General features: G+C 40.2%; 109 protein-coding genes and 2 pseudogenes (2 of these 111 cut by a window edge). 33 read left to right on the top strand and 78 right to left on the bottom strand.

Annotation, left to right across the window (positions count from 1 at the left end; translation table 11 throughout):
• From CYL31_RS04215 to CYL31_RS04190, 6 genes are all read left to right on the top strand, one after another.
• A protein-coding gene (locus CYL31_RS04215) for a LysO family transporter (RefSeq protein ID WP_212917726.1) crosses the window boundary here: on the top strand, nt 1-248 show its end. 667 nt of this gene lie to the left of the window's left edge; only the last 248 of its 915 coding nucleotides appear in the window; the start codon falls outside the window, past its left edge; the stop codon is at nt 246-248.
• A gap of 142 nt (nt 249-390) precedes the next feature.
• Complete coding sequence (locus tag CYL31_RS04210) at nt 391-1,572, top strand: glycosyltransferase (RefSeq protein WP_212917725.1); 1,182 nt, start codon at nt 391-393, stop codon at nt 1,570-1,572.
• Between the two features lie 41 nt (nt 1,573-1,613).
• Nucleotides 1,614-2,960 (top strand): PIG-L deacetylase family protein, encoded by a 1,347-nt coding sequence (locus CYL31_RS04205; RefSeq protein WP_212917724.1) that lies wholly within the window; start codon nt 1,614-1,616, stop codon nt 2,958-2,960.
• A gap of 495 nt (nt 2,961-3,455) precedes the next feature.
• Nucleotides 3,456-4,199 carry a BamJ family beta-barrel-assembly machinery protein gene (gene bamJ / locus CYL31_RS04200; RefSeq protein ID WP_249411689.1) on the top strand — a complete coding sequence of 248 codons (744 nt, stop codon included), beginning with the start codon at nt 3,456-3,458 and terminating at the stop codon, nt 4,197-4,199.
• A 211-nt stretch (nt 4,200-4,410) separates the two neighbouring features.
• Nucleotides 4,411-5,745 (top strand): O-antigen ligase family protein, encoded by a 1,335-nt coding sequence (locus CYL31_RS04195; protein WP_212917723.1) that lies wholly within the window; start codon nt 4,411-4,413, stop codon nt 5,743-5,745.
• Between the two features lie 58 nt (nt 5,746-5,803).
• Nucleotides 5,804-7,219, top strand: coding sequence for an undecaprenyl-phosphate glucose phosphotransferase (locus CYL31_RS04190; RefSeq protein WP_212917722.1), 1,416 nt, complete (start codon nt 5,804-5,806; stop codon nt 7,217-7,219).
• Nucleotides 7,220-7,232: 13 nt separating this feature from the next.
• Here the strand turns inward: CYL31_RS04190 and CYL31_RS04185 are convergent, their stop codons facing one another.
• The 26 genes and pseudogenes from CYL31_RS04185 to CYL31_RS04070 all read right to left on the bottom strand — a co-directional run bounded on the left by CYL31_RS04185 (nt 7,233) and on the right by CYL31_RS04070 (nt 30,906).
• A complete protein-coding gene (locus CYL31_RS04185) occupies nt 7,233-8,363 on the bottom strand; it encodes a glycosyltransferase family 4 protein (protein WP_249411688.1) in 1,131 nt (376 codons plus the stop codon).
• The gene (locus CYL31_RS04180; RefSeq protein ID WP_212917721.1) at nt 8,363-9,358 is read right to left on the bottom strand and encodes a glycosyltransferase family 4 protein; all 996 of its coding nucleotides are present in this window, start codon (nt 9,356-9,358) and stop codon (nt 8,363-8,365) included. The genes CYL31_RS04185 and CYL31_RS04180 overlap by 1 nt, the downstream gene beginning before the upstream one ends.
• 22 nt (nt 9,359-9,380) lie before the next feature.
• A complete protein-coding gene (locus tag CYL31_RS04175) occupies nt 9,381-10,121 on the bottom strand; it encodes a glycosyltransferase family 2 protein (RefSeq protein ID WP_212917720.1) in 741 nt (246 codons plus the stop codon).
• A 1-nt stretch (nt 10,122) separates the two neighbouring features.
• On the bottom strand, nt 10,123-11,091 hold the full coding sequence (fcl, locus tag CYL31_RS04170; RefSeq protein ID WP_212917719.1) for a GDP-L-fucose synthase: 969 nt from the start codon (nt 11,089-11,091) through the stop codon (nt 10,123-10,125).
• A gap of 3 nt (nt 11,092-11,094) precedes the next feature.
• Entirely contained in the window at nt 11,095-12,213 is a 1,119-nt protein-coding gene (gene gmd, locus CYL31_RS04165; RefSeq protein ID WP_212917718.1) for a GDP-mannose 4,6-dehydratase, read from the bottom strand.
• Between the two features lie 67 nt (nt 12,214-12,280).
• Nucleotides 12,281-13,237: a GDP-mannose 4,6-dehydratase gene (locus tag CYL31_RS04160; RefSeq protein ID WP_212917717.1), complete on the bottom strand. Its 957-nt coding sequence runs from the start codon at nt 13,235-13,237 to the stop codon at nt 12,281-12,283.
• On the bottom strand, nt 13,234-14,352 hold the full coding sequence (locus CYL31_RS04155) for a glycosyltransferase family 4 protein (RefSeq protein ID WP_212917716.1): 1,119 nt from the start codon (nt 14,350-14,352) through the stop codon (nt 13,234-13,236). Before CYL31_RS04155 ends, CYL31_RS04160 begins: the two co-directional genes overlap by 4 nt.
• 58 nt (nt 14,353-14,410) lie before the next feature.
• Nucleotides 14,411-14,998, bottom strand: coding sequence for an acyltransferase (locus tag CYL31_RS04150; RefSeq protein ID WP_212917715.1), 588 nt, complete (start codon nt 14,996-14,998; stop codon nt 14,411-14,413).
• Nucleotides 14,999-15,030: 32 nt separating this feature from the next.
• Nucleotides 15,031-15,996, bottom strand: a complete 966-nt coding sequence (locus CYL31_RS04145; protein WP_212917714.1) for a hypothetical protein — start codon at nt 15,994-15,996, stop codon at nt 15,031-15,033.
• Nucleotides 15,996-16,862, bottom strand: coding sequence for an NAD-dependent epimerase/dehydratase family protein (locus CYL31_RS04140; RefSeq protein WP_212917713.1), 867 nt, complete (start codon nt 16,860-16,862; stop codon nt 15,996-15,998). Before CYL31_RS04140 ends, CYL31_RS04145 begins: the two co-directional genes overlap by 1 nt.
• Before the next feature lie 2 nt (nt 16,863-16,864).
• On the bottom strand, nt 16,865-18,031 hold the full coding sequence (locus tag CYL31_RS04135) for a nucleotide sugar dehydrogenase (RefSeq protein ID WP_212917712.1): 1,167 nt from the start codon (nt 18,029-18,031) through the stop codon (nt 16,865-16,867).
• 99 nt (nt 18,032-18,130) lie between these two features.
• Nucleotides 18,131-19,285 (bottom strand): glycosyltransferase family 2 protein, encoded by a 1,155-nt coding sequence (locus tag CYL31_RS04130; protein WP_212917711.1) that lies wholly within the window; start codon nt 19,283-19,285, stop codon nt 18,131-18,133.
• Nucleotides 19,275-19,946, bottom strand: coding sequence for an LbetaH domain-containing protein (locus tag CYL31_RS04125; RefSeq protein WP_212917710.1), 672 nt, complete (start codon nt 19,944-19,946; stop codon nt 19,275-19,277). The genes CYL31_RS04130 and CYL31_RS04125 overlap by 11 nt, the downstream gene beginning before the upstream one ends.
• Nucleotides 19,936-20,793: an NAD-dependent epimerase/dehydratase family protein gene (locus CYL31_RS04120; protein ID WP_212917709.1), complete on the bottom strand. Its 858-nt coding sequence runs from the start codon at nt 20,791-20,793 to the stop codon at nt 19,936-19,938. The genes CYL31_RS04125 and CYL31_RS04120 overlap by 11 nt, the downstream gene beginning before the upstream one ends.
• On the bottom strand, nt 20,793-22,007 hold the full coding sequence (locus CYL31_RS04115) for a class I SAM-dependent methyltransferase (protein WP_212917708.1): 1,215 nt from the start codon (nt 22,005-22,007) through the stop codon (nt 20,793-20,795). Before CYL31_RS04115 ends, CYL31_RS04120 begins: the two co-directional genes overlap by 1 nt.
• Complete coding sequence (locus CYL31_RS04110; protein WP_169458332.1) at nt 21,997-22,554, bottom strand: dTDP-4-dehydrorhamnose 3,5-epimerase family protein; 558 nt, start codon at nt 22,552-22,554, stop codon at nt 21,997-21,999. The genes CYL31_RS04115 and CYL31_RS04110 overlap by 11 nt, the downstream gene beginning before the upstream one ends.
• Nucleotides 22,554-23,648: a CDP-glucose 4,6-dehydratase gene (gene rfbG / locus CYL31_RS04105; protein ID WP_212917707.1), complete on the bottom strand. Its 1,095-nt coding sequence runs from the start codon at nt 23,646-23,648 to the stop codon at nt 22,554-22,556. Before rfbG ends, CYL31_RS04110 begins: the two co-directional genes overlap by 1 nt.
• Entirely contained in the window at nt 23,648-24,415 is a 768-nt protein-coding gene (rfbF, locus tag CYL31_RS04100; protein WP_212917706.1) for a glucose-1-phosphate cytidylyltransferase, read from the bottom strand. Before rfbF ends, rfbG begins: the two co-directional genes overlap by 1 nt.
• Before the next feature lie 71 nt (nt 24,416-24,486).
• Nucleotides 24,487-25,314 carry a glycosyltransferase gene (locus CYL31_RS04095; RefSeq protein ID WP_212917705.1) on the bottom strand — a complete coding sequence of 276 codons (828 nt, stop codon included), beginning with the start codon at nt 25,312-25,314 and terminating at the stop codon, nt 24,487-24,489.
• A gap of 13 nt (nt 25,315-25,327) precedes the next feature.
• The gene (locus CYL31_RS04090; protein WP_212917704.1) at nt 25,328-26,611 is read right to left on the bottom strand and encodes a flippase; all 1,284 of its coding nucleotides are present in this window, start codon (nt 26,609-26,611) and stop codon (nt 25,328-25,330) included.
• Between the two features lie 119 nt (nt 26,612-26,730).
• Nucleotides 26,731-26,925 (bottom strand): hypothetical protein, encoded by a 195-nt coding sequence (locus CYL31_RS20900; protein ID WP_502845434.1) that lies wholly within the window; start codon nt 26,923-26,925, stop codon nt 26,731-26,733.
• A gap of 120 nt (nt 26,926-27,045) precedes the next feature.
• A pseudogene (locus CYL31_RS20895) lies at nt 27,046-27,651 on the bottom strand (phosphohexomutase domain-containing protein); the annotation flags it as partial.
• Between the two features lie 153 nt (nt 27,652-27,804).
• Nucleotides 27,805-28,206 (bottom strand): annotated as a pseudogene (locus CYL31_RS20890) (phosphomannomutase); the annotation flags it as partial.
• 45 nt (nt 28,207-28,251) lie between these two features.
• Nucleotides 28,252-29,649 (bottom strand): mannose-1-phosphate guanylyltransferase/mannose-6-phosphate isomerase, encoded by a 1,398-nt coding sequence (locus CYL31_RS04080; protein ID WP_212917702.1) that lies wholly within the window; start codon nt 29,647-29,649, stop codon nt 28,252-28,254.
• Between the two features lie 496 nt (nt 29,650-30,145).
• Nucleotides 30,146-30,607, bottom strand: a complete 462-nt coding sequence (locus CYL31_RS04075; protein ID WP_011978644.1) for a hypothetical protein — start codon at nt 30,605-30,607, stop codon at nt 30,146-30,148.
• Nucleotides 30,604-30,906: a nucleotidyltransferase domain-containing protein gene (locus tag CYL31_RS04070; protein ID WP_212917701.1), complete on the bottom strand. Its 303-nt coding sequence runs from the start codon at nt 30,904-30,906 to the stop codon at nt 30,604-30,606. Before CYL31_RS04070 ends, CYL31_RS04075 begins: the two co-directional genes overlap by 4 nt.
• 224 nt (nt 30,907-31,130) lie before the next feature.
• Here CYL31_RS04070 and CYL31_RS04065 point away from each other — a divergent pair, with 224 nt between their 5' ends.
• Both CYL31_RS04065 and CYL31_RS04060 read left to right on the top strand, forming a co-directional pair.
• A complete protein-coding gene (locus CYL31_RS04065) occupies nt 31,131-32,141 on the top strand; it encodes a T6SS phospholipase effector Tle1-like catalytic domain-containing protein (protein ID WP_212917700.1) in 1,011 nt (336 codons plus the stop codon).
• A 304-nt stretch (nt 32,142-32,445) separates the two neighbouring features.
• A complete protein-coding gene (locus CYL31_RS04060; protein WP_212917699.1) occupies nt 32,446-32,709 on the top strand; it encodes an acyl carrier protein in 264 nt (87 codons plus the stop codon).
• Here the strand turns inward: CYL31_RS04060 and CYL31_RS04055 are convergent.
• The 24 genes from CYL31_RS04055 to mntA form a co-directional block, all read right to left on the bottom strand.
• Nucleotides 32,701-33,813 (bottom strand): hypothetical protein, encoded by a 1,113-nt coding sequence (locus CYL31_RS04055; RefSeq protein WP_212917698.1) that lies wholly within the window; start codon nt 33,811-33,813, stop codon nt 32,701-32,703. The genes CYL31_RS04060 and CYL31_RS04055 overlap by 9 nt on opposite strands.
• Nucleotides 33,770-34,810 (bottom strand): MBOAT family O-acyltransferase, encoded by a 1,041-nt coding sequence (locus CYL31_RS04050; RefSeq protein WP_249411687.1) that lies wholly within the window; start codon nt 34,808-34,810, stop codon nt 33,770-33,772. The genes CYL31_RS04055 and CYL31_RS04050 overlap by 44 nt, the downstream gene beginning before the upstream one ends.
• A gap of 307 nt (nt 34,811-35,117) precedes the next feature.
• A complete protein-coding gene (locus CYL31_RS04045; RefSeq protein ID WP_212917696.1) occupies nt 35,118-36,878 on the bottom strand; it encodes a carbamoyltransferase family protein in 1,761 nt (586 codons plus the stop codon).
• A 19-nt stretch (nt 36,879-36,897) separates the two neighbouring features.
• Nucleotides 36,898-37,290, bottom strand: coding sequence for a hypothetical protein (locus tag CYL31_RS04040; RefSeq protein WP_212917695.1), 393 nt, complete (start codon nt 37,288-37,290; stop codon nt 36,898-36,900).
• Nucleotides 37,283-38,242 carry an SGNH/GDSL hydrolase family protein gene (locus CYL31_RS04035; protein WP_212917694.1) on the bottom strand — a complete coding sequence of 320 codons (960 nt, stop codon included), beginning with the start codon at nt 38,240-38,242 and terminating at the stop codon, nt 37,283-37,285. The genes CYL31_RS04040 and CYL31_RS04035 overlap by 8 nt, the downstream gene beginning before the upstream one ends.
• 29 nt (nt 38,243-38,271) lie before the next feature.
• Complete coding sequence (locus CYL31_RS20885) at nt 38,272-38,427, bottom strand: DUF5989 family protein (protein WP_369920488.1); 156 nt, start codon at nt 38,425-38,427, stop codon at nt 38,272-38,274.
• 19 nt (nt 38,428-38,446) lie between these two features.
• Nucleotides 38,447-40,423, bottom strand: a complete 1,977-nt coding sequence (locus CYL31_RS04030) for a polysaccharide biosynthesis protein (RefSeq protein ID WP_212917693.1) — start codon at nt 40,421-40,423, stop codon at nt 38,447-38,449.
• Nucleotides 40,424-40,802: 379 nt separating this feature from the next.
• Nucleotides 40,803-41,354, bottom strand: a complete 552-nt coding sequence (locus CYL31_RS04025; RefSeq protein ID WP_212917692.1) for a sugar transferase — start codon at nt 41,352-41,354, stop codon at nt 40,803-40,805.
• A 12-nt stretch (nt 41,355-41,366) separates the two neighbouring features.
• Nucleotides 41,367-42,320 (bottom strand): UDP-glucose 4-epimerase family protein, encoded by a 954-nt coding sequence (locus CYL31_RS04020; RefSeq protein ID WP_212917691.1) that lies wholly within the window; start codon nt 42,318-42,320, stop codon nt 41,367-41,369.
• Between the two features lie 61 nt (nt 42,321-42,381).
• Nucleotides 42,382-43,140, bottom strand: a complete 759-nt coding sequence (locus tag CYL31_RS04015) for a glycosyltransferase family 2 protein (RefSeq protein ID WP_212917690.1) — start codon at nt 43,138-43,140, stop codon at nt 42,382-42,384.
• Nucleotides 43,137-44,399: a glycosyltransferase gene (locus CYL31_RS04010; RefSeq protein ID WP_212917689.1), complete on the bottom strand. Its 1,263-nt coding sequence runs from the start codon at nt 44,397-44,399 to the stop codon at nt 43,137-43,139. The genes CYL31_RS04015 and CYL31_RS04010 overlap by 4 nt, the downstream gene beginning before the upstream one ends.
• On the bottom strand, nt 44,396-45,478 hold the full coding sequence (locus CYL31_RS04005; protein ID WP_212917688.1) for a hypothetical protein: 1,083 nt from the start codon (nt 45,476-45,478) through the stop codon (nt 44,396-44,398). Before CYL31_RS04005 ends, CYL31_RS04010 begins: the two co-directional genes overlap by 4 nt.
• A 94-nt stretch (nt 45,479-45,572) precedes the next feature.
• Nucleotides 45,573-46,511, bottom strand: coding sequence for a glycosyltransferase family 2 protein (locus CYL31_RS04000; protein ID WP_212917687.1), 939 nt, complete (start codon nt 46,509-46,511; stop codon nt 45,573-45,575).
• 533 nt (nt 46,512-47,044) lie between these two features.
• Nucleotides 47,045-47,746 carry a CatB-related O-acetyltransferase gene (locus CYL31_RS03995; protein WP_212917686.1) on the bottom strand — a complete coding sequence of 234 codons (702 nt, stop codon included), beginning with the start codon at nt 47,744-47,746 and terminating at the stop codon, nt 47,045-47,047.
• Entirely contained in the window at nt 47,736-48,611 is an 876-nt protein-coding gene (locus CYL31_RS03990) for a motility associated factor glycosyltransferase family protein (RefSeq protein ID WP_212917685.1), read from the bottom strand. Before CYL31_RS03990 ends, CYL31_RS03995 begins: the two co-directional genes overlap by 11 nt.
• A 7-nt stretch (nt 48,612-48,618) precedes the next feature.
• Nucleotides 48,619-50,868: an N-acetylneuraminate synthase family protein gene (locus CYL31_RS03985; RefSeq protein ID WP_212917684.1), complete on the bottom strand. Its 2,250-nt coding sequence runs from the start codon at nt 50,866-50,868 to the stop codon at nt 48,619-48,621.
• A complete protein-coding gene (locus tag CYL31_RS03980; RefSeq protein WP_212917683.1) occupies nt 50,865-51,548 on the bottom strand; it encodes an acylneuraminate cytidylyltransferase family protein in 684 nt (227 codons plus the stop codon). Before CYL31_RS03980 ends, CYL31_RS03985 begins: the two co-directional genes overlap by 4 nt.
• Nucleotides 51,545-52,858 (bottom strand): flippase, encoded by a 1,314-nt coding sequence (locus CYL31_RS03975; RefSeq protein ID WP_212917682.1) that lies wholly within the window; start codon nt 52,856-52,858, stop codon nt 51,545-51,547. Before CYL31_RS03975 ends, CYL31_RS03980 begins: the two co-directional genes overlap by 4 nt.
• A 36-nt stretch (nt 52,859-52,894) precedes the next feature.
• Nucleotides 52,895-53,860, bottom strand: coding sequence for a GDP-L-fucose synthase (gene fcl / locus CYL31_RS03970; protein WP_212917681.1), 966 nt, complete (start codon nt 53,858-53,860; stop codon nt 52,895-52,897).
• Between the two features lies 1 nt (nt 53,861).
• On the bottom strand, nt 53,862-54,989 hold the full coding sequence (gmd, locus tag CYL31_RS03965) for a GDP-mannose 4,6-dehydratase (RefSeq protein WP_212917680.1): 1,128 nt from the start codon (nt 54,987-54,989) through the stop codon (nt 53,862-53,864).
• A gap of 70 nt (nt 54,990-55,059) precedes the next feature.
• Entirely contained in the window at nt 55,060-56,235 is a 1,176-nt protein-coding gene (locus tag CYL31_RS03960) for a nucleotide sugar dehydrogenase (protein WP_212917679.1), read from the bottom strand.
• Between the two features lie 337 nt (nt 56,236-56,572).
• Nucleotides 56,573-56,893, bottom strand: a complete 321-nt coding sequence (locus CYL31_RS03955) for a MarR family EPS-associated transcriptional regulator (protein ID WP_212917678.1) — start codon at nt 56,891-56,893, stop codon at nt 56,573-56,575.
• Nucleotides 56,894-57,453: 560 nt separating this feature from the next.
• Complete coding sequence (gene hepT / locus CYL31_RS03950) at nt 57,454-57,894, bottom strand: type VII toxin-antitoxin system HepT family RNase toxin (protein ID WP_212917677.1); 441 nt, start codon at nt 57,892-57,894, stop codon at nt 57,454-57,456.
• Entirely contained in the window at nt 57,869-58,252 is a 384-nt protein-coding gene (gene mntA / locus CYL31_RS03945; protein WP_212917676.1) for a type VII toxin-antitoxin system MntA family adenylyltransferase antitoxin, read from the bottom strand. The genes hepT and mntA overlap by 26 nt, the downstream gene beginning before the upstream one ends.
• Nucleotides 58,253-58,439: 187 nt before the next feature.
• On the opposite strand from mntA, the gene CYL31_RS03940 reads away from it, so the two are divergent.
• Together CYL31_RS03940 and CYL31_RS03935 are read left to right on the top strand one after the other, a co-directional pair.
• On the top strand, nt 58,440-59,891 hold the full coding sequence (locus CYL31_RS03940; RefSeq protein ID WP_212917675.1) for an MBL fold metallo-hydrolase RNA specificity domain-containing protein: 1,452 nt from the start codon (nt 58,440-58,442) through the stop codon (nt 59,889-59,891).
• Nucleotides 59,892-60,012: 121 nt separating this feature from the next.
• On the top strand, nt 60,013-60,435 hold the full coding sequence (locus CYL31_RS03935) for a type II toxin-antitoxin system HicB family antitoxin (RefSeq protein ID WP_212917674.1): 423 nt from the start codon (nt 60,013-60,015) through the stop codon (nt 60,433-60,435).
• 563 nt (nt 60,436-60,998) lie between these two features.
• On the opposite strand, the gene CYL31_RS03930 is transcribed toward CYL31_RS03935, so the two are convergent.
• The 3 genes from CYL31_RS03930 to CYL31_RS03920 all read right to left on the bottom strand — a co-directional run bounded on the left by CYL31_RS03930 (nt 60,999) and on the right by CYL31_RS03920 (nt 66,086).
• Nucleotides 60,999-61,943, bottom strand: a complete 945-nt coding sequence (locus tag CYL31_RS03930; protein ID WP_212917673.1) for a Wzz/FepE/Etk N-terminal domain-containing protein — start codon at nt 61,941-61,943, stop codon at nt 60,999-61,001.
• 144 nt (nt 61,944-62,087) lie between these two features.
• Nucleotides 62,088-64,763, bottom strand: a complete 2,676-nt coding sequence (locus CYL31_RS03925; RefSeq protein WP_212917672.1) for an SLBB domain-containing protein — start codon at nt 64,761-64,763, stop codon at nt 62,088-62,090.
• 87 nt (nt 64,764-64,850) lie between these two features.
• Nucleotides 64,851-66,086, bottom strand: coding sequence for a capsule assembly Wzi family protein (locus CYL31_RS03920; protein WP_249411686.1), 1,236 nt, complete (start codon nt 66,084-66,086; stop codon nt 64,851-64,853).
• 457 nt (nt 66,087-66,543) lie between these two features.
• On the opposite strand from CYL31_RS03920, the gene CYL31_RS03915 reads away from it, so the two are divergent.
• The 5 genes from CYL31_RS03915 to CYL31_RS03895 all read left to right on the top strand — a co-directional run bounded on the left by CYL31_RS03915 (nt 66,544) and on the right by CYL31_RS03895 (nt 71,474).
• Nucleotides 66,544-66,858, top strand: coding sequence for a hypothetical protein (locus CYL31_RS03915; protein WP_212917670.1), 315 nt, complete (start codon nt 66,544-66,546; stop codon nt 66,856-66,858).
• Nucleotides 66,859-67,011: 153 nt separating this feature from the next.
• Nucleotides 67,012-67,656 (top strand): YjbF family lipoprotein, encoded by a 645-nt coding sequence (locus CYL31_RS03910; protein WP_212917669.1) that lies wholly within the window; start codon nt 67,012-67,014, stop codon nt 67,654-67,656.
• Entirely contained in the window at nt 67,653-68,411 is a 759-nt protein-coding gene (locus CYL31_RS03905) for a capsule biosynthesis GfcC D2 domain-containing protein (protein ID WP_212917668.1), read from the top strand. The genes CYL31_RS03910 and CYL31_RS03905 overlap by 4 nt, the downstream gene beginning before the upstream one ends.
• Nucleotides 68,411-70,624, top strand: a complete 2,214-nt coding sequence (locus CYL31_RS03900; RefSeq protein WP_212917667.1) for a YjbH domain-containing protein — start codon at nt 68,411-68,413, stop codon at nt 70,622-70,624. Before CYL31_RS03905 ends, CYL31_RS03900 begins: the two co-directional genes overlap by 1 nt.
• A gap of 397 nt (nt 70,625-71,021) precedes the next feature.
• A complete protein-coding gene (locus CYL31_RS03895) occupies nt 71,022-71,474 on the top strand; it encodes an REP-associated tyrosine transposase (RefSeq protein WP_212917666.1) in 453 nt (150 codons plus the stop codon).
• 348 nt (nt 71,475-71,822) lie between these two features.
• Here the strand turns inward: CYL31_RS03895 and CYL31_RS03890 are convergent, their stop codons facing one another.
• From CYL31_RS03890 to CYL31_RS03850, 9 genes are all read right to left on the bottom strand, one after another.
• Nucleotides 71,823-72,812 carry a pectinesterase family protein gene (locus tag CYL31_RS03890; RefSeq protein ID WP_212917665.1) on the bottom strand — a complete coding sequence of 330 codons (990 nt, stop codon included), beginning with the start codon at nt 72,810-72,812 and terminating at the stop codon, nt 71,823-71,825.
• Between the two features lie 105 nt (nt 72,813-72,917).
• Nucleotides 72,918-73,553 carry an RpiB/LacA/LacB family sugar-phosphate isomerase gene (locus tag CYL31_RS03885; protein WP_212917664.1) on the bottom strand — a complete coding sequence of 212 codons (636 nt, stop codon included), beginning with the start codon at nt 73,551-73,553 and terminating at the stop codon, nt 72,918-72,920.
• A gap of 48 nt (nt 73,554-73,601) precedes the next feature.
• Nucleotides 73,602-73,922 (bottom strand): cupin domain-containing protein, encoded by a 321-nt coding sequence (locus tag CYL31_RS03880; protein WP_212917663.1) that lies wholly within the window; start codon nt 73,920-73,922, stop codon nt 73,602-73,604.
• 262 nt (nt 73,923-74,184) lie between these two features.
• Nucleotides 74,185-74,967 carry a DNA-binding transcriptional regulator KdgR gene (gene kdgR, locus CYL31_RS03875; protein WP_212917662.1) on the bottom strand — a complete coding sequence of 261 codons (783 nt, stop codon included), beginning with the start codon at nt 74,965-74,967 and terminating at the stop codon, nt 74,185-74,187.
• 227 nt (nt 74,968-75,194) lie between these two features.
• Nucleotides 75,195-75,944 carry a 2-dehydro-3-deoxy-D-gluconate 5-dehydrogenase KduD gene (gene kduD / locus CYL31_RS03870; RefSeq protein ID WP_212917661.1) on the bottom strand — a complete coding sequence of 250 codons (750 nt, stop codon included), beginning with the start codon at nt 75,942-75,944 and terminating at the stop codon, nt 75,195-75,197.
• Between the two features lie 213 nt (nt 75,945-76,157).
• Entirely contained in the window at nt 76,158-77,444 is a 1,287-nt protein-coding gene (locus CYL31_RS03865; RefSeq protein WP_212917660.1) for an ABC transporter substrate-binding protein, read from the bottom strand.
• A gap of 84 nt (nt 77,445-77,528) precedes the next feature.
• Nucleotides 77,529-78,662 (bottom strand): ABC transporter ATP-binding protein, encoded by a 1,134-nt coding sequence (locus CYL31_RS03860; RefSeq protein ID WP_212917659.1) that lies wholly within the window; start codon nt 78,660-78,662, stop codon nt 77,529-77,531.
• A gap of 9 nt (nt 78,663-78,671) precedes the next feature.
• Nucleotides 78,672-79,583, bottom strand: coding sequence for a carbohydrate ABC transporter permease (locus CYL31_RS03855; protein ID WP_212917658.1), 912 nt, complete (start codon nt 79,581-79,583; stop codon nt 78,672-78,674).
• A gap of 2 nt (nt 79,584-79,585) precedes the next feature.
• Nucleotides 79,586-80,467, bottom strand: coding sequence for a carbohydrate ABC transporter permease (locus CYL31_RS03850; protein ID WP_011978601.1), 882 nt, complete (start codon nt 80,465-80,467; stop codon nt 79,586-79,588).
• 271 nt (nt 80,468-80,738) lie between these two features.
• Here CYL31_RS03850 and CYL31_RS03845 point away from each other — a divergent pair, with 271 nt between their 5' ends.
• Nucleotides 80,739-81,887: an oligogalacturonate lyase family protein gene (locus CYL31_RS03845; RefSeq protein ID WP_212917657.1), complete on the top strand. Its 1,149-nt coding sequence runs from the start codon at nt 80,739-80,741 to the stop codon at nt 81,885-81,887.
• 94 nt (nt 81,888-81,981) lie between these two features.
• On the opposite strand, the gene glmS is transcribed toward CYL31_RS03845, so the two are convergent.
• Nucleotides 81,982-83,808, bottom strand: coding sequence for a glutamine--fructose-6-phosphate transaminase (isomerizing) (gene glmS, locus CYL31_RS03840; protein WP_212917656.1), 1,827 nt, complete (start codon nt 83,806-83,808; stop codon nt 81,982-81,984).
• Nucleotides 83,809-83,924: 116 nt separating this feature from the next.
• The gene (gene glmU, locus CYL31_RS03835) at nt 83,925-85,286 is read right to left on the bottom strand and encodes a bifunctional UDP-N-acetylglucosamine diphosphorylase/glucosamine-1-phosphate N-acetyltransferase GlmU (RefSeq protein ID WP_212917655.1); all 1,362 of its coding nucleotides are present in this window, start codon (nt 85,284-85,286) and stop codon (nt 83,925-83,927) included.
• Between the two features lie 298 nt (nt 85,287-85,584).
• Here glmU and CYL31_RS03830 point away from each other — a divergent pair, with 298 nt between their 5' ends.
• A complete protein-coding gene (locus tag CYL31_RS03830) occupies nt 85,585-86,139 on the top strand; it encodes an MSMEG_1061 family FMN-dependent PPOX-type flavoprotein (RefSeq protein WP_212917654.1) in 555 nt (184 codons plus the stop codon).
• Between the two features lie 13 nt (nt 86,140-86,152).
• On the opposite strand, the gene CYL31_RS03825 is transcribed toward CYL31_RS03830, so the two are convergent.
• The gene (locus CYL31_RS03825) at nt 86,153-87,073 is read right to left on the bottom strand and encodes a LysR family transcriptional regulator (protein ID WP_212917653.1); all 921 of its coding nucleotides are present in this window, start codon (nt 87,071-87,073) and stop codon (nt 86,153-86,155) included.
• Between the two features lie 168 nt (nt 87,074-87,241).
• Between CYL31_RS03825 and CYL31_RS03820 the strand changes: the two genes are divergently transcribed.
• Nucleotides 87,242-87,835, top strand: a complete 594-nt coding sequence (locus CYL31_RS03820) for an FMN-dependent NADH-azoreductase (RefSeq protein ID WP_212917652.1) — start codon at nt 87,242-87,244, stop codon at nt 87,833-87,835.
• A 90-nt stretch (nt 87,836-87,925) separates the two neighbouring features.
• Here the strand turns inward: CYL31_RS03820 and CYL31_RS03815 are convergent, their stop codons facing one another.
• Entirely contained in the window at nt 87,926-90,088 is a 2,163-nt protein-coding gene (locus CYL31_RS03815) for a Tex family protein (protein ID WP_212917651.1), read from the bottom strand.
• Nucleotides 90,089-90,460: 372 nt separating this feature from the next.
• Here CYL31_RS03815 and CYL31_RS03810 point away from each other — a divergent pair, with 372 nt between their 5' ends.
• On the top strand, nt 90,461-90,859 hold the full coding sequence (locus CYL31_RS03810; RefSeq protein WP_212917650.1) for an H-NS histone family protein: 399 nt from the start codon (nt 90,461-90,463) through the stop codon (nt 90,857-90,859).
• 71 nt (nt 90,860-90,930) lie between these two features.
• Here CYL31_RS03810 and trmB read toward each other — a convergent pair whose 3' ends face one another.
• The 5 genes from trmB to CYL31_RS03785 form a co-directional block, all read right to left on the bottom strand.
• The gene (trmB, locus tag CYL31_RS03805; protein ID WP_212917649.1) at nt 90,931-91,644 is read right to left on the bottom strand and encodes a tRNA (guanosine(46)-N7)-methyltransferase TrmB; all 714 of its coding nucleotides are present in this window, start codon (nt 91,642-91,644) and stop codon (nt 90,931-90,933) included.
• 181 nt (nt 91,645-91,825) lie between these two features.
• Nucleotides 91,826-92,293: a DUF423 domain-containing protein gene (locus tag CYL31_RS03800; RefSeq protein ID WP_212917648.1), complete on the bottom strand. Its 468-nt coding sequence runs from the start codon at nt 92,291-92,293 to the stop codon at nt 91,826-91,828.
• Between the two features lie 3 nt (nt 92,294-92,296).
• Nucleotides 92,297-93,280, bottom strand: coding sequence for a WD40 repeat domain-containing protein (locus CYL31_RS03795; RefSeq protein ID WP_212917647.1), 984 nt, complete (start codon nt 93,278-93,280; stop codon nt 92,297-92,299).
• On the bottom strand, nt 93,252-93,722 hold the full coding sequence (rsd, locus tag CYL31_RS03790; protein ID WP_212917646.1) for a sigma D regulator: 471 nt from the start codon (nt 93,720-93,722) through the stop codon (nt 93,252-93,254). The genes CYL31_RS03795 and rsd overlap by 29 nt, the downstream gene beginning before the upstream one ends.
• 172 nt (nt 93,723-93,894) lie before the next feature.
• Nucleotides 93,895-94,401 (bottom strand): disulfide bond formation protein B, encoded by a 507-nt coding sequence (locus tag CYL31_RS03785; protein ID WP_212917645.1) that lies wholly within the window; start codon nt 94,399-94,401, stop codon nt 93,895-93,897.
• Nucleotides 94,402-94,552: 151 nt separating this feature from the next.
• Here CYL31_RS03785 and CYL31_RS03780 point away from each other — a divergent pair, with 151 nt between their 5' ends.
• Nucleotides 94,553-94,975, top strand: a complete 423-nt coding sequence (locus CYL31_RS03780) for a flagellar basal body-associated FliL family protein (RefSeq protein ID WP_212917644.1) — start codon at nt 94,553-94,555, stop codon at nt 94,973-94,975.
• A gap of 152 nt (nt 94,976-95,127) precedes the next feature.
• Here the strand turns inward: CYL31_RS03780 and CYL31_RS03775 are convergent, their stop codons facing one another.
• The 4 genes from CYL31_RS03775 to CYL31_RS03760 all read right to left on the bottom strand — a co-directional run bounded on the left by CYL31_RS03775 (nt 95,128) and on the right by CYL31_RS03760 (nt 100,071).
• Nucleotides 95,128-95,412, bottom strand: a complete 285-nt coding sequence (locus tag CYL31_RS03775; protein WP_212917643.1) for an oxidative damage protection protein — start codon at nt 95,410-95,412, stop codon at nt 95,128-95,130.
• Nucleotides 95,413-95,512: 100 nt separating this feature from the next.
• The gene (gene chrA, locus CYL31_RS03770) at nt 95,513-96,688 is read right to left on the bottom strand and encodes a chromate efflux transporter (RefSeq protein WP_212917642.1); all 1,176 of its coding nucleotides are present in this window, start codon (nt 96,686-96,688) and stop codon (nt 95,513-95,515) included.
• A gap of 21 nt (nt 96,689-96,709) precedes the next feature.
• Nucleotides 96,710-97,759: an A/G-specific adenine glycosylase gene (gene mutY / locus CYL31_RS03765; protein WP_212917641.1), complete on the bottom strand. Its 1,050-nt coding sequence runs from the start codon at nt 97,757-97,759 to the stop codon at nt 96,710-96,712.
• Nucleotides 97,760-97,812: 53 nt separating this feature from the next.
• Nucleotides 97,813-100,071 (bottom strand): AsmA family protein, encoded by a 2,259-nt coding sequence (locus CYL31_RS03760; RefSeq protein WP_212917640.1) that lies wholly within the window; start codon nt 100,069-100,071, stop codon nt 97,813-97,815.
• A 265-nt stretch (nt 100,072-100,336) separates the two neighbouring features.
• Here CYL31_RS03760 and hisB point away from each other — a divergent pair, with 265 nt between their 5' ends.
• The 4 genes from hisB to gshA all read left to right on the top strand — a co-directional run bounded on the left by hisB (nt 100,337) and on the right by gshA (nt 104,251).
• On the top strand, nt 100,337-100,930 hold the full coding sequence (gene hisB, locus CYL31_RS03755; protein ID WP_072838962.1) for an imidazoleglycerol-phosphate dehydratase HisB: 594 nt from the start codon (nt 100,337-100,339) through the stop codon (nt 100,928-100,930).
• Between the two features lie 12 nt (nt 100,931-100,942).
• The gene (hisH, locus tag CYL31_RS03750) at nt 100,943-101,620 is read left to right on the top strand and encodes an imidazole glycerol phosphate synthase subunit HisH (protein ID WP_212917639.1); all 678 of its coding nucleotides are present in this window, start codon (nt 100,943-100,945) and stop codon (nt 101,618-101,620) included.
• A 51-nt stretch (nt 101,621-101,671) separates the two neighbouring features.
• Nucleotides 101,672-102,445: an imidazole glycerol phosphate synthase subunit HisF gene (hisF, locus tag CYL31_RS03745; RefSeq protein ID WP_212653523.1), complete on the top strand. Its 774-nt coding sequence runs from the start codon at nt 101,672-101,674 to the stop codon at nt 102,443-102,445.
• A 213-nt stretch (nt 102,446-102,658) separates the two neighbouring features.
• Nucleotides 102,659-104,251: a glutamate--cysteine ligase gene (gshA, locus tag CYL31_RS03740; RefSeq protein WP_212917638.1), complete on the top strand. Its 1,593-nt coding sequence runs from the start codon at nt 102,659-102,661 to the stop codon at nt 104,249-104,251.
• A 67-nt stretch (nt 104,252-104,318) separates the two neighbouring features.
• On the opposite strand, the gene yihA is transcribed toward gshA, so the two are convergent.
• Entirely contained in the window at nt 104,319-104,963 is a 645-nt protein-coding gene (gene yihA / locus CYL31_RS03735; RefSeq protein WP_212917637.1) for a ribosome biogenesis GTP-binding protein YihA/YsxC, read from the bottom strand.
• 325 nt (nt 104,964-105,288) lie between these two features.
• On the opposite strand from yihA, the gene CYL31_RS03730 reads away from it, so the two are divergent.
• From CYL31_RS03730 to CYL31_RS03690, 9 genes are all read left to right on the top strand, one after another.
• Entirely contained in the window at nt 105,289-105,909 is a 621-nt protein-coding gene (locus tag CYL31_RS03730; RefSeq protein WP_212917636.1) for a thiol:disulfide interchange protein DsbA/DsbL, read from the top strand.
• Between the two features lie 17 nt (nt 105,910-105,926).
• Nucleotides 105,927-107,453, top strand: coding sequence for a GGDEF domain-containing protein (locus tag CYL31_RS03725; RefSeq protein WP_212917635.1), 1,527 nt, complete (start codon nt 105,927-105,929; stop codon nt 107,451-107,453).
• Between the two features lie 163 nt (nt 107,454-107,616).
• Nucleotides 107,617-108,372 carry a bifunctional demethylmenaquinone methyltransferase/2-methoxy-6-polyprenyl-1,4-benzoquinol methylase UbiE gene (gene ubiE / locus CYL31_RS03720; protein WP_212917634.1) on the top strand — a complete coding sequence of 252 codons (756 nt, stop codon included), beginning with the start codon at nt 107,617-107,619 and terminating at the stop codon, nt 108,370-108,372.
• Nucleotides 108,373-108,374: 2 nt separating this feature from the next.
• Complete coding sequence (ubiB, locus tag CYL31_RS03715) at nt 108,375-110,018, top strand: ubiquinone biosynthesis regulatory protein kinase UbiB (RefSeq protein WP_212917633.1); 1,644 nt, start codon at nt 108,375-108,377, stop codon at nt 110,016-110,018.
• Between the two features lie 16 nt (nt 110,019-110,034).
• Nucleotides 110,035-110,367, top strand: coding sequence for a phosphoribosyl-ATP diphosphatase (locus tag CYL31_RS03710; RefSeq protein ID WP_011978573.1), 333 nt, complete (start codon nt 110,035-110,037; stop codon nt 110,365-110,367).
• 16 nt (nt 110,368-110,383) lie between these two features.
• Nucleotides 110,384-110,602, top strand: coding sequence for a Sec-independent protein translocase subunit TatA (tatA, locus tag CYL31_RS03705; RefSeq protein ID WP_212917632.1), 219 nt, complete (start codon nt 110,384-110,386; stop codon nt 110,600-110,602).
• A 3-nt stretch (nt 110,603-110,605) separates the two neighbouring features.
• Entirely contained in the window at nt 110,606-111,070 is a 465-nt protein-coding gene (gene tatB / locus CYL31_RS20685) for a Sec-independent protein translocase protein TatB (protein ID WP_249411684.1), read from the top strand.
• A 36-nt stretch (nt 111,071-111,106) separates the two neighbouring features.
• Complete coding sequence (gene tatC / locus CYL31_RS03695) at nt 111,107-111,886, top strand: twin-arginine translocase subunit TatC (protein ID WP_212917631.1); 780 nt, start codon at nt 111,107-111,109, stop codon at nt 111,884-111,886.
• A 223-nt stretch (nt 111,887-112,109) separates the two neighbouring features.
• Nucleotides 112,110-114,707 carry a pectinesterase family protein gene (locus CYL31_RS03690; RefSeq protein ID WP_212917630.1) on the top strand — a complete coding sequence of 866 codons (2,598 nt, stop codon included), beginning with the start codon at nt 112,110-112,112 and terminating at the stop codon, nt 114,705-114,707.
• Nucleotides 114,708-114,721: 14 nt separating this feature from the next.
• Here CYL31_RS03690 and dtd read toward each other — a convergent pair whose 3' ends face one another.
• Complete coding sequence (gene dtd / locus CYL31_RS03685) at nt 114,722-115,156, bottom strand: D-aminoacyl-tRNA deacylase (protein ID WP_212917629.1); 435 nt, start codon at nt 115,154-115,156, stop codon at nt 114,722-114,724.
• A gap of 166 nt (nt 115,157-115,322) precedes the next feature.
• A protein-coding gene (gene typA / locus CYL31_RS03680; RefSeq protein WP_212917628.1) for a translational GTPase TypA crosses the window boundary here: on the bottom strand, nt 115,323-115,343 show its end. It continues 1,800 nt past the right edge of the window; 21 of the gene's 1,821 nt are visible here — the last part of the coding sequence; its start codon lies off the right edge, out of view — the gene reads right to left on this strand; the stop codon is at nt 115,323-115,325.

Raw genomic sequence — 115,343 nt, 5'->3', positions numbered from 1 at the left:
TACTAGGCACCACCGCCTTCTTGCTTGATCTTGGACGTGAGATATTAGCCCTCATGTTGATTCCATTTTTAGCAAGGCTCAACAGCCACATGTCGGTGGGTTATTCTGGTGCGACGGCAATGGATTTTACTTTACCCATGCTAGGGAAATTTCACGGCGCGCAAATCATCCCTGTCTGCATCGCCAGTGGTTTTATCATGAGTATTCTTGTGCCAATTCTTATTCCGTTATTTATGGGGATTAAATAGCCTTTATTGAGCATTTAGTGGGTTCGTTAATTTATGTACTATATTTTTTGAATGCTGAGTTGTTTAGTATTAGCTTTCAATAATAGAAATAACAAGACGACGATTTTAAAAGGTTGTCTTACATTATTTTTTAGGAGATTCAATGAAGGTTGCGGTTGTTGTTAATTGTTTAAAAATTGGAGGCATGGAGAGAGTTGCCTGCAATTTATCCGACGCCTTTGCGAAACAAGGCCATAATACTCACCTTATTTATCTTAAAAATCGCAAAATTGAAGTCTCCCCCAGCAACCCTAATGTCAAAATACATTTGTTTGCCCTACAAAAAATGGTGATGCTAAGCGGCATCGGTTTTATTTGGTTAATAATATCTAAATTATTAAACATCATTTTTCGTAAATCGTTCGTCATGTTTTTTGCCTATGCGGAAGCCATGGCTTTTTCTTATAAACTCAAAAAATTAGAGAAAGAAGCTGGCCGATTTGATCTTATTATTTTCCGCGGGCAAGGCACTTTTTCTCATATTTGGCCACTCAAAGATCCTCGTTTTGTCTTCGTTTGTGAAAGTATGCTTAACCAGTCGGTGTATGGTTCTAAATCTAAGCAGATGTTTTCATGGCTATTTTCCAACCGACATGTGGTATGCATATCTAAAGAAGCACATCTCTCTTTTATGGATCTAATTCACAACTTCGCTATTTCATGTCAAAGTATTTCAATCATAAGTAACCCAAATAATTATGGAGAAATTAGAGAAAAGGCATCGGTTCTAGAAGCCAATATTGATTACCATACAAGCCCCTATATTTTAGGTTTAGGCCGTCTTGTAGGAGGTAAAAACTTTCCATTATTAATTGACGCCTATCATTACGCACGTAACAACTTCGGCGTAACACATGACCTAGTTATCGTCGGGGAAGGTCGAGAAAAAGCTGCGATCGAAAATAAGATCAAAAAACTAGGATTAGAAGATTGTATCTTTCTAAAAGGTAAACAAAGCAATCCATTTCCTTGGTATCAGCGTGCAGACCTCTTTGTTTTAAGCTCCAAAAGTGAAGGACTGGGAATGGTACTCATTGAGGCCTTGGCTTGTGGAACACCTGTCGTTGCAACAAATTGCCCTGGTGGTGTTAGTGATATCATGCGCGGGCAGTTAAGTGACTATTTAGCAGAACAAAACCCTGAGTCTCTTGCCGAGAAAATCGTCCTCACTTTGAAACAAGGAGACTCCGTTCTTTTAGGCCCAGACGTTGCACAATCGCTCGCGCAGTTTGACGAAAAACATATCGTGCAACAATATTGCGACACCTACTTATCAGCCCAATAAATTTAGGTTAAACGACTACCTTACTTTACAAGAATTATTTTATGAAAAAACTTGATTACCAGTATGCGTTACAACCAGATTGGCAAAGTGACGTACTTTTAAAAAAGCAGAACACAAGTAATAAATCTAATTTGACTCTGGCAGATGAAGCAGGATTCGCAGAGTTAACACAGGATGAATTCACTTGGTTACTATCGTTTTCTTATCAATCTACTCATAAAAAAAAGCAAGGCTGTATTTCCGTTTTTTTTAAAAATGAAGATCAAAATACAGTTGGTCATTCACAATTTTTTGAAGCGAATCAACAAGGCGCTCGCCACCTTAATCTAAGTGGCCTATTAGCTAAAGACAAAACATTGCACCAATTACAATTGGCTTTCGAACATTGCAAAGCTCCTACTGAAGCAAAACTTTTAGGCTTTAAAAAACCCAACCTCGCTGATGGGCCCATTCTCATCATTGCGCCACATGCCGATGATGCTGAACTCGCTGCATATGGCTTATACAGCAACTTTGCGGATCAAGTTTGGATTACAACCATCAATGCAGGCCAAAACCTCCAGTCTTTAGATAGGCAGTATATTTCTGGATTAGATGAAAACATAAGCGACGCGACGCAGCGAAAAGCACAAATCAGAGCCTGGAATAGCATGACAACCCCGCTTCTTGCCGGCGTTAAGCTTGATAGATTGTCTTCCCTTGGTTATTTCAATCTAACCAAAGAATCGCTTTATCAAACACCAAAAGAGCCACAAAGCGATAAAGCTTTTCCTGCGCTAACACCACAAATAAGTCGAACATTTAATACGCTAAAACTTCCTAATGATGAACAGAATATTAGCTCTGGACAATTACTAATCGAAGATCTAACTAGCTTACTAGAGCAAATTAAGCCTTCAACTGTACTAGTAACAGAACCAGAGATAGACCCTCATCCAGAACATATTATGTCAGCTTATGCCTTAGCCTTAGCCATCGACAAAAGCAGCCATGTGCCGAATAGAGTTTTGATGTACGTAAACCATTTGCGTAAAATAAAGAACTTCCCTTACGGCCTAGAGCACGCTAGAACGGCGCTAGCACCATGGTATGACACTAAATCGATATTTGGCCATTATTCTTGTTATAGCTACCAACTCGATATCAATACACAAAAAGACAAAGTTGTATCTTTTGACTCAATGCATGACCTACGCAGCAAACCAAGAATTCAGAAAATATTAAAAAAATGGTGGCATAGCAAAATACTAAAAAGCCATTATAAATATTACGGTTACCACAACTATTTCTTAACGCATATTAAAGCCAATGAGGTCTTCACTTTTGTGGATGGGCAGATCTTTAGTCAGTCATTGATTCACTCAATAGAACAAGACAAAAAGCACTAGTTTTATAACGATTACATGAATCATAGGTATTTTGTCGCACTAAAGCACGAATCGACAAAATACCTGAGCCCAAGCTTCAACACAGAAACGTCAATAAATTGTAAACAGAGCCAAACAAACAAACTTGCTTTAGCAAACACCGTCATGCTTTTGTAAAAGCGATTGTGTAGATAAAGAACAGCAGATTAATCTCTTACTACGTCTTGTGCTTTGTGGAACCGTTCTATCTTTTGGAACTCAAACAAAGTGTGCAGGTGAAGGGGTCGCTTTGGTAACGTGAAAGCATATAAACTGGCATAAACAGCCTACCTTATGTTAGAACATTCATGTTAAACAGAAACGACGGATCTGATTTTGCAAAGCACAAGGCGTATACCATTGTTCCTGCTTTGTTTTCGCCCCATGAAATGCTGGTCAAAAAATACGAATCGAACTCCGTCTTAATGCTTTACATCACAAAGTGATAAATCAACAAACAATGGAACACCTTTCCTTATGAAAAAAATAGCTATGAAAAAAACTCTTATTGCGGCGCTGGTCATGTCATCCGTTTCTTTTGCGTACGCCGCCGACAGCGCAATTAAACTAGACACTAAAGAGCAACGCCTTGGTTACAGCATTGGCACCATGTTTGGTTCACGCATGTCACAAGATTTCTCAGATCTAGATATGAAAACCTTTATGGCTGGCTTCCAGGATTCATTTGCGGGCAAAGAAGGCAAAATGTCTATGGATGAAGTGACTAAAACCATCCAAGACTACCAGCAAGAACAAATGGCAAAAGCTCAGCTTGAAGAAGAAAAAGCAGCTGAAGAGGCAAAAGCCGCTTCTGCAGCTTGGCTAAAAGAGAAAGCAGCCGAAGATGGCGTGAAAAAAACAGAGTCTGGTTTGCTTTATAAAGTCATTACAGCAGGCAATGGCGAAAAGCCAAAAGCCACAGATACCGTTGAAGTTGATTACGAAGGCAGCCTAACAGATGGCACCGTATTCGATAGCTCATACAAACGCGGTGAAGCCATTACCTTCCCATTAAATGGTGTTATCCCTGGTTGGACAGAAGGTCTGCAACTTATGCCTGTTGGCTCTAAATACGAGCTATACATTCCAGCAGACCTAGCATACGGTCCTGGCGGCACGGGTCCTATCCCACCAAATGCTGCATTGAAGTTTGTTGTTGAATTGCACAGTATTCAAAAAGCAGAAACGCCAAAGGCAGAAGAACCAAAAGCCGCTAAGTAAGTTAACTGTCTTTTAGTAAAGATGTAAAATGGTCGTCATCGTGACGGCCATTTTTATTTCCGCTTTTTAGTGTCATCAATAGCCCCTTCTCAAAAAAAGGCGACTAAATTGAATATCTTATATACCCACACCTATAACTCTTTGTATACTTACACAAAAATTACATTTTTATATTGAACTTCTCCGCATGAAACAAAAATATGAGCCTCAAATGACATCAGTTTCTACCAGTTTAGCCAGTGCATTCAAACGTCGTACACCTGCAGAACAGCCAACCTGGCTAATCATCTTAGGTATCATCTCGATAACACTTTATGCTTTTACTAGAACCGGCTTCCCTGAAATAGCAAGTGCAGCCTCCGCCATAGCAACACTGACTGGCTTCTGGGCATTATTTAAATACGGCAAACTAGTTAACAGTCATATACTGTTTCGTTTTGTCTGGATAGCCATCATATTCCAATTAATTTCATGGGGATTATCTCAGTATGTTACCCCTGAATGGGCGGAAAGCTCACCTAAATTGGATAAGATAACTCGTTGGTTTGTTTTCATTCCGTTAGCTTGGTGGGTAGCCCAATACAAAAATGCAACTTGGCTCGTCTGGGGCTGTGCGGCACTAGGAATACTAGTTTCTCCTTGGGTAACAGGTGAAGGTATACCAGAGATTATTAGGGGACTAGACGGAGAACGAGTATTTTTTGGTCTTCGACAAGCCCAGCATACCAGCTTATTCTTTGGCGTTATTTTGATAGGCTTTTTATGCTTTACTCGCACACTTCTAAGTAAAAGCAAATGGTTAGCAATCCCTCTTTTTCTTGCTATTGCTTACTGTATCCTCATTATTTATATCAACTCATCTCGTCAAGCTTGGCTAGCGCTACTACTTACTGCATTTTTTATGGCAAGCTACTTCACCATAAATCGGTTTAATCGAGCAACAGGAAAGCAAAAGCTAGTCACCCTAAGTCTATTTCTAGCTAGCATGTTGGGCCTGAGCATGGCGATAAATATAGCGTTAACTAACAACGACGCTATGATAAACAGAGCTGTAGAAGAGAAAGAAGCATTAAGCGCTATTGCCACACTAGACTTTGATAATGTGCCCTATACTAGTTTTGGTATACGCCTTCATAGCTGGGTAGCGGCAACAGACTTCATAAAAGCCAAACCTATATTTGGTTGGGGAAGCAATGGCAGAAGTCTTGTTATGAAAAAAACAGAATGGCTACCAGATGATATAAGAAAAGATTTCGGGCACTTACATAACACCTATATTGAGATGCTGGTTAACTTTGGTATTGTAGGATTAGCTTTTTATATTAGTATCTGGGTCGTAATGGCAAAAAGCCTTTTTAAACAAATAAGAGCTGGAAAAATAGAAAAACAAGTTGGCTATTTCTTTATGAGTTTTGTCTGTTTCTGGAGCATTATGAATTGCTTCGAAGCCTACCAAAATTTCTGGACAGGTGTTTTTTACTTTACGATATTTATGACAGGTATACAGGCCAAAATATGGCGCGCAAAATATAATTTTAAATCATAAATCTTAGTTCTAAAAATCTAAATATTATTGACCAGCTAAGTTAACAGCAGAGAAATACGTGAAAAAAAGTTTAGCATTAAAAGAACACAGCACATCACTTAGTATCATACTAAGAATCATAGATTGCATTGGGCTATTGAGTGCTGGACTATTAAGTTACTGGTTAAGATTTTCAAGCCTTAGCCTTGATTTAACATATAAAAATGTTCTACTACTTGGTGTGTTACTTGGGGCGGCAAGCCTGTCCTTTTTTGGAGCATATAGGGCATGGCGAGGTGCATCATTCACGTCTGAGATAAGATGCGTTCTTAGTGCGACATTAACGACATTTTTGCTGCTAATCATCAGTGGATTTATTACCCAATCTTCAGATTTATTCTCTCGTATTTGGGTAGTAAGTTGGCTATGTACCTCTACCGCTACAATATTGAGCTATAGATTTTTGCTTCGGAAGTCCCTGGGAGCATTAAGAGCAAAAGGTTTCAACATCAGAAGCGTGATTATTATTGGCGATGGAGAGCTAGCACAGCAAGTTCTAGAGCGACTAAAACAACATCCTGAAATGGGGTTAGTCGTAAAAGGGATACTTAGTACGCAAGAGCAAGCCACCGATAAACATGAAATTAACTCTGTACCATTTCTAGGCACATTAAATGACCTAGATAAAATAGTTAAAAATCACAAAATAGATCAGGTTTGGATTGCTCTCCCAATGAGCGAAGTGCAAAAAATGGAACAGGTACAATCCGCTTTAAGCAACACTTCTATCGTGATTCGAATGGTACCCGATATCTTTGGCTTTAGACTCTTAAATCAATCCATGACGGAGGTTGCTGGTTTACCCGTTATAAACATTTCAACCTCTCATATGCTTGAAGGTAAAAACCGTTTTCTAAAGTCCCTAGAAGACAAAATACTGGCTTCCATTATACTGTTACTCATAAGCCCAATTTTAGTAGCCTTAGCCATCATCATAAAGCTAACGTCCAAAGGGCCAATCTTATTTAAACAATATAGAACAGGTGCCAATGGACAGGACTTTAAGGTTTATAAATTTCGGTCTATGGTGGTTCACAATGAGGAAGATGGAAAAGTAACACAAGCAACAAAAGGGGACAGTAGAATAACGCCTATCGGTGCTTTCATGAGACGAACATCTTTAGATGAACTACCGCAATTTATCAATGTACTTCAAGGCAGGATGTCAATTGTTGGGCCAAGACCCCATGCACTTGCACACAATGAACATTACAAAACACTTGTTGAATCTTATATGCGCCGCCATATGGTCAAGCCAGGCATCACTGGCTGGGCACAAGTAAATGGCTTTCGCGGGGAAACCGATACAATAGACAAAATGGAAAACAGAGTTGAATATGACCTATACTATATTGAAAACTGGTCTGTATGGTTCGATTTGAAAATCATCTTCTTGACTATTTTCAAAGGTTTTATACATAAGAATGCAATTTGATCTTCACTGAAGATCAAATCTCTATGCCTTTTTCTTCACATTTCTCAAGTACAAACTGCTTGAAATTTTCTTTAAAGATTTCCGTAGAGAATTTCATAGCATGGGCTCTAATTTCACTTGGCTTAAGCAATAAGCAATGGTTTTTTTCAAACTCATTAACAGCCTTAATAATCGAATTTGCTGTTTGCTTGTGAAAATAAAATCCTGTTTTCTTATCTATAACCGTATCTAGTGAACCACCCTTACCAAATGCAATAACAGGTGTACCGCATGCTTGAGCTTCTAATGGAACAATACCAAAGTCTTCTTCTGCCGCAAAAATAAAAGCTCTAGCTTTCATCATATGCTCTTTAAGAATTTGATAATCTTGATATCCCAGATAACTTATGTTTGAAGAAGATGATGCTATTTTTTCAACTTTATCTCTTTCAGGGCCATCACCTATAATAATAAGCTTTTTATCTGGCATTTTTGAAAAGGCTTCCGCAATAAGCGCTAACCGTTTATAGGGAACCAAACGCGACGCAGTAAAATAAAAATCGTCTTTAACCTCGTGTAACGGGAAAGCATCTACATCTACATTAGGAAAAATTATTGTCGAGTCCCTTCTATAACATTTATATATTCTCTCCTTAATGAAGCGACTAATCGATATAAAATAATCAACATTATTACTGGATGCTAAGTCCCAAAGCCTTATTCTATGCAGAAAATATCTAGCTAATAAAGATTTAAAACCTTTGGTTAAATTAGATTCTTTTAAATATTCAAACTTCATATCCCATGCATATCGAATAGGTGAATAACAATAACAAATATGCAATTGATTTGGTGATGTAATTACTCCTTTTGCCACCGCATGACTGCTACTAATCACTAGATCATATTCAGTCAGATCAAGTTGCTCTATAGCAAAAGGCATTAGTGGTAGATACGCACGGTATTTCTTTTTCGCAAATGGCAATTTTTGTATGAAGGTATTCTTCGTTTGCTTGCCTATCAGGTATTTCTTTCTCTGCTCGTCATCAAAAAAATCGACAACAGAGAATAAATCAGCATCAGGAAAAATATCGATAATAGACTGTATAACGTTTTCTGCGCCACCTGGGTTAACAAACCAGTCATGTACAATTGCTATTTTCATTATTTCTCCAAGATAGGGGTTAGAGCATCATCCCAAATTTTTCTAGAGCGCTCCCAAGAAAATATTTGAGCTCTTTTCAACCCCAATTCAACTAAATTAATACGTACCAATTTCTTTTGCCAAATATCAACTAAACCATCTTGAATAGAATTAACATCATAAGGATCAACTAATAATGCTGCACCGCCAGCTGTCTCTGGCATAGCTGTAATATTTGATGTAATTACAGGAGTTCCGACTGCCATAGATTCAAGAATAGGCAAACAAAACCCTTCATATAAACTAACTACAACGGTTGCTATGGCTCCTTTGTAATAACAAGGCAGATCAGATTCATCAACTCCGTTTAAAAACACGACACTATCAATAATACCTAATTCAGTAATAAGCAAACTTAATTCCGGTGTGGGTTTACAAGAAATTAACAAGTCAACCTCAGTAGAAAGGCCTGAGCTCGCATAAGCACTCACCAGTCTTTTCAAATTCTTATGTGATTTATTATTTCCAACATATAAAAAATAAGGCCTGGCTCTAACAATAGGAAGAACGGCTTCATGATAAAATTTATGATCAACCCCATTAGGAACCACAATTATTTTATCGATAGGAATTTTAGCCCAGCGTGAGATTTCTTGTCGTGTAAAATCAGAGACAGTAAAAACAGCAGGAGCATTTCGTACCGTCTGCTTCACAATATAATTATAATACAACCTGTTTTTAGCATTTGAGTACTCAGGAAATCTCAGATGCATTAGATCGTGAAGTGTGACAATAGCTTTACCTGCAGAAAAAAAAGGACAATTGTAACCTGGACTAACAAAGTAGCTACCACCTAGAGTAATTCTAGATAATTTAATAGGGTCTATAGCTGATAGTGCAGAAGACAGCTCACCACTAATGAAACTACATCCATTTAGACTTTGAGCTTGCATTATTTCCTTACAAAATCGACCAATCCCTCCACTTTCTAACCATCGAGAGTCAAAATAAAGCATATTTTATCCCTAACATCTATTTTCAAATCAATCTCTTAATAAAAAACTTCAGGCTACTTTTAGCTAAACATATTACTAAAGTAGTAGAGGATAAATTTTTGATTTGTGCTTTAATTTCCTCTTTAAAGTTCTTTCCAGAGTTTTGGCCACTTATACCACCATCAGCATAATCGACAAGAGTATCATTTATAAAGAAAAGAGATGAGTGAGGTAAAACCCTTAACCAAAATTCGTAATCCATACGTATTCTAAAATCTTCATCATATAATCCATATTTATCAAATAAAGCCTTAGAGATAAAAGAAGCCTGATGTGAAATCATTGACCTTTCACCTATAAAGGTAGCATCACTTACTATTTTTTTCGGTATTCTCTTATCAACAAACTTTGAAAAAGCAGTAATTACATCGGCTTTAGATTCAACAATAGCATCAGCAAATATAGATACAGATTGGTTATCAACAAAAACGTCACCTGAGTTCATATAATTTATATAATCACCTTCAGCTAATCGAGTGCCTTTATTAAAAGCATCACTAATACCAGTATCTTTTTCACTCAAAAAAGCAAAAAGTTTATCCTGGTACTTTTCTATTAACTGCCTTGTGCCGTCTGATGAACCACCATCAATTACAATATAATGAATATTCTCATAGGATTGGTTTAAAACACTTTTTAATGTTTTTTCAATATTTTCAACATCATTATAAACTATTGTAATAACGCTAATGATTGGTTGCCACTGAGTATTTTGCTGAAGCATACTATACTCTCAAATTAGTAGAATTCTTTACGAAACAGTCGTAGGCATCCTGAAGTCCTGTATCCAACTCAATACTGAATTCCCAACCAAGACGACGAAGACGATCTACATTCATTAGTTTTCTAGGTGCACCATCGGGCTTGCTTACATCAGTATTAATATCACCATTAAAGCCTACGACTTTAGCAATTTTATGGGCAACTTCTAGAATAGAGCAGTCCAACCCCGTGCCAACATTAATATGGCTTTCCATTGAATGAACTTCACCATCATAAGTAGCTTTATCAAGATTCATAACAAACACACTGGCAGCAGCCATATCGTCTACATGCAAAAACTCACGCTTTGCCGATCCTGTTCCCCAAATAGTCACTTGATCCAAACCTTGCTCTTTTGCCTCATGAAAACGACGAATTAATGCAGGAATAACATGACTATTTTCAGGGTGATAATTATCCCCTGGACCATAAAGGTTGGTTGGCATCACGCTACGATAATCTACACCGTACTGGCGGTTATAAGACTCGCACAATTTTATTCCCGCAATTTTAGCTACTGCATATGGCTCATTAGTTGGCTCTAGATAGCCATCTAATAAAGCCGACTCTTGCATTGGCTGACTAGCCAACTTAGGGTAAATACACGAAGAACCTAGGAACAAAAGCTTTTTGACACCATGCAAATACGACTGATGAATGACATTAGCCTCTATCATCAAATTCTGATATATAAACTCTGCCGGAAATGTATTATTAGCATAGATTCCACCCACTTTCGCAGCGGCTAGATATACTTCATCAATCTTTTGCTCGGCAAAAAAAGCAGCCACTGCGACTTGATTGGTTAAATCAAGCTCCGCAGAAGTGCAAGTAATAATATGCTTGTAGCCACTCTCTTTAAGTCGGCGAATAATAGCAGAACCGACCATCCCACCATGACCGGCAACATAGACTCTTGAATCTAGGTTCACCTATTAATTCTCCTGAGCCACGGGTACTTCATAGCCATTGGCTTTCATAAAGGCATGCTGCTTAGCGATTTTAAGATCTTCTGAAACCATTTCAGAACACATTTCTTGTACCGTAATTTCTGGTGTCCACCCCAATTTTTGCTTCGCTTTACTTGGGTCACCTAATAAAGTTTCCACTTCCGCAGGGCGGAAATAACGTGGATCTATTTGCACCACGACATCACCGACTTTCAACGATGGAGCATTATCGCCTTCAATAGCTATAACAATAGCTTTTTCATCAACGCCTTGACCTTCAAATTTCAACTTAATACCCAACTCTTGAGCAGACCATTCGATAAATTGGCGAACGGAATACTGAACCCCAGTAGCAATCACAAAGTCTTCTGGCTGCTCTTGTTGAAGCATCATCCACTGCATGCGAACATAATCTTTGGCATGGCCCCAATCACGGAGTGCATCCATATTCCCCATATACAAGCACTTCTCTAAACCTTGAGCTATATTCGCCAAACCACGAGTAATTTTACGAGTAACGAAGGTCTCACCGCGGCGTGGTGATTCATGATTAAACAAGATGCCATTACAGGCATACATACCATAAGATTCACGGTAGTTCACCACAATCCAGTAAGCATACATTTTAGCTACAGCATAAGGTGAACGAGGGTAAAACGGTGTAGTTTCTCTTTGAGGAGTCTCTTGGACAAGTCCAAAAAGCTCGGAAGTAGATGCCTGATAAAACTTAGTTTTCTTTTCGAGACCTAGAAGGCGAATGGCCTCTAAAATACGCAAAGTTCCCATACCATCGACATCAGCAGTATATTCAGGAGCTTCAAACGAAACAGCAACGTGAGATTGAGCACCTAAATTGTAAACTTCATCTGGCTGAACCTCTTGCAAAATCCGAGTCAAGTTAGAGCTGTCAGTTAAATCACCGTAATGCAACTTTAACTTTGGATTTGGTTCATGAGGGTCTTGATACAAATGATCAATTCGCTGAGTGTTAAGAGAAGATGCTCGACGTTTAATACCATGAACCTCATAGCCTTTTGCTAATAAAAATTCAGCTAGGTAAGAACCATCCTGACCCGTAATACCTGTAATAAGTGCTTTTTTCATAAAAACCTACGCATTTAATAAAGTTTTGATTAACGCGAACTAAAAACTGCCAAATGTGGTAAAGGCATTAATCAGCTTCTCTATCAATCATCATTCTAACAACATCATCCATTTTATACTTTGCTTCCCAACCAAGTAAATTTTTCGCTTTAGTTGCATCACCCAAACTAACATTTAGATCAGTTGGACGCATAAAATCAACATTCTGCTTGATATACTGCTTATAGTCTAAACCAAGCTCAGAAAAAGCCACTTCAACAAATTTTTCCAATGTATTTGTTTGGCCAGTAGCAATAACAAAATCCTCTGCCTTATCTTGCTGTAACATAAGCCACATAGCATTCACATACTCAGGCGCCCAGCCCCAATCTCTTGAAATATCTAATCGACCTAACTCTAGACTCTCATTTGAACCAGCATAAATTCGTTTTGCTGTAGAAATGATTTTCTGAGTGACAAAACGCGTAGGGCGTAAAAGAGACTCATGGTTAAACAAAATTCCAGTACAGGCAAAAAGCCCATACGCCTCGCGATAATTATCTACTAACCAAAATGCAGAGGCTTTAGCTACAGCATAGGGGCTCTGAGGATGAAAAGGCGTATTCTCATGGGCAGCAACACCACCAGTATCACCAAAGCATTCACTAGACCCTGCATGATAGACTCTAGGCGACTTATCAAGCATTCGACAAGCTTCAAGAACATTCAAAATACCAAATGCAATGCTCTGTATTGTCTCAGCAGGTTGATCAAAAGATAGTCCAACTGAAGACTGTCCTGCTAAGTAATACACCTCATCTGGCGAAGATTTACGCAAAGCAACTAAGACGCTTCTAAAATCTTCAGGAACCATTGAAACGAAACGTACTTTATCTTTAATTCCCAAGGCCGTAAGGTTAGAAAAAGAGCCACCCTGAGCATCTCGAGAACTCCCCCAAACTTCGTAGCCTTTTGACAATAAAAGCTTTGCTAAATAAGCTCCATCCTGTCCACTTACACCACAAATTAATGCTATTTTCTTCATGAATTACCCAATACTTTTTTATAAACAGTCAACGTTTCAGCTGCGCATTTATTCCATGAAAAACTTTTTATATTTTCAAACCCAGCTAGGACTAAATCGCTTCTCACACTAGGTGAAAACACAACACGTTCAATTGCAAATCTCATGTCTTCTATTTCATTTGGGTTAAAGTAAACACCCGCATCTCTAACAACTTCAGGCATTGAACTAGTATTAGATGTTACTACAGGACAACCTGATGCCATGGCTTCTAAAGGTGGCAATCCAAATCCCTCATAGAGAGAAGGATAGACAAAAGCCGCAGCTCTACCATACAAACCTGCTAACTCTTGATCACTACCGCTACACTGTCTTACTTGTGATCCAGAGAACCCTAATGACCTTATTAAAGCGAGCTCTTCTGAATTAAAGCCCCCCCCGCCAAATGCGACAATATCAAAACTAGACTTTAGTTTAGCCGAACTTGCTACCGCTTTGAGCAATCCATCAAAATTCTTATAGCCAAAACGACTACCAACATACAATAAGAAAGGTTTGCCATTAACAGTAGATAAACCATCATTTATCACTGCTTTGAAACTATCAAGTGACACACCCAAATGTACGACAGAAATTTTTGCCTCATCAATATCGAAGAGATTTATTAAATCCCGTTTAGTGCTTTCTGAAATACTGATTATATGATCAACTCTATTAAGTGTTTTTCTTTTAGATTTTGAGGTGCTATCACGAAATGAAAACTGACTAGGAAAAATCTCATGTATCATATCATAGACGGTAGTCACACGAGCTGCATCACTAGAAAAAAGCGTACGTGGTGATGAAAAATAAGTTTCATGAACTAATTCTGGCTTCCATTTACTAATTTGATACTGACTAGCAATATGATTTACAACATGAAAAAATGGACCAGTTTTTGATGGATATTTTTTCAAACCCACACCGCTAATCACTCCATCAGGCAAAAATTTTAAATAGTTATTCCTATGAATTCCTGCAAATATTTTAACGTCATTTTCAGAAGAAAATAACTCATTGGCAAGTATTGAGTAATATCTAGAAATACCACCATAAGATTGATGAGTAAATGTTTGATGGTCGAAGGCTATCTTCATAGAATATATTCTTTATTTAAACACAGTAAGTCGATAATTAAAAATCAGTAGAATTTTATTATGGATCACATATTTTTTTTACAGTTCTCGCAGGATTCCCAACCACTATCGAATAGTCATCAACATCATGAGTAACTACGGCATTACAGCCTATAATAGATCCTTTACCAATTTTTACGCCTTTTAGAATCGTCACACCAAAACCAATCCAAACATCATCTGAAATTACAATTCCAGATGATGATACATTAGATAAATCACCAGTATGACCTTTCTCAAAAAGCTTTACTTCTTGCAAATGTCTTAATAATGGGTCAATAGGGTGACTATCAAAATCATGTATATTAACACCATGTGAAATCAATACTCTATCACCAATAATAATACTTTCAGCAGACCAGATTCGACTTGAGACACCAACATAACAATATTCACCAATTATAATTTTTCCATTATTTGGGTGAACTATCAGCTCCCCTTGAATGCGTGTTTCGTCTCCAATACAAAGCCTTGATCTATCATTTATAAGATTACATACATTAGCACCATCAAGAAATACAGTCTTCTTTCCAATAGTACATTTTGACTTTATAACTTCAACCTTACAAATTAGAATAAAGGCATTAAATTTTGCATAAATAAACAAAATCACTCTTGCTATAAACCTAATCATTATAATCAATTAAATCGTAAGATTTTTTTCAGTTGCTTTTTAAAGCCATTTAAGAAAAGACTAAAATAACTAATTTCAAACAAATATTTGAAATTATATTCGTCATATTTTTTATTTATTCTAATCGTAGAAGGATGAGTAATCGGAATTTGCATTTCTTTTTTAGCTCTGTTTGACATTTTAGCATCGCTTTCAGTAGTGTGTGTTGCATCCGCACCAAAACCTATGTTAGCGATTAAATTAACCGTAGGCACTATAGAAATACCTCTATTTGCCCAGGTTGCAAAACACCATTGATAATCCCAAGTGTCAATTTTTTTTGAATACACACCTTCAAAATTGCTTAGCCAAAATTTTTGCCATAATTTACGGTTAAAAACATCTTTAATATTTTCATTTTCTTTATATTCGGGAAAATTAACAATATCTACATCATATTTTTCCCATCTATTTTTCCAGCTAGCCCACCCCCAAATGTGATTAAGCGCCGAAAAATAATAGCTATCATCATTAGAAATGATACTGTTAGGGATAGTACTTACACCACCAATATGCCAAACACGAAGATCATTTTTATATGTTTCCAACAAACACTCACAAAACCAAAAAAAGCTTTGGCTAGGTAAACAATCATCTTCAAGTATTATGCCTTGTTCTTCATTTTCAAAGAACCACGTAATAGCACCACTAACAGCATACTTACAACCAAGATTTTTTTCTCTAAATAAAGTTTTTACTTCGCAATCCCAATCTATATTTTGAGTAATATAGTCACGAACAAGTTGAACTTTCTCTGCTTCACCTTCTTTACTAGTTCTAGCACCATCTGCCGCGATATAAAGACGCGGAGGTTTCGCTTGACGAATCGCCTCAAAAACTTGTTTTGTAGTATCTAATCGGTTGAATACTAAAAAAAGTACAGCTGTGTTCAATGTATGCGGAGGGATGAACTTGTTTTCATCAGACATCATTATTTCCAGCTCTTTAATCTAAGATTTTCGATATAACTAGCTAGTGTACGTTTAGCAGACCAACCTAATGCTTTCGTCTTATCTGCCATGACATCTGCAGTCATTCGGTTACCCTTGCGTTCAGGCAACATCTCAATATGACCATTGAACATCTTAGCAACCTCTAAAATACTAAAGCCTTCTTCACTGCCAATACCAAACTCATCACCATAGCCGTTCTCCCCCACCAACACCAGACCGTCTATAATGTCGTCGATGTGGGTAAAATTACGCTTTTGGGCTCCTGGACTCACTACTGTAAGCGGTTCGTTATTACGCATTTTTTCTTTAAATAACGCAATCAGAGTGGCGTATTTACCGGTTTGTATCTCTCGCTCACCGTATACATTATAAAAATACGTGATCGCATAAGGTACATTGAACCAATTGCCATAATTCATAACTAGTTCAGTATTAGTCGCTTTTGTCCAAGCATAAGGAGAAGCACTGCGCCCAAGACCACCATCGCCAAACTTAGTACTACTGCCAGCATACAAAATTTTACAACCCGCTTTGCGAACAAACTCTAGTACCGCAAAAATACCTTCTTTGTTGTATGCCCAAACCTTTTCAATGTCGTCAAAGCTTTGCTCTACCCGCGAATATTCACCAAGGTGATAAACCATGTCGGGAACAAAATTGACAAGCGTACCAATATTCTTTGTTTCACCACGTATATAAGTCACGCCAGCTACATGATTTGCTTCACTGCCCGTAAAATAGTTATCCAATGAATATACATCGTATCCCATCGTTACCAAGCGCTCACACAAGTGACTGCCTACAAACCCAGCACCACCGGTTACCAATACTTTTTTATTACTCATCTTTAATCCTTAGCAAAAAGGTCGCGTGTGTACACTTTTGCTACCACATCTAATAATTCATCACTCATTCTATTGGCAATAATAACGTCACTTTCATCTTTGAATTGATCCAAAGAACTCAGTACCTTTGCATCATGAAATTCGGAATCGCTAAGCTCAGGTTCATAAATCACTAACTCAATGCCTTTACCCTGTAAACGATACATGATTCCCTGTATAGCACTGGCACGGAAGTTATCAGAACCCGCCTTCATAATTAAACGGTAAACACCTACTTTTTTAGGCTGCTTATTGAGGATTTGATGTTCAATGAAGTCCATACGGGTGTCGTTTGATTGGACAATTGCTCCAATCAATGCTTGTGGCACCATCTCAAAATTAGCTAGAAGTTGCTTGGTATCTTTCGGTAAACAGTAGCCACCATAGCCAAAAGAAGGGTTGTTATAGTGTCCACCAATACGAGGATCAAGACTGACACCCTCAATAATTTGACGGGCATCCAGCCCTTGAACTTCAGCATAAGTATCTAACTCATTGAAAAAAGCCACACGCATAGCTAAATAGGTATTAGCAAATAATTTTACCGCTTCAGCTTCCGTCGCATTCGTGAACAAGACTGGCATGTCTTTTTTGATAGCTCCATCGACAAGCAAATTTGCAAAAATGGTCGCCCGCTCAGAAACTTCTCCTACAATAATCCGAGATGGATATAGGTTGTCATACAAAGCTTTGCCTTCACGAAGAAACTCTGGTGAGAAAATAATATTATCAACACCAAATTTAGCTTTTACTCTTTCTACATAACCGACAGGAATAGTCGATTTAATCACCATGACAGCCTGAGGATTAATCGCCAAAACGTCAACAATAACAGACTCTATCGACTTAGTATCGAAGTAATGCGTTTCTGCATCATAATCCGTTGGCGTAGCAATAATGACATAATCCGCATTTTGGTATGCCTGTTGTTTATCTAATGTAGCAACCAAGTTTAAAGACTTATTTTCAAGAAAATCTTGAATTTCTGCATCATGAATCGGGGATTGTTTATTATTCAAAAGCGCTATTTTCTCGGGAACTACATCCAAAGCAACAACTTCCTGGTGCTGCGCTAAAAGTACCGCAAGAGATAAGCCAACATAGCCTGTACCAGCGATTACGATTTTCATAAGTATACTCTTTAAAAAAACTCTTTCTTTAATCCTAGAAAATAACTTTAATGACACTAAAAAAATCTTCTAAAATCTCTTATAGAACAAGCAATAAAACTATTTTTGAAATGCTTTCAATAATATCATTGCATCATAAATATCATAGACACCATAATCGCTTGCATCTTCTATTTTTGTGTTTTTACCACTGACTTTTATAAGCATCTTAAACATCAACTTGGATGATAGCTCTTTAAAACTTAACTCTCTTAAATGGCTATATTTACTTGGAACAATAGATAAAATTTCATTGTAGTCAACATTATGTAAACTACACATTTTCATGACTGCATCTTCTATTTCTTCCTTTGTATTTTCTTGTCTTTCCGTAAGTACTTTTGATAAAAATAATTTCCAATCTATTTCGATGCCTTTTGTAAGCTCGGGAAAATTACTTTTTAACTGCAATAGGGCTTCAAGCGAACAGACTCTAAATGCTTTTGTCATAACTATGTCGCTATGGAATGGAATCGTATTTTCTTTAAAAAACTTTATAGCCTCCTCACCTACCTCCTCCTTTTTCTTGGATAAATATGCCGCACCATTGCTTTTCGCAGATGAGCCATGCACTGCAAAAGCTTTATACGAATAAGCATAATTTTCCATGGCAAAACACATAGCAAGGGCTGAATAAGAATCAGGTGTAGCCGATCGGAAGAAAATACCATTTTTTGTCATCCGCTCTATTGCTTCTTTCTTTACGAATCCACAATAAACTCCAGGCAAGTCAAATGTATATAACATGTTAAATTTCAGATACTTAGACAGCCATTCTTTTGTATTGCGTACTTCGTAGCTGGCTTTATCACTCCAATAAAGTTTATTTGGATTAGGTGTATTTGGCCAAGAATAAAAAGCGTTATGACTGACAACTGCATCACATTTAGTTGTGTTAATAATTTCATTAACATACTCTAGAGAATTTGGTAACACGCCATCATCATCACCAATACTCATTACATAACCATCTTTAACATGCGACAAAGCAAAATCAAAGTTTTCGCTCATACTGCAACGTTTATTAGTATTAATATATGAAAGCCTATCATCATTAAATGACTCGACAACTTCTTTTGTATTATCTTGACTGAAGTTGTCACTAACAATGATATGATAATTTGAATACGTTTGATTCAAGCAGGTTCGAATCGTATGATATAAAGTATCAGCTCTTTCTCGTGTAGGGATAATAATAGTTAGCTTATTTTTCATCTTCTATCCCTCTAAAAAAATAATTAGATCGCACTTTTTTATCACGCTTAATATTTAAATCCAAACCGCTGCCGAAGACTAGACTGCCTGATGGAAGGTCTACATTATTCACATAACTTCCATTCGAAATACAAACGTTATCACTCACTTTTGAACGGCCAATTATTGAAGAATAAGGATACATAATCGTAAACCTATCCATTGTAGGGTACTCCAGATTAGCGTTGGCACCTACCGTGCAGTGATGTGATACAACCAAAAAATCACTATATTTAGCCTTTCCTAATACAATTCCGGTAGAATGAATAATGACAAAAATATCAGGAAGCTTAGTATCATACATACAATGAAATTGATTCAAGCTTTTATTTAAATAAAATAGCTTACTCGCCAGAGCAGTATCATTAAAAACTTCATAGGCGATATTAGAGGCGTAATAAACAAAGACAGTATATTGATCAGAATTCAAATGATTAAAATAAAGAATACCATTTTTATAATAATGATTTAAATTAACAAAGCCAAAGCAATATTTAACTTTGGATAAAGCAGCAGCGACAACATTGTTAAAATCAGGGTGAACATCACCATCAGGAAATTGATAGTCAAGCTGAGATTTGAGATACAATGACAATTTTTCAATAGATAGACTAGATTGCATGTTTCTTTATACTTTCAAGTTTTCTTATATCACCCCAAAAAGCCATAGGTTCGTGTTTTGGGTATGGATAAACGCCTAAATTTAATTTCAGTTTATAATTTCTTTCTTTTAAATATTCTTCAACTAAACGCCTTACCGAAGCCCCCACTCCACTACAACAGTTAATACTTTGATTCAAATATAACGTTTGCTGCGAAATCAAATAAATATTCCGTACGACATCATCAATATGTAAGAAATCTCTTAACTGTTCGCCTCCAGACATATCAAAGGAATCAGATTTATTTAATATAGCAGAATCAAGCAAAGAAAAGAGCGAAGTACTAGATTGACCTTCTCCATGCATATAAAATAAACGTATCCATTTGTATTTAAAATCATAACTCTTAGAGAGCTCAACTAAAAATTTTCTCAGTGTATCTTTAGCAAGACCATACATATTAGAGGGTTCAGTCTGATCATTCTCAGATAAACATCCATTCTTCATACCATATTCAAAACATGTACCTGTCACTGTTATTTCTTTAAGGCCATTAGCAATTAAATTCTTAATGAAAAAATAATGACGATACAAATTTTTCTCTATATGTAAACTATCATTATAATTTGGCAAACCATCCCAAGCTAAATGAATAACTTTATCCGGCCTTCCAAAATAATAAAAAAGATCTTCAATGGAGGAATCAAGGTCATAAGGTATATAGCGAACTTTTCCAAACCAATCACAACTTCTAGCTTTAGATAAGTCCCTTGAAGTAGCGATAATTTCATGAGATGTATGTTCAATCAATTCATTGATTAAGTGACGACCAATAAAACCACTGGCTCCTGTCACTAAAATTTTCATTACACAAACTCCAAAGATGGAACGGCAACAACAAATTGACAGCCATTAACTCTCAAATAGTCTAACTGAGTAACGACCTCATCTTTAATATTCCAAGGTAAAATTAAAACATAATCTGGCAAGCTATTTCTTAACACTTCTTCGCTTACAACTGGAATATGACTACCGGGTAAATACAAACCTTGCTTGTATGGAGATTTATCAACAACAAACTCAATCAAATCAGCTTTAACACCAGCATAATTTAAAAGAGTATTTCCCTTAGCAGCGGCACCATAGGCTACTACTTTTTTATTTTCTTTTTTAGCCTTTAACAAAAATTCAACTAGATCACATTTTACTTTATTAGCTCTTTCTTGAAATTCTTTATAAACATTTATATCAAGAAGTCCAAAATTACGCTCTTCTTCCAGGATACTGGAAATATTTTCAACTTCTTTTAATGATGTATTATCACTATGTGTTGCATATATCCTCAAGCTACCACCGTGTGTTGAAAGTTTTTCTACATCATAGAGCTTAAGATCTTGCGCCTCAAAAATTTGCTTCACTGTACACAAAGATAAATAAGAAAAATGCTCGTGATAAATAGTATCAAACTGATTGTCTTTTATAAGATTCATTAGATGCGGAAACTCCATAGTGATAGTACCGCTATCTTTTAAAGCAATTTTTAAGGCTCGAACAAAATCATTAATATCTGGAACATGGGCTAAAACATTATTTCCAAGAATCAAATCTGATTTTTTCAAGTTCAGAGCAAGTTTTGAACCGAAAAAATCTTCAACAACATCAATTCCCTTGCCTTTTGCCACGGCAGCAGTGCTAGATGTTGGTTCAATACCTAAGCAAGGAATATTTTTTTCTTTAAAATACTGTAATAAATAGCCATCATTAGAAGCAATTTCTGTAACGAATGATGTAGGTTTAAGATCTAACTTGGTAGAAATATCTTCTACGTACTTTTTAGCATGCTCTAACCAACTATTAGAAAATGAACTAAAGTACACATAATTTGAGCTAAATATATCATCTGATTTTTTATACTCATCAATTTGAACTAACTTACATTCATCACAAACATATGTTTTTAAAGGATAAAAAACCTCAGGCTCATTTAATTCATTTTCAGTCAAAAAAGAATTTGAAGGTGGAGAGTTAACCAAATCAGCAAATACTAAATCTAAGGGTGTATTACAAAATCTACATTTCATTAATTTCAATTCCTTCAAAATCTATACTTAAAAACTTATGCAACTCATCCCTTTCAGAAATATTTTTTACATCAAGGGGCCAAGTAATATCTAACATGGGATCTTTATAATTTAATCCCCCCTCATTAGCTGGCGTGTAAAACTCACTATGGAGATACAAAAGCTCAGAATCATTTTCTAAAGTCTGAAAAGCATGAGCAAAACCCTTAGGAATCTGTAGCATATTTCTTTTCTTAGAAGATAATTCGACAGTATAAACACCTAAAAAAGTGGGAGAGCCTTTTCTAATATCTACAACCACGTCGTATACACTTCCACGAATACACTTCACAATTTTAGCTTCTGCATTAGGTTCATATTGGAAATGAAAGCCACGCACAGTCCCTTTCTCTTTGGTGATAGAATGATTTATTTGTTTCACCGAAAAGTCGGAAAACTCACTGTTTTCTTGATCGCAATACACCCTATAGAACTCACCACGCTCATCAGAAAAAACTGTTGGCTCGATCAAGAACAATCCGTCAAAGTTAGTAGATATATATTTCATCAATTAGTCCAGCACAGCTTCTTTTTCTTCGCATCATTAATATAATCAATGAAATTACTTTTTGTACTAACTTCATTGTTTTCATAAAAAGAGCGGTACCATTCGATTGTATTTTTTAGTGTAACATCACTCGACCAAACATTATCCCAATCTAAATATAATCTAGACTTTGAACAATCAAGTCGCAACAATTTAGCTTCATGAGGCTGGTTAACACTCGACTCAATTCTATAATTTAGCTTATCCCAATACTGCTTTGTTTTTTCTACCAGTTCTTTTACAGTCATTACCCCTTCATCAGAAGGGCCAAAGTTCCATGAGTCTGAAAATTCGATTCTTTTCTCTAACAGCTTTTGCCCTATCAATAAATAACCACTAAGAGGTTCCAGCACATGCTGCCACGGCCTTACCGCATCTGGACTTCTGATGCATACATCTTTCTCACTAATGATAGAGTGGACAACATCTACTATTAACCTATCTTTTGCCCAATCCCCACCACCAATAACATTCCCAGCTCTGCAACTTGCTAGTAACGTATTATGTTCTTTAGCGTAGCTATCAACATTAAAATAAGACTTTCTATATGAATTTGCTAAAATATCAGCACATCCTTTTGACGAGCTGTAAGGGTCATGTCCTCCTAACTCATCCGTTTCTTTATAACCCCATATCCACTCTTTATTTTCATAAGCTTTATCGCTAGTAACATTAACAATAGAATTAACGTTATGCTTTCTACAGGCTTCAAATACCTTAAGTGTTCCAATTACATTTGTTTCATATGTTTCAATAGGGTCTTGATATGACAACCTAACCAAAGCCTGAGCAGCTAAATGAAATACAATATCAGGTTTATATTGTTCAAATACTCTATCAAGTTGGTCAAAATTTCGAATATCACCCTCAACCGAAATCATATTCAAATTTAACAAAGAAAAATGATTTGGTTGTGTAGGTGCAGGTAATGAATAACCTATGACATTGGCACCCATTTTTTCAAGCCAATAAGCTAACCAAGACCCTTTAAATCCAGTATGTCCAGTAATAAGTACTGTTTTATTTTGATATATACCATTAAACAGATCTTTCATTACCATTTTTTCCATGGTGCTTTATTATTATCCCAAAGGTTATTCAACGCGACTTTATCCCTAAGCGTATCCATACAAGACCAAAACCCATCATGTTTAAAAGCTGCTAATTCACCTATTTCAGCTAATTTCCGTAAAGGTTCCTGCTCTAAAACGGTTTGATCAGACTCTATAAAATCTAGAACTTCCGGCTCACAAACCATAAAACCGCCATTAATCCAGCTACCGTCACCCTCAGGTTTCTCTATAAACTTTTCTACTTTGTTCCCATCGATGTCTAAAGCACCAAACCGTCCCGCAGGTTGTATGGCCGTTAAAGTAAGCTTGGCCTTATTTATTTTATGAAATTCGACTAGATTTTTAATATTAACATCACTGACACCATCGCCGTAAGTTAATAAAAACGTCTCATCGCCAATAAAGTCTACAGCTCTTTTGATTCTTCCACCCGTCATACTGTCTAAACCAGTGTCTAGCAATGTAACTTTCCATGGTTCACTGGAATTATTATGTATTTCCATACCACCGTTTGACATATCAAAGGTAACATCACTTTGGTGTAAATAATAATTTGCAAAATATTCTTTTATTGAATATCCCTTATAGCCAAGCAAAATAACAAAATCATTAAAGCCATAATGAGAATACATCTTCATTATATGCCATATTATGGGCTTACCACCAATTTCAACCATTGGTTTTGGACGAATATCAGTTTCTTCTGATAAGCGTGTACCATACCCTCCTGCTAATATTAACACTTTCATTAATAATTTTCCTTTTTTGCCATTAAGCCTAAATCAGTTAAATTCTCATTAAAAACACTTTTCATTAAAAACTATTTAACAATAGAATTTAATTTTTTAATTATTTTAGATACAAATGTTGGCTTTTTGTATTTACTCCCGCCCATACTCAACCATTCTTGGTAGTTTGAATTCCAATGCTCATCATTCAATCCGTTCCAAAACTTTGGCTGCCCATAAGCATGTATTATTTTTGCATTTGGAATAAGGTCTTTGTCCCTTGGATGTGGAGAATAAATTTTCAAATCAAGCGACTGAATCTTAATATCAAACTCTTGGATCATAAAATCAAATATCGCCTGCTCTGCTAATTTCAAAAAACCTGCATATTTATTTAAACTAAATACACAAAAATTATAATATTTCATATAATCTATATGATCTTGAAAACAAAAAAGAGCCCCACAGATCCCCTCTTCATTCATATCATAATCATTAATATCTTGATGTAGCTGAGAACTCACTAATGCACCTGATGGCATCATTTTTATTCCACTTTCACAAGGCTCCAGCAAACCAGACAGATCTTTTAATATAATCATATCCGGATCTAGATAAATAACATTTTTGTAATCACTTAGTAATCTCAAGCATTCATATTTGGCATAAGCCATTATCGTAAAATACCTTAAAGTATCTTGATTAAATATTGAAAGATCTTCAACGGGTATTTCATAAAAAATATCTCTTACAGGAAGAATTGAATTTAGCAACTCTAAATCTTTTTTATTTATTCCATTATGTATGACAACCACTTCATCTGCTATTTCTGGAGTTATCCGCTTAATATCAAGCATTAAATTTGCAACTGCAAAAATTAAGTCGGACGAAACTGTAAATACCACCGCATTTTTTTTCATTACTTACTCCAAGTTATAGCTTTAATCTTTTATAGACAATATAGACAGTTAACAAAACCGATGTGGACGCTACAAATAACGTAGTTGAGGCTGCACCAATCCCCCCATAACTCGGTATAAATATTGAATTCAGAGCAATATTTGAAATAACAGCATATACAGAACAATATAAACTTATTTTTGTTAGATTCTCTATTATAGCCACCTGTGAAAAAATAAAAAAAGACAAATACGGAACACCAGACCATATATGTATTTTCAAATAGCTAGCAGCCTCTGCATATTTAAAACCATATAGATAAAAAACGATAAAGTCAGATAAAAAAGTGACAGTTAATGCAAAAGCAACTGAAAGGCAAATCATAACTTTAGTTATAAGAAAAATACGCTTCCTGTATACATTAAAATCACTTTGTCTTATTGCAACAAATGATGGGTATATAGATCCACCTATAACAGCAGGCAATATAAACCATAACTCCGAAAGTCTTACTGCGGCAGAATAATTACCAACAACATTAAAATCAGAAATATTCCCAAGCATAACTTGATCAATTCGCATATTTATAATAGATGCTATACCCGAAAGAATCAAAGGCCAAGAATCTTTTAATAAAAGAACAGCTCTATCATATTTAAACTTAATCCTATTTAATTCAAACTCAAATCCAAGTGTTCGATAAAAATAAAACATCAACCCCATAGATAAAACAATAGAATCAAAAAAAACAACCCATGCAAATGCTATCAATGGAGCATCAGAAAGTATAAGTACTACTTTAACTATAGTACTTGCAAAAAGGCTAATGACATTTGCATAAACAACATACCTACTCAAAACCTTACTTTGAAAGTAAAAATCTATAACATTAAATGATTGAAATATAGTTGAAGAAGCAATAATAAAAATCAAAACATTAGTGTCGTAATTATTTTTCGTGAAATTTATTGCAATCGCCAACATTACTAAAACACACAAAGCTCCCATGAGTTTTAGAAAAAAAGCTGTACCTATTAGCTCACAATAACGACTTTCGTCTTTTACAAGCTCACGTATCACGATACCATCAAGACCTAATGTTGCTATAACAGCAAAAAGACCAACAAAACTTTGCGCATAATTAAAAAGTCCAAACTGTTCTGGACCAAGATAACGGGCGACCCATATACCTACAAAAAGACCAATAACCATGCGAAGAATTTTTTCACCGAAAAGCCATGAAGTGTTTTTAAAGTACTTCATAAAACCAGTATGATTTCGCAATAATCGGAAATTATAGTTTACTTTTTTTATCAAAATAGATTGCCTTTTGCATATTTACAGTCGCATTGTTTAATAGCATTCACGAAGATAAGCCAATATATATAACGCGACCATTGTAAAAGCATAATTAATATGACTCTTATAACACTTTATTAAGAATATTTAGTTAGCAACATTTTCCTTACAATATAAATTGCATTTATCTGATCGCCACTCTCAACATAACACCTCAACTCTGGCGCATTACCAGAAGGCCGTAAGTGAACAATATTTCCACTATTGAGCGTCATACGAAGCCCATCCGTTTCATCAATTGAAACAACCTCTAGCACTTCACCATCTTGCACTATTGCTGATAGCAGCTCAGCTTGTTTAGCCTTGCTCGTTTTTATATCGGCTATGAGCTGTCTACTGACATCTGTTGGAATGTCTTTAATTCGATCACTAGCGGTAAAGCGCGCGGGAAACTCGGCCGTCAATTGGCTAATTGGGCGATCTTGTTCAAACGACATTGCTAGTACAATTAAAGCAGGTAATACAGAATCACGAGTGGGTAGAGAGTGTAAAATCTGTTTATTAACAGTGAAATCCGCACCAACCAAAAAACCACCATTAGCTTCATAACCAACCACTCTGGCATCTGGTGAGTGTTGCAGCAGATCTTCCATACCCGCGATAACATAAGGCGAGCCAATTCTAGTTCTTAGCGAGATCCGCTTAGGGCTTTGCAACTCACCTCTCAACTCAAGAACAGTATTTACGTTTACTGGTGCTGCAACATGGGTTGCTTGTAAATAATCAGCACAGAGCACGCCTAAAATATCACCGCGTAACCACTCACCTTTTTCATTAGCAATAAGAGGACGATCGCCATCACCGTCTGTGGATATAATGGCATCCAGCTTATATTCCTTAGACCAATTCAAGCCTTTCTGCACATCTTCTTCTGATACCGCCTCGGTATCGATCGGTACAAAAGTCTCAGTACGCTCTAACGAAATAACCTCAGCACCGAAATGCGCTAATAACTCTTTAATCACATCTCGCGCCACACTGGAGTGTTCATATACACCAACACGTTTGCCTTGCAGCATGTTCGACGGGAAAAGCGCAGTATAACGCTGTTTGAAAAGCTCAACAGCAGAACGATCAATGACAGGCAACGCCAACTGTGCTGCTTGATCTGAAACGAATTCAGGCACTTCAACTAAGCCATTCATAATAGAGGCTTCGTCAGCTTTGCTAATCTCGCCATCTGGACGATAAAACTTAATACCGTTACGATCAAAAGGAATATGACTGCCCGTGATCATCACAGCCGGTATGTTATTTTGCATGGCATAAAACGCCAAAGCAGGCGTTGGCAAAGCACCACAAAACTCGACTTTTGCGCCAAATGATTCAGCGGCCAGCAAACAAGCTTTAGCAATATCAGAGCTACTCGGACGTAGGTCTATACCAATAGCTACGCTAGATGCAGAAGGACAAACTGTTTGCAGGAAGGAACGAACAAAAGCAAAACAAAGCGTCGGCGTTAAATCCTTAACCAAACCACGTACACCGCTGGTACCAAAGGCAACGCCCAATTCATCGCTAAGTTGTTTTACCTGTACAACACTAGAACTCATTTTATCAATCCTTGCTTAACGACCATTTTCTTAACGGCTATTATTTTAACGGCCATAGCGATCACTAAAGCGTACGATATCGTCTTCACCTAAATAACTACCAGACTGCACTTCTACTAGTTCTAAAGGAATTTTGCCGGGATTTTCTAATGCATGAACAACACCCACAGGAATGTAAGTAGATTCGTTTTCGGTTAGCAGAATTTCACGATCACCGTTTTGAACCTTCGCCGTACCAGACACAACCACCCAATGTTCGGCACGATGATGGTGCATTTGCACGCTTAATTTCTCACCGGGTTTGACCATGATGCGTTTAACTTGATGGCGACCGCCAAGATCTACCGTTTGGTAGGTTCCCCAAGGGCGATGCACCGTCGTGTGGTACATATGTTCTTCACGGCCTTCGGCTTTGATTCGTTTAACAATCTTCTTCACATCTTGGGCATTGTTTTTGTCCATCACCAAAACCGCATCGGCGGTTTCGACAATAACAAGGTCGCTGACACCCACTGCAGCAACTAAACGCGACTCAGAACGGATAAGGCAATTACTAGAGCCTTCAGCCATTACATCGCCCAATAGCACATTGTTGTCAGCGTCTTTATCTGCATAATCATATAAAGCATCCCAAGCACCAATGTCACTCCAGTCACCTGCATAAGGCACAACTTTCGCTTTTTTGGTTGGCTCCATCACAGCAAAATCAATGGACTCCTCAGGGCATTGTGAAAACAATTCTGCATCAATACGCACAAAATCCAAATCTTCGGTACGCTGCTGATAGGCAAGATTTACCGCTTGAAAAATATCATCACGATGAGTCGCTAACTCATCTAAAAAAGCCTTAGCACGGAACAAAAACATTCCGCTATTCCATAAATATTCGCCTGAATCTAAATAAGATTGAGCTTTTTCAAGATTAGGCTTTTCAACAAACTCCACAACAGAGAAATTCTCACCGGAACGAATATAACCATAACCCGTTTCTGGACGAGTTGGCTGCACACCAAAGGTCACTAAAGCATCTTGTTTAGCCAATTCAACAGCTTGCTTAATGGTCATTTCAAAGGCGGCAATATCACGGATGACATGATCGGCAGGCAAAACCAACATAAGAGCATCGCCAGATTGGCTTCGCAATGCTTCCAGCGCCGCCAAAGCAATTGCAGGCGCCGTGTTACGGCCTTTAGGCTCTAAAACAATACTGGATTTTTTAACACCGATTGCTTGCAATTGTTGCGCGATCAAAAAACGATGGTCTTCATTACAAACCACAATAGGATCTGCCACTTCTAAAGATAAAGTACGCAACATGGTTTGCTGAAGAAGACTGTATTCTTTATCAGTCAATGGCAAACATTGTTTAGGAAAATGCTCTCGAGATAAAGGCCAAAGACGACTGCCAACACCACCAGATAAAATAACAGGAATAATTTTCAAAACAGATCCTTCGTATATGACAAAAATAATCTGCCTAGTCTAACAAAAGTAAGAGATAAGAAATATAAGAATGGGTTAATGAAGGACAAATAAAGGAGCAAAAAACCTAGCAACAACCAACCAGCTGTAGGTCGGCCTTTAGGCCGTCAAAAACTAGCAACACCAGATCACCTGTAGGTCGGCCTTTAGGCCGTCAAAAACCTAGCAACACCAGATCACCTGTAGGTCGGCCTTTAGGCCGTCAAAAACCTAGCAACACCAGATCACCTGTAGGTCGGCCTTTAGGCCGTCAAAAACCTAGCAACACCAGATCACATGTAGGTCGGCCTTTAGGCCGTCAAAAACCCAATCACTCCAAATCAAAACCTTGACGCGCTAAAGCACGACCTACAAAAAATGAATCGGCCGTCAAAAGCCTAATCACTCCACATCAAAACCTTGACGCGCTAAAGCACGACCTACAAAAAAACTAACAACACGGAGGACACACACATATCTATTGATACTTAGCCGCAAAACAAACCACGTGATCTAGGCATTGCAATAACTGACCAGCCATACCGAACGCTTTATTCAATAACGCCGATTGTATTTCAGGATCATCAGGGTAATCATGGGCAAATTGGTTACGCATTTCCCGTAACTTCAGCCACTGTTCAACAGAACCCAGGGCTCCTATTTTTTCAAGCCGATTTAATTTATCAATAAATGTAGTAAGCTCACCTTCTTCATATGTCAGCTCAATCACAGCAGGGAACAACTTTGCCCCCATCACATCCTGCAATTTTGAAAACCGGACAATAAACTGATCAAATACCGCAAGTTCAATTTCCGTAAGTTCAGACAAACTAGCTGCAGTGTAGGGTTGTTTATCTGCCAAGTGCTGCATAGACCAATGCAAACGTTCTGCATGTGTTTGGCAAATGTCAACGATCCCCTGAAATACATCCTTATTCATAAACGAATGCCACTCTCTTTAGCGATTTTATAGATAGGCAAAAACCTTCCAGACTTACGATTGACTACCAAATCAATTTTCTGCTCACCAAGTAGCAAATGAAGTTCAACCAAAGCATTCAATTTAGCCTCAACAATGTCATCGGCCTCATGCAAATCAGGCTCAATATACAGATCAATATCCCCACCACGCGCATTATCATCAGCCCTTGAGCCAAAAAGCAGCAAATCAGATCCTTCGCCAAAATGCTTCAATAACACATGCTTAATTGTCTCTTGCTGGTATTTAGTCAAACGCATATCGGCCCCCTTTTTTTAAACAAAACACAAGGTCGGCCTTCAGGCCGCCAAAAACCTAATAACACCCAATCACATGTAGGTCGGCCTTTAGGCCGTCAAAAACCCAATCGCACCAAACCAAAACCTTGACGCGCTAAAACACGACCTACAAAACACAATAAAAACCATGCTATGCTCAATTCAATCATCAGGAAGATGGTTTTCAATACAACAAGGAGACAAACATGTCGATGTTATTTTTTCATTTCGATGGCACAGACAATAGCCCAAATGACGCTTACGCACCAGAACATAGCATTTCCAGTATCACTAATGTATTAAAGTCCCATGTATTATTAGGCGGTCGTGTTAAAAACCACATAGACATCACACCCACACATTTGCCACATTGCAGTTTTTACTATGCTGGTATCGGCACCTATGGCAGCTGGTTAGAGCAAAAAATAAACGCGGCCTTTGCCATCGAATCAGGCCATGTAGCCAACATTTTAAATCGAGCAATAAACGACTTTAAAAATCATTACAACAAATCGATTCGCCACATTGTCTTAATTGGCTTCAGTCGAGGTGCCGCATTAGCCAGACGCTTTGCCGCGCTAATTACTCCACTTATTGATCGCCCTATCATTATAGAAGCGGTCATCGATACCGTAGCTTCTATTGGCTGGCCAAACCTAGATTTAACAAAACGCCCACAAACAGAGGTCGTATTTGAACATGGAAACACACTACCGGAAGGCGTTCATCGTGCACTACACCTAGTCGCACTAGACGAGCAACGCCTCGCCTTTCGCCCAACATTGATCAACTATGATGGTCGAGCAACTGAGATTTGGTTATCAGGAGTACATTCAGACATTGGCGGCGGATACCGCAAAGATGGCATAGGAGACATAGCATTACGTCTCTTAATGGACTGGATAGAACAACAAACCAAACAAAACTGCTATCACGCAACGCGCTTAGCCAAAACACAACCGCCCCATTGGCAGCCTCTGCTCACCATAGAACCCAAGCACCTAGGCAAAATACACTACCAACAACGCCGCTTACGCCCCTGGCGCAAACTCACCCTAGCGCCAAGACACTGCTGTGTACTGAAAAACGACCAACCCAACCACACACTATCGCCACAATGGCACCAAAGCGTCACTGAACGAATCCACAGCGACATCGACTACTTCCCAATAGCACACTGCCCAACACCCGCCACACTCTGGCATAACAAGGCATAAAACACCTCAGCCCCGTAGGCCAGATGAGACGAGGCAAGAGGCGTTATCCGGCGCTGACAAATAAGACAAAGCACGAAGAGTGATCTGACATAAAAGGCGTAATCCAGCATCACGACCAAACAGTACATAATATTACCCAACTACCAATAATCCAAAAGCCGTAAACCACATCGCAGTTATATACCAAATAAATCAAATAACTACATATTGGTGACTAAAAGTGCCTCGAATTATCATACTTATCTTTACCTTTTATCTAAAAATATCTAACATTAACTGAATAATTTTAAATGGCATAAAAAACATGAAAAAAATTACACACAACAAAATTCGCCAGCTTATCGCCGAAATTTTAGAAAAAAATAATGATTCAAAAAATTTTACAGATGATGAAGCGCTTATTTCATCAAACAGATTAGACTCTTTGGATATTGCGGAACTAATGATTTATCTGCAAGACGAACATGAAATATACATATCTAATTCAGACCCATATTTCTACAAGAAACTAGATTCTATAAATGCTATCACAGAATATATTAATAAAAACACACAAACATCAATCTGATACTTTATGCTCTATTTTTTCTATGTGCTTAACTATATCTTTAGCTAATAAAGCACTACCTTCAGGAGTGAAGTGACTGCTCACGTCAAGAAAATATTGAGCTCCATCATCAAAAGCATTTGTTAAATTAACAATCACTTCATTGTTTACTTTTGAATAAATAGCATTATTAATGGAAGAGTATATTTTTTTGTATTTTTCATTTAGCAGTGGCTGTAAATTTTCAACATTAGCTTTTCCGCTCCATACCGTAGGAGGAATAAAAATAAGAACATCCGAACCTTGCTCTTTCCCAAAATTAATTAATCTATTCCATCTATCCAATACTCTTTTAGCAGCTACGTCTTGATACTCCGGTAGCTCACAAAAGATATTTTCATTTTGAATAGCCTTATTTTGAAGAGCCTTAATTTTAATTATATTTCCGATAGAGACTATTGCAGGTAGACGATATTTATCTATAAGTGTTTCAAAAAAATTATAATCAATACCTAAACATTCTTTATAATGACTGAAGTTACCATTAATAATAACCACCAAATTATACTTTTTATTTTCTACGTTCGCTACTCTATACCAGTCCATAAGATTATCATCTAAATTAGTACCTGGCATTGAATAATTGTCGATAGTATACCCTGGTAATATTCTTTTAATTTCTTCAGATATGGTATCTGACACATCATTATAATAACCAAAACTTTGCGACGAACCTAAAATTAATAAACTTTTCTCCTTATCAAAGTCATTACTCTCCATTTTTTTAAAAACCCTATGACTGTAACCGTCAATTTCATATATACCATAATTCCCTGACGTTATAGTCCTACCTAAAAATGGAACATTCTGATAAATGAATTTATTAGTATCATCAAAACTATTAGAATAAAATGCTTTATCCACACTGTCTGGCAAGTGTTCAATAAATTTTGATTTCATACTTGGCTGCATGATTTTATATCTAGCATACAATAAAAAGTCACCAACTCCATCGAAAAAAAAGACAATACAAGTAAAGATAGTAAAAATAGCAAAGGTATATTTAATTTTTTTCATATCATCAAAAGTCAAAATAATAAAAGCTTTCAGGATGTTGCGCTGCAACCATGGAACACCCCACAATAATAGAAATTAAGATCGGTACAGATAAAAAGGCAGGAACCTTACCCGCATGATTACGAATAAAATCCACATTATCATAATAATGCACACACAAGGTGATAAACACAAGAATCAAAACAGATCGATTGTCTGCAGAAAAACCATCAACATTAAATGCCAACATCGACTGATAGTAATCCCATGCTGAAGACGCCGAATCACTTCTAAATAAAATTGCCAAAAATGACCAAACAAAGAAATTTAAAATAATAAAAAACCATTTGAAATGAGGGTTCTTTTTAACAAACTTGCCAAAACCCATATAGCTATCAACCACCATAATAATGCCTTGCAAGCCACCCCAAATAATAAAGTTCCAGTTTGCACCATGCCAAAGTCCGGATGCCAGCATAGTAATCAAGATTGGCAAATACACTAATCTCTTACCAAAGTAACGAACAAGGGGCACAAACAAATAATCTCTTAGCCAAAAGCTTAGCGTCATATGCCAACGTTTCCACATTTCGGAAAGTGAAAAGGACAAATAAGGCGAACGGAAATTTTCCGGAAAACGCACAGCAAACATACCCGCAATAGCAATGGCCATATCAGAATAAGCACTGAAATCACAATAAATCTGAATAGAAAAACCAAGTGAAGAAATAAACAGATCCCAAAACCCGTGACTAAGTGGATCACTAAATACTGGCGCTATGTACCCACCTATTGGGTCTGCGATTAACACCTTTTTCACCATCCCAACCGCAAACAAAGGAAGGTTATAAACAAAGTTCTGCCACGATACATGGATAGACTTAAACTGAGGTACCACTTCTCTGGTACGTAATATTGGCCCAGCAATCAAGTGAGGAAAAAAGGAAATATACAAACCAATATCAGAATGATTAATCTTTTTAACAGAGGAGCGAGAAAAGTCCACCATCATACTGATTAAACTAAAGGTAATAAAAGATATACCCAAAGGAAGGGCAATCCCCATCCCACTGATCCCAATAGTTCTTAAAAAAAAGTCCGTGTATTTATAAAAAATCAAAGGGAGCAAAGAGAAAACAACCAAAAAAGGTAAGTATCGCCTATTCCGCGCTAATAAATGACAGGCCACCACGCCAAGTACAATATAAAAAATTAAAATGAAAAAATAACCAACATCCCAATAGGAGTAAAAAACAATACTGAGCAAAATCAAAGCAAAGATACGAAATGAAGGCTTAGATATTTTTATAATAAAAAGCGCAATAAGAAGAAACAGCAAAAAACTCGGCAATTGAAAATACATAATCGGTAAATTAATCCAAGATATAATTATTTTTTGAGTATATTGGATTATCTTGATCAATCTTATCCAATAGGATATTTCCAATAACAAGCTGATCAATGCCTGTATTCATAAAACAGTTGAAGGCATCTTCAGGAGACAAAACCATGGGCTCTCCGCGCACATTTAAACTTGTATTAACTAAAACCGGACAAGCTGTTTTGGCCTTAAAGCGGCTCAATAACGGATAAAAGCGTGCATTATTCAATGCAGACACAGTTTGTAAGCGTGCCGTGTTATCTAGATGAATAACCGATGGAATCTTCTCTTTCACACCGTCTCGTGCAGTGCAAATAAAATTCATAAAGGGCGAAGAAGTCGAGATATCAAACCAAGCACTCGCATCTTCTTCTAGAATAACAGGAGCAAAAGGACGAAATGACTCGCGAAACTTAATTTTGAGATTCAGCTCACGTTTAAGATCAACACCACGCGGATCAGCCAGAATGGAACGGTTACAAAGCGCACGAGGACTAAACTCAGAACGCCCTTGCACCCAAGCCACGACATTACCTTCGGCCAATGACGTTGAAACGGTATCGTACAACGCATCATCAGACAACACACGATATCTCGCACCAACAGAATCAAGAAAGGCCATCGCATCTTGCTGAACAATATCTGGTCCTAAATACGGATTATAATGAGCAAGAGGAACACGATCATTATTAAGAAACACATGCCAGCAAACCTGAGCAGCACCAAGCGCACTGCCGGCATCACCTGCAGCAGGCTGGATCCACACAGCGTCAAAAATACCACTTTTTTGTACCTTACCTGTTGCGACACAATTGAGCGCCACACCTCCCGCAAGGCATAAATTCACTTCTCCCGTCAGCTGGCGAGCATAGCACGCCAACTTAATAAAAAGTTCATCAATAACAAGCTGCAAAGACGAGGCAATATCCATATGCACTTGCTCAAGCGAGCCTTCTGGTGAACGAGCAGGCGTTCCAAACAACTGCGCCATTTCAGGGCCAAACATGGTTAGCTCAGTGGCGAAACGAAAGTAGCGCATATTCAATCTAAAGCTACCATCGTCTTTTATATCAATCAGCTGAGTTTTTATTAAATCGGCGTAGATCGGCTTTCCATAAGGCGCCAAACCCATGACTTTATATTCGCCAGAGTTCACTTTAAACCCTAAAAAAGCCGTAATAGCAGAATAGAGCATACCGAATGAATGAGGAAACTTTAGCTCTTTTAGATGCTCGATAGTATTCTTTCTGCCGACAGAAATCGTTGTTGTGGCCCACTCTCCCACCCCATCGATAGTAATGATGGCAGCCGATTCAAAAGGAGAAGGATAAAAAGCCGCCGCTGAATGAGAAAGGTGATGATCGGAAAACAGCAACGAGCCATTCCATTTCTCACTCCCAGCCAAGGACGACAACGCTTTTTTTAAATCGATTTTTTGAAACAGTTTTTCTTTTAACCAAAGCGGAATCGCTTCTTTGAACAAAGAGTAGCCTTTAGGCGAAAAACGAATACAAGTTTCGATAATACGCTCAAACTTATTAAACGGCTTTTCGTAAAAAATAACATGATCAATGTCAGCCATTGTAATCTGGCTATCTTTTAGCAACCATTGAATGGCTTTTTCTGGAAACGCCTCGTCATTTTTTTTTCTTGAGAAGCGCTCTTCTTGAGCTGCAGAAACAATAACACCATCTTTTAGCAAGGCCGCAGCACTATCGTGATAGTAAGCCGATACCCCTAGAATGTAAGACACAGAGTCGCCCTTTAAATAATTAATACTGCTTAATAAAATCGTCGGCTGTAAAACGTTTTTTTTCTGAAGTGTCCCAATAAGACAATGTTTTTTGACTGATCGCCAAGGGGATAATTGTAGGACGAATCATTCGAATAACCCAACAAGAAGGCACCACAAAGAAGTAGAAAAAACACCACGTCAATACCTTTCTAAAGCGCAGGTGAAAATAATCCATCCCTCTGATCACAAACATCAATCTTAGAGGCGCAAAAGCAGCAAACACAAACAGCACTAACGCAAGAGGCAACAGCCAAGGCCACAGAGTGCCCGTAGCCAAACTAATAATAGTGCTAAATATTAATAAACCAGCGCACAAAGACAATAACTTAATGCGAGTTGGCTTAACCTCAGAGTCGATCACATTACTCATCTGCTTTCTCACTGATTTTTGCCACCACCAAATCAGAGATAATCTCAAACGCTTTGCCATTCAAATGGATATCTCGGCTAGAGACCCAAAAGGCTTGTGTATCTGGCCCTTTTAAAAAAGGCAAGGGATCAATATACTCTAAGCCATATTTGCTTGCCATTTCACGTGCGGCGTCTCCCATAAAAGCAAACTGATAAGTATTTAGATCGTGCATCTCAGGTATAGATACCACAATAATCTCGGCACTGTCCTGCACCGCAATGTCTTTTAAGATGGCAAACGCATTATCAAGAGTTTCATTTCCTTCTGGGCTACGCCATTGATCCTGATAGCCCTTTACTAATGCCTCTTCACCATATTCACCACTATTAAGCTGATTAACAAAGGTCATCATTAGGGCAAATAACTGGCTATTTTCTACCAACCAACTAGGCTTTTCCGTCACCACCTGAGCCGTAGCCCTTGGCGTGACCAGCACAACAACAATATCGGCCGGGACACTAGAACGTAAGCTCTGCCACATACGAACAGATTGCTCGACATTCATATTACCCACACCGGAATTAACCACATCATAGCCAGCCGGTAGTTTCTGGGAAAGTTGACCGCGTAAATTTTGCTCATCAGATACCCCCCAACCCAAAGCAACAGAATCACCCACCACGGCAACTCTATGCGTAGCAGAAAAATCTGGCTGTGGTCCTCTCATGCCATATTCATTGATAGCAATGGACACATTTTGCAACTGAGCTGAACGATTGGGTACATGCTGGTGACCTATTCGCGAATCTGAACTTTCTTCTTTTAACTCCTTAGCATAACGCCACATTTCAATAACGTAATTTTCTTGGTTTAACGTCGCCAAACGAACAACGCCCTCCCCTACAAGGACAGCAAAAAAAACACCTAATGACGCAAAAGCAATATTCTTAATAAGAGAGAGCGGCTTCATTCTTTATCCAGCAAACAACAAAATTAAAATTAAAATATCGCGTAAACAAACGGTGCCCACGTCGCATTACCTGATAATACAAAGAAAACTGAAAAAATCAATAAAACCAACAAGAACGGAATTAAAACGATCCTTGTTTTCTTTGAAAAAAAGAACCCAAGCAACTCTAAAAAAATCTCTTTCATATGCACAATACCTGTAAATTCAATCTATTTTTCTTAATAACACGACGTTCGAATCACTTTCTATTTCTTGCTGTGCTTTTCTCGCGTTCCATACTAAATCTCCAATACCATCGGTTGGTTGGAAATCGGTTGGCGCTGCAATCAAGATCTCACGTACTTTTTCATGGTCAAAATCGTGGCAAGCTTTGTCCAATTGATCCATAGTAGTTTCGAAATCATATAAAGACAAAAATCGCTCTTTAGCGGTCATAATACGTTTGTGCTGGGTTTCTTGTACGTTATCGCCAATCAGCAACTCTTCAAAGAGCTTCTCTCCAGGACGCAGCCCCGTAAATTGAATTTCAATATCACCATCTGGATTAGCGTCAGACTTAACTTCCAAACCAGACAAACGAATCAAGTTCTTTGCCAGATCGACAATTTTAACGGGCTCACCCATATCCAATACAAACACATCCCCGCCTTTGCCCATCGCACCGGCTTGAATCACCAATTGAGCCGCTTCTGGGATGGTCATGAAATAGCGAATAATATCTGGGTGTGTCACCGTGATAGGCTGGTTTTCAAGAATTTGCTTTTTAAAAACTGGAATAACCGAGCCAGAAGAGCCAAGCACATTACCAAAACGCACCATGCAAAAACGGGTAAATTTTTCTTGCTTCGCGGCTTTTTTAGCTTCAGCTTCTGCCAAGGCTTGCAGCCCTAACTCCGCCATGCGCTTTGTTGCGCCCATGACATTAGTTGGTCGAACAGCTTTATCTGTAGAGATTAATACGAAGGATTCCACACCACTTTCTATCGCCGCTTTAGCTGAATAATAAGTCCCAAAAGCATTATTTCGTACGCCTTCCACTACATTGTATTCAACCAATGGCACGTGTTTGTAGGCGGCCGCATGGTAAACCGTATTCACCCCAAAAGCCTTCATGGTCGACGCCAATCGATTAATACGCTGCACAGAACCAATCAAAGGGACAATTTTGACATTAAAAGACTCTTGCACAAGAATTTCAGTAAGCTCTTTATCGATCTGATACACAGCGTATTCAGACACATCGAATAAAATTAGTGTACTCGGCTGCTGGGCGATAATCTGACGACATAGCTCCGAGCCTATCGAACCGCCAGCTCCCGTAACCATGACTACTTTACCGGAAATATTTGCCTGCATTAACGAGGCAACAGGCTCTACCACATCACGACCTAGCAAATCATCGACAGCCACGTCTTGTAGCTCACTAACCTTTGCCTTACCAGTTACTATGTCATTAAAGTCTGGCACAGTAAGCACTTCCACAGGATAAGGCATAAGCTGCTCGATCACTTGCTTCCGTTCTGAGCGACTCGCCTTAGGAATTGCCAGCAATACCTTCTCAATATCGTATTTTTCGATTAATTCACCCACCTTATCGACATCATAAACGGGCACACCCTGAATAATCGTATTGGCTAAAGATTGATCTCGATCGATAAAACCCTTTACGCGATAGCTAGAAGCCTGACGAAGCGCCAAAGTAAGCTGCCGACCAGTAGACCCGGCACCAAAAACCAAGACAGATTCTGATCCTTTTTGTGGAGCCTGAGTCAATAAGCCACGAATCAAAACACGAGAACCACCACACAACATAACCAAGAAAGGAAAATAAATAATCGGCACAGTCCGGGGAACATTCGCTTCAAAGAAATACGCAAAAGACGTAATACTCAATGCAGAAATAGCGGCACCACACAAAATGGCAGTAAAAGCATGAAAAGTTAAATAACGCAGAATCGCCCTATATAAACCGAGCTTCACATTCACTAACAAAGTAACCGCAATAGTACCTGCGACTACAAACCAAATAGATTGGTTTTTAAAGGTGCTAAATTCACCTAGACGTGCCCAATAAGCAAAAACAAAAGCAAGGTACACAAAAATAGAGTCAACCGCCAAACTAATAAGGCGCTTATAAAAACGAGGAAGAGACCAGAGAAAATCCAATTTTTTTATCATCATGTACACCTATATGTACTAAAACTAAACATCATGTTTACTAACTATCCATTAAAAACTAACTTCCCCGTAGGCCAGATGAATCGAGGTACGAAGATGCAATCTGACAACCCCCTCCCCTTATCTTCAGGTGAGGGTTAGGCAGGGGTTAAAACCCACCCCATAGGTCAGATGAATCAAGGCACGAAGATGTAATCTGACCATCACACCCCCCTTATCTTCAAGGGGAGGGGGTTAGGGAGGGGTTAAAACTCCACCCTGTAGGTCAGATGAATCAAGGCAAGAATATGTAATCTGAGACTTAACCCACAACAAACCTAAGTAAAAGCATTTTACGCCAATTTTGCAAACAATATGCATGTAAGGTTTGCGAAAATCATTACTACCCTTTAACTCTATCGCCTGAACCACTACCCGTAACCGTCTTGATGATATATACGAAATAGTTTTTCAAAGACATATCTCGAATCATCTTAGCATCGGTTTCCGCCAGCAAACCAGGTGTCGACATATCAATATCAGATATTTGCGCCAACCCAGTAATACCAGGACGCACATCAAACACACCTTTAGCATTACGCGCTTCAGTCAATTCAGTTTGATTAAATAACCCTGGACGAGGGCCAACCAAACTCATTTCACCTTTCAATACATTCCAAAGCTGCGGAAGCTCATCCAATTTAGTACGACGTAAAAAGCCACCCAACTTAGTGATAGAGGATGTGGACGCCAAATGACTTGCCACCGAAGCGGTATCAACCGACATAGTACGAAATTTCACTAGAACAAAGGGCTTTTGGTTACGTCCAACCCGTTCCTGACGAAAAAGAGGCGAACCCGTGTCAGATAAGCCAATGATGTAAATAACCAACAAAACAGGAGATCCACAGATCAATCCCAGTAAGGAAAACACAAAATCTAACAAACGCATCATTTAATCATCCAATTACTTCGACGCTTTTTTAGCCGCCAATTTAAAACCATGCTCCACAGAATAAGGCGGTGCCCAACCCAGCGTATTCTTGGTATGTTCTATATCCAACTGCAAAGACCCCACTAAACGATCCACCACCGCTTCTTTCTTAAAAAGCTTACCAACCAGTTTGAAACACCAGACAGGAACAGGAAGTGATAAATTCGCTTTGCCTTGAGCTTTAGCCATCAAGGCGACCATTTGAGCAGTGGATAAATCATTATCATCCGACACCAAGAACACTTGATTCGCGGCTTTAGGGTGATCAATACACACCTTAATCAAATCCACCAAGTTATACACAGAAACTAAACTACGTTTATTCTGATTAATCGCTCGAAACGGCAAGGGAAAACCTTTACCGACCAGTTTCATCAAAGACGCAAAATTGGCTTTTACTCCTTCGCCATAAACAAGCGGTGGACGAATAATCACAATCTCCATGCCCGTTTCTTTGCCAAGCGCTAAAAGCTGTTCTTCCGCTTCGGATTTAGACTGGCTATAAGGGTCTTCTGGACTACGTACATCAAACGCCGAAAAAGGCTGACGACCAGACGTAGATTCACCGTTCACCTTAATAGAGCTTAAAAAAATGAAGCGTTTCACACCAGCTTCTGCGGCTTGACGAGCTAAGTTTAACGTTCCTTCTGTGTTTACAGCACGAAATACCGATAAAGGATCGGAGGAATTATCATTCATGATGTGAACACGGGCAGCGAGATGAATCACGACATCAGTATTATAAATCATGGATGAATAATCTGTTTTAGAATTAATTTCACCCGCATCAAAAAAAAATGTATTATCGCTATTCATAGAGCAACGAACAGCAGCCTTAACTATCTGCTCAGCATTTAATAGAAGAGTCTTTAATAAGTTAGAGCCAACAAACCCTGTTGATCCAGTCAATAAAATCGATTTTGGCATTTCCCCCTCACTATAATTTAAATATATACAGTATTATTTACTTATAAAGACATCATTAACATTATTTTCTTTTTATTATTTTATGTACGAATTTAATAGGAAGTCTACTCAATACAAATACAAAATTACTATAAACATTATTATCACGTAATGCTCGAATTTGTTCTTTAGAAGTCAACCAGTAACTTTTCATTCCAGATGTACTAACTCCCCCCTCTCGCATTCTAACTAAGGTTTGATTTAACTTCACATAAGAAAGGCGATGTATCAATAATGCCCGAACAAACCATTCAAAGTCTGCACCGATTTTATAACCCAACGCATAAGAACCTACTTTTTCGTAAGCAGATCTTTTTATAAAGGCAGCTGGATGAGCTGGCATAAACCCAAAACGTATTTTCCAAGGGGAAAAATTAAAAGAAGAGTAAAATCGCATAGGTAAACTAAGGTTATCTGATTTTACAAAATCGACATTCCCTAGCACCATATCAACATTAGGGCTTCTCTCAAAAGCTTGTGCCACTTGAGTGATAATGTCTGGATGTGGATAAAAATCATCTGAATTGAGGATACCAATCACATCTCCAGTAGCTAAGGCTAGGCCTTTATTCATAGCATCATAAATACCCTTATCTGGCTCGCTCACGAATTGGTCCACTTTATTTTTATAAGCACTTATTATAGAAACAGTATTATCCTTTGACTCACCATCAACAATAATATACTCAATATCATCATGAGATTGAAATAAAACTGAATCAATTGCAGAAACTATGAACTCTTGACTATTATAACATACGGTAATAACTGATATTTTCATTTCAAAAATCTTTTTTGAAGAGATTCTGCATCATCTAGAATCTTAAAATATTTCTCTCTAATGACAGGATAGGAGAATTGACTAACGACATGCTCTCTGCCAACTCTCCCCATAGCCTTTCTTTCATCTGGCGACATACCGATTAGCGCTAACATACAGTCAGCAAGCGATTGAACCGAAAATGCTTCTGCAATTAAACCTGAATGCTTATGTTTTACTATGTCTCTTAATCCCGATGTATCAAAGCACAAAACAGGTGTACCACAAGACAAAGATTCAGCAGCAACTTGTCCGAAGGATTCGACCATAGATGGCACAACAACACAGTCAACAGATGAGTATAGTAATGCCAATTCTTTAGAGTCACTTATATGACCAACAGAAATACTACTGAAACCAAAAATATCACTTTTAGCTACAGAGCCGCCAAAGTCGATGAGTTTTATTTTCTTTTTTATTTCATCAGATAGTGACTTAGATAAAGCTTGCAAAGCATCTTCTAAAAAAACAACACCTTTTAGTATGTTTTTCTTACCGCCAATTGCACCAAAACAAAAAACAAAATCATCCTTATCAAATGTATTTTTCACTCTAAAATCAGCAACATCGCCTGAAAGCGAAGGTGTAAAAACATCCGTATCGATTGGGTTTGGCAGATAACGAACATCCGATTCTTTTAAAATCACACTAGACTTTGCTCTTTCTAACATCCAAGTAGATGGAACTGTATATATCAGGTCTTTCCTATGTGTAAGTTTATTCTTTTTAATTTCCCAAATAATGTAATTCCAATGAATACCAAAAACATTTTTTTTAAAAAAACTATAACCGTTTTTAAAATCGTAGTTTTCATCAGTTATTTTATAATAATGCTCAGAGCCACAATACAACCATTCATCATGCAATGTTAATATAGAGCCTGGTGGTATTTTATCAAAATCAAAAACACTCAGAGTATCGTTATTAACCCAATGTAAATGACATATAGAACTCGAAGTATTTTTAAAAAACTTAACTATTGGTGGATATGAAAAAAGATTCAAAGAATGCTTTATTGGGTTACAATCGCACTGTAGTTTTTGCAAAAAAAAGGACACCAATCGCTTTATTAAATAAATTCGATATGCGTCATCTTGAGTTATAAATTTTATTGAATAATTCTCTCCATACCCCAGAGAAAGCTCAAAGAATTTCTTAGCAGCAATTGCTGCACCTCCTTTATGAAAAGAAAAAGACATAAACCTAATTGTTTTTTTCACACTCCCAACCTACTTCTATATTTAACATAACCAAGGAAACCTATATAAAAAGCAAAAAAACTAAAACCAATTGGTATAGCAGAAAACATTATTGTATTTATATAAAAGAAAAAAAATAAAAACTTCTTAACATCATTCCTATATATAGAAAAAAGCTCAAAAAACAAAACCACCGGTATTAGTAAAGCACATAAACCTAATTCATAAAACGCTCCTCCATAACCAGACATAATTCGACCGCCTACAGAAAACCATTCAACGATAACCCAATTACTATAAATCGGAATTTGAGTCAGTACATACTGATTCCAATTTAAAAAGCCATTAGGTAAAAAAAAGTTGTCAAAAAAACCTTTCATAGAGAAAAAAACATGAAAAAATCTATCGTTCAAGCTTGCATCAACTAACAATAAACCAGCAGGATCTTCAACTACATTAGTTAATAAAAATGAAAGCCTTGTCCCCTCAAACCATTGAAAAAAAAGAAAGGGCGTTGAAAATATTAAAATCAAACTAAATAAAAGATATTTAACACTTGCATGGGTGAGTATGTAATAAAAAATCATAATAACAAGAAAAAGTACAGCCATAGATGATTTAGCTAAAAAAACAATACCAAAAACACAAAGTAAAATATAATACCTTTTAAAACGAAAATCCATATGCAACAAAAATAAAATAAAAAATATCAATACGATTCCATAAAATGTTGGTTCTGGCGCCAGACCTGTTACACCTCTGTTTTCTGTTGTTCTTGAACTAGAAACTAAAAATGTCAAAAAATCTTTTCTGTAAATTGATTGCAGAAAACCGACAAAAAACCAAATTAATATTGATATTTTCAATAGAGTCTGAATATTAAATCGTTCAGACTTCAACACGTAAAACGAAATATAACTTATAAAAAATAAAGACGCATAATTAAAAAAAGATCTTAAAGATGTAAAATTAACGCCGCTTATTAAGAGAAGGAAAAAAGAAAAAATAAACAAAAAAAACAAACATAATTGAGAAAAGGAAAATTTAACTCTTAAGCAAAAAAACAATAAAAAAGCAACCAAAAGTCCATATGGTTGCATATCAGAACCCAAGTTTACGAATGAGATATAAGGAAAAAAAACAAATAGAAAAAATATAAAATATGTAGGATACCTAAATAAATCATCTAGAAAACTATGCCTTAACAAAACGCTTCACCTTATCTTTTAGACTTTCTTTTATAATAAGAAAGCAATAAAAAAAATTATTTTTAAAGGTTTTATCAACAAGGGTCCAGCATCCCAAAATCGAATCAATTCTATTCAAGTCTGAAATACCACCAGACTCAATATTTGCTAAAACAATATCAACATATTTAAATTTTTCATCATTTTTCCAGGCTCTATAAAAAAAATCAAAATCAGCAACGATTTTTATGTTTATATCAAATATATTCATTTTATGATATTGAACTTTAGTAAAACTAGCTTGATGACAAAATTGAGAACCTTTCCATAAATTATTAATCAACCCAGCTTTAACAAGTCGTGCACGACCGCTTGGATAAATTACTTGACGATTGCCATATATTACAATCTCATCTTGTGAGGATAAGTTCGAAAAAATTTCCGACAAAATAGTTGATGAATAAAAACAATCTCCACTATTCATGAAATTAATCCAATCGCCTGTCGCTAAATCAATACCTTTATTCATTGCATCATAGATACCAGAATCTTTTTCAGACACCCAATAATCGATAGCATGTTGGTATTTTCGTATAATGTCTAATGTTCCATCACTAGAACCACCATCTATAATGATGTATTCAACATTGTCATAAGTTTGGTTGATTACACTTAAAATGGTTTCTTCTAAAAGACTCTCACCATTATAAACCACAGTAACTACAGTTATTAATGGCTTACCCTCTTTACTTTGTTTGAAGTAGCCCTGTGTACGGAGGCCACCTTGTCCTTGACGGCTTTCACCTTCGGGGAGGAAGAGTACTGTTTCAAATTTGTCTTCTGGCTTGTTAAAGGCTTTCAAAAGTTCTTCCATGGCTTGCGAGTCGGCTTTAGTCATGCGACGAGTTGTGCAGTACTGTTCTTCAAGTCTGATTATGTCAGTCATTTATCGTTTCCGTATTGGGTTCTTTGCGTTGCAGGGATTTTAGCCGGGCTAAGAGGCTTAGGCTGTCAAACAACATTTCGGCTGACTTGCCACCGCTGGTTTCTACAAATTATTCTGCAAACAAACGGAACAATCCTGCGAGTTGTTCAGCAGGCGTTACGCTTTCATTAAATTCTACTTTACCGAACGCCAGAATATCCGCATCCTCCTTATTCACCAAACAATCACTCTAAAAGTTTGGCGGAGGTTTCTTGCTTGATGGTACCAATATGTTTTGCGATACTGCCATCGCTGATGCCAGCGAGTTAACGCACTTCATATTCAAAAGCCTACTTTAATAACGGGCGCTCAAAAGAGAAGCAAAAAATTAGACTCAACTCAATAATCGAAGCTATTCTATATAAAACCTGCCTTAAATGTTTATAATAAAAATTCGACAAAGCTATATTTAAACAATAGATCTATCTAAATCTAAATTTTTAGACTATGAGAACACTGATTACTTAATCATCAAAATATATAAATCGAAACATTTATAAAGATTGAGAAAGCTTAATCATCTCCATGAAATCTTCAAAATTATGCATTGATTTAAAATGTTGCTTTAGAAATTCCGAATCTAGTTCCCACCATTTTGCTTTTTGTAAAACCTCAATCTGTTCTTGATTGAAGCGATATCGTATAATCTTAGCGGGTACACCTCCAACAATTGCATAAGGAGGAACATCTTTAGTAACAACAGCACAAGCCCCAACAATTGCACCATTACCTATATTTATACCATCAAAAACAGTAACACGGGAACCAAGCCAAACATCATGCCCTATTTTAATATCAGCAAACTCGCTAAAATAATCATCATTCGAAAAGGTCGTGCCACATTGTTCAAGCGTAGAAAAAAATGTGGGATGCGTTGAAATAAAATCATTTGAAGGATGCGTTCCAAGCCCAATACGGCATTCAGGCCCTACACTACAAAATGATCCTAAGTTAGTATTCGATATGTTTGTACCACTCGCCACATATGTGAAATCACCAAAAGTAACATTTAAAATAATACAATCATTGTAAATGAAATTGTACATTCCAAATTGAGAATTTTTTAAAACGGAATTATATCCAACTTTTAATTTTTTATGCGATTTTTTTTTCATTAATATCTTAGAAGAAAAAAATCTTTTAAAATAAATAGTAATAGGATTTCTAATTATTTCCTTAATAAAATCATATATCATCAAAAACCTCATCATAATCAATGCGTTCAAAGATCTTTAGCACTGGGCCAGAACAACTGTAAATATGAGATTTAAAAGAAATCTGCATCTTCTTATATTTTTTAAAAATTAAATATTGTCGATAAAATTCATTAATATAAAAATTATCGCCAAAGGTTCTTTCAAATTCATTTTTTTGATGTTCAGACTTATCATAGACTCTCATTGTAGCTTCATTATCATGCAAAAAATAATCATGATCCATACCTAATAAATATACCTCATCAAACCCAAAATATTCTGCAAGTATGAGTCCATAAATACTTGCAGCTTCACCCGAGTATATTATTTTAGAGAAATCTAGCCCTGATCTACAACTTAATGGAGCTAGTTCTGGCATATCCTTGCCTACAAAATACCAATTAATTTTATTTTTCAAAAAAAGTGAATTTTCTTTTATAAGCTCATAAGCATTTCTTTTATAAGAATTTAAGCCAATAAATACTTCAACATTTTTAGGAATATCAGCTTCAAGTTTTTTAAACCAAGCAATCCACTCTTCGTCCTCTTGTGGTTTATGTATTGGTGCAATTAAATGTATTTTAGTACCTTCACCACTCATAATTTCTTCATAAAAATCAATTGCAATACCATTATTTAAAACAATTATATTTTCATGTTTCATTTTAATTAAATCTTTTTCTTTTAAAGAGTTGCCACTACCAAGTATAAAAACACGTTTTGAGCTTCCTTTATTTTTAAACTGTACATTTCTTCCTGTAAGATTTCTATATTTCATATATATAGATTTATTTCTTAATAAAAACATATAGTCTATTAAAAACTTTGGTAAAAATATTTTCATTAGCCATTTTATTCTTTTCATTTCAATCCTAAAGCATACGTTCAAGATAGCTTAGTGCAGACCAAAAACCTTGACCGCGGTTTTTGTGACCTTGCCATACTTCGGGGATAAACTGAATGTTAGGAGATACTTCATTCAATAGTCTACCAAGCTTTTCAAAATCAACATCACCTTGGCCTATCTGAATACCTTCGCCATCATCAGCTTTGGCATCTACAATATGCATATGAACATTATATGGTGCAACTATTCTAACAAAATCGTAAAGATCCCATCCATAATGATTACATGACATCATGCTATGTGAAATATCCAAGCAAACCTTCAGACCAGTATTTTTACAGAAATCTCGGATTTCATAGGGATCCAAAAATAGATTATGATAGCTTTGACCGCCGAAATGCCATGGAAATGGGGGCATAGTTTGAATGGCGATTTCTACCCCCATTAAGTCCATCTCTTCGAATGAGGCTTTAACTCGCGCATATTTTTGTTCTTTTATTTCTTTACTTAAAAATCCATGCGTATTCCAACCACCTGCATTCACTACAATTACAGGCTTTTTCGTTTTTGGAAAATAATGCATAAGTTCTTTAGCTTGCTCAATAACCCGTGTTAACTGAGCGATTGAATGTTTACGATAAACTTCATCTTCAGAACTTAAGTCCAGAATATGATCACCAGCAAATAACTCTGGTGCATGAACGGCAAAACCTAGGGCATCACTTGGCTTAATATATTCAGATAGCGTAACTTCAAGATCACGGTAAGAAAGATGAAACTCAACAAAATCTAAATCCAAGTCTGCCGTTAATGCTTGATAGTCGTGATATCGAACCGGAATCCCATATGGGCGATTGAAATTATAATGTCCCTTTTTATTAAATTGACCACTTATATCACTCTCAAAAAAGAAATCGCCTGTTTTGAACTCACGAATAGATGTTTTACCAACGAGCTCATGAATTCGATTTGGCTGCAATCCTTGACCTGGACTCTTAATATCAATCATCGACTCAGTAATAACCTCACCAACATTGAGGCTTTGATTAATAATCAAACTTTTAGCTAAAACCTCACGGTTCATTAATTCACCTTGAGTTATCTCACGTGGTTTATCATTCCCTAACGCTTCTTCTACTTGTCGAATTTGTTTAACCATTTGCTTCAACTCATTAGGGAGTAACGAAACTTTGTGATCACTACCTTCTAAACTGCGATCAATTGTAAAGTGTTTCTCAATAACCTTTGCTCCTAAGGCAATTGACGCAACAGGTACGGACCAACCACGCTCATGTCCAGAATAACCAATTAAAGAGTTAGTCGATGTAGCTAATCGTTTTATATAGTTAAGATTGACGTCTTTGAATGGAGTTGGATATGTTGAATTACAATGCAACAAAATAAATTGAGCATGTTTTTTCTTTAGGAATGAGACTGTCGACTGAATTTCAGTTTCAGTTGACATTCCAGTTGAACAAATAATTGGTTTCCCAGTCTTAGCTAGTACTTCTAGCAATTCGTAGTTTGTGAAGTCCGCCGACGCAACCTTGTAAGCAGGCATACCATAGGTTTCAAGTTTATATAAACTGTCTAAATCCCAAGGCGTGCATAAAGGCAAAGTGCCCTTTGATTTGCAGTAGTCGAAAACCTCAAAAAGTTCGTCATCCGTTAGTTGAAATTTTGCCAATAAATCTAGTGTGTATTGAGCACCAAGATCTGCTGAAGCATCAGACGATGCACCAGCATTTCGGTATAGCTTACTCACATTACGCATTTGGAATTTAATACAATCAACCTCAGCTTCAACTGCTAGATCAACAAGTCTTTTTGCAAGTTGAATATCCCCTTGATGATTATTACCTATCTCAGCAATGATAAAAGCTGGATCATACTGAGACACTCGCTTACTACCGATTTGAAAATAAGTAGGACGAGGCTCTGCTACTGCTATTAAGTGCCCATGTAAATCCACCAAAGGTATTGATAAAATACGCTCATTGAATGCATTTTCAATCTCATCTGCTTCATCATCAACTTGCATTGAAAAGCAAGGCTGTTTCGCAACGTGAATAACCTTCACAGCAAGATCAAGTGCTGAATTAGTTAATAACCAGCGACGGACATCACCATCCGATAGACTTCCCAATAAATGATTTGTATTATCAACCACATAGACAAGACGGTGTTTATTTTCATTTATTTTAGCTAGAGCCTCTTGAAGAGTGGCATCTGCTGAAATTAAATAGCCAGTAATATTCTTATTCAATATCATCATTCTATTCCATGTTGTTGCATCATAAACTCAACCAATTTAAAGTCTAATAAATCATCAATTTCAAAAGACTCTTCTGGCGACATTTCAAACATAGTAACCTTACCACCCAGACGGTTTTGATAAACTTTGTATGTCTCTAAGTTCGAAATATAAAAAGATCCATTTTCAAAATATATTTCATCCTTAGGTAAGATATCTTGACGCCTTGGCCTATTAAAAATGTCGTATGAAGCGGTGGGTTCAGCTTTATTCTTCCAAATGAATCGATGTGTTTTTGTCACTGTAACGAGACTATCAGCTCGCTCCACTTCAAATTGCCGCATTGCTTTATCAAGTTGTCTGGAATAACGAAAAGGTGAAGTTGCCTGCATTAGTATTAAATTATTGATTATTAAGTTATTTTTTTCTGCCCAGTCGATAAAATGCATAACTGCACTTTCAGTAGATGCAGTATCACCAGATATTTCAGCAGGTCTTAAAAAAGGCACTTTTGCTCCATATTCTAGAGAAATCTCTCTGATTTTTTCGCAGTCTGTAGAAATATATACATCATCCACACAGTCAGCCAATAATGCCTGTTCAATACTCCACACAATTAGTGGTTTACCATTTATATGCTTTATATTTTTACCCGGAACACCTTTCGAACCACCACGAGCGGCTATGAATACAATATTCAAACGACCCTCCTTAAGTATTTAAACGTTAAACCATTATTAATAACTCTAATAAGAAAAACTAAATCCTTACCAATATAACTCATCAAATAGTGAGCCACAAACATACTAATAAGAGTCGAAAATGCTGCACCTTCAATACCGTACAATGGTATGAGAGAAAAATTTAAAACTGCATTAAAAATTAAACCTAATAAAGTTCTATAAAAAACATAGCTCTGTAAATTCTCAGCGATCAAAACTCTAACTGACATTGAGCCAATAGCTGCAATTGGCGCAACAAAAGCAAGTAGTATCATTGATGAGGACATAGAGTAAAAAGAGGGACCAAATGTATACCTAATTATAAAATCACTAAATGTAAAAACAAATATAGAAAAAAACAAACTCAAGTAAAAAATAAATGAATAAAGAACACTTAAAATTGTTTCATACTCTTGTATACTTTGCCTTTTCTTTTTTAATATTAATGGCATGACTGAGATACTAAATACAACAGGTACGATTAACCAAGCTTCGTAAAATCTCATTGCCGCTGAATAGTACCCCAGCATTCTATAACCCAAATAATATTCAATAATTAATTGGTCAATTTTCATGTAAAGCATGGAGGAAATTAACGCTAATAACAATGGCCAGGAGTCTTTAAGTAACATTTTGGCAATACTTAGATCAAAATGTTTGTAGAAGTTTTGATTTTTTTTCAGCTTATATGCAATAAAGTAGCTAGCAGCTAAACTCAGAGCATCGAACGCGCTGATAAGCACAAACCAGAACAATTCTGCCTCGGTGAGTACGAGATAAACTTTGATGCCCGACGATAAGACGAGTTGGATAACTTTGCATATGGAAATAATTTTAGCCAATACTTGCGCTTGAAAATAAAATTCGACAACTTCGAAACTCTGAAATATAAAGCCTGCGGCAATAATAAAAATATAAAGGTTAGTTGTTACATCATTACTGGTAAAAGGCAAGATCGCAGCAATTAACCCAATGACGAAAAATGCCCCAATAACTTTGAGCCCAAAAGCGGTACCTAGATAGGTGTCACGTTTTTCAGGGTAATTTATAAGCTCACGTACTATTATGCCGTCTAGTCCAAGTTTGGCAATACCACCAAATATAGCAGTAAAAGCTAAAACATAACTGAAGAGACCATACTGCTCAGGTCCCAAATAGCGTGCCACCCATATACCGACAAACAAGCCAGAAATTATACGCAAAAATTTCTCAGCCATCATCCAGCTAGTGTTTTTTAAGTATTTTAAAAAACCTTGGTGATGTCGTAATGCTAACACTTTAGCTAACATGTCCACCTTCATAGTTAAAATTATCGTCGGGGAACATCAATGCCTAATATCCATTTGATTTAACAAGAACCACTGATAGCTTTTAGTTAAACCTTGTTCCAAACCAACCGTCGCTTGCCAACCTAACCTTTCCAAGCGAGATACGTCCATCAGTTTTCTTGGTGCGCCATCAGGCTTGCTGGTATCCCATTCAATTTTTCCTTGGTAGCCTACAACTTTCGCAACCGTTTCTGTTAGCTCTTTGATCGTACAATCAATACCAGTACCTACATTGATGTGCGATAACATCGGCTGTGTTTCTTTCTCATAAATTGATTCAGCTAAATTCATCACAAAAATAGATGCTGCCGCCATATCATCCACGTACAAAAACTCGCGCATAGGCGTTCCCGTTCCCCATGCCATAACGACTGTTGCATTCGATTCCTTTGCATCATGAAAACGACGAATCAAGGCTGGGATCACATGGCTGTTTTCTAGATGAAAATTATCACCAGGACCATAAAGGTTTGTAGGCATTACACTACGATAATCACGACCGTATTGGCGATTATAGCTTTCACAAAGCTTGATTCCCGCTATCTTAGCAATCGCATACGGCTCGTTAGTTGGCTCTAAAGTCGCTGTCAGCAAAGCTTCTTCTCGCATTGGCTGCTCGGCCAATTTCGGATAAATACAAGACGACCCCAAGAACAACAGCTTTTGAACATCACGCTTATGCGCGGCATGAATGATGTTGGCTTCGATCATCAGGTTTTCATAAATAAAGTCTGCTGGGTAAGTATTGTTTGCATGTATACCACCCACTTTTGCTGCTGCCAAATACACTTCATCAATAGACTGCTCTGCAAAGAAATCCTGCACTGCCTGCTGATTTGTTAGGTCTAGCTCGTGGCGGGTTGCTGTAATGATCTGATTGTTTGCATCCTGAGAGAGTTGGCGGACAAGTGCACTGCCCACCATACCATTATGCCCAGCCACAAAAATGCGTTTTGGGAACATATTAGTGACTCCACTCTACCGATACTGAAATGTCATGACCATTGGCCTTCAAGAAGGCGTGGCGTTTGGCAATATTCAAATCTTCCGCCACCATTTCAGAGCACATTTCTTGTACTGTAATCTCTGGAATCCAACCCAACTTTTGCTTCGCTTTGCTTGGGTCACCCAATAGAGTTTCTACCTCTGCAGGACGGAAATAACGTGGGTCTATTTGTACCACTACATCGCCTACTTTTAAAGCTGGTGCTTTATCACCTTCAATTCCGGTAACAATGGCTTTTTCGTTTATGGCTTCACCTTCAAACTTCAAGCTCACACCCAATTCTTTAGCAGACCATTCGATGAACTGACGCACTGAATATTGCACACCTGTGGCAATCACAAAATCCTCTGGCTGATCTTGTTGAAGCATCATCCACTGCATGCGCACATAATCTTTCGCATGGCCCCAATCACGTAAAGCATCCATGTTGCCCATGTACAAGCATTTCTCTAAACCTTGGGCGATGTTTGCCAAGCCACGAGTAATTTTACGAGTCACAAAGGTTTCACCACGACGAGGGGATTCATGGTTAAACAAAATTCCGTTGCAAGCGTACATACCATACGATTCACGATAGTTAACCACGATCCAGTAAGCGTACATTTTCGCCACGGCATATGGAGAGCGAGGATAAAATGGTGTGGTTTCTTTTTGTGGCGTTTCCTGGACAAGGCCATAAAGTTCAGATGTAGACGCTTGATAAAACTTGGTGGTTTTTTCCAAACCCAGAAGACGAATGGCTTCCAACAAACGCAATGTGCCCATAGCGTCTACGTCGGCTGTGTACTCAGGGGATTCAAACGACACTGCTACGTGAGACTGAGCGCCCAAGTTATACACTTCATCAGGCTTCACTTCTTGCAAAATACGCGTCAAATTAGAAGAGTCGGTCAAATCACCGTAATGAAGAATAAAGTTTGCATTATCCACGTGCGGATCTTGATAAATGTGATCCACACGCTGAGTGTTAAAAAAAGACGCTCGACGTTTAATACCATGCACTTCATAGCCTTTTGCAAGCAAAAACTCAGCTAAATAAGAGCCGTCTTGACCCGTTACGCCGGTAATAAGGGCTTTTTTCTTCATTTTTTCCATTTCCATTTTTTCGTAATTAAAATTAATTAAATAATTTAGTTTTATCTAAGCCGATAACGCCCTAATCATTCCCAAACAAATCACGGGTATACACTTTAGCAACCACATCATCCAGGTCGCCTGTCATGCGGTTCGCTATAATCACATCAGAAACAGCTTTAAAATTTTCTAAGTCTTTCATAACCTTTGAATGAAAAAATTCACTCTCCTGTAATTCAGGTTCGTAGATCACAACTTCGATTCCTTTTGCCTTTATCCGCTTCATAATGCCCTGAATAGCCGAGGCACGGAAGTTATCACTGCCAGTTTTCATAACGAGTCGGTAGATACCAACCACTTTAGGGTTACGCTTAAGCACAGAGTCGGCAATAAAGTCTTTACGGGTTGAGTTGGAATCCACAATCGCGCGGATCAGGTTATTGGGCACATCTTGGTAATTCGCTAATAACTGCTTGGTGTCTTTTGGCAAACAATAACCACCGTAACCAAAGCTTGGATTGTTGTAGTGGTTGCCAATACGTGGGTCTAGTGACACACCGTCAATGATTTGCTTGGTGTCTAGACCATGAGACTCACAGTAGGTGTCTAGCTCATTGAAATAGGCAACACGAAGGGCCAAATAGGTATTTGAAAATAACTTAACCGCTTCGGCTTCTGTGCTGTCGGTAAAGAGTATTTCGATATCGTCTTTTAGAGCGCTCTGTTTTAGTAAGTTTGCAAAGACTTCAGCACGTTCACTGCGCTCCCCGACTATGATGCGAGACGGGTACAGGTTGTCGTGTAAGGCTTTGCCTTCTCGTAGAAATTCAGGCGAAAAGAAAATGTTCGACGTATTAAATTTTTCATTTACGCTTTTGGTATAACCCACTGGCACGGTAGATTTAATCACCATGGCCGCATTGGGGTTAATCGCCAATACGTCTTGGATGACGCTTTCGACCGACTTGGTGTTGAAGTAATTCGTACTTGGGTCGTAATCTGTCGGTGTGGCAATAATAACGAACTCTGCGTTTTTATAGGCTGCTTGTTTGTCTAGCGTGGCAGTGAAGTTAAGCGTTTTGTTTGCCAAGAAGTCTTCGATCTCCGTATCAACAATAGGTGACTGCTTGTTGTTCAGCATGGCGACTTTTTCAGGAACAATGTCCACCGCTATGACGTCATTGTGTTGCGCCAGCAACATGGCGTTTGATAAGCCAACGTAGCCGGTTCCGGCAATGGCGATTTTGTATTTTTTCATTGTGTTTAGTCTCATTTTTCAATGCCGCTATTGTTTTCAGGTAAGCGCCTCGTGCCTCGGATCATCTGACCTACGGGTGCGACCTACGTAATGCAGTGATTTGCCGCGGCATATCTTTTGACGGCCTAAAGGCCGACCTACATAATGAGTTTCTCGGCTCATCCGGCCTACGGTTTTGTATATTAAAAGTGACTTACATAGTTACATCACTTTTATTGTCAGATCACGTCTCGTACCTATATTCATCTCTTCAAAGCCGGATTACATCTTCGTTCCTCGGCTCATCCTTCAAAGCCGGGTAACACCTCGTGCCTCGTCTCATCCGGCCTACGGGGCATTATGTTTTTACTTCTTGGCGTAGTTGTTCTATTTCTTTTTCTAGGGCTTCGTGTTCTTTTAGTTTTCGTTGCAGAAAGCGCTGCGTAAGAGAAACCTTTTCTTCTATGCCTTTTGGGGTAAGTAAGTATAGGTAGCCCATTTTGTTGATGCTGTTTTTAAAATTTTCCGCTTTTATCAGGCCTTTTTCTATTAGTGCTTTTAGGCAAAAGTTGGCTTTTCCTAGGCTAATATCTAGGCGTTTGGCCAGTTCACGTTGACTAATATCAGGATCTTGCTGTAGTTCTTTTAAAATTTTGTAGCGGTATTCGTCGGTTAACATTTAAGCACCTTAGATATAAAACTAAGAGTGATGCATAAATACGAAAAATAATAAGCGTGGAAAGGTGTGGTGTGTGAAGGTGTGAGTAAGCTTTCCATGCATTTACCTCGTTTAATGTTATCCATTTTAATTACTAAAGAACTATTAATCCCATACTAGCTTCCCCTTGGAAGTTATAAGAGGAAAGGACAAATATATGCTGCGTTCAATTGGTGAACGATATTAATACAAGACATGAAATCATGCAAAGAATGTGTTCGAAAAGAGTTTGTAAAGTGGACATTTTTTTAAGCTTTTTTGGCTATATGGATATGCTGGTTATGATCATTCGCCAGATCATGCCTCGTGCCTTGGCTAATCTGACCATGTGATTTGGTGTTGTTTAGTTTTTGACGGCCTGAAGGCCGACCTACATGTGATTGGTTTTGCTTAGCTTTTTGACGGCCTGAAGGCCGACCTACATGTGATTGGTTTTGTTTAGCTTTTGACGGTCTGAAGGCCGAGCTACATAACGGGCTTCTCGGCTCATCTGACCTACGGGATCTGGCGGATAGTTGGATTTATCTTGGCAGGGCTTTTATTACGGTTCTTAAGTAGTCGTTGATTAGGTGATATTTCTTTTGTTTTAGAATGGGTTGTATTTTTTCCCAATCAAGGTTGAGATAGTCGTGAATGATGGCATTTCTCATACCGATAGCACCGCGCATGTCGTTAATATCAGGATGAGTAATCGCCAGTCGCTCATAAGTTCTTTCTATGCTAGCTCTGGCTTCGGAAGGCACTGGTTTATTTTGTGACTTTAGATAATGTTTGGAGCAGCCGATTGCGACTTCAACAACCACTTGTAAGCTACGCTCTGACGCACTGCGTTCGTTAAAGGTAAGTGGTCTCTGTGCGACAAGATCGCTTAGTTCGTCTAAACCTGCTAGATGCTGTTCAACTTGCTCTGTTAGAGCCAGTATATAAGGTTCATAGTTACTTTCGGTTTCTTTCATGTTCATTTCGAAAAGCTTCCCATAAAGACCAAATCCGATGTTGTTCTGAATGTAAACGTAGAGGATATCGACAATAAATCACTTTACCATCAGTAATGGCGCTGTATGCCAGTGGAATGGGTACATTGTTTATGTCGATCATGGAAATTTTTTCTGTGGTTGCTTTTGACCATTGATATGACAATTCGTCACAATAAAATGCACGCTTAGCGATCAACTTCTGATCATAGGCAATGGCAAGATCGTAGTCGCTGTTAGCAGCAGCGTTACCTTTTGCTTGTGAGCCATACAACCAAACCACTTCGATAGCACTATTTGCTGCAGCCAACTCTTGTAAAGTAGCGATTGTTTTTTGTTGGTTCAAGGATAACCTTTTTAGTTGGGTGTTTGCTGTTGAAATATACGTTTTATATTGAGGGTGTCAATGGTGACTATTCTGTAGGACGTTATGAATAAAGTGTAATGTGCCAGTTAATGACGTTGGTTTGATGTTGGTCTGGTTGATGGTATACCCTTGATACTTCTTTAAAAAACGATACATAAGGATTTGTATGTTAGATATTAAGCATCACGGTGCTGTGCAGGGTGTTACTGGGTCTTGTCATGAGTTGTTTGTTGATTCTGATCAATCTGTGTTAGTGGATATTGGGTTGTTTCAGGGGGCGGAGACGTCTGGGTCTGGGGCAGATTCAAATAGTTTAGAAATAGATTTTGATCTTTCTGCTGTTCAGGCCTTGGTGATTACTCACGTTCATATAGACCATGTTGGGCGTTTGCCTTATTTGTTGACCGCTGGGTTTACTGGGCCGATTTATTGCTCTAAACCCAGCGCCGCTCTGTTACCTCTGGTTATTGAAGATGCGTTAAAAGTCGGTGTGACGCGCAATGCGAGCATTATTAAGGCTTGCCTAGACAGGCTAGCTTCTCAGTTAGTTCCGCTGGATTATAAAACCTGGACTGACGTTCCTTTAACTTCAAACAATACCACCAAAGTACAAGTGCGATTGTGTCGTGCAGGTCATATTTTGGGGTCGGCTTATGTGATTTTTCGGGTTGAAGGGGGTGACCTTTGTCGGCCTAAAGGCACGACCTACAAAAAATATTGGGATGTGGTGTTTTCTGGGGATTTGGGCGCGCCCTATTCACCTTTATTGCCTGCACCACTATCACCTTATCGAGCAGATCAGTTGGTTATCGAAAGCACTTACGGTGATCGTAACCATGAGAATCGATCTACTCGGCGTCAACATTTACAGCACAGTTTAGAACACGCATTGAGTGATTCTGGCACGGTGCTCATTCCTGCTTTTAGCATTGGCCGCACCCAGGAGCTTTTGTATGAGTTGGAACATATTATTCATCAAAATAAACACAAAGCCGTGAGTCAAACTCGTTCTGGTGTTTCGTTAAATTGGGAAGATATCGATATTATTATCGATTCACCTTTGGCGAGCCGTTTTACTAAGGTGTATCGGTCTTTGGCAAGCTATTGGGATGATGAAGCAAAACGCCGCGTAAGTTCTGGCCGTCATCCATTGGATTTTGAGCAAGTTACGACAATTGATGATCACGCCACCCATTTACAAACCGTCGCCTACCTACAACGCCAAACTCGCCCCGCTATTGTTATCGCCGCCTCCGGCATGTGTGCTGGCGGCCGTATTGTGAATTATTTAAAGGCATTATTAGGTGACGAACGTAACGATGTGCTGTTTGTGGGCTATCAGGCAGCGGGGACGCCAGGACGGGATATTTTGCGTTACCACGACAAGCCAAATGGCTATGTGGTATTCGACGGGGAGCGTTACGCCATTAATGCCAAGGTACAGCAAATCAGCGGATATTCCGCCCATGCAGGGCAACGGGATTTGTTAAATTTCATTAAGCGCATGCGAGTGAGGCCGAAGAAGGTGCATTTGGTGCACGGGGACGATAACGCCAAACGGACGTTAAAGGGGTTGATTGAAATGGCCCATCCAGAGTGTGAGGTTGTGGTGCCGTAGGAAATAAATTTTCCGTACCTCACCCCAAAAAACACCTCCCGATTGGTACATTAGAAAGCATTAAGAAAATGGCAGGAATTTAATTAGTACCTTAACGACACCAACAGCACACGAGGTGATTATGTTATTTATGGTTGGTATAGAGCGCCCACAGGACAACAACACAGCATGGGGCATTATTGTTCCGGTGTTTGAGGAATTAGGATACGGCTGTATTTCTGCAGCCGATAAACAAGAAGAAATATTATATCGCGCCAAAGAGGTCATTCTTTTGATGTCCGAAGAAGTGATAGCGGACGGACATATGCTATCAACGTTAAATACTGGATTTGTTGATTATCGCACTAAGTACCCAGAGTTTACTGAATGGCTAGCCATTGAAGTGCCTGCTGAAGGACTAAAAGGTAAACAGAAGCGCGTCAACATTACTTTATCCGAACCGCTATTGGCTCGAGTTGATGCCTATGTTGGATTTCATCATGAGTTTAAAGATCGGTCGGATTTTTTGGCCAAAGCCGCTGATCGTTTTATGCAATCGAAGTAGCATTTAGCGAGGTTGTCATGTTTTCGTAGGCCGGATGAGGGAGGCACGACCGTTATCCGGCGTTTGATGATTGGTATTATGTGATGTAGTTGATGTTTTCGTGACGGTTTTTCGTAGGCCGGATGAGGGAGGTACGACCGTTATCCGGCGAAGGATGATTGGTATTGTGTGATGTGGTTGGTGATTTCGCGACGGATTTTCGTAGGCCGGATGAGGGAGGTACGACCGTTATCCGGCGTTTGATGATTGGTATTGTGTGATGTAGTTGATGTTTTCGTGACGGATTTTCGTAGGCCGGATGAGGGAGGTACGACCGTTATCCGGCGTTTGATGATTGGTATTGTGTGATGTGGTTGGTGATTTCGCGACGGATTTTCGTAGGCCGGATGAGGGAGGCACGACCGTTATCCGGCGTTTGATGATTGGTATTGTGTGATGTAGTTGATGTTTTCGTGACGGATTTTCGTAGGCCGGATGAGGGAGGTACGACCGTGATCCGGCGGAGGATGGTTATGAGCGCCGGATAACGCCTCGTACCTCGGCTCATCCGGCCTACGGGTGGGTTAGTCTTTTTTAGTGAAGGCGAAGCGGATAAGTACGATACCCATGCCGAGCATGCCGCCGAGTAGTACAGCGAGTACGCAGATTAAGGCACGTTTGGGCCCGGCTTTTTCTTCTGGTACGACGGCTGGGTCGATGGTTTTAAAAACAAATTCGTCTTGCACCTGCGCCAGCATTAGATTTTTGGTCTGCTCTTCTATCAGTTGATAAAACACCGACTGCATGTCTGATATGCTGGTTTTTTTGATTTGTTCTTCTAGATAGCCAATATTACGGCGAGTTTCGTCTAAGGATTTGTCTTTCATCCAAGCATTTAAGTCTGTTACCAGCCAGTCCACCCACTGCTTAGCAATGCTGGGAGATAAATGCGTTACGGATAAAGTAATAAGACCAGTGTCCTTACTAAACGATACAGCAAGAATACCTCTTAATGCACCGTACGCCCTCCAGTCCGACGGCTTTAAAGATTGCCCCGCTTCGTTAGTAAGCCATTGCCTTGCTTGAGCATCATAGAGATCAGCATTGAATATCAACTTATCTTGCGACCTGTCCCATTCCTTTGTCGCCATCAGTGGAGCCAATATGTCGTATTTTTCAATAAATGCCTTAAGGAACTGACGGGATTGTAAGGTAGCTAACGCAATGGCTTTGCTGTCTGTGCCGCTACCACCAAGGTTAATGCCGGCCAATGATGCCAACCCACCAAATTGTGACGCCATTGCTGCAAGACCGCCAGATTTGCTGTCGTTGGCCGATGCCAATACCGCTTCCGCTTTATAGGTATTGGGTTGAGATAGTGCATACAACACGCCGCCTACGGCAAACACGAAGGTGGTAAATATGATGATCCATTTACCCTTCCAAAGCGCCATAAACAACTCTTTTAGGTCTATTTCATCATCATGGTTCGGATATGGTTGGGAAGGAAAGTTGTACTTATCGTTCATTGTCATTCTTCGCTTTATAGTGTGCACTGCATATAAAATGGGCTGGTTTATAGGGAATAAAGTTATGCCAGTCAGTTAATAATATGCTTAGCTGACTGGCATTTGGACGACGCCCTTTTTTATCCCTTATGATGGTGTATCAGATCAATCTTTGATCGCACTCCACGCTACACCAATCTGGTACAGTATCTGAGTCGCTGTAGATAAGGTACTTAAGCCATCTAGGTAGTCGGTATTGATCGGCACTATGATGGTATCGCCTGGCTCTAGCGGATCATAGTCACGACTAAACCAGAAAGAGTTATTCGGCAGCTCTACAGAGCCATTCGCTTTCACTATGTAAATACGATCGGTATCTGCTTGGCGTTTAGTGCCACCAGCAGACGCTATATAGTCTTCTACAGTCAAGTTAGGGTTAAAAGTGTGGTTCGATGAAAATTGCACTTCACCAACAACGCTTATGACAGGGTTCAATGCTGGCACAAAAAGCTTATCGCCTTTTTCTAACATTAAGTTAGCCAGCTTATCGCCTTTCACAGCATAACTGAGATCCACCACCAAACGGCCTACTGGCTCAGCATTATCAAGTTGATCCACTATCGCGATAGCCTGAGCAGGGTCGGCAACCGATGATGACCCTTGACGGCGCAAAGACATCGCACTGATTTCTTGTTTTAGCTGTGCGTTTAGGAATTTTAATCTTTCTGCTTCCTGACGCTTTAAGCGCTCACGGCTAAATACAGCACCAGAAGGGTAAGCAAATTCGGTAAAACCACCAGCACGCTCAATCACGTCTTTTAAGGTTTCACCACGCTTAAAAGTATAGGTACCAGGAAAAACAAACTCCCCTTGCAGCTCAACCACCATACCTTCTTCCCAACCTGGTTGCGTTTTAACAATCAGGTGATCTTGTGCACTCAATGCGACAGGGTACTTGCCACTAATCGCGTCTTTTAGTGAAAAATTCATCCGGTCGAATGTTGAACGATTGTCTTTTATCACCCGACGCGACAATTCTGCTGATCCTAAATAAGCTTCTTGCGTCAGACCTCCAGCTGCGGCCAGTAAGGAAGCCACATTGGCATTTTTAGATTGAGGATAAAGCCCTGGAAACTTTACCGCACCAGATACTTCGATTACTTTTGCAGGACTTCCATAACTAGCCTGTTCTTTTAGGCGCTCCATTATAGGTTTAAGCAATGCTTCTCGGCTGGCTTTGCGAAGTTCTGCCGCATCCGACATTTCATTAGCACCTGCAATATTTAATGTTGTATTTTCTTCTTTTGTAACAACAGCACCCGTTTCAACATCTAGTGCCTCACGCTGCCTTTTATATAAATCAGCCTGAGTATTATATAAATCAGCCTGCGTCGTAGAGGCATTATCTTTTTTCAATACACCATTACGTTCAGGCTTAGCCTTATCGTTTATGTAAGACCCAAACCAGTAGTCTTGCGCTAGGCCGTTATCAAATACAAAGATTTGGTCTTTTTCTTGCAACGTTAGGTTTTCTGCTGAGTCTTGATCAGTTAACGCATTCAATAAGCTAAATTGATAAACTTCGATGTCTTGGTTGGCGTTAACTTCTCGCACTAATATAGCATAATTCAAATCGGCCGTTTGCTTTAAGCCGTCATCGATAGAACCTATAGCATCACTTACTTTCATACCTGGTTTAAAATTAAGCGCTCCTTGCCTAACAACTTCACCACGTACGGCCACTGCGTTTTTAAGCGACATAGAAACAGCGGATAGGTTTATTTCATCGCCATTTTTTAGTTTGAACCCTCGCCCCATTGGTGAAGAAAGGTCTAATGTAAATTGCTGCAAGCCGTTTGAGCTGGTTCGACGCACACTCACTCTGGAAAGATAAGCTTGTGGTTTTGCTCCGCCTGCCAGCGACAAAAGCTGATCAACCGTTGTGTCATCTTTGGTTTCATAAACCGCAGGGCGTGCTACTTGGCCCTCTATAGCAATGCGATTTTTACGTACTGGAATAAATAACGTGTCGCCAGAAGACAAACGAACATCTTTCGAAGTGTCACCTTTGATTAACAAATCATAAAGATCAAAATCAGACACCACTTTGCCTTTACGCATTAACTGAATATGGCGCAAGCTCCCAGATTTCTTTACACCACCGCTAGCGATCAATGCTTGGGTAATGGTGGTTAAGCCATTTACATTGTAGGCGCCGGGCTGCATGGCCTCCCCGACGATATAGACCTGCATGGTACGCATGGCGCCCATAGTGACAGATACATCTACGCCGATGGTTTTGTTTTTAATTACGTCATTGAGCTGTTTACGCAGCTGCGCGAATGTTTGCCCTGCTACGGCGATAGGCCCAATATCAGGTAAATTAATAGAGCCATCTCTATCTATAGTTAAGGATAAGTTTTGATTAGTTTTACCAAAGGTTTGCACACTAATTACGTCACCTGGGCCCATTTGATAATCGAGCGGCACAGGCAAATTATCCACTATGGTTAAACCTAGACTATTATTACCAAATACATCGTAGCCAAACTGAGTCAAGCTACCATCGCTGTCTGCTGCCGCTTGAACGGTAGGTGCCGGTTTTGCTTCGCTCACGACAGGTTCCAATACTGGTGTCTGTTGCACAGGGGCCGACTCGGTATTGGCCGCACCTCCGGTCAAAGCCCCAAGATCCACACCATATTGACGGGCTAGCGCCTCCTGTTGTGCTTTAGGCAAACTTTGAAACTGGCTAATTTGCGCAGCTGTCGGAGTGAAAGCCAACAAACTCCCTGCTAGAGTCATCATCAACACTGATAAAAGTAGTTTTTTAAGTCGCATACTATGTGGTCTATTTAGGTTCTATAAAAATTTTAGATTAGCTATTTTTAATATTAGCTATTCAAGTGCTGGATTTATGAGTTTTACTTAAAAACGAAATTCATAGCCTGCCCATATATTCGTTTGACTATCACTATTCTGTACTTGCTGGCGACTCGCCCCTACACGCACCATTCCCGCTAAAGCGGGTAAATTATACGTTAATTGACTGGTCTTAATTTTTTCATCATCGAGTGTTGAGTTCTGATAACTTATACCGATTTGATGATCGTTTTTAAGCTGTAAATACAAGGCAACTGAAACACTGTCGTCCAGCATATAAGTTGTATTAGCTACATCATCGGTTACAGAAGGATAATTTCCTGATTCCCATTGGGTTGTATCATGAGCATCGGTAGATTGTTGAGATTCCAATACAATTCGAGCAATGTTTTCCCCTAGCGGAAAACTCCCTGTCCAACCCATCAACCAAGCGCCCAACTCGGTTTGGTTAGAAGTAGAAGCCGCTTCCGCATAAACACTGTGATACAAACTTGCAATACTAGGTAACGTTAGTTTTGCATCAAGTGCTAATTGTTTGTCGTTTTGAATGGAGTCCTCACCTGCAAACCATGTTTGATAAGTAATACCGTACTCAAAAAGGGAAAAAGGTTTTGATACTAAGCGCGTTGCGCTGTGGTAGTCGTAATCGGAACGAGCAGGTTGAGCCAATATACTTTCGACACTCCAAACGCCCAAAATATTGTTCTCGCCAATATAGCTAACACTTACATCTGGCGCCGCTTTAGCGTACGAGCCTAAAATTAGATTGTGCTGCCAACCTTGCCCCCACCAGCGATCAACATTCCCAATAGACCAAAGCCAAGCACCAGAACTATAAGCAAGGTAGCTATTGTCTAGGTTTAAAGTGGTATCGTCTTGGTATTCGCTGTAACCAGCCGTTAAACGGTAAGAAAATGAATTTCCTAAATGCTCAACACTGGTATAAACGCCCTTTTCATCTTCGTTAAACTGACCAAAGCCCGAAGGTACTGCTGGATTAGAACCATTTAGCACCTTGAACAATCTATTACCGCGATTCAATTTGGCTGAGTTCAACGTATAAAGCAGTTCTTGATTAGCTAATAATACAGTATCAATTTCTCGGTCTGTGTAGGTTAAATCGTCACCAAATAAAGACCAACGCATGGGGTAATGATTAACAGGTGAAGAAATCTGACCAGAATCAGACAATAGCAATAAGGACGAGCGCAAAAATGGATCATTGGCTTCCAGCCAAGGCGACGCGGCTACAATAGCAGAAGTGCAACCTAGAAACGGCACCAATAAAACGTTATGAACCAGTTTATTAGAGCAACAGCAACTAAGAAAACTGAGTTTTGGAAAATATAGAATCGGTTTTTTTTTTACGTTAAAAGAGAACATTAATAGGTCACAGTTCCTTGTATTGATAGAGATAACGCTTTCATGAGCATGCTTCCTATCTGACTATTATTAAGATTCCGCACATAATGTCCCAAAACACAGCAAAAATAAAGGCTGCTTACTCAATGCTTTCACAAAGTGCGGCATTTTTTAAACATTGTTCATTATTGGTATTTGTCCGCTTAGCGTACATTTCGCCAGCATTTAAAGTCGGATTTGATGGCGACAAGGTTAGCATTGATTAAAAATTTAACAAAAAGTCTGCTCTCAGCGCTTACATTGTCATAAATCTTGCTCTAAAATCGAAAATGAAGAACATTCTTCAAACATCGATGTTTAATGATAAGGAAATATTATGAAACTTGTTACTTTGGCTACAATCGTAGCACTTGGCCTAGCTAGCCAAGCATATGGCGAAGCGGCTGGTAGTGCTGGTGCGACTGGTGCTGGTGGTGCGGGCGCAGGAGCTGGTGCGGCGGGCGCAGGAGCTGGTGCGGCAGGTGCGGGTGCAGCGGCTGCCGGTGCTGGTGCTGCTGGCGCAGCTGCAGTTGGCGGCTTAGCTGCGGCTTCTGTTGCTGCTGCAGCTGTCGCTGTTGGTGTTGCTGTTGGTGTTGCTGCAAGCGACAACAACTCTTCAGTTAGTGTTAGCACAACTACAGTCACTCAGTAATCAATAAAACTGAAATCGCCTGATTGAATCTCTCATCAGGCGATTTTTTACATTCTACTATTATTTGGTCAGCTAATGCTTCGCGCTTTTTCATTTTCTATTCTACTCTGTGTCTTTTTTTTATCTGGCTGCTCCGGACATTTCAAAAGCATCATGGACTCTGCACAAATCTATATGGATGCTAAAAAAGGGAACGAAATTACTGCAGAATATATAACCGCTCTCCCATACGCTAGTTCACTAGTCACCATAAATGATGCAAAACCACTCCTGCTGATCTTAGCGTTAGCAGAAAAAAACACCATAAATGGTAGTTATCGGCTCACATGGGTCACGGAAGATAAAGGGGCTATCGTTACTGAAAATGGTCGTATTATTCATACAGTAGGCTTCCTCACTAACAATCTAGAAGAGTTACTTGCCGTTAACAACAATTTGCCTTATCCAGGTAAGACAAATTCTTGGCAAGCTATTTATGATTGGTCTCCAGGCTATAGATATAACTTTAGCGCTAACGTTGAGAGCTTATCTTTTGGTACTGAAACCATATCAACTCAGCGGTGGGAGCAAGAGACAGAGCACATTCAAGAGAAAGTCAGTTTTACATCGTTAAATAGCGAGTTAATAAACGATTTCTGGATGGCTCCAGCAACCAGTACGACAAAACCATTTGTCGTCAAAAGCATTCAATATTTAGGGCCCAAAATGGATAGAGTTGAAATGCTGATGGTGAAACCTTTTATCGAGCCTCTTCCAAATAGCAGCCTATCTTCAAACACTAAGGATTCGGAGTCATGACACGGTTGTTACAATCAATTATTATCAGCTGTTACGTTTTAATCAGTTTCATATCATCTAATGCGATGGCCGAAGCCACTAACATTGTTCTTTTACAAAAACAGAAAATGCTATCGTATCCGCAACCTGTAACACTATCATACCCTCAAGAAATACGCTTATCGCAGGTATTAACAGACGCCTATGCACAATTAGACTATCAACCTTATTCTCTTGGCATTGCATTAATAGATCCAAACAAGCAGCGACAAATAGATGAAAAAAAACACGCGATACTAAAACAACTGCGAGATATTAATACACCAGCATCTAATTATGTTGCTAAGCAATTAAGTTCATTACATTTTGTATATCGGGAAAAGATAGAAACAGACCTTACCAAGGTTCAAGTAACCCCCAAGTACAACCCCATGGTGAAGGGGACTTATCAGCTACTTTTACCCAAGCGTCCACGACATGTGTTCCTGATTAATGCAGATGATCAAAACTTTCTAACACTTCAGCTAACAGCAAATAGTAATCTGAAAGATTACTTAGCCGAGCAGTTCGAAGCTTATCGCTATACTTATGATAATGCTTGGATCATTCAGGCCAATCAGGATGTATATCAAGCTACCGATATTCAATGGAAAGGGAAACTCTATTTCCTAAGCCCTGGCTCTATGGTGTTTATCGGTTTAACCGGCCTTTCTGAAAAATATCGCGATTTAAATGCAGATATCGCCCACCTACTTGCCTTACGTTTGGAGCCATAATGCCGTTTAAACGCTCTTCTTTTTCATCTCTAATTGTTTGCTCAAACCTCATATTGATCGCACCTACCTACGCAGAAGAAGCTGGTTACTTTGCGGCACCATTTCAAGGCCCTCAATTCAAACCGTCTCAAGGTGACCTTGGTGGTATTGGTCTAATGCAAATGCCTTCTGGCCGCATGGCGGAAGACGGTGCATTTAGTTTTGGTTACAGTCAGAGTAGTGAATACAATTTCTACACTGTATCATTACAACTAATGCCTTGGTTAGAAACCACCATTCGCTACACCCAAGTAGAAGACCTGCTATATAGCAATGATGAAAACTTTAGTGGTGATACAAAACTAGCCGACAAAGGCGTAGATGCCAAACTAAGGTTACTAGAAGAAAGCCATTGGCTGCCTGAAGTTTCCGTTGGTCTAAGAGATCTTGGTGGCACAGGGCTATTTGATGGTGAGTTTATTGCGGCAACAAAACGCCTTTCAACCGATGGTTATGGTCAATTTGATTTCACCTTAGGTTTAGGCTGGGGTTATTTCGGAACACGAGGCAATATTAGCAATCCTCTTTGTAGTGCCGCTAATCGTTTCTGTGACCGTATTTCTGGGTTCTCAGATAACGGTGGTTCCATCGACTACGACCGCTGGTTTACAGGCCCATCCTCAATATTTGGTGGTATTGAATATCAAACACCTTATGAGCCATTACGCTTAAAAATTGAATACGATGGCAATAACTATAGCCAAGATCGCCCTGTTACCAGCGGGAGTGTAGACATGACACCTAAAACACCGTGGAACGTGGGTGCCGTTTATGCCATAAACGATGGTTTCGATATCCGCTTAAGTTACGAACGTGGCACGACTGCGGTTCTTGGTTTTACTTTTACCACCAACTTTGACACTATCAAAACACCTTGGATTGACGACCCTATTCCAGCACTAGGAACAAATCAAGCTTTAAGCCTTGATAAAGTTGATTGGAAACAACTAGATACAGAACTAAACGACGTTGCTGGGTATCAATCTGAAATGATATATCAGCAAGGTGATACAATTGCTATTGTTTCAAAACAAAACAGTAAATATCGTGATCGCGATGTTGCCGCAGAACGAGCAGCTGCCGTATTAGTAAACCATCTACCAACCGACGTCCAGTCTTACAAAATCATCGAAGAGTCAAAAAACCTTCCGGTTAAATCGACAGAAATTTCCGCTCAAGGCTATAGAGACATAGCAAACGTCGAATATTTAAACCCTTCCATTAAAGATGCTCTTATCGATCTACCCCCAGAGAAAATTGCTGGCGATCCTTTGTATGAAAATTTTGAGCCTTTAGATTATGGTTTTAATCCGCACCTAACTCAATCTTTTGGTGGCCCTGAAAACTTTTACATATACAGCTTAAGTGTAGATGGTGGTGCCTCTTATTGGCTTACTGACAATCTGCAATTATCAGGTGCCGTTTCAATGAACTTAGTCGATAACTACGACAAGTTGAATTTCGATGTCGCTTCTGATGACACTTCTAACTATCGTGTACGAACACTAGTTCGTGCCTATGTTAGTAACAATGATGCAAATATGAGCAACCTGCAACTGACTTGGTTCCAGAAATATGGCCAAAACTGGTACCAGCAAATTTATGGTGGTTACCTTGAAACCATGTTTGCAGGTTTTGGTACTGAAGTCTTGTACCGCCAACCGAACTCGAACTGGGCAATTGGTGCGGATGTAAATGCCATTGCACAACGCGACCCGGACTCTGTATTTGGCATATTCCAGAATGATAACGACTATGGTAGCGATGCAAAGGTACTTGCCAGAGGAACTACGGGGCATGTATCACTTTACTACCAACCACAATGGTCTTTTTTAGAAGACACTATGTTCCGTGTAGACATGGGTAAGTTCTTGGCTGCGGATGTTGGCGCAAGATTGGATTTTTCAAAACAATATAAGAGCGGCATAATTGTGGGCGCTTACGCCAGCCGAACCAACATGTCAGCAGAAGAGTTTGGTGAAGGTAGTTTTACCAAAGGATTTTATTTGTCTATCCCGTTTGACGCATTATCTTATAAACCTACCACTAGCCGAGGGAACTTCAATTGGCAGCCTATTACTAGGGATGGCGGTCAAATGCTAGGAAAGCGGAACAGTTTATATGACATTACGGATATGGTGTCGCCTTGGTATCAACGCCCTAACCAGAATTGATAATTTATATGTTTTGTAGGTCGTGATTCACGATTTGTGTAGGTCGTGCTTTAGCGCGTCAAGGAAGTTTTGTAAAGGCTGGATGCTTTTTGACGGCCTAAAGGCCGACCTACAGAGGATTGGTTTTTTGTAGGTCGTGCTTTAGCGCGTCAAGGAAGTTTTGTAAAGGCTGGATGCTTTTTGACGGCCTAAAGGCCGACCTACAGAGGATTGGTTTTTTGTAGGTCGTGCTTTAGCGCGTCAAGGATGTTTTGTAAGGGCAGGATGCTTTTTGACGGCCTAAAGGCCGACCTACAGAGGATTGGTTTTTTGTAGGTCGTGCTTTAGCGCGTCAAGGATGTTTTGTAAGGGCAGGATGCTTTAGGCCGTCAAGAAATCACATTTAAAAGGAGGCTTTATGTCATGGAATGACCTAAGGAAAGGAAGGTTGTCAGAACCCAACCGCGAATATTTCATTACGTTTAATACACTTGATAAAATTCCGTATTTCAATGACTTCTCTCTTGCTCATTTGTTTTGCCAACAGATAGAAGCAAATCAAAGACACCATAAATGCACATGGTTAACATGGGTTCTAATGCCAGATCACTTCCACGGTCTAGTGAAACTGAAAAATCATAGTTCAACATTACCGACTATTGTTGGCAATTTAAAAGGCACCAGCGCTTTCAAAGTAAATAAACATCTAAAAAGAAGTGGTAAATTATGGCAACCTTCCTTTTATGACCGCGCATTACGAGCTGAAGAAGATCGCCTTCATATTGCTCGCTATATTGTCGCAAACCCTTTACGAAAAGGGTTAGTCAAAAGTGTAAAAGAGTACCCTTTTTGGGATTCATTTTATTTATAGATTGCAGAGTTTTTAACTTTTTTGACGGCCTATAAGGCCGACCTACATTTGGGTGGGCTTGGGGTGATTCGTTTTTTGACGGCCTAAAAGCCGACCTACAAGTGATTTGGTGTTATTGGTTTTTGTAGGTCGTGCTTTGGCGCGTCAAGGATGTTTTGTAAAGGCAGGATGCTTTTTGACGGCCTAAAGGCCGACCTACATTTGGGTGGGCTTGGGGTGATTCGTTTTTTGACGGCCTAAAAGCCGACCTACAGGTGATTTGGTGTTATTGGTTTTTGTAGGTCGTGCTTTAGCGCGTCAAGGAAGTTTTGTAAAGGCTGGATGCTTTTTGACGGCCTAAAGGCCGACCTACAAGTGATTTGGTTTGGTGTGATCGGGCTTTTGACGACCTAGGTTTTGGTTCGCTCCGGGGCCATGGTTATTCCATTCTACAAATCTCGCGTCTTTATCTGGTTCAAAACTGCGTTTTGAACCATCTGGCGCTAGGCCTTGCATGCTGTCCCAGCCGTAGATATGGTTATCAAGGTAGCATTCGATAAAAACGGCTTTGCCGATGGCATTTGGATCGGCGTAACGTCCGTCGGGAAACTGTGTGGTTGGGTGCCAAGGACGACCTAGAGCGTAGCTGTGTTTTGGCACTTGGTCATTTTCTCGGATTACACGACAACGCAGGAATGTAAGCCCATCATCTTGATGTATAGACGTGCTGGGCGCTGCGATATAGCCCCACACTGGTGTTTGGCTCGGCCAAGCGCGACAGACAATATCGCAATCCTCTAGTAAAGCATTCCCACAACCAAATACAAAATCGACATTGCCCATGATTTTGCAGTGTTTTAGGTGACTTCGACCACCTTGGGTGCAAAAGGTATCTTGGTAACTTTCTAAGTGCACATGTTCTAATCGAACATTGTCGCTATTGCTATTAAGCAGTAGAGCTACCGCTTGTTTATGTTGAAGTCTTGTGGGGTCGTCAGTTGGCTTGTTGGCGTTTTTTATATAATCCCATTGGTTGATGATAGATAAGTGCTTTAGTGTCACATTGGTAGCATCTACTTCAACCACTCGACTGTTTAGGGTACTAATTAGTTGCCCGCTATTTTCCAACATGCTCGCACATACTTCTGCACAAATAAGGGTGTTTTCTGCTCCATCACCAAGAATTTCGATATTTGCACGTTGGATACAAATGCGTTCTTGATAACATCCTTGATCAATATAAATTCGATAGGTCGAGCTGTCCGCAGGCGCGGCATCAATAGCGGCTTGAATGCTTTCGAAGTCAGCAAAAGGGTTATTCAATGAAACTATGGCATGATATTGATCGTAGTTTTGCATAGGAAATTATCGCGACTCAGCAGAAATGAAAAAGGAGAATGCCATCACGACATTCTCCTTTTAAATAGTAACTAGGTTACATTCAAGTAAACAACAGACAGAAAACTACAGCAAAGAACGCACGTACGCTTCGATCTCTGGGTTTTGGCAATTATCAAAGAAGCATTGTTGGAAGCGCTCACCAGTTACGGCAGTTTTAACCAGCTCTTGGTCCATGGCCTTTAAACCATCCAAGTAGTTGTCTTTCATAGTTGCCGCTTTTACTAGGTTCAAGATGCCAGCGTTTTTAACTTGCGGCTCTTTACGCTCAACTGGATAGCCTTCGCCGCGTGGGCCAGTGAAAGCTTTTTCAAAAATGTAACGTGCATTTAGCTCTGCTGCCCAACCAAAGCCTTTGGCAAACGCCATAGCAATAGCATTACCGTTATTGATTTGGTTGAACAAAAAAGCATCCGAAGGCTCTAAGCAGTAACCACAAACCACTCCTGGATGAGCGTTTAAAGACATCATTGCGCCCTGGCCGGTACCACAACCAGAAACCACAAAGTCTACCGCTTTGGAGTTCAGCAAAAGGCTCGCCATAATACCTAGGTGGATATAAGTCAGGTGATGATCTTTTTCATCACTCATGCCGACGTTAAACACATCGTGATTTAATGGGCCAGCAACCGCATTTAGTTGTTCTAAAATTACGGCGTTTTTACCTGCTTGGCTGTTTTCCATCATCAATGCAATTTTCATAACTTTCTCCTGAATTCGTTTAAATCGTTCGATGTCGCAAGACGTTATTTATAAGAAGTCTTTTCGTACCGGTGTGAAATTATCTAGCAAGACGCCCGGTTCTAAACAGCGGCAGCCATGCATCACATTTGGCTCTTTATAAAGTGTATCGCCAGGGCCAACAATTTTGGTTTCATTCCCTATGGTGAACTCAAACTTACCAGACAGTACGTAGGTTAATTGTTCATGGGGATGATTATGCAGTGGGCCGATGGCATCTTTTTCAAAATGCACTTCTACTGCCATAATGTTATCTGAATAGGCCATGATTTTGCGTGAAACACCCGCACCAAGATCTTCCAGAGGGACTTCGTTATTGTAAACAAACATAGGACAACTCTTTGTATTCTTGTTTTAGACATGTCTACTATAGCAGCGATAAAACATTATTCAATCTTTTATGAAAAGCTGTTTCATTTATTTTTTTATGCTCGATAAAGCAATAAGGTGTAAAGTGGTCTATTCGAGTGAACTAAGGCTGGGTTTGTGGAGAAAGAATAACGGCAGGACTTGTCGGTAGGAAATAAAAAAGGCAAAGCCGGAACGATTTTGCTCCGGCTTTTGATATTTCAGATGGCTAATCTAATAATGGCTACTTAGCGTAACCTAATTTTTCAGATACCTTCGCTGCCGCTTCTTGCAGTAAACCAACGTATTTTTCAAATTTTTCAGGCGTGTAACGTAGTGTTGGAAAAGACAAACTCAATCCAGCAATAACGTTACCTAATCGGTCATAAATAGGCGCTGCGATACAGCGCAAGCCTTCTTCCTGCTCTTCGTTATCAATACCGTAGCCCAAGTCTTTCACTTCTTTTAGTTCCACCAAAAGAGAGTCTATGGAACGGTGGGTTTTCGCTGTAGAAGGCAAAAATTCGGTATCTTTCAGAATATCACGCACATAGCTCTCTGGACGCTCTGCAAGCAGTACTTTACCGATTGCGGTAGAGTAAAGTGGATTACGGCGGCCAATACGAGATTGCATGCGTAAGTTGTATTGCGCATCAACTTTGTATATATAAATAATACCGTCGCCATCACGAATACCAAGGTGAAGTGCTTCTTTAGTCTGCTCACCAATACGAGACATGTAAGGTTCAGTCAGTTCGACCAAATCAACATGTTCCAATGCTCTTGCACTGACTTCAAAGAGTTTCAAGGTAAGTGAGTAACGGTCATCATCGCCTTCTTGCGATACAAAGCCTAACATCTTCATGGTTTGCAAAAAGCGATATACGGTACTTTTTGATGTCATGACGATTTGAGAAAGCTCTGTAACACCTAAAGATTTGTGCTCTGCTAACGCATTTAGAATAGCAAACACCTTCATCACCGAGGATACGGGCTCGATTTGCTGGTTATTTTCTTCGTTTGTCATATAAGTTTCATTTTTTTTGAAATGTGTTTTTGCGATTGTAGAGTAATTCTGCATATAGATACATCCCAACGTTACAAAATGAAACCTAATTTGCAATCAAAAGACTAGATCGGCCACTAAAAGTGCTATTACAGCAAGGTGCGGAAGCATTGTTTCCAGAAAAAATACTTCGCACGCACCTGTGCAGCTCGTCGCTTCTTTTGATTAAAGAGAAAAACAAAAAAGAACTAACGAGCCAACCAACCACCATCTACCGCAATGGTGTAACCATTTACGTATCTAGATGCTTCTGATGCCAAGAATACAATCGGCCCAGCCATGTCACCAGGCGTTCCCCAACGGCCAGCTGGAATGCGGCTTAAAATTTCACTGGAACGATCTTCATCGGCACGCAACGCTGCCGTGTTATCTGTCGCCATATAGCCCGGAGCAATCGCATTCACGTTAATACCATGCTTCGCCCATTCGTTAGCCAATAGACGAGTTACGCCCATCACACCACTTTTTGATGCTGTGTAAGAAGGCACGCGAATACCGCCTTGGTAAGACAGCATAGAAGCAATGTTAATAATATTGCCCGGTGTTCCTTGGGCGATAACTTGCTTTGCAAAGCCTTGAGACATAAAAAAGACCGCTTTAATATTCAGGTCCATTACATCGTCCCAATCTTTTTCGGTAAAATCTATCGCGTCATTGCGACGAATAATACCTGCGTTATTCACTAGAATATCGATTTTACCAAAAGCAGATACCGCTTCTTTCACTACGCGGTCAACACTGTCCATTTTGCTCATGTCAGCAATAACACTATGAAATTGACGACCTGTTTTTGCCATCAATTCAATCGTTTCTGTTGGGTCATCTCTATTTACGCCAACAACATCTGCACCAGCGTTTGCTAGAGCTAAAGCCATTCCCTGACCAAGACCCGTATTACATCCCGTCACAATAGCCACTTTACCCGTCAGATCGAACATATTTTATTCCCCTTGTTTATAATAATTGGACAAACAACCTTTCATTTTGCTGTCCGCTCTCGCTGCGCGGGGCATTGAGATTTTCAACGTTATTTGTGTCATATACCCCCTTCCTTTCCTGAAGGCTGCTACCGAGGTAGAAGTTAAGGCGCGCTTGGCGCGCCTTATACAATACCTAGCTCAAAAGCCATTTAGGCACTCATTTAAGGCGTTTTATTTAATGGCTCTACGCAGTATACGATTACCCTGAGACATGAAGTCGTTCGCGGCTTCCTCAACGGTAATCTCGCCTTGGTCCATTTTTTCAATCATTTCGTCAAAAAGCCCTAACAGCTTAGGGTTTTCAAAATGCGCAGATGTGATGATTTTCTTAGGCAAATCATCTATTTGCGCCAAACCAGCTACCGACAAGTCCGAGTCTTTGATGGTGCCATCTAAAGATAGCGCTCGACGGGCAGCCAAACTTAGTGGAACACCACGCGCTAGACCCATTGCGTTGTAACCAGCAGGTTCATTCAATAGGAAGTTAATTAGCTTAGCCGCGTCTTTTGGATTTTTGCTGTTTTTGCCAATAGAAAGCATTAGCGCTGGTTTATAGAACAAGCCCGCATCATCCGAGCCCTTTTCCATAGGATAGAAACCTAGCTCTAAAGACATTGGTGGCTTCAAGTTGTCGTTATATTTATTAACCGCTGAGTTCCACATATAAAGACCAGCCCATTCACCATTGATCCAAGGCTTATGTTCATATAGGTTGGCCTTACCAAACCCTGCAATATATTTGCTACTTGGCGTAACATGATTTTTCACCATGTCTTCATACATTTTGAAGAACTCAAGCATCTGTGCATCGGAGTAAGCGAACTTTTTCCCAGCTTCGTCTATCATTGGAATGCCATATTTTTGAACCATAAATGAGCGGTTCATCGCAATAATGTCACGTCCTTCAAGCACTAATGGAAAATACTCGTCACCCAATTTTTCTTTAAAAACTGGCCCAGCTTTCATAAAGTCATCCCAAGTGACTGGGTATGCTAAACCGGCTTTTGCCCACGTATCTTTGTTGTAATAGAAAATACGAGCTGCCATGGAAACTGGGATACCATTTAGCTTTCCGTTATTTGTTCCGGCATCAAGGGCGGATTTATCAAACTGGGTAAGATCCAACACATCACTGTATTCACGAAGATCTTTAAAACCGTCACCACGGGCAGAGAAAATCGGCATCCAATTCCAGTTGGTTTGCATGACATCTGGTTCGGTATTACCCGCGATTTGAGTGGTCAAACGTTCTAAATGACCGCCCCAACCGGTATATTCTGATTTAACTGAAATCCCTGGGTGCGTTTTTTCAAATTCTTTTACAGCTTCAATCGTTGCTGAATGTCGAGAGTTTCCTCCCCACCATGACATACGCAAATCTTCTGCGCTTGCATTCACACTCACCATTGAACCAGCAGACGCCAATCCGACTAACAGAGCTATTGTTTTTATTTTCATGTCCTTTTTCCTCGTTAGTGATTACTCAATTTTTTGCACGACTATCACCCTTGCCTTATGTGGCTTAGCTGTCGTGCAAAAGCCTTACAAAGAGATATTTATCTCAGTTTTCTTATCAAAAATATGTGCGTTGCTCATTTCAAAATGGAACAACTGCTCTTTGCCGATTGAATCCGACAATTTAGCCTCCACCACGTCAGAAGGAACTCGCGTACAAAGTTCTCTGTCTTCTACAGTAAAGTGGACGTAAAACTCTGCTCCCATGTTTTCCATGCGAACAATCGTCCCCTTGATAATTTCATCCTGCGGCGAATTTTCATCCGCTAATTTGATGAACTCAGGTCGAATACCAAACACCACGTCTTCGGTGAAGTTGGTTAAGACTTTCTGCAGTTTTTCATCTGGCAAACCCAACATCTGAGACGACAAGGCCAAATGACATTTGCCTTCACCCGTGCGATCTAAACGCGTCTCAACCATGTTCATTTCTGGCGCACCGATAAACCCTGCGACAAAAAGATTTTTTGGATATTTATAAAGGTTGGCTGGCGTATCTACTTGCATGATGTGTCCGTCTTTCATCACACAAATACGGTCCCCCATGGTCATGGCTTCGGTCTGATCGTGGGTAACGTAAACACTGGTTGCCGAACGATTGGTCTTTTTCAGTGTTTTGTGCAAATCCGAAATACGCACGCGCATAGATGCTCGTAACTTGGCATCCAAGTTAGACAAGGGCTCATCAAACAAGAACACTTGAGGACGTTTAACAATGGCACGACCAACTGCAACACGTTGCGCCTGACCGCCAGAAAGCTGACGTGGCAAACGATCTAGTAAAGGCGTAAGCTCAAGAAGTTCAGCCGCTTCATTAACTTGTTTCTCAATATCCGCCTTACTGACTTTTGCTAATTTCAGGCCAAAGCCCAAGTTTTCACGCACACTCATGTGGGGATAAAGCGCATAGTTTTGGAACACCATGGCAATACCGCGATCTTTAGGTGGCAGGCCGTTTACGACCTTGCCACCGATACTAATAGAGCCACCAGTAACTGATTCCAAACCCGCCAACATACGCAAAGTCGTCGATTTCGCACAGCCAGAGGGCCCGATCACTACTAAGAACTCGCCGTCTTCAATTTCTAGGTTAATACCATGAACTGCTTTGAAGCCGTTCGAATACACTTTGGTCAAATTTTCAAATACAACTTTAGACATACTATTCACCTATCCCTTAACGCCACCGGACGAAATTCCTTCTACGAAGTAATTCTGTGCGATTAGGAAAACAACAATTGACGGAACAATGGCAATGGATGCCATCGCCAGAATTTCATTCCACTGAGTACCTTCGGTGACATCAATGGACAATTTAAGAGCCAATGCGATTGGGTATTTTTCTACGCTGGAAATATAAATAAGCGGACCCAAGAAATCGTTCACTGACCACATAAACTGGAACAGTGCGACAGAAATAATGGCAGGCTTCAACATGGGTACAACGATGTACCAAAGCAACTGATAGGAGTTACAACCATCGATTTGTGCTGCTTCTTCCATATCCGTTGGCAGGCCACGTAAGAACTGAATCAACATGAAGACAAAGAAACCTTGGGTCGCAAATGCCATTGGCAAATACAAAGGCAAATAGCTATCTAGCATGCCCATTTCGCGGAACATCAAGTATTGAGGAATCAACAACACAGACGTTGGCAGCAAAATAGTGGCTACTAAAGTAACGAACCAAAACTTCTTAAATGGAATCTCAAAGCGAGCAAAACCATAAGCTACGATGACCGACGAAATCACCGTCAAAATCACTTTTGGCACCACGTAATACAAGGTGTTTATAAAAAATCTTCCGAAGGTATATTCCGTGCCGGTATTCCAGCCATTGATAAAACCATCTAGCGAAAAATTCTTAGGCCAAAGACTCAAAGAGCTGAAAATCTCATGGTTTGGTTTAAAGGCTGCTGAGAACATCCAAAATAGCGGATATAGCATTACCAATCCAAAAAACAGCAGAATAATGTAACGAATAGAAGCGCCCACTCGTTGCTTACGAATTTCAGCTCTTAGCATTGGATTGTTTTTAAGATCTGCGGATAACACCGCCTTATTAGGGAATACTTTATTCATAATTACTTACCACCCTTATCACCTGAGTAGAACACCCAGTACTTCGATGATTTGAATGAAATCGCTGTAAAAATCGCCACAGCAACAAACAACACCCAAGCAAGCGCACTGCCATAGCCAAGATCGAAATACTTGAATGCCGTCTCATAGATATAAAGTGAGAACAAATATGTCGATTTAGCAGGACCACCACCAGTAATAACATACGGCGCGGTAAACTCTTGGAACGCCTGAGTCGTCTGCATGATGAAGTTGAAGAAGATAACGGGAGTAATAAGAGGCACAGTAATCTTGGTAAACATCTGCCATTTAGACGCACCATCAATCATTGCTGCTTCATACTGAGATTGCGGCACGCTTTGCAGTGCAGCTAAGAAGATCACCATAGCCGAACCAAATTGCCAAACACGCAACAAGGTGACAGAGAACATGGCAAAAACAGGTTCACCCAACCAAGAAATCGCTTCGACCCCAAAGATGCCCAAAAAGCTATTTAGCAAGCCATCAAGAGAGAATATCGCGCGCCACAATACCGCTATCGCCACACTACTTCCGAGAATGGAAGGAATGTAATAAGCGGTGCGGAAGAACTTAATACCGCGAAGCTTGAAGTTCAGCACGAAGGCAATAAAGAGTGCGAAGGCAAGTTTTAGCGGAATGGTCAGAAACACATACGCAAACGTGACCCCCATAGATTGGTAGAAAGTATCGTCATCCATCATATAACGATAATTATCTAAGCCAATGTACTCTGGCGGATTGATCAGATCATAGTCAGTAAAGCTAATGATCAAGGATGAGAGGAAGGGAAACGCTGTAAATACAAGAAGCCCTATTATGTAAGGACTAATGTACAGCAACCCTAAACGCTTATTTTCATACATAGTTTTTAACTCTGAATGTTATTTTTATTTGACGTTGTGAAAACATACTAGAAGAACAATAAAAAAATAACAATACTTAATTATTTTTTTCAAAACACTTTTTCATTTTTATTGGTGAATAAATATAAAATAGGTGTTAATCTGCTCTCATTAAGTGTTTAGACAAGTAAAAATCTGGCTAGCAAACGCTCGTCTTACTCAGAAATCTAAAGACAGGAAAAGAGCACAAGCTCAGCAGAAACGAGAAAAAACAAGAATAAGAGAGGAAATCATGTCACTTGGTACCACTACATCTTTGGCATTTAAACGTACAACCGATGAAAAGACAGGGTCTATCGTTACTCAGCTAACGCCTGATAGCGGTGTATGTCATCGAAATTATTTCTATCAAAAATGCTTCACAGAAGATGGGAATAAACTGCTTATCTCTGCCAATTTCGATTCAAACAGAAACTACCATCTTTTAGATTTACAAAATGAAACGGCCATACAGCTGACTGAAGGCAAAGGCGATAATGTGTTTGGTGGCTTTCTTACTACACAAGATGACGCGCTGATCTTTGTAAAAAACAACAAACAGCTCATTCGTGTTGATATAAAAAACCAAGAACACAGTGTTTTATATGAAGTGGCTAAAGGCTGGGTGGGCTATGGCACTTGGGTGCCAAATTCAGATTGTACAAAAGTGGTTGCGATAGAAATCAAAGATACGGATTACATGGACTTAGATAGCTGGGAAAAATTTGCTCAGTTCTATCATCAAAAACCACGTTGTCGCTTAATCTCAATCGATCTTAAAACAGGTCAGCGCACCACCATCTTTGAAGAAAATATCTGGCTTGGCCATCCTCTGTATCGCCCAAATGATGATAACACCATCGCTTTTTGTCACGAAGGCCCACACGATTTAGTCGAAACACGTATGTGGATGATTGATGAAAACGGCGACAACATGCGCAAGGTCTACGAGCAAAGCGAAGAAGAATCTTGTACCCACGAATTTTTCGTTCCTGATGGTTCAAAAATGATGTTTGTGTCTTATCGACCCAATACAGACAAGCGCCAGCTTTGCTCTGTAGATGCAACAAGCCTGGCATTTAAAGTAGAAGCAGAAATGCCTGCGTGCAGTCATTTGATGAGCAACTACGACGGTACTTTAGTGGTGGGCGATGGTTCAGGTACACCGGTTGACGTGTCAAATCATGATGGGCATAAGATAGAAAACGATCCTAACTTATATTTGATCGATCTGTCTGATGCCAGCATTCGACCTATTACAGAACACAATACAAGCTGGGAAGTTTTAAACGGTGATCGCCAGATCAACCACCCTCACCCATCTTTCACACCAGACAATAAGTCAGTACTTTACAGCTCGGACGTAAATGGCACACCAGCTATTTACCTAGCCACCCTGTAATGTAAGCACTGACTTTTTAAAAGCGTTACTCTCAGCACTGTTTTGCCTAGCTATGTTTCGTTCATGTTCCATAGCTAGGCTTTTTTATTTCTAATTATTCCACAGTAACGGATTTTGCTAAGTTACGAGGTTGATCAACGTCGGTGCCTTTTACAACAGCAACATGGTAAGACAACAACTGCAGCGGGATTGTGTGAACAATCGGTTCTAGGATGCTGTCTACTTTTGGCACTTCGGTGAAAATGATATTGTCTTCGTTATGAAGATCTGTGTCTTTATCTGCAAAAACGTACAATTCACCACCACGAGCCGCCACTTCTTGTAAATTGGACTTAAGTTTGTCCAACATATCGTTGTGGGGAACTAGTGCAATGATTGGCATATTTTCATCAACCAAAGCCAATGGGCCGTGCTTTAGTTCACCCGCTGGATAAGCTTCCGCATGAATATAGGAAATTTCTTTTAGCTTCAGCGAACCTTCTAGCGCAATTGGAAACATGGTGCCACGCCCCAAAAATAGCGCATTGGTTTTATTAGCAAACCGATCAGCAACCGTCTTAATGTGAGCATCTTCTAAAAGCGCAGCATTAACATAAGCAGGTAAAGAACGCATAGCTTGTACAAGCTCCTTTTCTCTTTCTGCTGACAGGCCGTTTTCTACTGCAATCGCCACACTGGTAATCAATAATGCAGTTAGCTGAGTAGTAAATGCCTTGGTAGATGCCACACCAATTTCTGGGCCCGCGTTCGTTAACAAAGTAAGTGCTGACTCACGTACCAGCGTGCTAGATGGCACGTTACAGATAGCTAGGGTGGTTAAATAACCCAGTTCTTTTGCCATACGTAATGCCGCTAATGTATCAGCTGTTTCACCAGATTGTGACAAGGTCAAAAACAAGGTTTTCTTCGGCACAGCCACTTTGCGATAACGATATTCACTGGCTACTTCAACACTACATGGCAAACCAGCTAAGTCTTCAATCCAGTATTTTGCTACCATGCCAGCATGGTAGCTGGTGCCACAAGCAACGATGTGGATATTTTCAACTTCTTTTAGGAAATCAGAATCTGCACCAAAGCAGCTAGTTAATACTTTATTTTCACTGATACGACCTTCTAGACAAGCGCTAATCACTTTAGGCTGCTCGTAGATTTCTTTCATCATGTAATGGCGAAATTCACCTTTATCAGTGGCATCTACGTTGTGGTTAAACACGCTAATTGGGCGATCCTGTAGTTCACCTTTAGCATCGTAAATTGACACTTGATCACGACTTACTTCAACAACATCACCTTCTTCTAAGAAGATAAATTGATCAGTAACATGCAATAACGCAAGCTGGTCGGACGCAACAAAGTTTTCTTCAATACCAACGCCAACCACAAGCGGACTGCCTTTTCGAGCGGCAATAAAACGATCATTATCGTCTTTTTGAACAACACCAATAGCGAACGCGCCATGCAATTGTGTTAACGTCGCTTGTACGGCTTTCAATAAATCTGGCTGTGTTTTCAGGGCATCATGAATAAGGTGAACAATGACTTCGGTATCCGTTTCAGATTTGAATTCATAGCCTTTGGCTTTTAATTCACGACGTAATGGTTCGTGGTTTTCAATAATACCGTTATGCACCAAAGCAAGATCATCACCCGAAAAGTGTGGATGGGCATTGGCTTCTGTTGGTTTGCCATGGGTCGCCCAACGAGTGTGAGCAATGCCCATTTTGCCATCTAATGGCTCTGCCTCGAATTTGTCTTTTAATGCTTGAACTTTGCCAACGGCACGGTGTGAAAACACACCTTCTTCGTTGTTAATTGCAATACCGGAAGAATCATAACCACGGTATTCAAGACGGCTTAGGCCTTCAATTAAAATCTTTGATACGTTACGACGAGCAATGGCGCCAACTATTCCGCACATGTGAGAATCCTTTTTTGAGTCTACTAAAGGGGTCAGATCCCTTAAAAAATAAAGCTTCATTCAGCTCGAAAAAATTCGTTAAAGGGATCTGACCCCTTTGCAGTAACGGCGACCCGTTACTTTTTGGTTGGTCGAGGCCAGTTGTCTTTGTTAGTTTGTCGCGCTCTAGCGAAAGCTAATTGCTTCTCGCCCACTTGTTTGGTGATGGTCGAGCCCGCCGCGATAGTGGCGCCTTCCGCTACTTGCACTGGTGCGACTAACGAGGTGTTAGAACCGATAAAAACATTATCGGCCACTTGCGTTAGATGTTTATTCACGCCATCGTAATTACAAGTAATAGTGCCCGCACCAACGTTCACGTTCGCCCCCATTTCTGTATCACCGATATAGCTCAAATGATTGACCTTGCTGCCTTCACCGATGCGGGCTTTTTTGGTTTCGACAAAGTTACCGATTTTCGCTTTATTGGCAAGCTGGGTGCCAGGGCGCAAACGAGCAAATGGCCCGATATCGCAGTCTTCACCAACTTCGCTCTCTTCGATTAGCGTGTTGCTTTTAATAATAGTATTGTCACCAATGGTGCAATTTTTAAGATGGCAATTTGCTCCAACTTCAACGCCAGTCCCCAGCACTACCTTACCTTCAAATATGCAATTAACGTCGATAATGACATCTTGGCCGGTAATCAATTCACCGCGAATATCAATGCGAGAAGGATCTAACAAGGTTGCCCCATTTTGCATAAGGCTGATGGCCTGCTGACTTTGTAACTCGCGCTCTAACGCTGCAAGTTGGACACGATCATTAACACCAGCCACTTCAGCTTCGTTTTCTGGATTCACGGTGACAATATCCACACCATCACGAGCCGCCATGGCGATTATATCAGTCAAATAATATTCGCCTTGGGCGTTATTATTCGTTAAGGCAGCAAGCCAACCTTGTAGATGATTATTCGGTGCCAACAGAATCCCCGTGTTCACTTCCTTAATAGCCAGCTGGCTTTCTGAGGCATCTTTTTGCTCGACGATCGCAGTTACCTTACCTTGATCACTACGCACAATACGGCCATAACCTATTGGGTTATCAAGGGATATCGTCAATAAAACTAAGGTATTAGAAGTCGACAGAGACGTCATTTTTTCTAATGTGCTGGCACGAATAAGCGGAACATCGCCATAAAGAGTTAATGTCGCACCATCAGCTTGAAGGAAAGGCGCGACGCGACGCAATGCATCACCGGTTCCTTGAGGGTCATTTTGCCAAACAATATTGGCTGAAAAATCCTGACAATTTGCCTCGACCTGTTCGCCTTGGTGACCAACAACAAGGTGCAATTTAGAATCTGCTAAAGTATTTGCCGTCGCCAGTACTCGCCTAACCATAGCGACGCCACCAACTTTGTGTAATACCTTAGAGAGAGCGGATTTCATTCGGCTACCTTTTCCAGCAGCGAGAATTACGATGTCCTGAGTCATGAGGCTTCCTTGTGTCGATGTCTATAAATAATGAATAAATTAAGGATGGCAGCTATTAGACCTTTTTGCCAAAAACGCCACAACCCAAATTGTCACAAAAAAAATGACAATTTTTATAAAAAATTATAAATCGATGATTTTAAAAGCTTCTAGGCAAGGTAAAAGCAAAGATTGTCAGGAAATAATCAATATGATGTTGGCGCGTTACATTACAACATTAGCAGTATAAAATACCCGCCTAATATTAATAACAAGCATTCTCAGATGATTTTCACATCACAAGAAATCAAGGATTAACATGGGCCAAATCTGCCAACCTAAGCAACTTGATGAGCTTTATAACGAGGCTCATCCTTTAGCATTGAAAAAAGAAATTGATGAACTAGAAAAACACTCAATCGCCTTCATAGAGCACTGCCCTTTTATTATCATGTCGACAAAGGATAAAAATGGCTTTGCAGACGTGTCACCTCGTGGGGGAGATGCTGGATTTGTTAAAGTGCTGGACTCGAAGACCATAGCATTTGCAGACACAGCGGGTAACAATCGCTTAGATAGTTTGAGAAATATTGTAGAAAGACCTGAAGCAGGCCTGCTTTTTATGATTCCAGGTATCGGCGAGGTTGTGCGCATAAAAGGCAGAGCAAGCCTACATACTGACAACGACACATTAAATTTGTTTGCTGAAAATAATAAACCACCAAAACTGGTGATTAAAATAAGTGTGCACAAATTACTTTTTCATTGCCCCAAAGCCATTGCTGTTGCAAAACTATGGAGCGATGAAAATAAGGTAGAACGTGCATTCCTACCATCACTTTTGAGCATCATTCAAGATCAAACCAAAGAGTAAAATTAGGATTGATCTAGGACTGGGAAGGAATAGATGAACGTCTTGGGCAAGCATTACATTCAGCCTGAAGGAGTTCCACTAGAAGTCTCGTAGCAGGGCCGGTTCGCTCACCTTTGCCAAAGATGGCATACATATGAAAATTGCGCTCACTACCAGAGATCAATTTCAGCTTTTTGAGCTTACCGCTTTGCAAGGCGTATTCTAAATCGGCCTTTGGTAGCCACGCGAAGCCTATGCCGCTAGTCACAATTTCTAAAGCGGATTGCACACTCGATACCGTCCAACGTCGATCAGCACCAAGCCAACCAGCATCAATAGAGCTTTCAGATGCCGAGTCTCGAATAACAATTTGTAATTCTCGGCTCAAGCGCTCGTTATTAATAGGGTCTGCTTCTTGATGCAAAGGGTGACTCGTCGCCGCTACCGCGATCATTTCCACTTCAACAATAGGGTCAGCCAAATAACCTTTTGGGACGATAGAACTTAGCACCAAATCTGGACTACCTTTTCGCAGTGCCTCTTCACCGCCACTTAATACCGCTTCTTTAAGCTGAACTTGCGTTCCTTGGCTTTGTGGCTCGAAAGCTTGTAAGGCGCGAAGCAAGGCCGGTGTTGGAAAGGCTTGATCAACCACTAGCTCCAATTCAGGCTCCCAACCTTGTCCCAGTGTGTGAGCCAGCTCTTCAAGATCAACGGCTTCTTTTAACAAATGCCTTGAGCGACGTAACAAAACTTCGCCGCGCTCTGTTAGCTTGGCTTTTCGCCCTTCAATAATTAGCAACGGATAACCTAGCTGTTCTTGAAGCTTCGCTACTGTATAGCTGACAGAAGATTGGCTTTTATGAAGCGCTTCTGCGGCTTGGGCAAAACCACCTTTATCGACAACAGATTGCAGTACTCGCCATTGCTCTAGGGTTACTCTCGGGGCTTTCAAGAAAATTCTCTTATATAAAGTATATGAAAGATAAATATATCGTATTTTTCGATCAATATCTCCAAAAAATGTCACTTTTTAATCGAATAATTTGGTTATAAGATGGCTTTATTATCAAGTGACGAGCCATCTTGGCTCACTTAAGATTACCGAGGAGAAATTATTACAATGGCTACTTTATTACGTATCGACTCTAGCGCTTCTGGCGAAAACTCTAAATCACGTCAACTAGCAAACGAATTTGTTGCAAAATGGTTAGCGAAAAATCCTGAAGGCAAAGTCGTTGCTCGTGATGTGACAGCAAATCCACTACCGCATTTCACTGGCGAGACATTAGGCGCTTTGTTTACTCCTGAAGCTGATCGCTCTGCTGAACAACAAGCGATTGCTGCGATTGGTGATGAACTAATTACTGAGCTAGAAGCTGCTGATGTGGTTATCGTTTCAGCTCCTATGTACAACTTCGGCATTCCTTCTACATTGAAGTCTTACTTTGACTATATTGCTCGTGCAGGCCGTACATTTAAATACACTGAAACAGGTCCTGTTGGTCTGGTAAACAAAGATGCTTATATTTTTGCAGCAAGCGGCAGCCTACTAGCTGGCACTCCAGTTGACCACCAAGTACCACATATTCAAACATTCCTAGGCTTCATAGGCCTAAATGTAAAAGAAACTTTCATTGCTGGCGGTCAAGCACTTGGCGAACCAGGCGAAGAATCTTTCAACCAAGCAAAAGCGCAAATCGCCGTTGCTGTTTAAGGTTAACTTTTATCCCTTTTAAGTTAGTTTTACTGGTTACACTCCAAAACCGATTAGAATTTTCTAATCGGTTTTTTTAGGTCCTTTCAATTAAAGCCCATTGGCTTTCAGAGCAATACGCTTGCGCTGCACGTCCACTTCTAACACGGTGACATTGACCACTTGACCCACTCGTACTAAATCCCTTGGGTCTTTAACAAACCGATTTGCCAATTGCGAAATATGAATCAATCCATCTTGATGCACACCCAAATCAACAAAGGCACCAAATGCCGCCACATTAGTCACAACACCTTCTAACGTCATACCTTCCTGCACATCTTCAAGTTTTTGTACGCTATGATCAAAAGACGCATAGCGGAACTCTGGCCGTGGGTCTCGCCCTGGCTTCACAAGCTCATTGAGAATATCCGTATAAGTAAAGTCTCCGGCTTGAGCAAAGCTTGGCGCCATTTGCTTGAGCTGCTGCAAGGCAGCACTATTGTTAAGTAAGTCTTTCGCTTTTAGTTTCAAATGCGCAGCCATTTGCTGTACTAAAGGGTAGGATTCAGGATGTACACCGGACTGATCCAAGGCTTCTTTACCATTTAATATTCTTAAAAAGCCAGCACACTGCTCAAAGCATTTTTCACCGATGCCTTTTATCTTTAACAGCTCGCTTCTAGACTCGATTCGCCCTTTCTGCTGACGATAATCCACAATATTTTGGGCCAGCCGATTGGTTAAACCAGAAACGTAAGACAATAAAGAAACCGAGGCGAGGTTAATATCTACGCCAACACGGTTCACACAATCTTCAACCACATTGGCAAGGGATTTAGATAACTGAGATACTTTCACGTCATGTTGATATTGACCAACCCCTATTGCTTGCGGATCAATTTTTACCAATTCAGCAAGTGGATCTTGAAAACGACGGGCAATGGAAACCGCGCCTCGTATTGTGACATCCAAATCTGGAAATTCCTGTATTGCTATTGGCGAAGCAGAATACACAGAGGCGCCTGCTTCACTGACAACCACCGCGCGACAATCTAGATTCGATTCAGTAATAAGGGCTTTAACTAACCCCTCGGTCTCTCGTGAAGCGGTACCGTTACCTATCGCCACCCAACCGATACGATGCTGATGAATTAACTTAGATAATATTGCATTCGCTTCTTGTGTACGATTCTGAGGTCCATGGGGATAAATAACACCGTGATCTAACAATGAGCCTTGCTCATCGATCACAGCCAGTTTAACACCATTACGAAAGCCTGGATCGACACCTAATACTCGATAAGCGCCTGCTGGGGCAGCCATTAATAAATCTTGAAGATTATCAGCAAAAACCTGAATAGCTCCCTCTTCCGCTCGGTCTTTCAATTGTGCAAGAACATCTGTTTCTAATTTGGGTAAAAGTTTATTTTCCCAAGCCGTATTTAAATACTTACGCTGTACAGGCGTCACTCTATGAGACGCCGATTCGTTAGTATCAAGCAATTGATTAAAATGAGGAAATATTAATATGCTAGGAAAGTTTTCTTCATTTTTTAAGGAGACACTCAACTTTAGTATGGACTCTTTTTTCCCTCTAAAGAGAGCAAGCAAACGATGAGGAGGCACCTTATTAATTGCTTCTTGATAATCAAAATAATCTCTAAATTTCTCACCTTGTTCTTTTTTACCTCGTAAAACCCGACTGGTTAAAAGACCGTCTTTGAGTAATACTTCGCGGCCCTTTTTTAGAACATCACTGTCATTTGCAATGGTTTCATTCAATATTTCAGTTACACCCTCTAACGCTGACGCCGCTGATAGCACAATGTTATTTTGCTTACACCATGCCTCAACTGCAGATATGGTGTCTGAACGCTGACCAGTCCATATCTGTGCTGCAAGAGGCTCTAGCCCATGCTCTTTTGCTTCATCCGCTTTGGTCTTACGGGTTTTCTTAAACGGCGAGTACAGATCCTCTAGCTCATTTTTAGAAATGGCATTTTGTATTTTTCTTCTTATGGAATCCGATACATTCTGGTCTTCTGCTAATAACGAAAGAATACTTTCTTTACGTTTTTTTAATTCTACTAAATACTGCCACCTATCAAAAAAAGAGCGTAAATCCATATCGCTCATACCACCCGTATTTTCTTTTCTGTACCGAGCAATGAATGGCACAGTTGCGCCATCTTCAAATAATTGAATAATATTATCGCTGTACTTTTTTAATATAGAAAACTCTAAGCTTAAGTTATCTGATATGGAATTCATTTATTACCCTATTATTTACACTTTTCTAACAGTTTAAACACGTTATTTGATTAGCATCTTAAGTTATTTTTTATTAAAATCCACACTCAAACTTGAAATAGTATAAAATTACATCACAATGTACTGACAGCAATTCAATGTTTTTTACAGGCATGAATTAATATTGAGTTTGCAATACAAGATAAACATTCATTTTCTTCTTTGGTTTAGATTCGCAGTCTGACTGAAAAGAGATTTTCTCTATCTTAGAAGACTTTAGATTTATTGATTTTAACACGCTACTGGGTGTAAAAGACGGATCTATTTTTCAGTACAGGACCAACCAGTTATATAAGAGACAACCAGTTCTTAACAGATAAATAGGGGACACCAATGAGTTTATTACTAGAATTAGCAGGCAACAAAGCGAAAGCACGTGCTGCTGCTAAAGAGTTGACCGTTGCTCAACTTGAAAACCTAATTGCAGGCTTCAACAATGCGCTTGAAAAAGCAAAAGAAGAAGAAGCTGCTCGTGATGCAGAACAAGCTCTTAAATCTGCTCGTGCAGAAGAAATTGCTAGCCTAATCGCTAAAAGCGGTCTAACTATGGAAGAAGTTGCATTGCTAACTACTCCAAAAGCTGGCGCAACAAAAGGCAAAACAGTTGAACCTAAATACCGTCTAAAAGTAGATGGCGAAACTCACGAGTGGACTGGCCGTGGCCGCACACCAAAAGTATTCCAAGAATACTTTGATGCAGGCAACAGCCGTGAAAGTGTAGAAATTAAATAATTTCAGCTTTCTCTGAATAATAAAAAAGCGACTCATTGAGTCGCTTTTTTATTGGCTAAACACTAGGTCGCTTAGCTGCTTTGTTTCGTATAAATCAAATCCCAAACACCGTGACCCAAACGCTCACCACGCTGTTCAAATTTAGTCAGAGGACGCCATTCTGGTCGAGGATGGTATAACCCCTTACCCGCTGCGTTCTGATAGCCTTCTTGGACTTCCATTACTTCCATCATATGTTCAGCATAAGGCTGCCAATCTGTTGCCATATGAAAATGTCCGCCATCTTTTAATACATTCGCTACTTGCTGAGCAAATAAAGGCTGAACAATACGACGCTTGTTGTGCTTCTTCTTATGCCAAGGATCAGGGAAGAACAACTGAAATGCACTGGCGGTTTTCTGCGGCAGACAATTCGCCATTACTTCAATCGCATCATCACAGTACACGCGTAAATTAGTGATACCTTCTTCTTTTGCTAGCATCATCAATTTAGCAACACCCGGTGGATGCACTTCAATACCGATAAAGTCTTTCTCTGGCGCATTCTTCGCCATTTCAACAAGGGAGGCGCCCATGCCAAAGCCCACTTCAAGCACCACGTCTGAGTCACGACCAAACACGGCTGTATAGTCAATTCGACCATCAGCAAGATCCAAACCATATACGGCCCAGTTCGCATCGTAGTTCTTTTGCTGACCTTCGGTCATGCGACCACCGCGTACTACAAAACTACGAATGGTGCGTTTTTTGATAGGTTCTTGATTGTCTGTATTGTGCTCTTGCATGGAGTAATATCGCTTAAGTGTGTTCTATTTTAATTAACCTGAACAAAACTCAATCCGCTCGGCTGAGGTCAATCATTAATTTGTGATGGTTGTTCGGTAAGACTAGCGGGGCGCTATCCTACCGAAAAAAACAGGTGATGTCCTGTTTTTGTTTGCCAGTTTATGAAGGTACGTCGTGCTATTAGATCACACTCTCATAGCTTGATCGCCATAGACGTAATACCAAAAGCCCCCAAGCAATTAAGTAACACAAACCACCCAGCGGAGTGATCGCACCTAATATGGTATAACCCGTTAAGGCCATAATATATAAGCTGCCGGCAAATAACACATTGCCAACAAGAAGAAGTATCAGAATACTTTTACTTGAGGATAAATAAGCTGACAAGGCAACCACCACCAAACCAGCTAAAGCATGATACATAAGGTATTGGCTAGCAGTATGCCACCAACCTAACGCTTTCGGATCTAACATGTCCGTTAATGCATGGGCTCCAAACGCGCCAGCGGCAACAGATATAAAGGCTTGGGCAGCGAAAAAAGCACCCCACTTAAAAAGCAGTCGTATTGATTCTTTTTTTACCTGTTCTTTTTTTATCTGCTCTTGCTTGGAAAGAGATGAAGCTGGTTCAACATCGTGATAAGACATGAATTATTCCAATACATTTAAATAACCATTACTACCAATGGCGTAGTAACGATTACCCGAACCAAAAGCCAACGCTAATACACTCGCGCCACTAGGTCGACTCTTAGGCGTAAAAATTTCCCATTCTTTTTGGACAACCCCAGTACTAACTTGAACCAAAGATACTCGACTACTCACCTCACCAATAAGAATGGATCTGTCATCTTTTGAAAAAACCGCTTGGCTAATAGTAACGTTGCGGTACTTCAGAGCGCCGGTATCAATTTTAGTGAGTTCTTTACCTGTGCTAGTGGACCAAATTTTTGCATTACCCAGCTGGGCAGCACCAAACGCATATTTGCCATCAGCGGACAAAGCCACACTGCCAATAACATTACTTAAAGGCCACTGAAATTTTTTCTCACCAGTTTGCATATTCCACAAGATGACATTAGAAGAATCATCTCCGGTAATACCCAGCATGCCATCTGGTGTTATATCCACAGCACGAACGGTTGAACCTGTTCGCAAGGTTTGCTTAATACCACCACGCTTAATATCAAAAAACCGCGCAGTCTGATCATTTAAGCCGACTAATGCATAATCACCGTTTTGAGTCAGTTTCAAAGATTGAATATCACCAGGAGTGGTCCAGAAGCCGTCAGACTTACCGGTTGATGTATTCCAAAGAACTAAGGATCGCGCACCACCTGTTGCTGCGAATTGGCCGCTTGGATCAATATCAACACCAAGAAACGACGAATATTCGCCTTGTGCATGATTCCAACTGAAACGACGCTCATTAACAGCATTCACCCAGTAACTGCCGCCATGTTGAATAGAACCAATCAAAGCAGTGGTACCATCATCACTCAGCACAGCAGAATACAATCCCTGCACAGCATATTGAGCAGTTCGCACTGGCGCTTCTGCAGAGCAAGACAATAAAGCTACTGAACAGAAAGCAATTAAGCCAAGCTCAAGCGCTTTTTTCGCTGTGCGCTTCATGTAATTCCTTAATCAACTGATCTTCGTATTGAAACCGTTCAGCGATTACAACTGCCAAAGCCTGCAATGAAAAAGGCAACGCCTCAAGCTGAGCATTACAATGTTCTTTAGTATCGTATTTGTCGTTAAATTCGATAGCGACTTCTGTCGAACTATCAATCAGAGGCAACAATTTACGCAACAAAACAACAGCACCATCGTCATGAAATTCTTTCGCTTCAAGAGCTAACTGTTCATAGACAGTGAAATGACCTGCAGAAACATAATCCACCAGCAATTCACAAAATGATTGAATTTTAGGTGTATCGGTCGGCGTAAATTCACCGCGCTCACGTAAATACACGCCCATTTCAACCAATTGTCGGCGCTGCTCTAACCAGCGATCGATAATTATGTGCACTCCGCCCCATCGCTCTTGGGCTGTTTTACAACCTTCTAACATATGCAGACTCCATCAGGCGTTAATTATTATTAAAAATCTTTGTCTCAAGCATATTCCGATACGTTACCCCCTGCAAGGCGATATCCAGGGGGATTTGTAACCTTTTTATAGACCTTTATAGGATTATTGTGCCTGACCACATTGGGTTAAATGCAAACTCAAACAATCACTTTTAGGCAACTATTTTTTTGTTCGCACGCAATGCAATAACAATGTTTACGATAGCCATGCCAACAAAAGCAACTAATGTCCAACCAGGAATACTTAGGCCAAATAGTGTCCAAACGACATCACCACATTCACCAGTCCCCATCACCATAGCTTGCATAATTTCTTGCCATGGAAAAACTTCAAACATATAGCTCAACCCTGGCAAACAAGCTGGAAGCTCGTCCATTGGCAGGCTTTGTAAGTACAAATGACGAATGGCTAACGCCGCCCCAGCAAAAGATAAAACAACCACGACCCAAGAAAATACTTTTCTCGCTTTTTCACTCGCGGTTAAGGCGGATACCAAAGACACCACACCAACACAGAAAAAAACAATGCGCTGCAACATACATAATGGACAAGGCTCTAAGCCCATTTGATATTCCATATAAAAAGCTACGGCTAAAAGAGCAAAAGCCGCAAACGCAACCAAACCATGAAAACGACGGGCAGACAAAAACGAGAACATAGATAAAGATTCCTAAACTTACTAAATGGATATTTTAATGAATAACAAAACTTACGACAGCGGTAAATCAGTAAAGTGCGAAATTACTACTGACAGAAAGCTTTAATGACAGTTAGTATACTGTCTATTGGAACGAATACGAGAACCTAACATGTCATTGATGATGTCCTTATACCGTAAATCACGTCTATTTACTTTACTCTTACTTTGTAGCCTCACGGGGATGGCTGCGAACGCTGCAGAGGATGGTGCGCCAGCGGCGGCTTATATCGAATTACAACCTACTTTTGTCGTCAATCACCTTGGCAACGATGCTCGACTCAAATATATAAAAACCAGCATTAGCATTCGCACTGACGAGACTAAGAAAGACTTAATCGAAGCCAATATGCCTTTAGTCAGGGATGCATTAGTCATGTTTCTTAGCTCTCGCACGACAGAACAAGTCACTGGCGCGATAGCACGGGAGAAAACACGTGAAGAAGCGGCCATTGCAGTAAACGGCGCATTAAAAGAAGAAACTGGACTTGAGCCGGTGAAAGACATCTTATTCGCTAGCTTTGTCACTCAGTAAACAGTAAACAAAGCTTTGCTCGTTTAGCGCCCAATCTAAGAATCTAAACTACAAAAATGCCCCTTGCTAAATAATTGGCAAGGGGCATTTTTGTAGCAAGCTTGCTTAAAAAGATCTTTTTACAATGTCACAAGTAAATGTAAAAAAATCAATTAAAGTTCTTTAATATCATCTGGATCAACATATCCTGCAAGCTTATCTGTCGCTTCATTATTGAAAAACTTATCCATCTGCTCCATCACATATTTACGCGATTCAGGCTGCATCAAGTTCAACTGCTTTTCATTAATCATCATTGTTTGTAGCTGCTGCCATTCCTGCCAAGCTTGCTTAGAAACATTTTGCAATATCTCTTGGCCTTTTGCCCCAGGCAATGGCGCACGATCCAACGCCTCCATTTCTTTTTGGAACTTTTTACAAAAAACTGTATTCGACATAAGGGCCTCTCGCCGTCATCAATGTATAAAATGAATAATGGCGTTAACACGACAGAATTCAAGGTGCCGATTATTTATCGCCCTTTTAAATGCTGCAGTATTAATAACTCCGAAAAAGTCCAACAACAATAAACACCATAATCAGGACAAAAATCGATGGGCGCTTATAGATCAACCAAGCTAATCCTAAGCCTACAATGATAACGTCCACCCAACCGAGCAGACTCGATGTGCCAATCGGATAATACAAGGCAGCTAACAAAATCCCGACTACAGCGGCATTTAAACTCGCCACGGCAGAACGAAACCGAACATGATGCGACAAGCGCTGCCATGCAGCTTGGGCACTTAACATCAGCAGTAATCCGGATGAAAATACCGCTAAGGTAGCCACACCAGCCCAAAGCCAAACATTGCCACCCTCTGGCGTCACCGAAGCACCCAAAAAGCTCGCCATGGCAAACATGGGCCCGGGAACAGCCTGAGCAGCCGCGTAACCCAGCAATAAATCAGATTCAGGGGTTGGGACAAAAGTCGACAACATTGGTAGTACCACATGCCCGCCGCCGAACACTAAAGCCCCTGCGCGATAAAAACCGGCGAACAGACCACTCAATCCGCTATCTAGAAAAAAACTGACAATAAAGCCCACAACAGCAACGGCAAAAAAACACCAAGCAAAACGAATTTTAGGTAAAGACTCAGAAGCAGTTGGAACAATAGAAGAAGTTGCTAAAAAGCCCAAAAGCACAGCAATGAGCAGAACTGCCAAACTAGCAAAACCAGAAGGTGACAAGATAATAAATGCCGCACTAAACAAGGCTAGGCCAGCCATGATTTTACTCTGACAAAACGACCGCCACATACTGATACAAGCGTCTGCGACCACAACAACCGCAAGTAGCTTTAAGGCGTGTACAACAGAATCAAAAAAAACGTTGCCCTGCCAGTGATTACCAAATTGCGCCACTAATACCATGACAACAAAAGACGGCAAGGTAAAAGCAATAAAAGCAGCTATCGCACCAAGCAATCCAGCACGATGATAACCTAAAGCAAAACCAACTTGACTCGAACCTGGCCCAGGCACAATCTGGCTCAAAGCTACCCATTGAGCATACTGGGTTTCACTCGCCCACTGTTTGCGCTTAATAAAGGTCTGGTTGAAGTAACCAAGATGAGCAGTAGGCCCACCAAAACTGGTAAAGCCTAATAATAAGAAAGAAACAAAAACCTCTACGACGCGTTGAAAATATGAGAGGTTTTTATCTGTCATAGTACGAAGATTCCGAATTCATTAATCAATTTTTTCCAAAATGCTTCTCACTGGTGCTGGCAATCCTTGCGCCATGGCATCTTGTTGGCTGAACCATTGGTACTTATCACCTTCCATTACCATTTTCATGTCGGTAATTTGAATTTGGCTTGGCGAAATATCCAAATGATAATGACTAAAAGTATGTCTAAAAGATGACAAAGGTGTGACAGCGGCGACCTGCGTAGCAAATCGTTGCTCAATATGCAGCACCACAGATTCTTCTGACGCTAGCTCTGGCAAACTCCAAAGCCCACCCCAAATTCCAGTAGACGGACGTTTTTCTAATAACCACTGCCCTTGTTGATTGGTCAACACCAACAGCTGAATACTCTTCTCTGGTTTGGCGGCTTTTTTCGGTTTACGGATAGGAAACTGTGTTGGATCTTGAGTAAGGCGAGCTTGGCAATCGCTTTGTAACGGACAAAGCAAACATTGTGGTTTTGAGCGTGTACACAGCGTCGCACCTAAATCCATCATGGCTTGCGTATAATCACCACAGCGTTCACTCGGCATATAGTGCTCTGCCAGATCCCACATGGCATTTTCAGTTTTTTTCTCACCTGGCCAAGTTGGCACCGCGTGAAAGCGTGCTAACACACGTTTTACATTGCCATCTAGTATTGCCGCTTGAACACCACGAGAAATCGATAGAATCGCTGCGGCAGTAGAACGTCCAATGCCAGGTAACTCACAAACGCCTTCGACCGTCGATGGAAACTCACTGTCGAATTCATCCACAAGCATTTTGGCCGCCTTATGCATATTGCGCGCACGAGCGTAATAGCCTAAGCCACTCCAATGCGCCAGCACTTCGTCTTGCTCAGCATTGGCCAAGGCTTCAACCGTTGGGAAAGACGACATAAATTTATGGTAATACGGAATCACTGTTGTCACTTGCGTTTGCTGCAACATGATTTCAGAAATCCACACACGATAAGGTGTTTTGTTCTCTTGCCAAGGCAAGCTTTTACGCCCGTACTCATCAAACCACGTTAAAATACGGGGCGCAAAATTTTCAACTGGCTGCATTTATTTCTCACGTAACAATATTCTAAACAATCCACGTCTTAATCGATCCGTGATTAGAACAAGTTCTTTAATTTGTCTTTCAGCTTATCTTTAAGCCTTTCTTCTTCCGCTTTACGTTTTTCTTCTAGTTTGGTTTTCACACGTGCTTTTTCTGCCTCAGCTTTTTCTTTTAGTCGCGCTTTTTCTGCGTCGGCCTTAAGTTTCAGCTCATCCTTTGCCAAGTCAGCAAATAAGTTCCCGAAGCCTTTTATATCAGGACGACATAAACCAGCAGGGTCATCACTAAATTGTCCCTTACAGACAATAGGAAATGCCAACTTAGTCACTTTCTCATTAACATGACAGGCCTTATCTAATTCGCTGCCCGCGATACCCACATTCGCTTGGTAATCTAAAGACGAATTTGGCAGTGACACCACACCATCGCCCGTCACCTGAATACCCGCAGAGCTTATTTTTAAACCAGGAGTTGAAACTCGCCCATTCACAATATGAGCAGGAAAGCGCATGGTTTCAAATGGCGTATCAGGACCAAACTGTTGATCATCAATCTTATCTTTACGGATCGCTGCTATGCCTTCGCATACGGTTTTCGTTAGGTTGGTTCCCACCAAAGCGCCGTTTTTAATATCAATCAATAAATCGCCTTGCAATGATGACATTAGCGCATCGACTGTATTGCCTTTAGCACTTAACTCACCATTTAGATAAGTCGCACCCGCAATTTTATTCATGTCCATAAAATCGACTAATAAAGGCTGAATTTGCACACCATCAATGGCTGGTATCACATCTAGAACTGGAGTTTTACCTCGTACATCTAGATTCACCTTTGACGACACACTCCCCTTGTACAAGGAAGCACGAAGTGGAGAAACTTTTACCAGACCATGAGACTGAGTCGAGTCCAATTCAATTTTGTCTATCTTTAACTTCTTAACGATAAGATTCTCAAACACCACACCCACATGACCGTTTAAAGTGCGGATCAACTCCACAGGGATTAAATCCTCTGATGCTGCAGTCGTTGCCGTATCTGCAGTGACCGGCGGCACTTCTGCGGTATTTTCTTCACTTTTTTCGACTGGGGTTGGCAAATAACGATCAAGATTTAAGTTCTTACCAGCAACACTGACGTCCCAACGCAAAGGGGATAAATCCACCACCGCATTGGCTTCAATATTGGTATCATCCATGGCGATAGAAATCGGCTGCGCTGTAATCGAATCTAAATTCCCTTCTAGGGTTATGTTGGCACGCGCTTTGGTTAACGCTGTATCGTCAGACATATCTGGCAAAGGCAAATTTAAACGTGTCATTAAGTAACGAGGATTAAACTCTCCAACAGACAATACAGCTGAAAACTGAGGTTCACTTAACACTTGATAAGCTTGAATTTTTGCATCGACATTGACACCCAGCACACTTAATGCCAAGCCTTCCACTAAGACATTTTCTTGAGGTAAATCAAGATCAACATTGGTGGCGCTAAGTTTCGCGCTTATTGGGCTAGCCGGTAACAAATCGCTTTCAACTTCGCCAGACAAAACCAAAGAGTCTAGAGACAAGGATTCTCTTTCAGGAAAAACTGCAAGATTGGCGTTTAACGTCGCTTTCGCCTTAACTGGTGACTTTCCTTCTAAATCGCTTTGTGTCACGGCGATGTCCATCACCATAGGCCAAGCTTTATCCCATTGAACATCGTTTAACTGTACATTTAGGGTGGCGTTAATAAGCTGTTTAGCTTGCTCATCGCGATATTGCACTTGTGCATTTTCGATGCGTAGTTCATCTAGTTGTATGTCGGGTAATTTGATTTTCTCATCAGTATTATTGGGTGCTGTATTGGCCGTCACGTTGGCAGTATCAGCTGCGCCTGAGGCTTTTGGCGTATTAGCGGCATTGGCCGCTGGCGTGTTGTCAGGCAAGTCTAGCTGCCAATTGCCTTGGCCTTGGGCGTTTTTATTTAAACTAGCCTTTAGGTTAACCAGATTGACTTTGTTAACCTGAATTTTACGCTCAAGCAAAGGCAAGATAGCCAAACCAAACTCAGCGCGATCAAATTGTAAAATTTCAGGGTCAGAGCCGATAGCAACGCCTATGTCCTCCAAACCAAGACCAAGCCAAGGAAAAAATGACCAACTGATATCGCCATCCAAACGCAAGTTAACATTGGCTTTTTCTAAGGCAACACTTTTTAGCTCGTCTTTAAAATCATTTGGATTAACGAACAACATAACGTACGCCAACAAAAGAGCAATGATGGCTAATAATCCAGCCACCAACAGTGAAAGTCGCTTTATCCAAACCATGACAAACCCCTTAAAAAGTGTGGTACTACAAGTGCGCTCAACTTGGCTAGAAGCCTACCTAAGATTGCACTCAATATCGAATATATTGCCATATCATAGCATTCGAAGTATGAGTTTATCGATGCAATAGAGACAACTCATCAAAAAACACACAGACAAAGCATAGAAGCTAAAGAGCCCACGTTCTATAATGGGGAACTTATGTCATGCTCTTATATAAAAACGTGGCGACCATTCGTCACCATCACTGTGGAGAAACCAATCAATGTCCGATCGCATTGCCAGTGTCGAGCGTAATACGCTTGAAACTCAGATCAAGGTATCGATTAACTTAGACGGTACCGGTAAATTCAACTGCGTCACAGGCGTTCCTTTCCTTGACCATATGCTTGAGCAAGTAGCACGTCATGGTCTGATTGACTTAGACATCCATGCAGTTGGCGACCTTCACATTGACGCTCACCACACAGTCGAAGATTTAGGTATCACCTTAGGCCAAGCTTTTGACATTGCCGTTGGCGATAAAAAAGGCATTAAACGTTACGGCCACGCTTATGTTCCTTTAGACGAAGCCTTGTCTCGCGTAGTGATCGACTTTTCTGGTCGTCCTGGTTTAGAAATGCACGTACCTTTTACTCGCGGCTCTGTTGGCGGTTTTGATGTGGATTTGTTCTCTGAATTTTTCCACGGTTTTATCAACCACGCCAAGGTGACACTACACCTAGACAATCTTCGTGGTAAAAATACTCACCACCAAGCGGAAACCATCTTCAAAGCCTTTGGACGTGCATTACGCATGGCTTTAGAAGCTGACGAACGCATGGCTGGGCAAATGCCTTCCACTAAAGGTTCTTTGTAGGATTCTCTTAGTATGAGTAATAAGAGTACGGGTGACATGAAAAAATCCACAGTCGCAGTGATCGATTACGGCATGGGCAACCTTCACTCGGTTGCCAAAGCCCTTGAACACGTCGCTGACGAAAATACTTCTGTGATAGTTACAAGCGATCCTGCGGTGATTGATGCTGCAGATCGTGTTTTATTGCCAGGCGTTGGCGCGATTCGTGATTGTATCGGTGAAATGTACAATGCTGGACTGGTTCCTAGCATTCGTAAAGCCATGGCGGAAAAGCCATTTCTTGCTATTTGTGTCGGCATTCAATCTTTGATGTCTCATAGCGAAGAAAACGGCGGTGTAGATTGTTTGAACCATTTCCAAGGCAATGCTTTATTCTTTGGTGAGAAGCACACAGATCATGATGGCAGTAAACTTAAAGTGCCGCACATGGGCTGGAATCAGGTTAAACACACAATAAATCACCCTCTTTGGGCGGATATTCCTGACAACGCTCGCTTTTATTTTGTACACAGCTTTTATGTAGTACCTGAAAATAAAAGCGAAGTCGCTGGTACTTGTGACTACGGTTTGGAATTCTGTGTTGCGCTCGCTAGAGACAATGTTTTCGCCGTGCAATTCCACCCAGAAAAAAGTCATAAAGACGGTCTTCAGCTTTATAAAAACTTCCTTCACTGGGACGGCAAACCATAACAGTGAGCCATCGAGTTATAGAAGCATATTAGATTCTAGGAGCGCCATTTTATGGGCTTAGCAAAACGTATTATTCCTTGCCTTGATGTGGACAATGGCCGCGTTGTTAAAGGCGTTCAGTTCGTCGATATCCGTGACGCAGGCGACCCAGTTGAAGTAGCAAAGCGCTACAACGAGCAAGGCGCCGATGAGATTACTTTTCTCGACATCACCGCTAGTTCAGACGATCGTGAGACAACGGTTCATATGGTCGAAGCCATTGCCAGCCAAGTGTTCATTCCTTTGACTGTTGGTGGTGGCATTCGCACCTGCGAAGACATTCGTCGCATGCTAAACGCGGGGGCAGACAAAGTCGGCATTAATACCGCTGCGGTGTTTAACCCAGAATTTGTTCGTGAAGCCGCACAGCGCTTTGGCTCCCAATGTATCGTTGTTGCCATTGATGCGAAAAAAGTCAGTGCACAAGGCGAGCCAGATAAGTGGGAAATTTTCACTCATGGCGGCCGTAAACCAACTGGGTTAGATGCCGTTGAGTGGGCAAAGAAAATGGTTGAGTACGGTGCAGGAGAAATTCTGCTAACCAGTATGGACCGCGACGGCACTAAAAACGGTTTCGATCTGGGTGTCACTCGCGCCATCAGTGAAGCGGTTCATGTACCTGTTATTGCCTCCGGCGGTGTTGGTAATTTGGATCATCTGGTCGATGGTGTGATTGAAGGCAAAGCAGATGCCGTATTGGCAGCGAGTATTTTCCATTTTGGCGAATACAGCATTCAAGAAGCAAAGCAACGTATGACCGATGCTGGCATTGAAATGCGTCTTTAATCCACTCCTCTAGTGACAATTGTCGGCCTAAAGACCGACCTACAGGTTATTTGATTTTTGTAGGCCGGTCTTTAATACGACAAATTTCTTTTATATATGTTGGGGAAGTCAGCATTTTTTGTGCATGGGAAATCTGTTGCTTGCTGCGAATCAACTCTGCCGAGTACAATCCGTAAAATTTAATTTTGCCTTATTCAATAGAAGGAAGACTTCTTGACCACCTTAACCGATGCTTTGCAAGCGCTGGCAACTCATTGCCAGCAAGCCGCGACGACTTCTGCACTCACCTTTCATCGTGGTGTAGAGCGAGAAGCGCTACGAGTTGACCGTACTGAAGGCCATATTTCGCATAAGCCTCACCCGAAAGCATTGGGCTCGGCACTGACTCACAGTTCTATCACTACAGATTATTCCGAATCTTTGATGGAGTTTATTACTGGTGTTCATCCAAGCGTTGAAGGTGTCATTAAAGAGTTAGAAGACATTCACAACCTAGTCAATCACGAACTTTATAAGCAAGATGAATGTTTATGGCCAGCCAGCATGCCTTGTTATTTAGCGGGTAACGAAGATGTTCCTATCGCGTATTATGGCGAATCAAACACAGGCAAGCTAAAACGCGTTTACCGCGAAGGTTTGTCTAATCGTTATGGTCGTATCATGCAGTGTATCGCTGGCATGCATTACAATTTCTCTTTTGATAAAGACTTCTGGTCTTTCTTGGAAAGCTACAAAGGCAAATCCAATCTTTCAAAAGCTGAAAAACAAGCCTTTCAATCAGATAGCTATTTCGCCTTGATCCGAAACTTTCGTCGTAGCTCTTGGATGTTGTCACTATTGTTCGGGGCGTCTCCAGCGATAGACGAGAGCTTTTTACCGAAAAAGCCTGATAGCCTAAATACTCTTGAAAAAAACACTTGGTTTGGCCCAAAAGCCACCTCGCTTCGCATGAGTGATCTTGGTTATCAAAACAAGGCTCAAGCGGATTTGTACGTGTGTTACAACGAAGTTGAAACTTACATCAGCACAGTAAAAAAAGCCTTGCAGACACCATATCAGCGCTACCAAGATATTGGTGTAAAAGTTGATGGTCAATATCGCCAACTTAATAGTAATTTATTGCAGATCGAAAACGAATATTACAGCGACATTCGACCAAAACGCGTGACTCAACCTGGCGAACACCCAAGCGCAGCACTACAAGCTAGAGGTGTTGAATACATTGAAGTGCGTATTATGGATCTAGATCCAAGCTCTTCTATCGGCATGCAATCTTCGACTTTGTATTTCATCGATGTATTCTTGCTTTACTGTATGTTGCGTGGCGATGAACAACTAGGCAGTGCTGAGTGCAGCCAACTTCGTAAGATGCAGCAAGAAATTGCATCTCACGGCCGCGACCTAGATATGGACTTTGATTTCGGCCAAGGCCCAACCAAACTTCGTACGAAAGCAGAAGACATGCTGAACTCACTCGCTGAAGTCGCGGAATTTTTGTCTAATAAAACAGGCAATCCGGCTTACAAACACGCAGTAGAAGTTCAACGAGAAAAATTAAGCAATGAAACGCTACTGCCTTCCGCTCAGCTACTTGAGCGCAGCAAGGCACAACAAGGCTATCAAAATGCCATGTTAATGCTATCAAAAGAACAGCAAACAGAATGGATGTCTCGCCCTTTATCCGATGAACTGACTCGTGAGTTTATGGAAAAAGCAGAACGCTCGTTACGAGATCAAGAAGCGATTGAGGCGGCAGATGAAGTGGACTTTGATACCTTCCTCGCGGCTTATCTGACACCGCAGTAAATCAAGTTTTTAGAACTGGTAGACATAAAAAAGCCTCATACGAGGCTTTTTTATTTTCTTCATATCATTATGCGTTTGGCGAAACTGGAATCTCTTCAAGATTATCAAGCACTAGCCATTCAGCGAGCTTGATACGCAAAACATCCACACCATCGCCATTCAAAGAGGAGAAAGTCTGAACAGAACCATCAACACCTAGGGTTTTAAGGACCTTCTGCACAGCCAACATAGTGGATTTAGCTGGTCCACGTTTTAGCTTGTCAGACTTGGTTAACAGCACATGAACTTTCATGCGATTTGATTTTGCCCAATCCAGCATCATTTCATCAAATTCTTTTAATGGATGACGAATGTCCATTACCAAGACAACACCTGCTAAAGAACGACGATTCATCAAGTAATCTTGCATATGTGCTTGCCAGACTTTTTTCATGGCAATTGGCACTTTAGCGAAGCCGTAACCTGGAAGGTCAATCAAACGACGATCATCAACATTCAAACCAAAGCAGTTAATCAACTGTGTACGGCCAGGTGTTTTTGAAGTACGAGCCAGTTTTCTTTGATTCGTAAGAGTATTTAATGCTGTAGATTTACCAGCATTCGAGCGACCTGCAAATGCGACCTCGACACCTTGGTCTAAAGGACACTGAGAAAGTTTCTCTGCACTCTTAATGAAGTGCGCGGATTGGAAAGTGGAGTCAAAAGGGGTCATAAGTTGATATTCGTCAATAGATTCGGATTTGCATTCAGGTTTATTTCAATTGCTGTATATAATGCCAGCAAACATGAAAATATGCCATGTTAAACTCAGTTAGCCGCCTCTATAACGGACAAATGAACACAATAGAGGCAAGGATTTACAAAACAAGACAAATAACGACCGAACAATTGATTTCAATAATGTAAGTTTTATGTAAACTTACTGGAAAATTAGAACCTTAAGTCTTTGATGGAATCGTATTCTGTTGTAATTCTGTGCATGATGTAAGAATACCTTTATAAGTTAACAAAACCATTAATTCGACTAGGAGTCCCCCATGATAAAGCTGTTTTCAGCACTAGTACTATCTCTTCTCATCCCACTGACAGCCGCTGCTGCTGAATACAGTGACGGTAACGGTTATACCACCATCAAAACGCCAGTTCGTACCAGCGACCCAAGCAAGATCGAAGTAACTGAGATATTTTGGTACGGATGCCCGCATTGCTACAAACTAGAACCTATTACTCAAGCTTGGAAAAAAGACCTACCAAGCGATGTTGATTTTAAATTCCTGCCAGCGGTGTTTGGACGTGGTTGGTTAGCGCACGCTAAGGCTTTCTATGTTGCTGATTTATTAGGTATAGAAGATAAAATTCGCGCAGATCTTTTTAACGCTATCCATGTTGAACGTCGTAACCTAAACTCAGAAGATGCGCTGGCCGCTTTCTTTGCTAACTATGGCGTCAGCGAAGACGAATTCCGTAAGCAATTTAATTCTTTTGCTGTAAATAGCCGTCTTAGCCAAGCCGATGCAAAAATACGTGCCTACGGCGCTCGTGGCGTACCAGGACTAATTGTGAACGGTAAATACTTGGTAAGCGCAGAAACTGCAAATGGTAATGAAAACATCTACAAAGTTGTTGATTTTCTTATAGAAAAAGAACGTCAAAAATAATAAAAAAATGAGGCGATATGACGGAATCATCGAGTAACAAACTGATAGAAGCGTTACGTAAAGCCGTTTCCAGAACAAGTATGTTAGCTGAAGGGAACGATCCAGAACTTGATTCCGTTGTTCGCCAAATTCGCCAAGCCATAACAAAGGGCGCGAACGCTCAAGAAATACAAGATGTACTCAATAATGCTGAGCCATTGCTAATTAAAAGTGACGAAGCTCAAATAAGCAGAGCGAAACAAGTTCGAAATACCTTACAAGAACTTATCGATCTACTTGAAAGACAAGATAATAAAAGAGTTCCCCAAAACGAGAAAAAGCAGCTTGAAGCTCAAATACGCTTACATTGGCAAGCATCTTCCCAATGGCCTCATCTCCTAAAAGGCTTTTTGTCATTAGCAGAAAAAACCTTAACTCAAACTGAGATAAGCCAACCAAAGAATTCATTGTTCAAACGTTTTTTTAATCGTGATATAGAAAATAAGTCACAGAAAAACGACCAAGAAATCATGATGCAAATTAGCCATACACTTGCAGGGTTAATGAATAACTTATCGCTACCAAGTCACTATGACGAAGATATTGTCGACTTAAAGAAAGCACTATTAGGTAACAACAACCTCCAGCAACTGCCAGGTCTACTCGATGAAGTTATCAACTTAATCATGATTGCCATCGGCAAAACACAAGAAAGCCTGACCAATTATCTTAATCAGCTAAACAAACAGCTCGCCAGCATCAACGAATCCATTACCAGTAGCTACCGCTCACAAAAATCGTTATCGGAAAGTCGCGAAGGCTTTAGTAATAAGTTACAAGTGCAGGTCAGTGATACATCTCAGGCAGTACAAGATGCGAACGATTTAGACAGCCTCAAAACGCTTATTAGCGAAAGGCTATCAACTATTTCGAGCACCATGACAGAATACAAAACACAGATGGTAGAGCAGGAAAAACATGCGACTCAATCTATCACCTTGCTTAAAAATAAAGTAACGCGAATGGAAAAAGATACCGCCTCATTGCGTTCGCTATTACAAGAAAAGCTCGCTCAAGCAATGACAGACTCATTAACCGATTTACCAAATCGCACAGCGTATCAAGATGCAATTCTTCCTCTGTGCAAAATCATGCAAAAAACCCAAAAGCCTATTTGCTTAGCGGTCTGTGATATCGATCATTTCAAAAAAGTAAACGATACTTGGGGGCATCTTGCTGGTGATAAGGTATTGCGCCTAGTACCAAAACAAATACGCAGTGTTCTACAAAAAGAAGACCTGATGTTCCGTTACGGTGGCGAAGAGTTCGTTATTGCTTTTCCTGATACCACGCTAACACAAGCAGTTGAACGCGCCGAGGCTATTCGTCTTGCCGTAGCAAAAACACCATTTAACATGCAAGGCGAGCCCGTTTCTATTTCAGTTTCAATTGGCATATCTGAACTTCAGACTCAAGAAGAACCAGAAGCCTTGTTCGCCAGAGCGGACAAACAGCTCTATTTGGCCAAAGAAGCGGGACGAAATAGAGTCATGGCAAATAAATAGTTTAAGTAAAGCAGTACCAGAGCTTTGCTGTCGCGGTTACAATAACCACTTACATTGAACGCAACGCTGTCAAACATCGATAAAGCGATTAAATCAAGCTTTTCAATAAGGCTATTCAATAAAGATAATGGCGAGCGATGCCGCCACTAGGATGAAGTAGTTTATGCAAGACGATCAGAAAAAAACCACCGACTTTGGCTTCAAAGAAATCCCAACTGATGAGAAAGTAAAAGCCGTCGCGCAAGTTTTTCATTCCGTAGCCGCAAAATACGACATTATGAATGATTTGATGTCCGGTGGTATTCACCGTCTCTGGAAACGACACACTATTAGTCAATCCGGTGTTCGCGCAGGCAACAGCGTCCTAGATATCGCTGGCGGCACAGGTGATTTGACGGTTAAATTTTCTCGCCTTGTTGGTAGCGAAGGCCAAGTTATCCTTGCCGACATCAACGACTCCATGTTGAAAGTTGGCCGTGATAAGCTCGCCAATCAAGGCATTGTTGGTAACGTAAAATTCGTTCAAGCCAATGCTGAAGCACTTCCCTTCCCTGATGACACTTTCGACTGCATTACCATTGCCTTTGGTTTGCGCAACGTCACTGATAAATCTAAAGCCCTTGCCTCTATGTATCGCGTATTGAAGCCCGGTGGTCGTCTATTAGTTTTGGAATTTTCTAAGCCAGAATCAGAACTTTTGTCTCAAGTTTATGATCAATACTCTTTCCGACTACTACCTGCAATGGGCAAATTGATTGCAAATGACGCCGACAGCTACCGTTACCTTGCCGAATCTATCCGTATGCATCCTGACCAAGAAACCCTGAAAGGCATGATGGATGAAGTCGGATTTGAACGCACCAGCTACCAAAATTTAACAGGCGGCATTGTTGCGCTTCATAAAGGATTTAAATTCTAGCCATGTTGATCAGTACTTTCCGTTTACTGCGCATACTCTATACAGTAATGCGTTTTCGTCTTGATGTGTTTATTCCATTCGCTATTTTGCCTTGGTATATTCGCTACACGCTTGGCCTTGTTTGCTCAATTGGTCGCAAGCGTGCCAGCAAAAATAAAGGCGAGCGCCTTCGCTTGGCATTAGAATCTCTTGGCCCTATTTTTGTTAAGTTTGGACAAATATTATCAACACGCCGAGATTTGCTAGACGATGATATCGCCGATGAACTGGCGAAGCTGCAAGACAAAGTGCCAGCCTTTCCAGGTCACATCGCTCAAGCTATTATCGAGAGAGATTTAAAAGCACCGGTTTCTGAACTGTTCGCTGAATTTTCGGCAACGCCTCTCGCCTCTGCGTCCATTGCACAAGTCCATACGGCTAAATTGCATTCTGGCGAAGACGTGGTTGTTAAAGTGATTCGTCCGAAAATTGAAAAAACCATCAGTAAAGATATAAGCTTGCTCTACACTTTGGCGCATCTTGTTGCTAATTTGAGTGCTGATGGTCGTCGCTTAAGACCTGTAGAAGTCGTAACTGATTATGAATACACCATTCTTGATGAATTAGATCTTGCCAAAGAAGCTGGTAACACAGGCTTGCTACAACGCAACTTTACCAATTCAGACTTACTATATGTGCCGCAAGTCCATTGGGATTACAGTCACCGAAATGTCATGGTAATGGAACGTATATCTGGGATTCCAGTAGCAGATATTGCCGCTCTTAATAAAGCCAATGTGGACATGAAGTGCTTAGCAGAACGTGGTGTAGAGATCTTTTTCACACAGGTTTTCTCGCATAGTTTTTTCCATGCAGACATGCATCCAGGCAATATTTTTGTCGATGCAAGCAACCCACAAAAACCCAAATATATCGCTATTGACTGCGCCATTATGGGCAGCCTAGATGACGCAGATAAAAGCTATTTGGCGCGCAACTTGCTGGCGTTCTTCCAGCGAGATTATCGCATGGTGGCAGAACTTCATGTTGAAAGTGGCTGGGTACCTAAAGGCACGCCAGTACATGCCTTCGAATCTGCTATTCGTAGTGTTTGTGAACCTATGTTTGCCAAACCGCTGAAAGACATTTCTTTTGGGCAAGTACTGATTGGTTTATTCCAAACCGCACGACGCTTTAATATGGAAGTGCAACCCCAGTTAGTTCTATTAGAAAAAACACTGCTAAATATTGAAGGCTTGGGTCGCCAGCTTTATCCAGACTTGGATCTATGGGTAACAGCTAAGCCCTTCCTAGAACGCTGGATGCGAGAACAAATGGGGCCAAAACGCGTGATGGAAGAAGTCCGCAAACAAGCACCACAATGGGCAGGTCAATTACCACAAATTCCGAATTTAGTATTTACTGCATTATCGCAAATGTCGCACCAAGAAGAGCGTATGCAAGCGCAGACTGTGGCAATAGAAGAACTGGGCAAGGAACTGAAAAAAGGCCGACAAAATACGCCTTTCCGATTACTAGGAATATTAAGCTTAGGTGCTGCTTGGGTTATTACTGACCCTGCTTCTTTAACCCATATAAAAGACGCTGATTTAACCAGTTTAGGACTGTTTTTAGTAGGACTTTACCTGCTTGTCTTAAAACCGTAACCTTTGAGAGACTATAATGAAATCCGACGTATTGGCTGAATTAGCAGCCACACTAGAACAACGTAAAACCGCAGCAGCAGACTCTTCTTATGTTGCTAGTCTACACGCAAAGGGATTAAATAAGATCCTTGAGAAAGTAGGCGAAGAAAGCATTGAAACTATTATTGCAGCGAAAGACGCGGTAATCTCAGGTGATAAATCCGATTTGATTTATGAAACTGCAGACCTATGGTTTCACACACTTGTCATGTTATCTCATTTAGATATTGGCCCAGATGCTATACTTGATGAACTAGCACGCAGATTTAACTTGTCTGGCTTAGACGAAAAAGCCAGTCGTACCAAATAAGCAGTAGGAGTAATTTATGTTAGGCGGAATCAGTATTTGGCAATTATTAATCGTTTTGGCCATTCTTGTACTAATTTTTGGTACCAAAAAACTCAAGAACCTCGGTTCTGATCTAGGTGGTGCAGTCAAAGGCTTTAAAGAAGCAGTAGATAAAGACAGCAGTGCCGAAGAAGAAAAAACAGCCCAGCATAAAGTAATTGATGCTGACGTTAAAAAAGACGATAAGAGCGCCTAATCTGTGTTCGACATTGGCTTTTCTGAACTGCTTGTTGTTTTTGTCGTTGGTCTTTTGATTCTTGGCCCTGAACGCTTACCCCATGCCGCGAAAACGGCAGGACTATGGGTTCGTAAAATTCGTCGCAGTATCAGTTCAGTGCAAAGAGAAATTAATGCACAACTGGATCATGAAGAGCTGCAACAGAAAATTAACGAGACCAATCAGCGCCTTTTGAAAGAAGGCCAAGCGATTCAAAATACCATTACTCCCTACCCTGAAGGTTACGACACAAAAAGGGATGAATTAGAGTCCACGAAAACCACCGAGAAGCCGAAAGCAGAAAAAATAGCTCCGGCACCTATTGAAAAAGAAGCGCCACTATCCATGACGGATGAATCAGCAACAGCAGATAATGCGGACTCAGCTAAAGCCCAATTGACGGACGAAATCGAAAAAACGCCCGAAACGACGACTTCTCGAACCTAACTATTATTTAAACTACGCGCGGACATGTGACGCATTATGAGTACAGATTCTTCCAATCAAGCACCACTTGTCGCTCATCTTATCGAGCTAAGAAATCGTTTATTAAAGTGTGTTCTGGCGATACTTATCCTCTTCATCGGCTTATATTCTTTTGCCAATGATTTATATCTGATTGTCTCTGAACCACTACGACTGTTACTCCCGCCTGGTAGCTCGTTGATTGCAACAGAAGTAGCATCACCCTTTCTTGCGCCACTCAAGCTAACCTTTGCCGTCGCTGTACTAATATCGGTTCCTTATACTCTTTTTCAGGCTTGGTCCTTTATTGCACCAGCTCTGTATAAAAACGAAAAACAAATTGCGATTCCACTATTGGTTTCCAGTATTTTCCTTTTTTATGCTGGCGTTCTGTTTGCGTACTTCGTCGTTTTACCATTGATTTTTGGCTTTTTCACGACTGTCGGGCCTGGTGAAGTGACCGTTATGACAGACATTAATAACTACCTGAACTTTGTCTTAAAACTGTTCTTCGCTTTTGGCGTGACCTTTGAAATACCTGTTGCCACCTACTTACTTATTAAGGCGGGTGTCACCACAGTTGCGACGCTCTCAAAGAAACGCCCCTATATTTTTCTAGGTTGTTTCGTTGTCGGCATGCTCATAACGCCACCTGATATTTTTTCGCAAACCTTGCTGGCTATCCCAATGTGGCTATTATTCGAACTTGGACTCATTGCTGGCCGAACTGTAAAGGTTGTGGTTGATGGTAGCGAAGAAAAAGAAGAAAGCGAGAGATCCAAAGCAAGCCAACAATAATACCTTCATTCACACGCTATACGTAAAACGCTTAAGACTAATCCCTTAAGCGTTTTTTATTGCCATCAAAAAACGAAAAACATCATAAAAATAAACAAAACACTGTTTCAATTATTTCCCTTCAGCTATATTCTTACCTTGAACAAAAAGTGATCTTTTACAAAAAGCAGTAAAAGCACCACAACACCCAATCAAGATAAGAATAAAAATGTGAGGGATAACAATGAAACACTCTATTGCAATAGGCATAGTCGCCACTGTCGGTGTACTACTACCATTTCAATCTCATGCAACTGGCTTATATCAAGCTGTCGTATCACCCACACCAAAAGCAGGTGAATACAGTAGCATCAAGGATGCTCTCAAAAACGCTCCCGAAGATGAAAGTACTTACAGCGTATATATCAAGCCTGGACTCTATAACGAACAAGTCATTATTGATCGCGATAACGTGCACTTTGTTGGTGCTGGACGAGATAAAACTATCATAGCCAAAGCCATTGCAGCGGGTATGAAAGATGATAATGGCAAGAACATAGGCACTTCAGGCAGTCGAGTCGTCGAAATCAACGGCAAAGATTTCGCGGCGCAATCCCTGACCATTCGCAACGACTTTGACTACCTCACAAACGACGCTAAAGCCAAAGACGATCCAAGTAGAATCAAGCAAACTCAAGCCGTCGCCTTATTGCTTGGTAAACAAAGTGATAGATCAACCTTCTATGACGTGTCTCTAGAAGGCTTTCAAGATACCTTTTACAGCAAAGGTGGCCGAAGTTATTTCAATAACTCTCGCATTAGCGGCACTGTCGATTTTATTTTCGGCAACGGCTTGGCGGTTTTTGATAATAGCGACATAGTCGCACGTTATCGCCCAAACAAAGAGCTTCCTTTAGGTTATTTAACAGCACCAAGCACTAATGACAAACAAGCTTTTGGTTTAGTCTTCATCAACAGCCGCTTGATCAAAGAAGACGGCCGCGTTCCAGCAGCTAGCTACGCTCTTGGTCGCCCTTGGCACCCAACCACTACTTTCCAAGATGGTCGTTATGCCGACCCGTTTGCTATGGGCTCGAGCACCTTTATCAACACAGAAATGGATGATCACATCTATGGCTGGGATAAAATGCATGGCAAGGACATCAATGGACAATCTATTTGGTTTACACCTGAAGACGGTGCGCGTTTTAGTGAATATAAAAGCTATGGAGCAGGCGCGTCAAAACAAGGCTATCGCCCTCAACTGAGTAATAAAGAAGCCGCTGAGTTTACCATTAATAACATGCTTGATGGCTGGCAGCCGATTTTTCTGGCCACCCAAAACACGACTATCAAAGGCATTGTAAGCGCCCATCTAATGAAATTTCCAGCCCAAATAACCTTGAGCGATCAATATGGTAAAAAGGCATCAACCACTACAGATAGACATGGAGCTTATCAACTTAAAATAAAAGACTTCATCCCGCCTTTCGTCGTCTCCGCAGCTGAACAGAACTCTGATTGTTTAAGCAATAACACATTACGCGGAATATGCATGGCTGCCCTCTATGCTCCGAGCAAGCCACAACTCGAGCAAAACATTAATATCAATATTAATCCGTTTAGTGACCTAATTTTATCGGATACAGCAACGGCATCGGGTTACTTAGGACCTCAACAAGTTGTGTCCTCACCAAACCTACCACTCGCCTTTTCGGCAATAGAATATGCTTTGTCTGTAGCGCGTTTTCATCAAGGGTTTGATGACAGCTTAAAAGAGTTAGGGTTACCAAAACATTTCGATCCGGTACATTATGAGCCTGAGTGGCAATCAGCCTTTGCTCAATTAACACAATGGCTGTGGAGCAATCGAAATTATCAAACTAAGACTGGCGAAGTGGCTGATAGCACTTTAATGGATCGCTTTTTTCAACCTCTACTCGTCCCTGATTTAAAAGGAAAAGTGACCGAGTTTGATCTCAATGCTACTCAAAATAAACAGCAGCAGGTAGATCTCGCTCCACATAGAGTATTTATCATTGGCGACTCGACAGCGTCAAATTACCCACAAGTCGTTGCCCCACGCATGGGCTGGGGACAAACCTTCCAAGAAAATTTTGACGCCACGAAAGTACAAGTTATTAATGGCGCACAATCTGGCCGTAGCTCTCGCTCCTATTATAATCAAGGCTGGTTTCGCTACATCAGCAGCATGATGCGTCATGGAGACTATCTATTTATCCAATTTGGTCACAATGACGAAAAATGTGACGCGAGCAGCGCTGGACGCGGCCCTCACGATGTCGCCAACACCTGTACCTATCCGAATGATGCCAATGGCCAAATACAAGCACCAGCAGGCCACGAAAGCCTTTCATTCCAGCGTTCACTAGAGATCTTTATTGACTATGCCCAGTTACATCAAATCACACCAGTTCTATTAACGCCCGTAACTCGGGTGAAAACTATGAAAGGAAAAGATAAATTCATTGTAATTTCTACTCACCTTACTAAGCAAAATAACACCAAAGGATTTGCCTTTATTGGCAATTATAGCCAAACCATTAAAGACACAGCCCAAGCAAACAGCTCGATTTTATTAGATATAGAAACACGTTCAATAGAGCTTGCTAATAGACTAGGAGAGGATAAGTGGAAAGATTATTGGTTAGCGGTCGACCCAGCTAAATACCCTTATTACAAAGACCGAACCGGTAGATTAGATAAACCAGATATTACCCATTTCCAAGAACAAGGCGCTAAAGCGGTTGCGAAATTAGTCGCTGATGAAATCCAAAAAACACCAAAACTAAAAGCATTATCAGAATCAATAAACAATTAATCCAGCATAAAAGCTTAATCTAACATAAAAGTAACGGGGCCATCATTGGTAAAAGACACCTTCATGTCAGCACCAAAACGCCCCGTTTCAACCTTGTCATACTGAGTACGAACCTTATTCACAAAGTCGTTAAATAAGCGCTCTCCTTCTTCGGGAATAGCCGCCGTGGAAAACCCTGGACGTAAACCTTTTTTAGTTTCAGCAGCTAAGGTGAATTGCGATACCAGTAAAACACTACCATTAGCTTGCTGAACATTTAGATTCATCTTGCCATCTTCGTCACCAAACATGCGGTATTTCAATAGCTTATCAGCTAATCGCTGTACATCATCTTCCGTGTCACCTTTCTCTATACCGATCAATACAAGCTGTCCGTGATCAATCGCACCAATGGTTTCACCATCAACGACAACGCTTGCGTTTAAGGCTCGTTGCACTAAGACTTTCACCAACTTCTCCCCAATACTTGAATACTTGCCCAGATAAATAAGGCTAACAACCTTACCAAAGTCCAGAAAAAACAAAAGCGCCCGAAGGCGCTTATGTCGCTCACGAATTCATTTGCATGAACTCATTTGCTGCTGCTCTTTATACTATTGCATCAAAAGAACGCTATTACTTACGACCAGCGCGTTT

The sequence above is a fragment of the Marinomonas sp. A3A genome (genome assembly GCF_018336955.1).
Taxonomy (GTDB): Bacteria; Pseudomonadota; Gammaproteobacteria; order Pseudomonadales; family Marinomonadaceae; genus Marinomonas; species Marinomonas lutimaris.
Note: the sequence above shows the minus strand (reverse complement) of the source record. Positions and strands in the feature narration are given on the sequence as shown.

Coding starts and splice junctions, on each gene's coding strand:
- CYL31_RS03940 (WP_212917675.1), top strand. CDS start 58,440: ATGTTAGATATTAAGCATCACGGTGCTGTGCAGGGTGTTACTGGGTCT.
- CYL31_RS04180 (WP_212917721.1), bottom strand. CDS start 9,358: ATGCTTTATTTTGACTCTCGATGGTTAGAAAGTGGAGGGATTGGTCGA.
- CYL31_RS03845 (WP_212917657.1), top strand. CDS start 80,739: ATGTCACTTGGTACCACTACATCTTTGGCATTTAAACGTACAACCGAT.
- hisH (WP_212917639.1), top strand. CDS start 100,943: ATGAGTAATAAGAGTACGGGTGACATGAAAAAATCCACAGTCGCAGTG.
- CYL31_RS03925 (WP_212917672.1), bottom strand. CDS start 64,763: ATGCGACTTAAAAAACTACTTTTATCAGTGTTGATGATGACTCTAGCA.
- glmU (WP_212917655.1), bottom strand. CDS start 85,286: ATGACTCAGGACATCGTAATTCTCGCTGCTGGAAAAGGTAGCCGAATG.
- bamJ (WP_249411689.1), top strand. CDS start 3,456: ATGAAAAAAATAGCTATGAAAAAAACTCTTATTGCGGCGCTGGTCATG.
- CYL31_RS04035 (WP_212917694.1), bottom strand. CDS start 38,242: ATGAAGCCGCTCTCTCTTATTAAGAATATTGCTTTTGCGTCATTAGGT.
- CYL31_RS03775 (WP_212917643.1), bottom strand. CDS start 95,412: ATGTCGAATACAGTTTTTTGTAAAAAGTTCCAAAAAGAAATGGAGGCG.
- fcl (WP_212917681.1), bottom strand. CDS start 53,860: ATGTTCCCAAAACGCATTTTTGTGGCTGGGCATAATGGTATGGTGGGC.
- yihA (WP_212917637.1), bottom strand. CDS start 104,963: ATGACCCCTTTTGACTCCACTTTCCAATCCGCGCACTTCATTAAGAGT.
- CYL31_RS03780 (WP_212917644.1), top strand. CDS start 94,553: ATGTCATTGATGATGTCCTTATACCGTAAATCACGTCTATTTACTTTA.
- CYL31_RS04060 (WP_212917699.1), top strand. CDS start 32,446: ATGAAAAAAATTACACACAACAAAATTCGCCAGCTTATCGCCGAAATT.
- CYL31_RS03955 (WP_212917678.1), bottom strand. CDS start 56,893: ATGTTAACCGACGAATACCGCTACAAAATTTTAAAAGAACTACAGCAA.
- CYL31_RS20885 (WP_369920488.1), bottom strand. CDS start 38,427: ATGAAAGAGATTTTTTTAGAGTTGCTTGGGTTCTTTTTTTCAAAGAAA.
- CYL31_RS03905 (WP_212917668.1), top strand. CDS start 67,653: ATGACACGGTTGTTACAATCAATTATTATCAGCTGTTACGTTTTAATC.
- CYL31_RS04025 (WP_212917692.1), bottom strand. CDS start 41,354: ATGATGCGTTTGTTAGATTTTGTGTTTTCCTTACTGGGATTGATCTGT.
- CYL31_RS03895 (WP_212917666.1), top strand. CDS start 71,022: ATGTCATGGAATGACCTAAGGAAAGGAAGGTTGTCAGAACCCAACCGC.
- glmS (WP_212917656.1), bottom strand. CDS start 83,808: ATGTGCGGAATAGTTGGCGCCATTGCTCGTCGTAACGTATCAAAGATT.
- chrA (WP_212917642.1), bottom strand. CDS start 96,688: ATGACAGATAAAAACCTCTCATATTTTCAACGCGTCGTAGAGGTTTTT.
- CYL31_RS03690 (WP_212917630.1), top strand. CDS start 112,110: ATGAAACACTCTATTGCAATAGGCATAGTCGCCACTGTCGGTGTACTA.
- CYL31_RS04110 (WP_169458332.1), bottom strand. CDS start 22,554: ATGAAATATATATCTACTAACTTTGACGGATTGTTCTTGATCGAGCCA.
- hisB (WP_072838962.1), top strand. CDS start 100,337: ATGTCCGATCGCATTGCCAGTGTCGAGCGTAATACGCTTGAAACTCAG.
- CYL31_RS04155 (WP_212917716.1), bottom strand. CDS start 14,352: ATGAAGATAGCCTTCGACCATCAAACATTTACTCATCAATCTTATGGT.
- CYL31_RS03830 (WP_212917654.1), top strand. CDS start 85,585: ATGGGCCAAATCTGCCAACCTAAGCAACTTGATGAGCTTTATAACGAG.
- CYL31_RS03810 (WP_212917650.1), top strand. CDS start 90,461: ATGAGTTTATTACTAGAATTAGCAGGCAACAAAGCGAAAGCACGTGCT.
- CYL31_RS03815 (WP_212917651.1), bottom strand. CDS start 90,088: ATGAATTCCATATCAGATAACTTAAGCTTAGAGTTTTCTATATTAAAA.
- CYL31_RS03760 (WP_212917640.1), bottom strand. CDS start 100,071: ATGGTTTGGATAAAGCGACTTTCACTGTTGGTGGCTGGATTATTAGCC.
- rfbF (WP_212917706.1), bottom strand. CDS start 24,415: ATGAAAGTGTTAATATTAGCAGGAGGGTATGGTACACGCTTATCAGAA.
- CYL31_RS04040 (WP_212917695.1), bottom strand. CDS start 37,290: ATGAGTAATGTGATCGACTCTGAGGTTAAGCCAACTCGCATTAAGTTA.
- CYL31_RS03960 (WP_212917679.1), bottom strand. CDS start 56,235: ATGAAAAAATACAAAATCGCCATTGCCGGAACCGGCTACGTTGGCTTA.
- CYL31_RS03985 (WP_212917684.1), bottom strand. CDS start 50,868: ATGATGATATTGAATAAGAATATTACTGGCTATTTAATTTCAGCAGAT.
- CYL31_RS04160 (WP_212917717.1), bottom strand. CDS start 13,237: ATGAAGAAAATAGCATTAATTTGTGGTGTAAGTGGACAGGATGGAGCT.
- CYL31_RS04000 (WP_212917687.1), bottom strand. CDS start 46,511: ATGACTGACATAATCAGACTTGAAGAACAGTACTGCACAACTCGTCGC.
- CYL31_RS04075 (WP_011978644.1), bottom strand. CDS start 30,607: ATGAATAAGGATGTATTTCAGGGGATCGTTGACATTTGCCAAACACAT.
- CYL31_RS04210 (WP_212917725.1), top strand. CDS start 391: ATGAAGGTTGCGGTTGTTGTTAATTGTTTAAAAATTGGAGGCATGGAG.
- CYL31_RS04130 (WP_212917711.1), bottom strand. CDS start 19,285: ATGAAAAATAAGCTAACTATTATTATCCCTACACGAGAAAGAGCTGAT.
- CYL31_RS04030 (WP_212917693.1), bottom strand. CDS start 40,423: ATGATGATAAAAAAATTGGATTTTCTCTGGTCTCTTCCTCGTTTTTAT.
- tatC (WP_212917631.1), top strand. CDS start 111,107: ATGAGTACAGATTCTTCCAATCAAGCACCACTTGTCGCTCATCTTATC.
- CYL31_RS03850 (WP_011978601.1), bottom strand. CDS start 80,467: ATGTATGAAAATAAGCGTTTAGGGTTGCTGTACATTAGTCCTTACATA.
- CYL31_RS04020 (WP_212917691.1), bottom strand. CDS start 42,320: ATGCCAAAATCGATTTTATTGACTGGATCAACAGGGTTTGTTGGCTCT.
- CYL31_RS03795 (WP_212917647.1), bottom strand. CDS start 93,280: ATGAAGCGCACAGCGAAAAAAGCGCTTGAGCTTGGCTTAATTGCTTTC.
- CYL31_RS03910 (WP_212917669.1), top strand. CDS start 67,012: ATGGACTCTGCACAAATCTATATGGATGCTAAAAAAGGGAACGAAATT.
- CYL31_RS04205 (WP_212917724.1), top strand. CDS start 1,614: ATGAAAAAACTTGATTACCAGTATGCGTTACAACCAGATTGGCAAAGT.
- kdgR (WP_212917662.1), bottom strand. CDS start 74,967: ATGACAAACGAAGAAAATAACCAGCAAATCGAGCCCGTATCCTCGGTG.
- CYL31_RS03930 (WP_212917673.1), bottom strand. CDS start 61,943: ATGAACGATAAGTACAACTTTCCTTCCCAACCATATCCGAACCATGAT.
- rfbG (WP_212917707.1), bottom strand. CDS start 23,648: ATGAAAGATCTGTTTAATGGTATATATCAAAATAAAACAGTACTTATT.
- rsd (WP_212917646.1), bottom strand. CDS start 93,722: ATGTTAGAAGGTTGTAAAACAGCCCAAGAGCGATGGGGCGGAGTGCAC.
- ubiE (WP_212917634.1), top strand. CDS start 107,617: ATGCAAGACGATCAGAAAAAAACCACCGACTTTGGCTTCAAAGAAATC.
- gmd (WP_212917718.1), bottom strand. CDS start 12,213: ATGAAAAAAGCACTTATTACAGGTATTACGGGTCAGGATGGTTCTTAC.
- tatA (WP_212917632.1), top strand. CDS start 110,384: ATGTTAGGCGGAATCAGTATTTGGCAATTATTAATCGTTTTGGCCATT.
- CYL31_RS03820 (WP_212917652.1), top strand. CDS start 87,242: ATGGCTACTTTATTACGTATCGACTCTAGCGCTTCTGGCGAAAACTCT.
- CYL31_RS04140 (WP_212917713.1), bottom strand. CDS start 16,862: ATGAGTAATAAAAAAGTATTGGTAACCGGTGGTGCTGGGTTTGTAGGC.
- CYL31_RS03890 (WP_212917665.1), bottom strand. CDS start 72,812: ATGCAAAACTACGATCAATATCATGCCATAGTTTCATTGAATAACCCT.
- CYL31_RS04175 (WP_212917720.1), bottom strand. CDS start 10,121: ATGCTTCAGCAAAATACTCAGTGGCAACCAATCATTAGCGTTATTACA.
- CYL31_RS04095 (WP_212917705.1), bottom strand. CDS start 25,314: ATGAAAAAAAATGCGGTGGTATTTACAGTTTCGTCCGACTTAATTTTT.
- CYL31_RS03915 (WP_212917670.1), top strand. CDS start 66,544: ATGAAACTTGTTACTTTGGCTACAATCGTAGCACTTGGCCTAGCTAGC.
- CYL31_RS04185 (WP_249411688.1), bottom strand. CDS start 8,363: ATGAAAATAGCAATTGTACATGACTGGTTTGTTAACCCAGGTGGCGCA.
- CYL31_RS03860 (WP_212917659.1), bottom strand. CDS start 78,662: ATGTCTAAAGTTGTATTTGAAAATTTGACCAAAGTGTATTCGAACGGC.
- CYL31_RS03880 (WP_212917663.1), bottom strand. CDS start 73,922: ATGTTTGTTTACAATAACGAAGTCCCTCTGGAAGATCTTGGTGCGGGT.
- CYL31_RS03865 (WP_212917660.1), bottom strand. CDS start 77,444: ATGAAAATAAAAACAATAGCTCTGTTAGTCGGATTGGCGTCTGCTGGT.
- CYL31_RS04145 (WP_212917714.1), bottom strand. CDS start 15,996: ATGATGTCTGATGAAAACAAGTTCATCCCTCCGCATACATTGAACACA.
- CYL31_RS03730 (WP_212917636.1), top strand. CDS start 105,289: ATGATAAAGCTGTTTTCAGCACTAGTACTATCTCTTCTCATCCCACTG.
- CYL31_RS03855 (WP_212917658.1), bottom strand. CDS start 79,583: ATGAATAAAGTATTCCCTAATAAGGCGGTGTTATCCGCAGATCTTAAA.
- CYL31_RS04115 (WP_212917708.1), bottom strand. CDS start 22,007: ATGAAATGTAGATTTTGTAATACACCCTTAGATTTAGTATTTGCTGAT.
- hisF (WP_212653523.1), top strand. CDS start 101,672: ATGGGCTTAGCAAAACGTATTATTCCTTGCCTTGATGTGGACAATGGC.
- mutY (WP_212917641.1), bottom strand. CDS start 97,759: ATGCAGCCAGTTGAAAATTTTGCGCCCCGTATTTTAACGTGGTTTGAT.
- CYL31_RS04065 (WP_212917700.1), top strand. CDS start 31,131: ATGTCGATGTTATTTTTTCATTTCGATGGCACAGACAATAGCCCAAAT.
- kduD (WP_212917661.1), bottom strand. CDS start 75,944: ATGTTCGATCTGACGGGTAAAGTGGCTATTGTGACGGGATGTAATACG.
- hepT (WP_212917677.1), bottom strand. CDS start 57,894: ATGAACATGAAAGAAACCGAAAGTAACTATGAACCTTATATACTGGCT.
- trmB (WP_212917649.1), bottom strand. CDS start 91,644: ATGCAAGAGCACAATACAGACAATCAAGAACCTATCAAAAAACGCACC.
- CYL31_RS03710 (WP_011978573.1), top strand. CDS start 110,035: ATGAAATCCGACGTATTGGCTGAATTAGCAGCCACACTAGAACAACGT.
- CYL31_RS03725 (WP_212917635.1), top strand. CDS start 105,927: ATGACGGAATCATCGAGTAACAAACTGATAGAAGCGTTACGTAAAGCC.
- CYL31_RS03975 (WP_212917682.1), bottom strand. CDS start 52,858: ATGTTAGCTAAAGTGTTAGCATTACGACATCACCAAGGTTTTTTAAAA.
- CYL31_RS04125 (WP_212917710.1), bottom strand. CDS start 19,946: ATGCAATCTAGTCTATCTATTGAAAAATTGTCATTGTATCTCAAATCT.
- gmd (WP_212917680.1), bottom strand. CDS start 54,989: ATGAAGAAAAAAGCCCTTATTACCGGCGTAACGGGTCAAGACGGCTCT.
- CYL31_RS04135 (WP_212917712.1), bottom strand. CDS start 18,031: ATGAAAATCGTAATCGCTGGTACAGGCTATGTTGGCTTATCTCTTGCG.
- ubiB (WP_212917633.1), top strand. CDS start 108,375: ATGTTGATCAGTACTTTCCGTTTACTGCGCATACTCTATACAGTAATG.
- CYL31_RS04195 (WP_212917723.1), top strand. CDS start 4,411: ATGACATCAGTTTCTACCAGTTTAGCCAGTGCATTCAAACGTCGTACA.
- CYL31_RS04120 (WP_212917709.1), bottom strand. CDS start 20,793: ATGAAAATTTTAGTGACAGGAGCCAGTGGTTTTATTGGTCGTCACTTA.
- CYL31_RS03935 (WP_212917674.1), top strand. CDS start 60,013: ATGTTATTTATGGTTGGTATAGAGCGCCCACAGGACAACAACACAGCA.
- CYL31_RS04015 (WP_212917690.1), bottom strand. CDS start 43,140: ATGAAAATATCAGTTATTACCGTATGTTATAATAGTCAAGAGTTCATA.
- CYL31_RS03990 (WP_212917685.1), bottom strand. CDS start 48,611: ATGAAAAGAATAAAATGGCTAATGAAAATATTTTTACCAAAGTTTTTA.
- CYL31_RS04050 (WP_249411687.1), bottom strand. CDS start 34,810: ATGGGGATTGCCCTTCCTTTGGGTATATCTTTTATTACCTTTAGTTTA.
- CYL31_RS03995 (WP_212917686.1), bottom strand. CDS start 47,746: ATGATATATGATTTTATTAAGGAAATAATTAGAAATCCTATTACTATT.
- CYL31_RS03900 (WP_212917667.1), top strand. CDS start 68,411: ATGCCGTTTAAACGCTCTTCTTTTTCATCTCTAATTGTTTGCTCAAAC.
- CYL31_RS03885 (WP_212917664.1), bottom strand. CDS start 73,553: ATGAAAATTGCATTGATGATGGAAAACAGCCAAGCAGGTAAAAACGCC.
- CYL31_RS03800 (WP_212917648.1), bottom strand. CDS start 92,293: ATGTCTTATCACGATGTTGAACCAGCTTCATCTCTTTCCAAGCAAGAG.
- CYL31_RS04070 (WP_212917701.1), bottom strand. CDS start 30,906: ATGCGTTTGACTAAATACCAGCAAGAGACAATTAAGCATGTGTTATTG.
- CYL31_RS04005 (WP_212917688.1), bottom strand. CDS start 45,478: ATGCAACCATATGGACTTTTGGTTGCTTTTTTATTGTTTTTTTGCTTA.
- CYL31_RS03785 (WP_212917645.1), bottom strand. CDS start 94,401: ATGTTCTCGTTTTTGTCTGCCCGTCGTTTTCATGGTTTGGTTGCGTTT.